General features: G+C 47.1%; 89 protein-coding genes (2 of these 89 cut by a window edge). 47 read left to right on the top strand and 42 right to left on the bottom strand.

The features are described from left to right. From AC0KUT_RS07325 to AC0KUT_RS07300, 6 genes are all read right to left on the bottom strand, one after another. On the bottom strand, positions 1-920 hold the 5' portion of the coding sequence (locus AC0KUT_RS07325) for a phosphoglycerate dehydrogenase (RefSeq protein WP_488834739.1). It extends 256 nt beyond the left edge of the window; 920 of the gene's 1,176 nt are visible here — the first part of the coding sequence; its start codon is at positions 918-920; the stop codon falls past the left edge of the window. Positions 921-997: 77 nt separating this feature from the next. Continuing rightward, positions 998-2,113: a phosphoserine transaminase gene (locus tag AC0KUT_RS07320; protein WP_488834738.1), complete on the bottom strand. Its 1,116-nt coding sequence runs from the start codon at positions 2,111-2,113 to the stop codon at positions 998-1,000. Between the two features lie 314 nt (positions 2,114-2,427). After that, on the bottom strand, positions 2,428-3,921 hold the full coding sequence (locus AC0KUT_RS07315) for a tryptophan halogenase family protein (RefSeq protein WP_488835666.1): 1,494 nt from the start codon (positions 3,919-3,921) through the stop codon (positions 2,428-2,430). A 93-nt stretch (positions 3,922-4,014) separates the two neighbouring features. Then, complete coding sequence (locus AC0KUT_RS07310) at positions 4,015-7,038, bottom strand: TonB-dependent receptor (RefSeq protein WP_488834737.1); 3,024 nt, start codon at positions 7,036-7,038, stop codon at positions 4,015-4,017. Between the two features lie 385 nt (positions 7,039-7,423). Continuing rightward, entirely contained in the window at positions 7,424-8,110 is a 687-nt protein-coding gene (gene ung, locus AC0KUT_RS07305; RefSeq protein WP_488834736.1) for a uracil-DNA glycosylase, read from the bottom strand. A gap of 91 nt (positions 8,111-8,201) precedes the next feature. Further along, positions 8,202-8,804, bottom strand: coding sequence for a peroxiredoxin (locus AC0KUT_RS07300; protein WP_488834735.1), 603 nt, complete (start codon positions 8,802-8,804; stop codon positions 8,202-8,204). 433 nt (positions 8,805-9,237) lie between these two features. Here AC0KUT_RS07300 and AC0KUT_RS07295 point away from each other — a divergent pair, with 433 nt between their 5' ends. Together AC0KUT_RS07295 and bfr are read left to right on the top strand one after the other, a co-directional pair. Next, entirely contained in the window at positions 9,238-9,447 is a 210-nt protein-coding gene (locus AC0KUT_RS07295) for a bacterioferritin-associated ferredoxin (protein WP_488834734.1), read from the top strand. 210 nt (positions 9,448-9,657) lie between these two features. Then, positions 9,658-10,134 carry a bacterioferritin gene (gene bfr / locus AC0KUT_RS07290; RefSeq protein WP_488834733.1) on the top strand — a complete coding sequence of 159 codons (477 nt, stop codon included), beginning with the start codon at positions 9,658-9,660 and terminating at the stop codon, positions 10,132-10,134. A gap of 92 nt (positions 10,135-10,226) precedes the next feature. Here bfr and AC0KUT_RS07285 read toward each other — a convergent pair whose 3' ends face one another. From AC0KUT_RS07285 to AC0KUT_RS07275, 3 genes are all read right to left on the bottom strand, one after another. After that, a complete protein-coding gene (locus AC0KUT_RS07285) occupies positions 10,227-11,084 on the bottom strand; it encodes a general secretion pathway protein GspB (protein ID WP_488834731.1) in 858 nt (285 codons plus the stop codon). A 1-nt stretch (position 11,085) separates the two neighbouring features. Further along, positions 11,086-12,801 (bottom strand): AAA family ATPase, encoded by a 1,716-nt coding sequence (locus tag AC0KUT_RS07280; RefSeq protein ID WP_488834730.1) that lies wholly within the window; start codon positions 12,799-12,801, stop codon positions 11,086-11,088. 178 nt (positions 12,802-12,979) lie between these two features. Further along, positions 12,980-14,143 carry an MFS transporter gene (locus AC0KUT_RS07275; protein ID WP_488834729.1) on the bottom strand — a complete coding sequence of 388 codons (1,164 nt, stop codon included), beginning with the start codon at positions 14,141-14,143 and terminating at the stop codon, positions 12,980-12,982. A 292-nt stretch (positions 14,144-14,435) separates the two neighbouring features. Here AC0KUT_RS07275 and gcvP point away from each other — a divergent pair, with 292 nt between their 5' ends. After that, a complete protein-coding gene (gene gcvP / locus AC0KUT_RS07270) occupies positions 14,436-17,345 on the top strand; it encodes an aminomethyl-transferring glycine dehydrogenase (RefSeq protein WP_488834727.1) in 2,910 nt (969 codons plus the stop codon). A 209-nt stretch (positions 17,346-17,554) separates the two neighbouring features. Here gcvP and AC0KUT_RS07265 read toward each other — a convergent pair whose 3' ends face one another. From AC0KUT_RS07265 to AC0KUT_RS07255, 3 genes are all read right to left on the bottom strand, one after another. Next, positions 17,555-18,481, bottom strand: coding sequence for a DUF4365 domain-containing protein (locus AC0KUT_RS07265; protein WP_488834725.1), 927 nt, complete (start codon positions 18,479-18,481; stop codon positions 17,555-17,557). 197 nt (positions 18,482-18,678) lie between these two features. After that, the gene (locus tag AC0KUT_RS07260; RefSeq protein ID WP_488834723.1) at positions 18,679-20,487 is read right to left on the bottom strand and encodes a hypothetical protein; all 1,809 of its coding nucleotides are present in this window, start codon (positions 20,485-20,487) and stop codon (positions 18,679-18,681) included. A 360-nt stretch (positions 20,488-20,847) separates the two neighbouring features. Further along, complete coding sequence (locus AC0KUT_RS07255) at positions 20,848-21,660, bottom strand: hypothetical protein (protein ID WP_488834721.1); 813 nt, start codon at positions 21,658-21,660, stop codon at positions 20,848-20,850. Between the two features lie 729 nt (positions 21,661-22,389). Here AC0KUT_RS07255 and AC0KUT_RS07250 point away from each other — a divergent pair. Beyond that, positions 22,390-23,301: a TIGR01777 family oxidoreductase gene (locus tag AC0KUT_RS07250; RefSeq protein WP_488834720.1), complete on the top strand. Its 912-nt coding sequence runs from the start codon at positions 22,390-22,392 to the stop codon at positions 23,299-23,301. Positions 23,302-23,304: 3 nt separating this feature from the next. Further along, a complete protein-coding gene (locus AC0KUT_RS07245) occupies positions 23,305-23,832 on the top strand; it encodes a lipocalin family protein (RefSeq protein ID WP_488834717.1) in 528 nt (175 codons plus the stop codon). Between the two features lie 229 nt (positions 23,833-24,061). Here AC0KUT_RS07245 and AC0KUT_RS07240 read toward each other — a convergent pair whose 3' ends face one another. Then, on the bottom strand, positions 24,062-24,520 hold the full coding sequence (locus AC0KUT_RS07240; RefSeq protein ID WP_488834716.1) for a GNAT family N-acetyltransferase: 459 nt from the start codon (positions 24,518-24,520) through the stop codon (positions 24,062-24,064). A 372-nt stretch (positions 24,521-24,892) separates the two neighbouring features. Between AC0KUT_RS07240 and AC0KUT_RS07235 the strand changes: the two genes are divergently transcribed. After that, positions 24,893-25,084, top strand: coding sequence for a Thivi_2564 family membrane protein (locus AC0KUT_RS07235; RefSeq protein WP_488834715.1), 192 nt, complete (start codon positions 24,893-24,895; stop codon positions 25,082-25,084). A gap of 19 nt (positions 25,085-25,103) precedes the next feature. Here AC0KUT_RS07235 and AC0KUT_RS07230 read toward each other — a convergent pair whose 3' ends face one another. Next, positions 25,104-25,319, bottom strand: a complete 216-nt coding sequence (locus AC0KUT_RS07230; RefSeq protein ID WP_488834714.1) for a TIGR02450 family Trp-rich protein — start codon at positions 25,317-25,319, stop codon at positions 25,104-25,106. Positions 25,320-25,431: 112 nt separating this feature from the next. Then, entirely contained in the window at positions 25,432-25,620 is a 189-nt protein-coding gene (locus AC0KUT_RS07225; protein WP_488834713.1) for a CopG family transcriptional regulator, read from the bottom strand. Between the two features lie 123 nt (positions 25,621-25,743). Between AC0KUT_RS07225 and dauA the strand changes: the two genes are divergently transcribed. The 5 genes from dauA to AC0KUT_RS07200 are packed head-to-tail and all read left to right on the top strand — an operon-like array spanning position 25,744 to position 30,333. Continuing rightward, positions 25,744-27,450, top strand: coding sequence for a C4-dicarboxylic acid transporter DauA (dauA, locus tag AC0KUT_RS07220; RefSeq protein ID WP_488834712.1), 1,707 nt, complete (start codon positions 25,744-25,746; stop codon positions 27,448-27,450). Positions 27,451-27,497: 47 nt separating this feature from the next. After that, positions 27,498-27,728, top strand: coding sequence for a hypothetical protein (locus AC0KUT_RS07215; RefSeq protein WP_488834710.1), 231 nt, complete (start codon positions 27,498-27,500; stop codon positions 27,726-27,728). Positions 27,729-27,770: 42 nt separating this feature from the next. Next, positions 27,771-28,544, top strand: coding sequence for a spermine/spermidine synthase domain-containing protein (locus AC0KUT_RS07210; RefSeq protein ID WP_488834709.1), 774 nt, complete (start codon positions 27,771-27,773; stop codon positions 28,542-28,544). A 29-nt stretch (positions 28,545-28,573) separates the two neighbouring features. Continuing rightward, positions 28,574-29,578, top strand: coding sequence for an isocitrate dehydrogenase (locus tag AC0KUT_RS07205; RefSeq protein ID WP_488834708.1), 1,005 nt, complete (start codon positions 28,574-28,576; stop codon positions 29,576-29,578). A 2-nt stretch (positions 29,579-29,580) separates the two neighbouring features. After that, a complete protein-coding gene (locus AC0KUT_RS07200) occupies positions 29,581-30,333 on the top strand; it encodes a phytanoyl-CoA dioxygenase family protein (protein ID WP_488834707.1) in 753 nt (250 codons plus the stop codon). Between the two features lie 96 nt (positions 30,334-30,429). Here the strand turns inward: AC0KUT_RS07200 and AC0KUT_RS07195 are convergent, their stop codons facing one another. Beyond that, on the bottom strand, positions 30,430-30,660 hold the full coding sequence (locus AC0KUT_RS07195; protein ID WP_488834705.1) for a hypothetical protein: 231 nt from the start codon (positions 30,658-30,660) through the stop codon (positions 30,430-30,432). An 82-nt stretch (positions 30,661-30,742) separates the two neighbouring features. Then, positions 30,743-31,288, bottom strand: coding sequence for a DUF4256 domain-containing protein (locus AC0KUT_RS07190; protein WP_488834704.1), 546 nt, complete (start codon positions 31,286-31,288; stop codon positions 30,743-30,745). Between the two features lie 452 nt (positions 31,289-31,740). On the opposite strand from AC0KUT_RS07190, the gene AC0KUT_RS07185 reads away from it, so the two are divergent. The 4 genes from AC0KUT_RS07185 (at position 31,741) to AC0KUT_RS07170 (ending at position 39,431) form a co-directional block, all read left to right on the top strand. Then, the gene (locus AC0KUT_RS07185) at positions 31,741-34,275 is read left to right on the top strand and encodes a cellulose-binding domain-containing protein (RefSeq protein ID WP_488834702.1); all 2,535 of its coding nucleotides are present in this window, start codon (positions 31,741-31,743) and stop codon (positions 34,273-34,275) included. Between the two features lie 464 nt (positions 34,276-34,739). Further along, the gene (locus AC0KUT_RS07180; RefSeq protein ID WP_488834700.1) at positions 34,740-36,170 is read left to right on the top strand and encodes a carbohydrate-binding protein; all 1,431 of its coding nucleotides are present in this window, start codon (positions 34,740-34,742) and stop codon (positions 36,168-36,170) included. 101 nt (positions 36,171-36,271) lie between these two features. Then, entirely contained in the window at positions 36,272-37,801 is a 1,530-nt protein-coding gene (locus tag AC0KUT_RS07175) for a carbohydrate-binding protein (protein ID WP_488834699.1), read from the top strand. Positions 37,802-37,901: 100 nt separating this feature from the next. Next, entirely contained in the window at positions 37,902-39,431 is a 1,530-nt protein-coding gene (locus AC0KUT_RS07170; protein WP_488834698.1) for a carbohydrate-binding protein, read from the top strand. Between the two features lie 119 nt (positions 39,432-39,550). Here the strand turns inward: AC0KUT_RS07170 and AC0KUT_RS07165 are convergent, their stop codons facing one another. Beyond that, positions 39,551-41,296 (bottom strand): hypothetical protein, encoded by a 1,746-nt coding sequence (locus tag AC0KUT_RS07165; RefSeq protein ID WP_488834696.1) that lies wholly within the window; start codon positions 41,294-41,296, stop codon positions 39,551-39,553. Between the two features lie 428 nt (positions 41,297-41,724). Further along, the gene (locus AC0KUT_RS07160) at positions 41,725-43,800 is read right to left on the bottom strand and encodes a PhoX family protein (protein ID WP_488834695.1); all 2,076 of its coding nucleotides are present in this window, start codon (positions 43,798-43,800) and stop codon (positions 41,725-41,727) included. A gap of 453 nt (positions 43,801-44,253) precedes the next feature. Between AC0KUT_RS07160 and AC0KUT_RS07155 the strand changes: the two genes are divergently transcribed. From AC0KUT_RS07155 to AC0KUT_RS07120, 8 genes are all read left to right on the top strand, one after another. Next, positions 44,254-45,540 carry an AGE family epimerase/isomerase gene (locus tag AC0KUT_RS07155; protein WP_488834693.1) on the top strand — a complete coding sequence of 429 codons (1,287 nt, stop codon included), beginning with the start codon at positions 44,254-44,256 and terminating at the stop codon, positions 45,538-45,540. 275 nt (positions 45,541-45,815) lie between these two features. After that, positions 45,816-47,120 carry a GGDEF domain-containing protein gene (locus tag AC0KUT_RS07150; RefSeq protein WP_488834692.1) on the top strand — a complete coding sequence of 435 codons (1,305 nt, stop codon included), beginning with the start codon at positions 45,816-45,818 and terminating at the stop codon, positions 47,118-47,120. Positions 47,121-48,306: 1,186 nt separating this feature from the next. Further along, on the top strand, positions 48,307-51,231 hold the full coding sequence (locus AC0KUT_RS07145; protein ID WP_488834691.1) for a ribonucleoside-diphosphate reductase subunit alpha: 2,925 nt from the start codon (positions 48,307-48,309) through the stop codon (positions 51,229-51,231). A gap of 180 nt (positions 51,232-51,411) precedes the next feature. Continuing rightward, a complete protein-coding gene (locus AC0KUT_RS07140; RefSeq protein ID WP_488834690.1) occupies positions 51,412-52,722 on the top strand; it encodes a ribonucleotide-diphosphate reductase subunit beta in 1,311 nt (436 codons plus the stop codon). A 769-nt stretch (positions 52,723-53,491) separates the two neighbouring features. After that, positions 53,492-53,953 carry a hypothetical protein gene (locus AC0KUT_RS07135; protein WP_488834688.1) on the top strand — a complete coding sequence of 154 codons (462 nt, stop codon included), beginning with the start codon at positions 53,492-53,494 and terminating at the stop codon, positions 53,951-53,953. Between the two features lie 652 nt (positions 53,954-54,605). Further along, positions 54,606-55,067, top strand: coding sequence for an REP-associated tyrosine transposase (locus AC0KUT_RS07130; RefSeq protein WP_488834687.1), 462 nt, complete (start codon positions 54,606-54,608; stop codon positions 55,065-55,067). 255 nt (positions 55,068-55,322) lie between these two features. Continuing rightward, complete coding sequence (locus AC0KUT_RS07125; RefSeq protein WP_488834685.1) at positions 55,323-55,673, top strand: 4a-hydroxytetrahydrobiopterin dehydratase; 351 nt, start codon at positions 55,323-55,325, stop codon at positions 55,671-55,673. A gap of 38 nt (positions 55,674-55,711) precedes the next feature. Continuing rightward, complete coding sequence (locus tag AC0KUT_RS07120; RefSeq protein ID WP_488834684.1) at positions 55,712-55,933, top strand: penicillin-binding protein; 222 nt, start codon at positions 55,712-55,714, stop codon at positions 55,931-55,933. A gap of 198 nt (positions 55,934-56,131) precedes the next feature. Here the strand turns inward: AC0KUT_RS07120 and AC0KUT_RS07115 are convergent, their stop codons facing one another. After that, complete coding sequence (locus tag AC0KUT_RS07115) at positions 56,132-57,232, bottom strand: glycoside hydrolase family 5 protein (RefSeq protein ID WP_488834682.1); 1,101 nt, start codon at positions 57,230-57,232, stop codon at positions 56,132-56,134. Positions 57,233-57,507: 275 nt separating this feature from the next. On the opposite strand from AC0KUT_RS07115, the gene AC0KUT_RS07110 reads away from it, so the two are divergent. Further along, positions 57,508-58,068 carry a peroxiredoxin-like family protein gene (locus AC0KUT_RS07110; RefSeq protein WP_488834680.1) on the top strand — a complete coding sequence of 187 codons (561 nt, stop codon included), beginning with the start codon at positions 57,508-57,510 and terminating at the stop codon, positions 58,066-58,068. 200 nt (positions 58,069-58,268) lie between these two features. Here the strand turns inward: AC0KUT_RS07110 and AC0KUT_RS07105 are convergent, their stop codons facing one another. After that, complete coding sequence (locus AC0KUT_RS07105; RefSeq protein ID WP_488835664.1) at positions 58,269-58,454, bottom strand: transposase; 186 nt, start codon at positions 58,452-58,454, stop codon at positions 58,269-58,271. Between the two features lie 397 nt (positions 58,455-58,851). On the opposite strand from AC0KUT_RS07105, the gene AC0KUT_RS07100 reads away from it, so the two are divergent. The 6 genes from AC0KUT_RS07100 (at position 58,852) to AC0KUT_RS07075 (ending at position 65,195) form a co-directional block, all read left to right on the top strand. Continuing rightward, positions 58,852-59,118, top strand: a complete 267-nt coding sequence (locus AC0KUT_RS07100; protein ID WP_488834678.1) for a hypothetical protein — start codon at positions 58,852-58,854, stop codon at positions 59,116-59,118. A gap of 81 nt (positions 59,119-59,199) precedes the next feature. Next, on the top strand, positions 59,200-59,724 hold the full coding sequence (locus AC0KUT_RS07095) for a hypothetical protein (RefSeq protein WP_488834675.1): 525 nt from the start codon (positions 59,200-59,202) through the stop codon (positions 59,722-59,724). A gap of 819 nt (positions 59,725-60,543) precedes the next feature. Continuing rightward, positions 60,544-63,180, top strand: coding sequence for a TonB-dependent receptor plug domain-containing protein (locus AC0KUT_RS07090; protein WP_488834674.1), 2,637 nt, complete (start codon positions 60,544-60,546; stop codon positions 63,178-63,180). A 218-nt stretch (positions 63,181-63,398) separates the two neighbouring features. Beyond that, positions 63,399-63,947 carry a DNA-J related domain-containing protein gene (locus AC0KUT_RS07085; protein ID WP_488834673.1) on the top strand — a complete coding sequence of 183 codons (549 nt, stop codon included), beginning with the start codon at positions 63,399-63,401 and terminating at the stop codon, positions 63,945-63,947. Positions 63,948-64,061: 114 nt separating this feature from the next. Further along, a complete protein-coding gene (locus AC0KUT_RS07080; RefSeq protein ID WP_488834671.1) occupies positions 64,062-64,748 on the top strand; it encodes a YkgJ family cysteine cluster protein in 687 nt (228 codons plus the stop codon). Positions 64,749-64,934: 186 nt separating this feature from the next. Next, positions 64,935-65,195, top strand: a complete 261-nt coding sequence (locus AC0KUT_RS07075) for a hypothetical protein (RefSeq protein ID WP_488834669.1) — start codon at positions 64,935-64,937, stop codon at positions 65,193-65,195. Here the strand turns inward: AC0KUT_RS07075 and AC0KUT_RS07070 are convergent. The 5 genes from AC0KUT_RS07070 to AC0KUT_RS07050 all read right to left on the bottom strand — a co-directional run bounded on the left by AC0KUT_RS07070 (position 65,169) and on the right by AC0KUT_RS07050 (position 69,656). Then, positions 65,169-65,441, bottom strand: a complete 273-nt coding sequence (locus tag AC0KUT_RS07070) for a beta-xylosidase family glycoside hydrolase (RefSeq protein ID WP_488834667.1) — start codon at positions 65,439-65,441, stop codon at positions 65,169-65,171. The genes AC0KUT_RS07075 and AC0KUT_RS07070 overlap by 27 nt on opposite strands. A gap of 288 nt (positions 65,442-65,729) precedes the next feature. Further along, complete coding sequence (locus tag AC0KUT_RS07065) at positions 65,730-66,536, bottom strand: SHOCT domain-containing protein (RefSeq protein ID WP_488834664.1); 807 nt, start codon at positions 66,534-66,536, stop codon at positions 65,730-65,732. Between the two features lie 267 nt (positions 66,537-66,803). Next, the gene (locus tag AC0KUT_RS07060; RefSeq protein ID WP_488834662.1) at positions 66,804-67,319 is read right to left on the bottom strand and encodes a DUF1993 family protein; all 516 of its coding nucleotides are present in this window, start codon (positions 67,317-67,319) and stop codon (positions 66,804-66,806) included. 104 nt (positions 67,320-67,423) lie between these two features. Beyond that, on the bottom strand, positions 67,424-68,113 hold the full coding sequence (locus tag AC0KUT_RS07055) for a phosphatase PAP2 family protein (RefSeq protein ID WP_488834661.1): 690 nt from the start codon (positions 68,111-68,113) through the stop codon (positions 67,424-67,426). After that, on the bottom strand, positions 68,103-69,656 hold the full coding sequence (locus AC0KUT_RS07050) for a glycosyltransferase family 39 protein (RefSeq protein ID WP_488834660.1): 1,554 nt from the start codon (positions 69,654-69,656) through the stop codon (positions 68,103-68,105). The genes AC0KUT_RS07055 and AC0KUT_RS07050 overlap by 11 nt, the downstream gene beginning before the upstream one ends. 143 nt (positions 69,657-69,799) lie before the next feature. On the opposite strand from AC0KUT_RS07050, the gene AC0KUT_RS07045 reads away from it, so the two are divergent. Beyond that, the gene (locus tag AC0KUT_RS07045; protein ID WP_488834658.1) at positions 69,800-69,949 is read left to right on the top strand and encodes a hypothetical protein; all 150 of its coding nucleotides are present in this window, start codon (positions 69,800-69,802) and stop codon (positions 69,947-69,949) included. 7 nt (positions 69,950-69,956) lie between these two features. Here the strand turns inward: AC0KUT_RS07045 and AC0KUT_RS07040 are convergent, their stop codons facing one another. The 3 genes from AC0KUT_RS07040 to AC0KUT_RS07030 all read right to left on the bottom strand — a co-directional run bounded on the left by AC0KUT_RS07040 (position 69,957) and on the right by AC0KUT_RS07030 (position 71,395). Further along, positions 69,957-70,436, bottom strand: coding sequence for a CBS domain-containing protein (locus tag AC0KUT_RS07040; protein ID WP_488834656.1), 480 nt, complete (start codon positions 70,434-70,436; stop codon positions 69,957-69,959). A 72-nt stretch (positions 70,437-70,508) separates the two neighbouring features. Continuing rightward, entirely contained in the window at positions 70,509-71,102 is a 594-nt protein-coding gene (locus AC0KUT_RS07035) for a GNAT family N-acetyltransferase (RefSeq protein ID WP_488834655.1), read from the bottom strand. A gap of 8 nt (positions 71,103-71,110) precedes the next feature. Then, positions 71,111-71,395, bottom strand: a complete 285-nt coding sequence (locus AC0KUT_RS07030; RefSeq protein WP_488834653.1) for a putative quinol monooxygenase — start codon at positions 71,393-71,395, stop codon at positions 71,111-71,113. Positions 71,396-71,481: 86 nt separating this feature from the next. On the opposite strand from AC0KUT_RS07030, the gene AC0KUT_RS07025 reads away from it, so the two are divergent. After that, positions 71,482-71,712 (top strand): hypothetical protein, encoded by a 231-nt coding sequence (locus AC0KUT_RS07025; RefSeq protein ID WP_488834651.1) that lies wholly within the window; start codon positions 71,482-71,484, stop codon positions 71,710-71,712. Positions 71,713-71,787: 75 nt separating this feature from the next. Here the strand turns inward: AC0KUT_RS07025 and AC0KUT_RS07020 are convergent, their stop codons facing one another. Continuing rightward, positions 71,788-72,150, bottom strand: coding sequence for a DUF4870 domain-containing protein (locus tag AC0KUT_RS07020; protein WP_488834649.1), 363 nt, complete (start codon positions 72,148-72,150; stop codon positions 71,788-71,790). 258 nt (positions 72,151-72,408) lie between these two features. Here AC0KUT_RS07020 and metG point away from each other — a divergent pair, with 258 nt between their 5' ends. The 11 genes from metG to AC0KUT_RS06965 all read left to right on the top strand — a co-directional run bounded on the left by metG (position 72,409) and on the right by AC0KUT_RS06965 (position 85,189). After that, positions 72,409-74,445 (top strand): methionine--tRNA ligase, encoded by a 2,037-nt coding sequence (metG, locus tag AC0KUT_RS07015; protein WP_488834648.1) that lies wholly within the window; start codon positions 72,409-72,411, stop codon positions 74,443-74,445. Positions 74,446-74,736: 291 nt separating this feature from the next. After that, positions 74,737-75,327, top strand: coding sequence for an electron transport complex subunit RsxA (gene rsxA / locus AC0KUT_RS07010; protein ID WP_488834646.1), 591 nt, complete (start codon positions 74,737-74,739; stop codon positions 75,325-75,327). 71 nt (positions 75,328-75,398) lie between these two features. Beyond that, positions 75,399-76,091 (top strand): electron transport complex subunit RsxB, encoded by a 693-nt coding sequence (gene rsxB / locus AC0KUT_RS07005; RefSeq protein ID WP_488834645.1) that lies wholly within the window; start codon positions 75,399-75,401, stop codon positions 76,089-76,091. Then, on the top strand, positions 76,091-78,409 hold the full coding sequence (gene rsxC / locus AC0KUT_RS07000; RefSeq protein ID WP_488834643.1) for an electron transport complex subunit RsxC: 2,319 nt from the start codon (positions 76,091-76,093) through the stop codon (positions 78,407-78,409). Before rsxB ends, rsxC begins: the two co-directional genes overlap by 1 nt. A 388-nt stretch (positions 78,410-78,797) precedes the next feature. Continuing rightward, on the top strand, positions 78,798-79,874 hold the full coding sequence (rsxD, locus tag AC0KUT_RS06995) for an electron transport complex subunit RsxD (RefSeq protein ID WP_488834641.1): 1,077 nt from the start codon (positions 78,798-78,800) through the stop codon (positions 79,872-79,874). Then, the gene (gene rsxG / locus AC0KUT_RS06990) at positions 79,874-80,530 is read left to right on the top strand and encodes an electron transport complex subunit RsxG (RefSeq protein WP_488834639.1); all 657 of its coding nucleotides are present in this window, start codon (positions 79,874-79,876) and stop codon (positions 80,528-80,530) included. The genes rsxD and rsxG overlap by 1 nt, the downstream gene beginning before the upstream one ends. Beyond that, complete coding sequence (locus AC0KUT_RS06985) at positions 80,523-81,239, top strand: electron transport complex subunit E (protein WP_488834638.1); 717 nt, start codon at positions 80,523-80,525, stop codon at positions 81,237-81,239. The genes rsxG and AC0KUT_RS06985 overlap by 8 nt, the downstream gene beginning before the upstream one ends. 199 nt (positions 81,240-81,438) lie before the next feature. After that, a complete protein-coding gene (locus tag AC0KUT_RS06980; RefSeq protein ID WP_488834637.1) occupies positions 81,439-82,263 on the top strand; it encodes a mechanosensitive ion channel family protein in 825 nt (274 codons plus the stop codon). Between the two features lie 179 nt (positions 82,264-82,442). Continuing rightward, a complete protein-coding gene (locus AC0KUT_RS06975; protein ID WP_488834635.1) occupies positions 82,443-82,622 on the top strand; it encodes a hypothetical protein in 180 nt (59 codons plus the stop codon). A 23-nt stretch (positions 82,623-82,645) separates the two neighbouring features. Then, the gene (locus tag AC0KUT_RS06970) at positions 82,646-83,860 is read left to right on the top strand and encodes an IS256 family transposase (protein WP_488834633.1); all 1,215 of its coding nucleotides are present in this window, start codon (positions 82,646-82,648) and stop codon (positions 83,858-83,860) included. A gap of 285 nt (positions 83,861-84,145) precedes the next feature. Next, complete coding sequence (locus AC0KUT_RS06965) at positions 84,146-85,189, top strand: hypothetical protein (RefSeq protein WP_488834631.1); 1,044 nt, start codon at positions 84,146-84,148, stop codon at positions 85,187-85,189. 86 nt (positions 85,190-85,275) lie between these two features. Here the strand turns inward: AC0KUT_RS06965 and AC0KUT_RS06960 are convergent, their stop codons facing one another. Continuing rightward, entirely contained in the window at positions 85,276-86,706 is a 1,431-nt protein-coding gene (locus AC0KUT_RS06960) for a DUF945 family protein (RefSeq protein WP_488834628.1), read from the bottom strand. Between the two features lie 284 nt (positions 86,707-86,990). On the opposite strand from AC0KUT_RS06960, the gene AC0KUT_RS06955 reads away from it, so the two are divergent. The 4 genes from AC0KUT_RS06955 to AC0KUT_RS06940 all read left to right on the top strand — a co-directional run bounded on the left by AC0KUT_RS06955 (position 86,991) and on the right by AC0KUT_RS06940 (position 95,342). After that, positions 86,991-87,719, top strand: coding sequence for a proteasome-type protease (locus AC0KUT_RS06955; protein ID WP_488834627.1), 729 nt, complete (start codon positions 86,991-86,993; stop codon positions 87,717-87,719). 581 nt (positions 87,720-88,300) lie between these two features. Then, positions 88,301-91,726: a transglutaminase family protein gene (locus AC0KUT_RS06950; protein WP_488834625.1), complete on the top strand. Its 3,426-nt coding sequence runs from the start codon at positions 88,301-88,303 to the stop codon at positions 91,724-91,726. Between the two features lie 170 nt (positions 91,727-91,896). Beyond that, positions 91,897-94,461 (top strand): circularly permuted type 2 ATP-grasp protein, encoded by a 2,565-nt coding sequence (locus AC0KUT_RS06945; RefSeq protein WP_488834623.1) that lies wholly within the window; start codon positions 91,897-91,899, stop codon positions 94,459-94,461. Next, positions 94,458-95,342 (top strand): transglutaminase family protein, encoded by an 885-nt coding sequence (locus AC0KUT_RS06940; protein ID WP_488834622.1) that lies wholly within the window; start codon positions 94,458-94,460, stop codon positions 95,340-95,342. Before AC0KUT_RS06945 ends, AC0KUT_RS06940 begins: the two co-directional genes overlap by 4 nt. Before the next feature lie 170 nt (positions 95,343-95,512). On the opposite strand, the gene AC0KUT_RS06935 is transcribed toward AC0KUT_RS06940, so the two are convergent. From AC0KUT_RS06935 to AC0KUT_RS06885, 11 genes are all read right to left on the bottom strand, one after another. Then, a complete protein-coding gene (locus AC0KUT_RS06935) occupies positions 95,513-96,838 on the bottom strand; it encodes a DUF1552 domain-containing protein (RefSeq protein ID WP_488834620.1) in 1,326 nt (441 codons plus the stop codon). Positions 96,839-96,944: 106 nt separating this feature from the next. Beyond that, positions 96,945-100,307, bottom strand: a complete 3,363-nt coding sequence (locus tag AC0KUT_RS06930; protein ID WP_488834619.1) for a DUF1592 domain-containing protein — start codon at positions 100,305-100,307, stop codon at positions 96,945-96,947. Positions 100,308-100,334: 27 nt separating this feature from the next. Then, the gene (locus AC0KUT_RS06925) at positions 100,335-103,283 is read right to left on the bottom strand and encodes a cellulase family glycosylhydrolase (RefSeq protein ID WP_488834618.1); all 2,949 of its coding nucleotides are present in this window, start codon (positions 103,281-103,283) and stop codon (positions 100,335-100,337) included. Between the two features lie 163 nt (positions 103,284-103,446). Further along, positions 103,447-104,046: a DUF2214 domain-containing protein gene (locus tag AC0KUT_RS06920; RefSeq protein ID WP_488834617.1), complete on the bottom strand. Its 600-nt coding sequence runs from the start codon at positions 104,044-104,046 to the stop codon at positions 103,447-103,449. Positions 104,047-104,430: 384 nt separating this feature from the next. Beyond that, the gene (locus AC0KUT_RS06915; protein ID WP_488834614.1) at positions 104,431-104,991 is read right to left on the bottom strand and encodes a cytochrome b; all 561 of its coding nucleotides are present in this window, start codon (positions 104,989-104,991) and stop codon (positions 104,431-104,433) included. A 269-nt stretch (positions 104,992-105,260) separates the two neighbouring features. Beyond that, positions 105,261-106,466, bottom strand: coding sequence for a DUF1552 domain-containing protein (locus AC0KUT_RS06910; protein ID WP_488834613.1), 1,206 nt, complete (start codon positions 106,464-106,466; stop codon positions 105,261-105,263). Positions 106,467-106,513: 47 nt separating this feature from the next. After that, a complete protein-coding gene (locus AC0KUT_RS06905; RefSeq protein WP_488834611.1) occupies positions 106,514-110,071 on the bottom strand; it encodes a DUF1592 domain-containing protein in 3,558 nt (1,185 codons plus the stop codon). A 27-nt stretch (positions 110,072-110,098) separates the two neighbouring features. Further along, positions 110,099-112,027: a cellulose binding domain-containing protein gene (locus AC0KUT_RS06900; protein ID WP_488834609.1), complete on the bottom strand. Its 1,929-nt coding sequence runs from the start codon at positions 112,025-112,027 to the stop codon at positions 110,099-110,101. A gap of 151 nt (positions 112,028-112,178) precedes the next feature. After that, the gene (locus tag AC0KUT_RS06895) at positions 112,179-112,778 is read right to left on the bottom strand and encodes a DUF2214 domain-containing protein (RefSeq protein WP_488834608.1); all 600 of its coding nucleotides are present in this window, start codon (positions 112,776-112,778) and stop codon (positions 112,179-112,181) included. Between the two features lie 828 nt (positions 112,779-113,606). Beyond that, the gene (locus AC0KUT_RS06890; RefSeq protein WP_488834607.1) at positions 113,607-114,869 is read right to left on the bottom strand and encodes a valine--pyruvate transaminase; all 1,263 of its coding nucleotides are present in this window, start codon (positions 114,867-114,869) and stop codon (positions 113,607-113,609) included. A 209-nt stretch (positions 114,870-115,078) separates the two neighbouring features. Then, positions 115,079-115,343: the 3' portion of a response regulator gene (locus AC0KUT_RS06885; protein ID WP_488834606.1), read on the bottom strand. The gene runs 101 nt beyond the window's last position; the window shows 265 of its 366 coding nt (coding positions 102-366); its start codon lies beyond the right edge, outside the window; its stop codon occupies positions 115,079-115,081.

Genomic DNA, 115,343 nt, shown 5'->3' with positions numbered 1-115,343 from the left:
ACCGAATTTTTAATATTACCGTGTTCCAAATAATCCATTAATTGATCGGCCGCCATGATCGCACAATTCTCTTCGGCCTCTTCTGTACTCGCGCCAATGTGCGGCATCGCAAATACATCTTTACGGTTGAGTAAAATGGGCTCAGGGAAATCACAAATATATTTACCCAAGTGCCCAGCATCAAGGCTTTCCACAACTGCGTGCGCATCAACAATCGCCTCGCGTGCAAAATTGAGCAGTACCGCGCCCTTCTTAAAGGACTTCAATGATTCAGCGTTAATCATATGCTTAGTCGCATCTATCGCTGGCACATGAAGAGTGATGTAGTCTGAACGTGCTAAAAGTGAATTCAAGTTTTCCATTTTGCTTACTTGGTTAGGCAAACGCCATGCTGCATCAACTGACAAAGCGGGGTCAAAACCTACAACATTCATACCCAGTGCCAAGGCCGCATCAGCGATCAAAGAACCAATCGCACCCAAGCCGACAATACCCAAGGTTTTACCTTGTAACTCAAGGCCTGCAAAATTGGATTTTTCTTTCTCCAACAATTTCGACATTTCGTCGGCATCGGTCATATGGGTTAAGGTTTTCACATAATCCATGCCCGCTAAAATACCGCGCGAACCCAACAACATACCCGCCAGCACCAACTCTTTCACCGCATTTGCATTGGCACCAGGGGAGTTAAATACCACAACGCCCTGCTTGGTGTACTCTGCAACAGGTACGTTATTGGTGCCAGCACCTGCGCGCGCCACGGCTTTTACAGATGCAGACAAGGGTTCACCCTGCAATTTATGACTGCGTAATATATAGGCATCAGGAGCGGTCTGCTCGCTGCTCACCTGATAAGTTTCTGGCGCAAAACGATCCAGGCCCTTGTGTGAAATTTGGTTATAGGTTTTGATCTTAAACATGATATTGATCCTAATACGAAAGCTTGAATAAAAAGGCCGTGTTAAAAAACACGGCCCAGAGCAGACGGGGTTGCTTTTTACGCTTGGGTTACTTGAGCATAGGCCCAGCTCATCCAAGGCAGCAGCGCTTCCAAGTCGCTCGCCTCAACGGTAGCGCCACACCAAATACGCAAGCCTGCAGGGGCATCACGGTAAGCGCCTATATCAAACGCAACAGCTTCTTTTTCAAGCAACTTGATCATGGCCTTCACTTGATCAGGTGTAGCTTTCAAGGTGAAGCAGACGCTGGTATTTGACAGAGTTTCAGGCTTTTGCGCGAGGAAATTAATCCAGTCATTAGCGGCAACAAATTTTTCCAGTACCGCTAAATTGGCATTGGAACGTGCAATCGATTCTTTAACGCCACCAATAGCACGCACCCAATCTAAGGCATCCAGGTAATCAGATACCGCAAGCATTGAAGGTGTATTGATCGTTTCGCCTTTGAATATACCTTCCACAACCTTACCGCCGCTGGTCATGCGAAACAGCTTGGGCAAAGGCCAGCACGGCTTGTAGGTTTCTAAACGTTCAACAGCACGCGGGCTGAGAATTAACATACCGTGTGCGCCTTCGCCGCCGAGCACTTTTTGCCAGCTGAAGGTGATTACGTCTAATTTTTCCCATGGCATTTCCATCGCAAAAACCGCAGAGGTCGCATCGCAAATGGTCAAGCCTTGGCGATCATTGGGAATCCAATCACCGTTTGGTACTTTCACGCCTGACGTTGTGCCGTTCCAAGTGAAAATAACATCATTGTTAAAGTTCACCTTAGACAAATCAGGCAACAAACCATAATCTGCCTCGTGAGCGTTGACGGTTAAATTCAACTCTTTAGTTGCATCCGACAGCCAGCCCTTACCAAAAGATTCCCACTGCAGAATATCTACACCACGCGCGCCCAGCATGGACCACATGGCCATTTCAACGGCGCCTGTATCTGAGCCAGGAACAACACCGACACGGTAGCCAGCAGGCAGGCCGAGCAATTCTGCCGTATCTTCGCAGGCGCGCTGCAGTGCAGCCTTGCCAACGGAAGAGCGGTGCGAACGACCGAGAGTAGAAATATCCAACTGATCCAGACTATAACCCGGGCGCTTACTGCAGGGGCCAGATGAAAAATTGGGATTGCGGGGCTTGACCTGTGGTTGCATGTTAATCCTCTAGCATGGAAAGAGAGGGCGCCAATGACAACGGGGTTATTAGCGCACCTGAGCGGATGATTGAGACACCATCGGTGTACACCAACCATACAAAATTGGGGCGTCGATTATGCCAGCTAAAGACCAAATAACCTAGCCAAGAAGATAACAAACCACGTCTATTCCTAGATAAACCTTGTGACTCTAGCTTTAAGCCATTGAAGCCAAAAGCAAGACAATACAGATGAAATGCACAATAAAACCTCTCACAGCCATATAGACCGCTCAAGTTGAGTCAAATAAGTCTCGACAAACCAATAGAGAGCTTATAAGAACGAAGGGCAATTCTGGCGAATGAACTCATTATGATCCAAGAGGCTATCCAATGCTTGATCCATTCCCACTAGAGCGTTGCGCATCATATTTTGAACCTCCCCCGGATGAGACAAGCAAACAAGAGGATCAAAACCATCCGGCCTAAGCCCCATTCCCTCCAGAACAGCATACCAACTATTAGGAGAAAACAAATTAAACTCGTCTCTATATAAACGTCCGCACGACCTAAATAGATCTATTTTAGCCCTTAGAGTTTCTGGAATATCCATCGTCGTACAATGCCGCCAAAAATCGGTGTCGCGACGCTTCGAGATACAATAATGCAAGATAATAAAATCTCTGACGCTTTCATATTCACAATCCATTGTGCGATTAAATTCGTCGATCGTCGGCTGATCCACGGCCAATAAAGGAAACATCTCTATAAACTTTAATATTGTCTTCATTGCCAAATGAATACTTGTTGACTCTAAGGGTTCAAGAAAGCCTGACGCCAAACCAACGGCAAGACAATTTCTATTCCAAAGCTTTTTACGTTTACCTGTGACAAAACGTAAAATACGCGGCTCCGCAACTAACTTACCCTCTAAATTACTCTTGAACAACAGCGTCGCTTCTTCCTCGCTGCAATAAGCACTAGAAAACACATAGCCATTTCCAGTTCTATGTTGCAGGGGTATTTTCCACTGCCAACCACAAGCTAAAGCCGTAGCTTGAGTATAAGGTGCCAATTCACCTTCAGTTGTCGTCTGTGCAACCACCGCTCTATCGCTCGGAAGAAATGAAGACCAATCTTCATATCCTGTTTTTAGTGCCTCCTCTATAATCAGTCCCTTAAATCCAGAGCAGTCCACGAAGAAGTCAGCTTTTAATTCACGACCATCATCTAATAAAATTGATGCAACATCTCCCTGCCCAGAAAGCTGTGCTGACTCAACTTTACTATCCACCCTAAGTACACCATTTTTCTCAGCAAATTCACGCAGATATCTGGCTACCAATACAGCATCGAAATGCAATGCATATTTAGCGCCCTGCAAAAAGTTAGTAGAACCTCCCGATATTATTTCAAATTTATTTTTTTTCGCCATGACAATTGATGGCGCATAATCGGTAAACTCTGCGGAATTCCCAGCTCGCTGACTAAGCAACCAATGCTGATAAAATTGAATACCATCGATATTAGAACCTACCGTACCAAACTGATGCCAATACGATTTCCCTATCTGGCTCCAATCGTTAAATTTTATTCCCAACTTAAATGTTGCCTGAGTAGACTGAATAAAATGGCGTTCTTCAATACCGAGTAAGCGAATAAAGTCTAGTATGGGCGGAATAGTTGCCTCACCAACACCAACCGCCCCTATATCAGAAGACTCGACCAAAGTAATACTAATCCCCAAAGGTTTAAGCATCTTTGAGAAGCATGCCGCCGCCATCCATCCTGAAGTTCCGCCACCTACAATAACTATACTTTTCAGCATCTCTTTCACCCAAAACTCTCCAGCCAAAAAATTAAAAAGGGGACAATATTTTCATATTGCCCCCCTTTTTAGCTTATTTCAACTCATGGAAAATTAGAATTGGAATTTAGCACCTACAACAAATCTACGCTCTGCAGCAGTATTGCTACGGAAGAAGTTTGTGTATTCGATATAACGTCTTTGCTCTTCAGCACCCAAGTTAATACCTTCGGCGGTCAAAGAGAAGTTGTCAGTTACATCATAGCTAACCGACATATCCATTTGGCCATAGGCATCATAGAAGCTGGCAAAGTTAGCTGGCTCTTGATTAGCATTGCCCGCAATAGTTTCCAAAGTGTAGTCTGGAGATAGGTACTCATCTCTCCAAGTGTAAGAAATACGCGCATGTAATTTGTCATTTTCATAGAAGCCCAACACGTTAAAGGTGTTTTCAGACACACCAGGTAACGGAAGTTTTTTATGAGTGAATGATGCCAAATCAGTACTTGAACCAGAGTAAGTATAGTTAACAGCAAAACCTAAGCCGTTATCAAAGCCTTTCTGGAAAGCGATTTCGAAACCCTTAACGCTACCACCAGAACCATTGGTAGTTGAGTTAACTTGACCAACAGTAGAGCCGTCAGTAGTTGAGTCATCTACACGTGTAGGCGTTGCTATACCTGCAGGGAAAGAATCTACAACCTTAATAAACGTTGCAACCGATAAATAGCTCAGATCATCAAAGTAGTATTCATAAGCCAAGTCAGCCTGAGTAGCACGGAATGGATCGAGCGTTGGGTTACCCACAGTACCATTTACAAACTCATAACCGCCACGAGCATCGTTACGGGTAAAGTTATAGTTAGCTCCATGACCTAATGCTTGCGCATCTGGTTGAGACATTACACGAGCCATCGCAAAGCGAAGTTTTTGATCTTCTGCGGTATCCAAAGAGAAGTTCAAGCTTGGCAGCACATCGGTGTAGGTTTTGTTGATCGAGAAATCGCCCAAAACTATAACAGGACCATTCCAAGAGTCAGTTCCTGACCACAAGTCGTCAGGAGTAGTTTGTCCGCCTGTAGTGGTAGTATCAGTCTTAACAATACGCACACCCATATTCAAGGTGTAAGGTACTGCATCGCCTTCAAGATTGATTTCTGCATAGGCAGCTGTAACAGTTCTATCTACATTCCAAGATTGAACCTTGTCTTCATACCACTGAGTTGGAGCGCCCGCAGCCATACCAGACAACCAAGCTGCCGGATTGCCCATTTTAGCCGGATCAACAAAAAGCCCTGAAGATATTGCACCGCCAGTGGGGAAGAAGTCATTAACTTTGACATACAACTCCGGCTTATCAGTAAACTGATTCCACGGCATTACACCAACAGAGTTACCATCCCAACGGCCAGCATCGATACCGTAAAGCACGTCGGCAAGATTTTTACCTGAAGAGGTCACAGAGCCATAAGCAGGGTTAGAGATATTGGCATCTACATAGCGAGTAGTTGGGCCCCACAATTGGTTATCGCTTATACCATCGCCATCAACATCACCCAAGTTGTGACCATCAGGAATAAATGCCCCAACGCCCTGAACACCGGACAGCGGTAAAGCACCTTTGCTTAAGTCAACTTGATAATGACCTTCAGTAAAGTCAACTTCGTTATTCGCATGGCGAATACCGAACTTAACATTTTTAATATCACCCACTTCAAGATCATAGGTTGCATTTACGGCTGCCGTTAATGACTCATTCGTTGAACGATCACCATAGGCCCAATTTGATTTGTACAAGAAATTTGCTGGGTTAGTCAAAGCGGCAGCAGCAGCAGGGCTTAATGACCAGCTTGGAATACCACTAGCAGACTGACTATTTAAGGTAACAAAACGTTCGCCAGTATCTCCAACAACCGCATTAGGTGCAGAATTTTTCCAACCGGTAGCGCTGCTACTATCAAGACGGTTCACACCATAGGGCTGATAACGGGCATCGGCAAATGCAGCATCTTTACTCAAATCAGAGCTTGCATAAGACAAGGCACCATCAAAATGCAATACATCACTTGAATCAACTTTAAAGCCAAGCTTGAAGTTGTCAGTCGAAATGTCAGTCAGATCGCGATAGCTGTTATTTTCGCCAGAAGTAGTGAAGCTACCCTGAGTAACAACGCCATTCGAATCAATTTTGTAGGGCTTGGTAGTAATTAAAGAGCCACCATCGGTATTCAAGGTGTACTTCATAGAGTACGAACGGTCATCGATACTCAAGTCCGAATGAAACCAGTCAAAGGTGAATTCTGAGTTGTCTGTAGGGGCCCAAGCCAAAGCCAAAGAGGCACCAACGCGCTCACGATTAAATTCTTTGTCAGTCTCATATTGCATACCGGGTACTATATAGTCTTCTCCGGCAGGAGTTGTCTGAAACCCGAAACTGTTTCTGTTAAGATTTTGAGCCTCATCTACATGCACTACTTTTTGGGTAGCACTTAAAGATAGTATGGCGCCGAAATTATCCCATGAATTACCTAAAACCAAAGTAGCGCTTGGTTTGGCTTCATTTGAATAATCACCAATATCAGCTTTTACATTTCCTGCAATTACCGGCTCTTTTAAGGTCAAAGGGCTGCGAGTCTTTAGATTGATAATACCGCCTACAGCGCCTTCCACATCTGAGGCTCTGGCAGTTTTAATAATCTCTACGCCACCGAGTAATTCCGATGGCACACCTTCTAAGGAGCCATCAAACTCAGTACGGCCTTCACCTGCTTGGTAATATTCCATACCACTAATAAATGATTCGCCGTTTAATAAGGTGATGTTGTTACCCAAACCGCGAATACGGACTTTAGTACCTTCACCACCCGAGCGGTCAATTTGTACACCAGGTACACGCTGCAATGAATCTGCTACGTTTTGATCAGGCATTTTGCCAATATCATCAGCGGTAATAGCCTCGACCACTTGATTTGAATTACGTTTAATATCAACAGAACGTTCCAGTGCACTTTTAATGCCTGTAACCATAACCTGCTCAACGTTGTCCTGGGCAAATGAAACACTGCTAAAACCAGCGGCCGCAACAGAAGCAACAGCTGTCGCTAACATTTTTTTCTTAAAGCTTATAGTTTTGTACATGGAGCTCTCCATTATTATCGTCAGGAATTATATTTTCCGGTACACACATGCTTGAGCTGCCATCTTGTGCAGATTAGAAGCCAAACATAATCGCCCTCGGTATGAAGACGAATCCTTATCGAGTGGTTGTTAATATTTTAGATATCACTCAATTTAATGCTTTTAAGCTCCTCCTCTAAATGCTCATATTTTGTATAAATATTGAGCTTACATTTTGCTGGTTTTTAGGGAGGCTACTCAGCTTGCGCACAAAACTACTACTATGTGACAGCGCTGTCAATTAGCTGAGAATGAGATCACATATAAATTTGAAGGCGAGTTTGATCATGCAATCTAATATACAAAATGACCATATGCCTCTATTAAATCCATGGGGGGGATCTATCTATAATTGCCAGTTAATTGGAGATAATCCATGCTGTATTAGGTAGCTATTTGCCTTACTGAAGTGGCCGCAACCTATGAAGCCTCTATAGGCAGACAGCGGCGATGGGTGAGGTGCAGACAAAACCAAATGCTTAGTTTCATTAATTAACCCCTTTTTCTTTTGAGCGTGACTTCCCCACAACAGAAACACCACTGCAGGGCACTGGTCATTAACGAGCCGAATCGCGCAATCAGTAAACTGCTCCCATCCCTGCCCTTGATGCGCTGCTGCGCGCCCTTGCTCAACCGTTAAACACGTATTTAACAGCAGTACACCTTGGTTGGCCCAGACTTGCAAACACCCATGTTCTGGAATTGTTTGGTGTACATCGCGCTCAAGCTCTTTATAGATGTTTAGCAAAGACGGCGGTATTGCAACGCCAGGCTGTACTGAAAAACACAAACCATGTGCCTGATTTGGCCCGTGATAGGGATCCTGGCCCAAAATAACTACCTTTACTTGGCCGAGCGGCGCCGAATTGAATGCATTAAAAATATACTGTGGCTCAGGGTAAATAACTTTCCCTATACGCCTTTGCTCTGCTAAAAAAACATTGAGCTGCAACATATAGGGCTGCTCAAATTCTCTCGCTAAATACTCTAGCCAGCTCGAATGTAAATCAATTTTTTTCCGCTCGTTTACCATAACAAAGCCCATCACTCTCCAAGATGCAAAAAGCCCGACACTAGGTCGGGCTTTTTGCATGCGTTACAAAATATAACAATTTACGCAAATCTTACAGCTTGTCACCGTGTGCGCTCAAGTAAGCCGCTACACCAGTAGGTGATGCATCCATACCTGCATCGCCATCTTTCCAGCCAGCAGGGCAAACTTCGCCATGCGCTTGATGGAATGCCAAGGCATCAACCATACGCAACATTTCATCAACGTTACGGCCTAAAGGCAGGTCATTTACAACTTGATGACGAACCAAACCGTCTTCGTCGATCAAGAAAGAACCGCGATAAGCAACGCCTTCATCTGCCTCTACATCGTAAGCGCGGCAAATTTCGTGCTTAACATCAGCTACCAAGGTGTATTTTACTGGGCCAATACCGCCATCATTTATTGCAGTATTACGCCATGCGTTATGACTAAATTGAGAGTCAATAGAAACACCAATCACTTCTACATTACGCTTTTTGAATTCTTCTACACGGTGATCGAATGCCAACAACTCAGAAGGACATACAAAGGTGAAATCCAGTGGATAGAAGAAAACAACTGCTTTCTTGCCTTTAGTAGCGGCAGAAAAACTGTAGCTATCTACGATTTCGCCATTTGCCAATACTGCTGCTGCAGTAAAATCTGGTGCTTGTTTACCTACTAATACGCCCATGTTTCATCTCCTAATAAGGGTTAATCTAGCTGGGGTTACTGATCTATAGTTAATTGATCGCGCCTGCTCCGCAAGCGCAACCAAGAAAAGTAATGCATAACTCTTTATTGATTACCTGAATATCATCAATAGTGCGCAGCTATAATACACAGCCCCCCTCAAGAGTCACATTAATTTTTTATATAACACCTGCCCTTTCTCGCTATAGCTCAAAGCGTGTACAAACCGAGCCACCCCCTCAATCACATATGTACTATCCGCACACACAAATGATAAGTGTTCGCAAACATTGTTGACACAGATTCTCATTAAGATTAAGATTTAACAGTTGCTGCAACATCTGGCAAATAAAGAACGCACTAGGTGTTGGATGCAGCATAAAACTTGATTAATAAAATCGATAGTTTGACTAACTGAGAGCCAGGTGAACCGTATGTACGTTTGTCTTTGCAAGGGTATTACAGACCGTCAAATCAAAGCCGCTATAAATGATGGCGCCAACTCCATCGGCCAGCTGCGTAAGGCATTGGGTGTGGCAAGCCAATGTGGCAAATGCTCCGCCACTACCCGTGAAATACTGCAAGAAACACTTTGCGAAGCACCGCTACTTAATGGCATGCCGCAATACTACGCACTAGCCTAAAAACATCTGGCGCTCGTTTAACAATATGAGCGCTGAACTTATTCGCCTAGAATCCCCCTCTCCCCACACCTAGACCATTTCCCTTTATTTTCAATAGCTTAGCCATAATGCAGCCAACTTTTATCACTTGACACTCTCTTGCCAGAGGGCCAGACTCTCCCTTTAATTTTCAGCCCCCTTTTATATCAAGCAGCCCCAAAGGAGAAACCTATGAAAGGTGATGCACAGGTTATAGCGGTATTAAACAAAGTTCTCGGCAACGAACTCGTCGCCATCAATCAATATTTTTTACATGCGCGTATGTACAAAGATTGGGGATTAAAAGAACTTGCCGATCACGAATACCATGAATCAATCGATGAAATGAAACACGCGGATGCCTTGGTTGAGCGTATTTTGTTTTTGGAAGGTTTACCCAACCTGCAAGACTTAGGCAAGTTGCACATTGGTGAAAATACCGAAGAAATACTCAAATCCGACTTACGTGTGGAGTTGAAAGCGATTCCCGACTTGCGCGACGGCATCATTATTTGCGAAGGCGTGCGCGACTTCGTAAGCCGCGATCTTTTAAAAGATATTCTTGAGTCTGAAGAAGAGCATGTAGATTGGATCGAAACACAGTTATCACTGATTGAAACTGTTGGCCTGCAAAATTACTTGCAATCTAAAATGGGAAGTATTTCTTAATCGCTATTAAGCACTTTTAATACGAAAAAAAGAGTCTCTCAATAAGACTCTTTTTTATTTTTTGAAGCCACGATGTATTCACATACCTAGACTTACATATTTACCCAGCCATTCAGTGCGCGTAATTTAAACACCTTATCTTTAAAACGCAGCACTACGCCATCGGCCAAAATTTCCTGCACCACAAAATCGCCCGACACCAAATTACCTTGGCCGCTTGTCTGGCCATTAATGACGACACTGCTGATATTGTTAGCCGCATAATTGTGGCGCGAATAGCTAATGGTGGGAATCTGCTGTTTAAGATTCCAGGGTAAATCATTAAATGCAGTCACATCGGTCATGGAGTCGTAGGTGCGCGCAACGGTAACCGTTGAATCTGCTGCTGCGCGTGAAATAATTGCAACATTGCGCGGCTCTATTCTATCCGCCGTCAAAGGTTGTGCCGCCTGAACCACCAAAGGGTCCACAATAGATTCAGACTCAATCGGTTCATCGTCGGCGGTATAGAGCTCATCAATAGTAGGATCAAGCGCAGCCGCAGCAGGCTCCTCAGCGGCATAAAGCTGATCAACTTTGACCGACTCATCAGGAGACTTTACGTGCGAAGACTCAGGCTCAGGCCTAGCCACAATCTCGACCACAGGCGCTACTTCAGTTGCTACTTGAGTCACTGCGGTGGTAGTTGAGGGCTCTGGAGTTGACCGTTTTGAAATTGTAAGTACAGTAGTCGAGGACGCAGCGCGTCCGCTTCCCGAGAAATACCACCCACTCGCCACCGCCAATAGTAGGCACGCAATAACCAAGCTAAACCAAAGCCCAAACTTGGACTTGGGCGCCGCTACAGCAGCGTAATCCGCCGCCTGGTGAAGCGTATTTAAGTTAGGAACACCCTCTTTATTTTTACGATCCTGCTCGGCTCGATTAAGCGCATCTAAAATTAATGACATATCAGCGCCCCACTCCTGAAGATGAAGCAGCAGCTTCAACAGAAGACCTCGGTAGTTGAGATGCATCGATTTCAATTAAAAGACGATCCAAGCCCAAGACTTCATTTAATCGCCTCAAGGTTTGCGCACCCACTTCCCCCGTGGGTAATATTTTTTGACTTGCCTGAAAAAACTCAACGCGCTTTTTAAGCTTATCCGTAAAAAAGTGACGCGTTAGTGCCGCGGGCTGTTTATCCAGCTGAGCAAACTGTTCAGCAAGCCAAGTAACCATAGGCCCCTGATCACCTAGGCGAATAGTCTCTTTAAATTCGGCTGGGCGTGACCATACATACAGCAAGTCACCATTCCAGTCCTGCGCTAACTGCGACCAAGGAACTAACTTTTTCTCTCCATTGTGCAAGAGCATGGCGTAGTTATCGCTCAAGCCAATCAAGAGCACATAAGCCCATTTTTTATCCGGGGTTACTAAAGTCATAAGCGCAGGGCGATTAACATCTTTCAGCTCATCCCAGCTATTCACTTTTGCTTTCTCACAGCTAAATCCCTTCGCCGTTAAAGAGCTGCAGGGTGCGTCAGGCTTAACATCTTTTATGTCTAAATAGTCGAGCAAATCCAACTGTGCCGCTGCGAGCTCCCGCTGACTAAACGCGAACATATCCAACGTAGGCGCACTTGATACCGTTATTTTATGACTAGGAGCAGATGCAGGATTTAAAGACTGTGCACTAGTATTGAGTGCACTAGCCTCAGTAATGACTGGCGCCGTATGAGGCTCAGTTATCTGTGCAGCTTCATCCGGTACGAAGCGCCACACAAGCCCCATAATAATAATTAACACCAGAATAAATAGGCCGTGATAGCCAGAGCGAGTCGCCGCTTTTTCCAGTGCCCGCTCGTGTTGAGAATTTGTGCCCGCCACCTCGCGCACTGCAACATCAAAAGTATCATTATCGATTTGCTGTTTATGTTTAGCGTAGGAACCAAGTAATAAACGTTCGCACAAAATATTGATTAGGCGCGGCACGCCGCCACTAAACCTGTGAATTCTTTTAATCATCGCCGAGGTGAACGGATTTTTATACTCCGCCATACCCGCCACACTGAGGCGATGACTTATGTAGGCATGGGTTTCCGCCAGCGAGAGTGGCTCCAAATGAAAGCGCGCAGTAATTCGCTGGGATAATTGCCGCAACGCTGGGCGCGCCAAGAGGGTTTTTAACTCTGGCTGACCAATGAGCATTATTTGCAGCAGCTTTTCGGTAGTAGTTTCCAAATTTGTTAAGAGCCGAATTTGCTCTAACACGGGCACCTTGAGTAATTGTGCCTCGTCAATCAACAAAACCGTACGACGTCCCTTTTGATGATTGACCATCAAAAAGGCATGGAGCGCATCCGTAAGTTCCTTAATGCCTGCATCATCATCTATATAGCTCGCACCTAACTCTTCGCAAATGGTGGTCAACAACTCCAACACACTTGCCATGGGGTTGAGAATAAATGCGATGTCGGTATTTTCCGGCAGCTGCTCCAATAAACAGCGTAAAATGGTAGTTTTGCCCGTTCCCACCTCGCCCGTCAGCATCACAAAACCACCGTTCTGAATGCCATAAACGAGGTGTGCTAAAGCCTCCCGGTGTTGATCACTCATATAGAGATAACGGGGATTTACGGCGATAGAAAAGGCAGGCTCATTCAGCCCAAAAAATTCATGGTACATAATAGGTTTACGCAGAGTTACATTATTGTTCGGCTAAGCGCTGATCACTCGGATCATTGCTCGCAGCGCAATTGTTATTGGCACTGAAGGCGCAAATGTCCTTCAACATTCATCCAATAACAAACGACTGGCGGCGGAATCATAACAGACTCACGCCGCGATTCGATTGACATGAGACTCAGTCAGCCAAAGATAGTTTACGACGGCTTTCAATCGCCACGGAAAAAGCGAGAATACAAATGAATATAATCGCCAACCACAAGAGCGGCTGCCAGCCCAAACGGTGATATAGCCACCCCGTTACACCAGCGGTTAGGGTCATAGTGGCGAAGGTGACGAACTCATTCAATGCCTGCAAACGCGAGCGTATAGCGGCATCGCTCACCTGGGTCACTAGAGTGCTGCCGCCTATGTACATAAAATTCCAGCCCACGCCCACCAACATCAACGACCAGTGGAAGTGCTGCAATTCCAAGCCCAACAACGCCATTACACAGCCGCTCACTAAAATCGCACAACCTAGGTAGGCGATAGGCAAAGCGCCGTAGCGGCCAATTAATTTCCCCGTTATGAGCGAAGGGGCAAACATCCCCAACAGATGCCACTGAATCACACTGGCGGCATCCTGCGGCCCAAAGCCGCAACTATGCAGCGCCAAAGGCCCAGCCAACATCACCATCATCATCATGGCATAGCCTCCCGCACAAAAAACCATTGCCGTAATGGCACGCGGGTAAGCCAGCACAACCTTCAACGCAACGGGAGCTGCAACCTGATATTGCCGTTTAGGCAGCGACATAAAGCTAAAAATAGGTACCGCCAGCAAAACCATAGCCGCCACCGCCAGATAAGACCCTAGGTAATCCTGCGCAAACCAATGCAAACTTTGGCTACCCAACAGTGGCCCCAAAAGCGCCGCTAAAATACCGCCATTCAGCACCCAGGCAATAGCCGTACTTTTTTGTGCAGGCTCAGGCACCGAGTCTGCCGCCGCAAAACGATAGTAAAGCGCAGTAGCTTGAAAACTCCCCATCAACAAACCCGCCGCGCAAAACAGCACAAAGGATTCACACCAAATAGCAAAAGCAGCCAGCAAGCTACCTAAAACCCCAAGAACAGCGCCAAGAGCAAAGCCGCGCTGATAGCCCATGCGCGCAAAAAAACGCGGCAAAAGTAACGTCAAGATAGCGGTAGTAGCCGACATAGAGAGAAACGGTAAGGTTGCGAGCACCATACTGGAGGCCAAACGCTCACCCACCAAACCATTAAACGATATGCCCACCGCTGCTGAGGTCATCCATAAAAACTGGCAGAGCCCTAATAACACTGCATTTTTGTACATACTTATATCCTTAAGAACGATGAAGTGCGCCTTTTTACCACAAATGCCACGAATGCCACGAATTCACAGCATTGAAAATTTACCGTTTTCTAAATGCGCGCACCACTCGCCTGTTTTTAGCCCCTAAACCCATTAGAACGCGAATCTTGAGCCGCTTTTCAGCACGCCTTGATTGCCCGCTGGCGCCCAAGTTGGTACCATTGCCGCCTTTTTAAGCAGACCCATTCAAAGCAGATCTGCCCCCGCCTTTATCGCTTTAACCTTGACGCCTTAACCATTAAAGAGACTCTTTATGTCAGTTGATTTTCGCTCAGCTTCCCTCGACCATTTGGCTTACAACGACGAATTTGTCCAGCGCCACATAGGCCCAGATGCCCAACAGACCGCAGCCATGTTAGCGACCTTGGGTGTTGCGTCTGTCAAAGAGCTGATCGATAAAACTGTACCGGAAAAAATCCGCCTCAAAGGCGAGTTAGCACTGGGTAGCGCCGTCACGGAAACTAACGCCTTGGCAGAACTAAAAGCCATCGCCAGCAAAAATCGCCTCTTTAAAAACTATATCGGCATGGGCTACCACGACACTCACGTCCCCCATGTGGTGTTGCGCAATGTGTTAGAAAACCCCGGTTGGTACACGGCTTACACGCCCTACCAACCCGAGATTGCGCAAGGCCGCCTAGAAGCACTGCTTAATTATCAACAAATGATCATCGACCTTACCGGCATGGAAATGGCTAACGCCTCGGTGTTAGATGAAGGCACAGCCGCTGCTGAAGCCATGGCCATGTGTAAGCGCCAAAACAAAAAGAGCCGCTCCGATGTGTTCTTTGTAGATGCCGACACTCACCCGCAAACCATCGCCGTGGTGCAAACCCGCGCCGAACATTTTGGTTTTGAAGTCCATGTTGCCAAGGCCGACGAACTCGCCACCGGCGATTACTTTGGCGCTCTGCTGCAATACCCCGGCTCAACCGGCCAAGTGCGCGACCTCACGGATTTAATCACCGCCGCCCACAGCAACAACTGCTTAGTGACGGTTGCCTCTGACTTAATGGCACTCATGCTACTTAAATCGCCCGGCGCCATGGGTGCCGATGTAGTCGTCGGCACTAGCCAACGCTTTGGCGTACCTATGGGTTTCGGCGGCCCGCACGCAGGCTTTTTTGCCTTCCGCGATGCCTACAAGCGCTCTGCGCCCGGTCGTATTATTGGTGTATCTATAGATACACGCGGCAAGCAGGCACTGCGCATGGCCATGCAAACTCGCGAGCAACATATTCGCCGCGAGAAAGCCAACTCCAACATTTGCACCTCGCAAGTATTGTTGGCCGTCATGAGTGTTTTTTACGCCATCTACCACGGTCCCGACGGTTTAAAGCGCATCGCCAACCGTATTCATCGCCTCACCGCCATTGCCGCTGCTGCGCTTAAAGCAAAAGATTTTGGCTTGGTAAACAGCCAATTTTTCGACACCATTACAGTTATTGTTGGCGACAATCAAAAAGCCATTTATAACGCGGCGCTCGCCGCTGAAATTAACTTGCGTTTAGTGGGTAATGACAGCCTCGGCATCAGCATAAATGAAACCACCACACTGGCAGATCTTGCGCACTTGCTCGACGTATTTGGCGTAACCGGCGTTGATCTCACCGCACTCGATAGCCAAATCAGCGAAGGTAAAAACCTCACCGCCGCCAACAGTATTCCCGCTGAGCTGCTGCGCAGCGACGCCATTTTAAGCCACCCAGTGTTCAACAGTTTCCACAGCGAAACCGAAATGTTGCGCTATTTGAAGCGTTTGGAATCTAAAGACATAGCGCTCAACCAAGCGATGATCCCGCTCGGCTCCTGCACCATGAAACTCAACGCCACGGCGGAAATGATTCCCGTCACTTGGCCCGAGTTCGGCAAGCTGCACCCCTTTGCGCCCATTGATCAAGCCAGCGGCTACAGCCAATTATTTGAAGAACTGCAAGACATGCTCAAAGCCTGCACCGGCTACGATGCGATAAGCCTGCAGCCCAACGCCGGTTCGCAAGGCGAATACGCAGGTCTCGTCGCCATCAAAAAATACTTTGAAAGCAAAGGCGAATCCCAGCGCGACATCTGCTTAATTCCCGCCTCTGCCCACGGCACTAATCCCGCTTCTGCGCAAATGGTCAGCTTTAAAGTCGTGGTGGTTGCCTGCGACAACAAAGGCAATGTGGACTTGGAAGACCTAGCGGCAAAAATCGCCCTGCACGGCGAGCAAATCGCCTGCATCATGGTCACCTACCCTTCTACTCACGGCGTGTTTGAAGAAGGCATCACCCAACTGTGCGACATGGTGCACGCAGTCGGCGCACAGGTTTACATCGACGGCGCCAATATGAATGCACTGGTCGGCGTAGCCGCACCGGGTAAATTCGGCGGCGACGTATCCCACTTAAATTTGCACAAAACCTTTTGTATTCCCCACGGCGGCGGCGGCCCCGGCATGGGCCCAATCGGTGTAGGCAAACACTTGGAGCCCTTCCTCGCGGCGCACCCCGTGCAAGCCGTACCCGGCACCGATATCGCCAACGGCACCATCTCCGCCGCACCTTGGGGTTCTGCCAGCATTCTGCCCATCAGCTGGATGTACATCAAAATGATGGGTGCCGTCGGCATGCGTCAAGCCACCGAATTCGCCATGGTCAACGCCAACTATGTGGCCAAAAAACTGGAAGACGCCTACCCGATTTTGTACAAAGGCACTAACGGCTTTGTGGCCCACGAATGCTTATTAGATTTGCGCCCACTCAAAGAAGCGAGCGGCATTAGCGAAGAAGACATTGCCAAGCGCCTAATGGATTTCGGTTTCCACGCACCTACCATGTCCTTCCCGGTAGCGGGCACCCTTATGATCGAACCGACCGAGTCGGAATCCAAAGCGGAGCTGGATAAATTCATCGACGCCATGCTGATCATTCGCGAAGAAATTGCGCAAATTATCAACGGCGGCATCACGCTTGAGACCAGCGCCCTGCACAATGCGCCCCACACTCAAGACGACGTCATGGACGAAAACTGGAGCCGTGCCTACAGCCGCGAAACCGCCGGCCGCCCCGCCAGCTGGTTAAAAAACCACAAGGTATGGCCCACGGTAAATCGTATCGATAATGTGTATGGCGACAGAAATCTACACTGTTCCTGCGCCCCCATTGAAAACTACATAGAGTAAATTTTTTGGTAAAACTGACAATTAAAGTTGGAAACTAAAAAAAACAAAAAGGCGACTCACATTGAGTCGCCTTTTTGTTTTGTGTTGTCATAAATTGAACGCGACTAGGGCTGTTTCCGGCCATTAGCGGACCTTGGAGACGGGATGCTCAGTAAAGGGAAAGATTGATTTTGATGTCGCATTTACCTAATTTTTACCACAATCGCTTGTCATACCCGGTTCCGCGAACTATCAACCCAATTACGGTACTTTTGATATTGAGTTTCAGCTCGAAAACTGGCACAAAAATCTACGATATTCGCATCTTTTGCTAGCCAATAATCACTATACCTAACTAGTGTGATTTCTTTTATTTTTTCGATGCAATTCAATAGTTTTATGTCAATAAGCTTTAGGATCTCAGTCATATGATATTCATACATTTCAACGTAACTTCCGATCTTATTATCTGAAATGAAAATATCTATTGGTACGAAATCCCAATAGATATCTAACAGCGCACAAATATGTTCGATTTTACTGTAAAGGCCACGCAAACCTCTTTCCCTTCCCTCATCATCAATTGGCATATGAATATCACGTCCATGGTTTTCACCGAAGAACTTAGAAAAGTTCTCATAAAGCATCATTATTCCTGTTATCTGTGACTCTAGTTCTGGTAACTTTTCACACTCAACAAATGCATTAACAAACTTATCTGGAGTGAATATGTCAGAACCACTTACCTCATAAAAAAAATTTTCACATGATTTATAGCGCGAAAAATTACTCCTAACATATGTATTTACAGGTATGAAATATAGTTTTTTTGTTTCCTCGTCAGTAAAAAAAACAAATGTTATAACGTTAGAGCTAAGCCACAAATTAGTAGTTCTTTTATCAATTGCATAATGTTTATAAATACCAGAAGTATTGAAGATGAATTGGCTGCTTGCCTTCAATTGAATTGCTGCGATTTTACCATTTACTTCATTATTCAGCGTTGTAAGTTCAACTAATGCATCAAACCCATAATCTCGCTCGGTGAGCTCTCTAACCATCCAATTATTTGGAAGCGCATTGTTAAAAATCTTATATGACATTGTCTCTAAGATATGATTTGTATGACGCGTTGGAAATTCTTTATCAAATACCATTTTTATTCTCGAACTAGGATTCACTTCATTAAAGGGCATATACGGCACAAACAATCTCAATTAGTTGCCACTCGCATTTGGCTGTCCACTTTGCGCGCAACTGAGTCGGCTGGGATACATTGAATTTTGGATCGAATCAATTGCACCGCATATCGGCCAAGAGCGGACATCAACTATAGCGGTGAGGCTAGCACTTCTTAATTTACCGGGCGAATACACAAGCTACTATATTTGATGTCAACATCCTTATTAGTTAGATATTTGTTTTTTTCTTCTATTCCGAGGTGATAGCAAATAATTGCGTCAGCAACCGTCATTAAACTATTTTCTTCGCCACATGCGGCACTAGTAAATACGGCCTTATAACATACCATTAAGTAATCTACGAGGTGATTCACAATTTGAGGCTTAACTCCTGATATATGACCAAGGTGAGCTATTTTGTTCCTATAAAGATAGAGCCTTCTAAGCTGTCTGATGACGTCACTATCTGTTTTTTTAAGTCGTTCTTTAATTTTTTCTCGCGAAGATATTTCTTCAAAAACAATTTTTAGCCGAAATTTAAGATGTTCTTTACCATTTAGTAAATCAAATAATTTGATTGCTAATTTCTCGTCAAGCAACGAGTTATGAAAATCAGAGGGTTGAATACTTTTATCGAAGACTCCACTTTCATTTGAAAAGGTAGACTTGAAGTCTTCAGGTATAGACACTTTATATGCTGTAAGCAACTTCAATATGTAACCAGCCCTTTTTAACAGGGTACTATATGCATATGCTTGAGGAACAAAATCAACAATTTTTCCAATTATGTTTGTGCCCGACAAGCCAATAAATAAAGTTTCCAGAGATATCCACGTATTAAGCAATTTTTGTTCAATTGATACACTATCTCTTCCTATATTAAGATATCTAAGCGAGCGTCCGAGATGATCAAGCGATTCTCTAGACAAGACTTTATTTAATTTCTTCCCCATTTCTGGCATATCAAAGCTTACGTTACGATCATGCGATAAAAAGCGTACAAGCAAATCAATATTTGTGCTTTGTTTGTATGTATGCCCGGCTACTTTAAACACAGCGAGAGAATTCTTAGATTGGGATATATTTAGATTAATTTCTTTGGCTCGAATGAAGTCTAATGCTTGGTCCATTAACTCTTTAGCCTTCCATGATGCACCAATGTAATCTAAAGAGCGCACTTCTGAAACCACGTATAAATTATAATCACCGCGAAATATTGTTGTAGAAAACATATCTAGGTTATCAGGTATTGATTCCATAAACTGAACGTCATAAAAGTGTTCGTTTTTAAGTAATGTTTCCTTTTTATTTGTCTGTAACTTGAAATAAATAGTGAATTGCCTTTCTTTGCCATCAAGCTTCCCTATAACGGAGTTAAATTGCTGTTGGAAATTTTTAGTTCCGTAGTTATTTATCCTAGTAAAATACTCCATTCGGTTAAATAAATATGTTGGTGAATAACCACGAGAAAGGAGGCTGCTTACATATACAGAAAGGGTTGAATATATGGCGGATAAATTCCTATCTGTCTTGCTTAGGTCAACACTCCCAACTACACAATCTCTCAGATTATTTACTATCTGTATATAATAATTCTCCCTGTTTCTCATAATGGATTTTAAGCAAGCAACGGCCTTGTCAGAAAAATTTTTCTTTACGTTGTCCTTTCCAAATTCAATAAAAATCAATTTCATAATTTCTATCTCTCGCTTGTAGAAAGACTCAGCGATAGGGTCGAATGTGATCGAAGATTGAAATTCTTCAACTGAATTTTGAAGAATACTAAGATACTTAGGGTCTTCATGATACAAATCAATGGATTCAATCAACTCTTGGGCTGAAGATATCACATTCATCAATCTTGCCTGATAAAAATGTGGGGTTTCCATCGAAAGAAGCTCGCGAAATAATTCCACGAAAAATCGAGGTCTATAATCTGCAAATGGTAATTCGCTCCAAGTACTTTCTGATATAGCTTTCAATATAGATCCTTAGATTTGTTTACATGAAAATAAAAATTTTTATTTAAATTATAGGGCTCTGACCTTCGACACTCTTCAGTCTTGGGAGCACTCAAATTATAAAGAATTTACCGCTCCAGAGCATACTATTAACAATTCACAAATATCTGCCTTGGACACAACTGAGTCGGTATGGATGCATTGAAAATTACATCAGGTCAATTCCATCGCATACAGCCTAGAGCGGAAGTTGGCACCTAATGTAGATTGGGTAGAAATGCCTAACGTTTTTAATTGAATATAATTGTTGGGCATAACCGCCCAAACTACGTGCTAGTTCTTTGAACAAATTACCTAAGAGTAAGAAACCAGCGCGAGGCATTAGCGGGGCTGCGCAGTAGTGCTAGATGCGTCACTAGGAGAGGTTGAATATGTTTTCGATAATGGAATATTCCCTAGCGCCTTTTCTACCAGATCGAGATAGATTTCCTCTGTAGGATAATCAAAATAGCTCCTCTCATATTGATATTGGAAATAACTTGAAATGTCTATATAAACAAAGAAATATTGAACTTTCATGCCCGCGCCTAATTCTTCGTATTTTGTTTCTTTATTAAATAAAATAAGATCACCACCCCAGGCAACGTCTTTGGACAAAGATTCAATTTTCATATTCGGTCGATCAATATACCATCTAAAATATGACCGCCTTAAATTAATCTCGTAGTAAGATACTAATGCTTTTGTCTTGGTGGTGGAAAACTCTGGAAATAGATTGTACTGAACTTCGTCCGAAAGAAATAATTCCAAATACTTCTGATATTTTTCGCCTTGATTTTGATTTTCCTCTATGTTTTTTAATTCGACCATAACCTCATGTTCATCCAAACGTTTTACATGGGTACCATGTGAAACAATATCAACTCTATATAGTATCTCCTTTAAAATTTTTAATCTTTCTAGATTTAGCTCACGTTCCTTTTCATAGACCCCATATAAAAACCCAATGATGCTTATTGATAAACCCGTTAAGATCCACATACCTAACGAGGTATTAAGCCAAGCTATAAAACCATTTCGTACAGAAGCTGATTTGACATTTGATTTATGCATAAAAATAGATGTAAATTTAATGCGCCTGTTTTCTAGAATATCCAGCAGTTTTGCGTAACGCTTTGATGGTAATTTATTCATTATTGAAATTTCCTTGTTACAAAATTATTCTTGCTTGTTAGATTCCCTTATGGATATGAGCTAATCGTATTGTTTCCAGTATTGTTGACTTTGATGAATTTCCCCCTCCCGGTTAAATAGAAGATATTTTCTGATGGGATGCTCCACTAAAATTTTCACTCCACGAAATTTTTACCGTTATTTTTATATCTTTAAAAATTTAAATCTCTCTAGCATTGCTGTACAAAGGCTTGAACTTTAGTGTCCGCTTTGGGCACTTTCCAGCCCCTCACAAAACCTTACATAGGTTCAACTGTCTACCTAAGCCCCCGAATATAACAACCTTTGCCCATCACTCATAATATTAATTTTCCCCACAGCAAAAACCCTCACCCGTCAATTACACCGTATTACGTAAAGCTTTTCGCCCTCACCTATAGTCCATTCACACATTGGTGCAATCATGCAACTGCCCCGCTATTGCAAGCTCTATGGGTGTTGCGACATATTCTGTGCGATGCTGGTTCAACCTGAGACCGAGTATTCGGCAACCTTCAAACCAAGGCCAACACCATTGTGTCGCATCAAAACTCTATTTTCTGGGCGTTTAGGCTTAGGTATTGCGGATATTCCGGCCATTATAAATTTGCATACCTATAATCTTTTTAGCCCTGCTTTACGTAAGGTAGGTTAATTGCCATTGCATGTGTGCTTAGTAGCTGCATGACCGCACCCAAGAAAAGGAAAAACATGAAAATTTTAATAACCGGCGGCACTGGCTTGATTGGGTCTGCGTTTATGCGCGCCTTTACACAGGAGGACTTTACTTGCCTTACGCGCTCGCCCGAGAAAGCAAAACGCCTGTTACCGCCTAATGTGAAGCTGTTGTCGTCGCTCTCGCAGTTGGCGAATTTAGATGAGTTTGATGCAGTTATTAATTTAGCGGGCGAAGGTCTTTTTGCTAAGCGTTGGAGTGAGCAACAAAAAACTGAAATTTGCCAAAGCCGCTGGGACCATACCGAGCAGCTCGTCAATTTATTCGCGCAGAGCAAAAACCCGCCTAAGGTTTTTTTAAGTGGCTCTGCAATTGGTGTATACGGCAACAATGGCGCGCACAGCTTGAGCGAGGACAGCTCGCTCACTAAAGACGATTTTGGCGCGCAGCTGTGTCAGCGCTGGGAGCAGATTGCACTCAAGGCCAGCACTTATACCCGAGTTGTTTTATTGCGCACCGGAATCGTGTTATCGCCACAAGGCGGCGCGCTCGCGCAAATGCTGCCCGCTTTTCGTTTTGGTTGCGGCGGGCGCATGGGTAATGGCGAACAATTTATGTCGTGGATTCACTACCAAGATCAGATCAATGCCATGCATTATTTATTGCACCAGCAAGACATTGCGGGGGCGGTAAATTTAGTGGCGCCTATTCCGGCGACCAATCGTGTGTTCACCCAGACACTCGCTCGCACCCTAAACCGCCCTGCTCTGCTTCCGCTACCGAAGCAGCTGCTAAAGCTGCTCTTTGGCGAAGCTGCGTGCCTAGTGTTAGACAGCCAAAAAGTGGTGCCGCAAAAACTGCTTTCAAATGGTTTCCAATTTCAATTCGAAAATTTGGCGGCTGCCCTCGTGCAACTCACTGCAACGCCTCGTCAAAAAGGAGACTAATTCATGCGCAGCCTATTTATTGTTATTTGTATCATGCTCAGCAGCTGTGTTGGTGTACCCGAAAACATTCAACCTGTGAGCAAATTTTCACTCGATCGCTATCTTGGCACCTGGTATGAAATAGCGCGATTAGACCACTCGTTCGAACGCGGGCTGGAACAAGTCACCGCAGATTACAGCCTGCGTGAAGATGGCGGTGTGAAAGTCATTAATCGCGGCTTTAACAGCGCCGTTAAAGAATGGAGCACGGCAGAAGGCAAAGCCTACTTCGTAAAAGACAGCAACACAGGGCATTTAAAAGTGTCCTTTTTCGGCCCCTTCTATGCGTCCTATATTATTTTTGATTTAGGGAATAACTACGAATACTCGCTGGTCACCAGTAAAGACAAATCCTACCTTTGGCTGCTGTCGCGCACTCCCACTATGGATAAGAAATTGCAACAAACATTAATCGCGCGCATGCAAAACCTTGGGTTTAGCACCAAAGATCTCATTTTTGTGACGCAAACTAAAAACAACACAGCAGAGTAAATACATATGAGTGACACCAACCGACTGCCCTGCCGCGGCTGCATGAGCAATTGCGCTAACTACGCTCAATGCGACGGAAAACTGTGGCGGCTTGCGCCAGAAAAAACAGCGCAGCAAAATGAGCAGATATTAAAAAGCTCCGCGCCAAAAGTCAGCGCGTTAAAATTGGTGTGACGGCGAGGAAGGCTCGCCAACGCATTGCTTAACCTTGTGATTTTTAGCAAAAAAATTAGCGGCTACTGAGCCTCTTTTCCATGAACACACTTAAGGGGTGCTCGGGGTAGCTCCCGAATGCACTGCAAGTGTGAAAACCATGCTTTGTATAAAACGCTAGCGCCTCGGGCTGCAAAGGCCCAGTCTCCAACTGTATAAGATAACAACCACGCTTGGTAGCCTCAGTTTCTAGCTTGAACAACACCTTAACGGCAGCGCCTTGCCCGCGGTGAGATGGCCGTACATACATGCGCTTTAGCTCTGCCGCCTCACCCGCCAGCACCAAGGCACCGCAACCAATTGCGACACCTGCGTCATCTCTTGCAACCACAAATAAAACATTTTCCTGTTCGAGCTGAGTTAAATCTAACGCGTAGCGCGCCTCTGCCGGATACAGCGTATCTTGGTAAGCATCCAACTCGTCAATAAGCGAAACGATTTCAGGCTGGTTTGGGGGTTCTAGCTGTACACGCATTATTACGACCTATTTATACTAATCCGCATGAAAACAAAATTTTCTGTGACGGCACGCTTATCTATTACTTAAGGTTTCTCGCCCCTGCAAACAATTCAGCCGCGCGTCCAGCGCACAAGACTTCAAGGTAGCAAGAACAGCGCTCAAACCTAATACACACATAAAGCCCTTAATGTTTGCGGGTAATGTATAGCCTTAGGTGAAGTTAAACTTGAAATAGCCTTTGTTCGCTAACGCACCGTCGCTTAGTGGTTTTCTCGCTATATTGCAAAACAAGGAGCCATTTATCTACTGCTTTTACGACTTTCGTTAAAAGTAGAGATGATGGCCATGTAACCACCCGTTTTTCATTGTTTTTAGAAGGAATAAAATATGGACCTTATTATTAATCTTATTGCCTATCTCGTGGTATTTGGGCTTGTGTGGTGGCTAGTAGCCATGCTTCCACTACCCGCACCTGTTGCTCAAATTGTGCGGGTGTTATTCACGATTCTACTGATTTTAATTATTCTTTCCGTGGTCGGCATTATTCCAGGCAACTACTTGCCGCGCTTAAATTTTTAGCGAATTTATTTTGCGGATACTATTTCCACCCATGAAGCCAATGGGTATCTATTTTTAAGTCGCGCCAATCTATTGGAAAGGCGCGTTTTGTCATAACAGCTTCAATGCAACACAAAACGACTACGCCCTCCTCATCAAATTCTATCTCAGACACTATAAAGTGCTTTTCTTTTTCTATCGGCGTAACCGCCGTCCATTTACTCTTGAGCAATTTCTTTGGGTTTATTGTATTCATCGGCGGTGGCCTGCACTCATTGTTGAGAGAATAGTAATATCACGCTAGGTGATGATTCATACGCAAAGAATGCCAAACCCAATCAGTCGCGCAAAATTATAGTAAACAGCCGCTATTCCTCAGAGCCTGGCGAATTGTGCGTTTGATTGGCATAGGTTGCCCCGTGCTTTTCTAGATATTCACGAATCAATTGGCGCACCACCTGCGACGGTGTTACGTCTTGGCTTGTACACAGCTGTTCAAATGCTGCTTTTTTGGTGGGATCAATCAATACGGTTAACCGAGCTGTTTTTTGTTCCATCTTATCGTCCTCTCTATAGGGTAAACCTGCCAATAGCATTGTAATAACATTATAATGTAATTACAATTTTATGAGAATATCGCTATACTGCTTGCCACCTAAATGCCTTTGGAGAGAAATAGCATGCCGCACAGAGCGCATTTGTTTTCCTTACGCATTGGTCATGCCTTCCGCGCTAGCTGTTTGACAGAAACCTACACATTGGGGCGCTTTAGAAAAGACCTCCTAGCAGGTCTAACCGTTGGTGTTATTGCTATACCTTTGGCCATGGCTCTGGCTATTGCCAGTGGCGTTGCCCCGCAATATGGCCTCTACACGGCCGCCATCGCTGGCTTTGTGATTGCACTTACTGGCGGCTCGCGCTATAGCGTTTCCGGCCCTACCGCTGCATTTGTGGTGATCCTCTACCCCATTACGCAAAAATATGGATTGAATGGCTTACTGCTAGCAAGCCTTATGGCGGGCATGATTTTAGTGATCATGGCGCTATTTCGCCTTGGGCGCCTCATTGAGTACATTCCCGAGCCTGTTACCTTGGGCTTTACTGGTGGCATAGGCGTGGTTATAGCTACGCTACAAATTAAGGATTTTTTGGGCCTGCCATTAACCCAGCTACCAGAACACTATGCAGAAAAAATTACCGTTCTGGCGCAATCCTTAAGCTTGGTGCACTGGCCTAGTGTGGCGGTGGCACTTGTTACACTCGCCATTATGCTGCTCTGGCCGCGCCTTAAAACCCCCATCCCTGCACACCTGCCCGCGCTAATCGCTGCAAGCTTTTTAGCGCTGGCCTTAAACAACGCAGGGTTACAGATTGAAACCATTTATTCGCGCTTCAGCTACACCGACGCCAATGGCACCCTTAACCAAGGTATTCCGTCCATGCTGCCAAGCTTGGCATGGCCATGGTCGCACTCAGCGGCCAATGAAGCGCCGCTCACATTAAGCTGGGGCTTACTGCGCGATTTATTGCCCGCCGCATTTGCCATTGCCATGCTCGGGGCCATTGAATCATTGCTCTGTGCTGTGGTGTTAGATGGCATGTCGGGCAAACGCCATAGCGCTAACAGCGAATTACTCGGCCAAGGTATTGGCAATCTACTTGTTCCTTTCTTAGGGGGAATTACCGCCACCGCTGCCATTGCACGTTCGGCTGCAAATTATAAAGCCGGCGCAGAATCCCCCGTAGCCGCCATGATTCACGCCTTAGTGGTTTTATTCGGGCTAGTAAGCTTTGCATCCATCTTGGGTTACCTACCCATGCCCGCCATGGCAGCACTGTTAATGGTAGTGGCTTGGAACATGAGCGAAGCCCCCAAAAGCTTTCACCTATTTAAAACGGCACAAGCCAGTGATCGCTGGATCTTCCTTTGTTGTTTTTTACTTACCGTATTGTTCGACATGGTAATAGCGATTACTGCGGGCATAATTCTAGCCGCTATTTTATTTATGAAAGAAATTGCCGATATTACTAAGGTCATTGAAATCACCAGCAACCTTCAATACCTCCCCAAAAAGCCGCCCGCAAACACCCGTATTTTTAAAATAACCGGGCCACTTTTTTTTGCTGCTGCCGATAAAATATTTGGTGAGTTAACCCAGTACTGCACGAAAAACACCATCACTATTTTGTATATGGACAACGTAAGTTTGCTGGATGCTGGCGGGCTATCTGCACTTACCAAGCTCATTGCACACTGCGAAAAAGTAAACGCGCAGCTCATACTGACCGACTTACAATTCCAGCCCTTAAAAACCCTTGCCAAAGCGAATATAACGCCTATAGCGGGTGTTTTTACATTATACCCACGCTTAACCGATGCACTATAAACAAACACTAGGCTCCCCTATCACCCGTTTTCTATTAGAGAGTGAAGATGAAACAATCAATTCTTAAAGATAAAGTGAATAGCAATGAAGTTTTCAATGTCGAGATGATGCGCAATCCGGCCGAGCTAACAGAATGGGTAATATGGATTAGAGATGAATCAGGAAAAAGCTTTTTATTAACCAATGATATCGATGTTGTGATGGCCGAAGTAGACATTAATAAATGCTTAGGAATGCTGCGTAACCTAGGCATAAAAAACGCCAACATTACGCTCTAATTTCCACTCACACATTTCATCAAGCAAGAACCAAGCATAGCTATGGCATTTACGTTAATAGGCAATACCGCGATGAGTAACGGAACCATTGTTCACAGCACCAGTGATTCCCTCGGCAATATTTTGGTCGTTGATTTTCCTCGCTATAGAGTGCTGAGTTTCGACTCTATTTATGAACAAAGCGGCTACTACCTCGAAAAGCCCTACGCACTCGTGCATGAATACACGCGCATTATGATGCTGGCTCTTGGGTTTATTAAACCTACCCACATCACCCTGCTAGGGCTTGGTGGTGGCAGCCTATTGCGCAGCCTGCATCACTGCTTATCCGATTGTGAATTTCACGTGGTTGAGCTGCGCCCTAAGGTATACGAAGTAGCAAAATATTATTTTGATATTCCTGATGACGAGCGCGTGCAAATAAGCATCGAAGATGCCGCGCTACACATAAAAGCCAGCAAAGACGCAAGTACCGATATTATTTTTGCAGACATGTACGACGCTTATCACATGAGCCCCATACAGGGGCAGCAACTATTCATCAAAAACTGCTGGCGAACACTGAGCGAAAAGGGATGGCTAGTTATCAACTACCATCGCCTACCGGATGTATCAACACCATTGTTTAAATGCTTGCTAGCGCACTTTCGCACCATAATGCTGTGCACGGGCGAATACGGTAATCATATTATTTTAGCCTGCAAGTCACATGTTATTGACTACGAGCAGGCGCCCATTCAATTAAAAATCATTGAGGGAATTCTGGGAGAAAGCCTCAGCCCCCTGTTGCATCGCATAACTCACCTAGCAGCATAATTCGCTATAAAACACCTAAGGCTTAAACAATGACCAGAACAATTAGTGTTATACGCGGCGACGGCATTGGCCCGAGCCTTGTTGATTCGGCCATCCAAATATTGGATAAAGCGGGGTGTAATTTTCAATATGAATACGTTGATGCAGGAATAAGCGCGCTAGAGAAGTATGGAAAACTACTCCCCCACATAACTACCAACTCGATTTCACACAACAAAATTGTACTCAAAGGCCCCCTCACCACACCGGTAGGTGAAGGTTTTACATCGATTAATGTTACTCTACGCCAACTCTTTAACCTCTACGCTAACGTAAGGCCTGCGATTACCTTCGAAGGGACTAAAGCTCGCTATAGCGATATTGACATTATTACCGTGCGCGAGAACACGCAAGGTATGTACTCCGGTGAAGGGCAGCGAATTACGGATAACGGCGCACGCGCTGAAGCCACCAGCGTCATTACCCGCGAGGGATCAGAAAATATTGTCACATTTGCTTACGAATTAGCACGTAAAGAAAAACGAAAAAAAGTCACCATTGTACATAAAGCCAATATTTTGAAATCCACCTCTGGGCTATTTTTAAATACTGCACGCGAAATAGCACTGCAGTACCCCGAAATAGCAACCAATGAAATGATAGTGGACAACACCTGTATGCAGCTGGTGATGAACCCTCATCAGTTTGATGTTATTGTCACCACCAATCTTTTTGGCGACATCATTTCAGACCTATGTGCAGGATTGGTAGGTGGGCTAGGCATGGCGCCTGGGGCAAATATCGGAAAGGAATATGCCATTTTTGAAGCAGTACATGGTAGCGCTCCCGACATTGCGGGGAAAAACATAGCAAACCCCAGTTCCATGATCTTGGCTTCCATACAAATGCTGCACCACTTAGGGCTAGATACGCAGGCGAATAAGATTGGCCATGCTTTACGTGATGCGATTAAAGTAGGTGACCGCACCACGCCAGACTTAGGTGGCACATGCGGCACAACAGATTTTACACAAGCGGTATTAGACAGGCTGTAACTATGCTAACAACAGAACAAGTTTTAAATTTTAAACGAGATGGCTATCTCGTACTTCCTGGGTTCGCGACAGCCTCATTTTGCGATTCTATTGTCGAACTCGCACGCGCGGAGCTTAGCCAAAACATCGAGCCGCAGGAATATGAGACCGATACCCACTACCCCGGTGCGCCTGCATCTCGATCTGCACCTGGCGGCAATACCGCTCGGCGCTTATTGAATGCTATAGAACGTTTCCCTACCTTAGCCGAATGGGCAAAAAACGAAGAACTGTGTGAAATTTTGCGCAAGTTTTTAGGTGATACTATTCACCTTTCTCAGGCACATCACAATTGCGTTATGACCAAACAACCCGAGTATTCAAGCATGACGGGCTGGCACAGAGATAGCCGCTATTGGTCTTTTGCTAAGCCTGAACTTATATCGGCGTGGTTAGCCTTGAATGGTGAGTTCCCTGAAAATGGCGGCCTTTGGGTTCTGCCCGGCTCGCATAAATGGGAAATGGATGCATACCAATTTGACGACAAAGAGTTTCTGCGCACTGACTACGCAAAAAATATAGATCTGCTTGAAAGAGCAACAGCTGTAACCTTAGAGCAAGGTGACTTACTGTTGTTTCACAGCAATTTATTTCATGCCGCAGGCCGAAACACCACGGCTGAAACTAAATACTCGGCGGTATTCACCTACCGTGCTGACGACAATGAACCAAAGTGGGCAACACGCACCCTTTCAAAAGCCGAGATAAAACTATAGAAATAAAACAACACTTTCGTGCAGCGGCTTGCTGCACAACACTCTGCCATTAATCCACTCAAACAGAGAGAAATAAAACGCAGGGAAGCTGCACGATTATTTATTTTTATGCGTGGATCGACTAGCGCTCGCCCGCGCCAATAGCTTAGGGTGCCCTAGCTCTAGAGCGCCTTCATAAAATTCCTGCCCCACTAAACGCGCCGCAACTCGGCTCCAGCCATAGGTTGCCTGACCGCAAACTGATTCTATCGCGCCCAATGCAATATCCCCCGCCTGTATAAAGTCGCCGTCTGCAACTCGCTTGTATCCCTGCGGTATAGGATGCATGTTCAAACTCCAACATAGGGTGAAAAATTCAATGTCTATTATAAAAATGTTGTGCGACAAATTAATAGGATAACAATTGAGTTTAAAGCCTGAGGCAACCGCGAAAACCCCGCGCCGCATAATAGGACTCCGCACCATTGTGATATAGAAATACTTGGTCATAGCGGCGATCACAAAACAGCGCACCGCCTAGTGCTCTTATAGCATCTGGTGTTTTTACCCAACTTGATGTTTTCTTATCAAAGTCACCCAGTGCTTGTAGCGCTCGATATTCCTGCTCAGTAAGTAGCTCGATGCCCATTGCGGCAGCCAGCTCAAGCGCACCTCCATTTGGCTTATTATTTTTTCTGGCCTCTAGTGCCGCGCGATCATAACAAAGGCTACGCCTTCCACTCGGGCTTTCAGGTGCACAGTCAAAGAAAATAATAACTTGCGTCTTTTTATCGATACCAACCACATCTGGCTGACCATCAGTCAGTTCCATCTCATAGAGTATGCGCAGCTTTTCTGCGCTGGCGAGCAACTTAGGCTCCACCTGCTGCCAATCAATTGTTTGATGGCGGTGGCGATTTTTCTCAAAGCGCGCTTTAAGGGTATTGATAAACTCTTCTTTGGTTTTTTTATCCACGTTTAGATTCCCTATTGAATGAATAAGTCATTGAAGCAACACATTAATAACTTAAGCGACACAAGAATAACCCTAGCCGCACCTACGCCCTTCCGCGCGACCGAATCCCCGCGCATCTTCAAATAATGGGCAATTCTACAGTTAGGGTAATGGCGCCTTACTAGGCCAATCACTTCACGTCTAAAACGGCATTAAATCATACTTTTGGAACTCAACAGGGCTGATGCTCGATTACCTCTTGCCCAACTAAGCCCATGCACCTAAGATCGCGCCCATAATAATAAATCACATATAAAAATAATTTCACTTGCAACAACCATGGCGTACTTGCAATCAACTTATGGCTCCTGCCCTTTTTGCCCTAGACACACAGATGTATTAGGGCTTTTTTCTTGCGCCAAGCTCCACCACGCAGCAATCATTCATACATCAAGCCTAAGAGGAAAATTCCTATGCATAATAATTTTAAAACATGCCGCCTAGCGGTTGGGCTGGGGCTTAGCTTGCTCGCCGCCACTTGGGGCGCTAAAGCCTATTCGGCTTGCAGTTATGTGGTAACCAATTCTTGGGGCGCAGGCTACACCGCTGCAGTGCGTATCACCAATACCGGTACTACGGCCATTAATGGCTGGCAAGTAAATTGGGGCTATACAAAAAATAGCGTTACCAATTCGTGGAATGCCAAATTAAGTGGCAGCTATAGCGCCACTAACTATGGCTGGAATGCGGTCATTCAACCAGGCCAAACCCAAGAGTTTGGTTTGCAGGGAGCAACCAATGGCGGCGTTGTTGAAGTGCCCAGCTTGACGGGCACTGCCTGCGGCCCCACACCCACCACCTCTAGTACTGCGACGATTAATTCGAGCTTGCCTTCCATTAGTTCGAGCTTAGCCTTATCCAGTGCTGCACCCATTTCTAGCAGCCCCATTTCCAGTAAACCTGCCAGCGCTACCGCACCCTCATCAAGCGCGAATACTGTGAATATTGCGAGCCTTGCGACAGCGACAACGTCTTATGTATCGCCTTGGGAAACTTTGAGTGCGGTGAACGATAACAGCAGCCCCGCCAATTCCAATGATAAGTCGAAGGGTGCCTATGGCAATTGGAACAATCCTAATTCTATTCAGTGGGTGCAATATGATTGGGCACAATACTATTCGCTCAGCAGTACACAAATTTATTGGTTTGATGACATGGGTGGCGTACTCACACCGACACAGGCTTACATTCAATATTGGAATGGCAGCAGTTGGGTCAATGCGGGTAATGTACCGCTGATTAAAAATGCGTTTAACACGCTCGCATTGAATAATATTGTGACCAATCGCCTGCGTATTTCTATGCTAAACACTCAGCAATCAACCGGCATCTTGGAGTGGCGTGTTTCTGGCTCTGCAGCATCACCTAACATCTCTTCTAGCAGCAGCGCTGTAGTTAGCTCCAAGGCGCTTAGCTCGCAGGCTTTAAGTTCCCTCGCAGCGAGTTCAAAACCTCAGTCGTCGGCAGCACTTAGTAGCCTAAAAAGTAGCGCAGCACTACAGAGCAGTTCGGCCATGAGCAGTAGCGCGGCAAGTGTCGCTCAGTGTGCCGCCTATGAATGGCCAAAATACGAACCAGATTTAAATTACGACTTCCGCACAGATTACGGCCAAGTAGATACCAGTAAATTTAAAGTGTATTACGGCTGCCCACAAAACCAAGTTGCCGGTGTAAAAACCAAAGGTCGCTTCGCATTTCTGTGGGGTGCCAACCGCAATCCAGCCATTACCGATGCAGATATTGATCGAGTGCTCACCAACTTAAATGAAGATGCAGATTACATTCACAATGTAATGGGCTGGCCGGTTGATAAACTGCAAGCGGAAGGCTACTTCAGTAATGTGTATTTATTTGGCTCGGGCCTCTGTACCGACAGCGCGAGTAACACTGAAAAAGGCGGCTGGCAAAGTGGCATTAATGGCTACCCTATGGTGTTGCTGTCTTACTACCCTGTAGTCACACCCACTGAACGCGGCGGCATTACCCACGAATTCATTCACACCATCATGGCCACACGCGGAAACAAAGCAGCCTGGTTTAATGAGGGCGGCAATACCTGGTTGCAAATGAATTTAGAAGCATCGCGCACCGGTAATTACGGCGTGGGCTTTTTGGATGGAGCCCCCTTCTTAGCACCGCATATGCCAATTGAAAATTACAGCGGCTGGTTGCAAGACGGCACCTTTGGTGGTCCCAATGCAGAAGGTGTAAACCGCACACTTAACGGCCAACAAATTTCCACCTGGCGCGACTACCTTGGCGGCAACCAATACAACTCTGTTTTCTCTCACTTCCTCGCGGAGCATGTCTCCAAAGGAGCCAATGCATGGATCTGGGCCAAGGGAACACAAAATCACATTTTGCGCTCACTAGCTCAAGGTTTAGGTGAAGAAAAAACACAGCATCTCATCATGGAATATCGCGCGCGCCAAGCAATGGTTGATTTCGGGCCATGGAATAATGCACTCAAAGCACCCATCAACAATAACTGGGGCAGAACCATAGGCGCAGAAAAAATTCCTAACGGAGTATTACAAGAACCAACACCCCATCGTTTAAGCTTTTATGCCGCGAGTACGCAACAGGGTGACTTACTCACACCTGCAACTGACACGCTACCTGGCTGGTCTGGCGCCAACCAAATTCCGCTTAAAGTGAGCGGCAATAAAGTACGCGTTAATTTCCAACCTATTGCAAGCAATATGCGCCTGCAGCTCGCTTATCGCGCACAAGATGGTTCGGCGGTTTACAGCAAACCCATACAAAGTGGTGAAGCCTGTTTGGATATAGTAAAAACGCCAAAAAATGCAGTCGTCGTTGCCATCATCAGCAATGTAGATTATCTCTACAACGGTGAAGAAACACGCACACGCAAACACGATTACCGTTTGCAATTATTGGAAGGTATAACAGGAACAGCACCGCTCTACGACAAACACTATCAGTAACAGGCTATAAAAAATGGGGGCTGCGCAAGCGCCCCCATTTCTCTTTAACAATGTTAACGACAACAATTAAAAAAACCGCATAAAACTTATCTATATCACTAAGGCACTAAAACACTAGTCATATAAATATTCCGCACAGAAAAATATTTAAACAATCTCGCCATTTTTTTACGCCTATCTCAAGGCTTCGCGCCATCTTAAAAAATATTTTAAAAAAATAAATCATCTTAACCGCGCCATAACCACATAGTTATCACAGCTTGATTCCGTTTACATCGACAGTTTTGGCAGCTGCTAAAAATAGCACCCTAGCCAGGTAAAGAAACGCAAAAAAAACATGTTATAGTCAAACTGACAAATACATGACAGGAATTTATTCAATGAATTTTTAGTCGGTATTTATCCTATAAAAATAGTGCATCGCACAAAGAAAGGTCAACAACACAATATAACTGGGGTCAAACATGTTAAAAAAAATAATTATTTCTAGTTTATTAAGCAGTATGGTTTTTTCACTCACCGCACAGGCATTACCTTCTGCGCCCACCGGAAAAAAATGGGTTGAGGTCAGCGAGCTTACCGACGACTTCAACAGCTTTGATAGCAACAAATGGCAAAAGGGTCACCCCTATTGGAGCGGGCGCGCACCCAGCGTTTACAACAATAATAATATTGCCGTGACGGACGGTTTACTCAAATTAAACATGTCGGTAAAAGACCCCAGCCAAAATGGCAATTGGATTTGGGCTGCCTGTGTCACCTCTAAAACCAAAGCATTTACCAAGGGCATGTATTCAGAGGTTAAGATAAAAGTGGCCGATCTCTCGGTGACATCTTCCTTTTGGATGCAAGGCGCCTACAGTGAAATTGATGTAATTGAAAACTACGGTCGCGTTGAAAACAACAGCCTGCGCTACCTCGATTACACCATGGAAACCAACACTCACTATTTCCCCAATGGTTGGGATAAAGATCTAAAAACCCAAAAACATTTCACCAACCCAAGCAATGGCCGCAATGCCGATAAGTTCTACACCTACGGCGTTTGGTGGAAGGACAATCGCAATATCACCTTCTATCGCGACGGCCAAGAAATGGGCTCGGTGGTTACCGGCGGCAACTTTGACGAACCCATGTACCTGTTCTTTGATATGGAAACCTTTACTTGGGGCCCGGGTATTCCAACCCAAGCACAGCTTAACGACAGCAGTAAAAATACCGCCTACTACGACTACGTAAAAACCTACAAATTAATTGGCGGCGTTGCCAGCAGTGCTGCAAGCAGTCAAGTGAATAACACGTCATCCGCCGCTAGTAATGGCACTGCTATTCCTGGGAAGATTGAAGCAGAAAATTTTAGCGCCGAACGCGGCACTCAAGTTGAAGCTACTACGGATACCGACGGTGGCAAGAATGTGGGCTATATCGAAAATGGCGACTTTTTAGAGTTTGATGTCAATGTTGCCACCGCAGGCAATTACAACATAGGCTTCCGCCTTGCGAGTGACACTAATGGCGGCAACATTTATGCATCGTCCAATGGTAGCAACTTTGCCAATATTAATCTGGGCAATACTGGCGGCTGGCAAAATTGGACCACCCGCTCAGCGCAGGCCTATCTCAACGCAGGAAAACAAAAAATTCGTTTAGATTTCAGCGGTGACAATACCTACCTACTGAATATAAATTGGATCAATTTTAGCTTGGCCTCAGCACCCGCCTCTTCAAAACCCGCCAGCTCTAAAAATGCTAGCTCATCATCGCAAGCGCCAGTCATTGACCAATGTAACACCACCCAGCAGTGCAAAACTATTTTTGGCGCTCAAGCAACCGATTGTAAAAATAGCCAATCGGCGCAAAGTATTTGCATGTGTGGCGCGAGCGCCTGTCGCTAAGCATAACTGCAATTACCATTAAATAATCAGGCTACAAAAATCACATGGCAGCAACGGCTGCCATGTTCCTCTATTTATTCCTTAAACAAGGAGATGGTGCCATGAAACTACGCACTTTTATTAATACGCTAGTGATGTTTAGCAGTTTTTTATTCATAGTCGCTGAAGCCCATGCGCAGGCTTGGGGCTATAACAACAACCGTATCGCCATGAGTGCAGACGGCAATGTTAAAAACAATACCGGCGCTGCCGCAGCAGACCCAGATGACTGGGGCGCAGCGCCTTCTGCCCTCGCCATGCTTGCCCAAAAAAACCTGCAAAATAAACTGGTGCACTTTTCCTACAATAATTGGATGGGCTACCCAGAGGTAAATGACAACGTCAATCAGATGAAGATCAGCGTGTTAGGCGGCATGAGTCGCTTTGGTTTTGACCCAAAAATTGCATTTGATGTAACCGCTAATAGCGAAGCGGCACTGCAAAGTTTGGCTAATGAAATGATCAAATCAACCAGCGCAGATCCGCTTTACTACATTCACATGGGGCCGTCTGAATTTTTCTATCAAGCCGTAAAGAAAGTCATAGATGCAGGCAACATGGAAAACTTAAAGCATGTTTATGTCGTCTCCCATAGCGGCTATAACAATGACTACAAAGTTAGCAGTAATCATCACACCTTGACCGATGCCATTGACTACAGCAATGGCTATATAAACTCTAAGCGTATCATTGATCAGAATGGAGCCTGGAGCCCCGACGTACTTTGGGATGCGGGAAAAGACTTTTCCGTTTGGTATTGGATGCGCGATCATCAAGATGAAAATGTCCGCTGGATTTATGAACGCATTAAAGCTAACTACTGGGGTAAGTCTGACATTTCAGATGCGGGCATGATTTATTGGCTCATCACCAATGATCAAAATGGCAGCCCCAGTAAATTTAAACAGTTTGTAGGCTCAGGCATCAATTCAGTGCCGCTACCGCCCACGAGCGGTAACAGCATAAATATTCCCGGCAAAATTGAAGCAGAAAATTATGTGCGTTTTTATGACACCAGCAGCGGCAATGCGGGTGGAAAATATCGCCAAGACAATGTGGATATTGAGTCCACCACGGACACCGGCAATGGCTATAACATTGGCTGGATAGATGCAGGTGAGTGGTTAGAGTACGACATTAAAGTAACCCAAGCTGCAAACTACCAAGCCGATCTACGCCTTGCATCCCTCGCCGGTAGTGGCATGTTTACACTTGAGTTGGATGGAAAACTATTAGGCTCTGCCATTACACCAAAGAATACCGGCGGATGGCAAAAATGGTCTACCTCAAACGCGCTGCTAGGAAGTTTAAGCGCAGGTAACCATAGCCTTCGCATTCAAATACAACATGGTGGTTTCAATATTAATTGGCTGGATATTCAGCCTATAGCCGCAAGTAGCTCTTCGATAAAAACTAGCTCTTCGATAAAGTCCAGCTCCTCAAGCGCAGCCTCTTCTAGCCCTGTTATAGATCAATGTAACACCACCCAGCAGTGCAAAAATATTTTTGGTATGCAAGCAACCGACTGTAAGAACAGTCAATCGGCGCAGAGTATTTGTATGTGTGGCACGAGCGCCTGTAGCACTCGCTAATAATGACCAAGCTGTGACGCAGATTAATTAATAAATGTTAACAATCTTCAATAATTTGGCTCTGATAAAAATAACGAGCCCACAACCAAGGAAATTTCTTATGAAATATTTTAAACATTTGCATAATCTCAATCAGACAATACGCAATACGCTTATCTTATTATCCTTCAGCTCCCTGCACGCAGTTGCTGCGCCACCCAGCGCACTCAGCGGCAAAGACTGGGCGCCGGTGGTGGAATTAAGCGATGAATTTAACGCAAGCCAACTGGATAGCAACAAGTGGGACGACTACCACCCCAATTGGTCTGGACGCGCGCCCAGTGCCTTTAAAAAAGGTAATTGCTATATAGGCGATGGCAATCTCAACCTCAAATCTACCCTGCGCAGACACCCCTCCAGCGTTAACAACCCCTTTAGCGATATTTGGGTAGATGCAGCCGCCTGCGCGTCTAAACAAAAATCGGCGCAAGTGGGTTACTACTACGAAGCGCGTATAAAGGCTTCAAATTTATCCATGACCTCATCCTTTTGGTTTCGCGTAGGCGATTACTCAGAGATAGATGTGATTGAACATATAGGCAACCCCAGCCAAGACAAACGCGATGCGGACTTGCCCTACCAATATCACGCCAATGTGCATTTTTACGGCAAGTACCAAGGCACCAGTCCACAACCCAAAGAATGGAAAATGTCCACGCGCGGGCGCGATGAGTACCACACCTATGGTTTTTGGTGGAAAGACTCTAAAACCCTGTGGTTTTACCACAATGACATAAAGGTAATGGAGATTACGCCAACACATCCGCTCGAAGAAAATTTAAAAATGATTTTCGATACTGAAGTATTTCCCTTCGCTACAGCAGGTGTCGCCAACATTGGTTTACCTATTGCAGAAGACCTGAATGACCCAACTAAAAACACCATGAAAGTTGACTGGGTGCGCACCTATAAATTGGAAACCGCCAAAGTCGTTATTCCTCCGGTTACGCCACCCACACCGGACAAAACCCAAAGCATTCCAGGCAAAGTGCAAGCGGAAGACTACTCCGCAGAGCGCGGCACTCAAACGGAAACCACTACGGATACCGATGGCGGAAAAAATGTTGGCTATATTGAAAATGGTGACTTTTTAGAGTTTGATGTGAATGTCGCCAGCGCAGGCAATTACACCATCGACTTCCGCCTGGCCAGTGACACTAATGGCGGCAATATATTCGCCGCAATCAATGGCAGCAATTTCGCCAGTATTACCTTGGGCACTACCGGCGGTTGGCAAAACTGGACAACCCGCAGCCTGCAGACCTACTTGAATGCAGGTAAACAAAAAGTTCGTTTGGACTTCAGTGGTGACAACACCTATTTGCTGAATATCAATTGGATTAATTTTAGTTTGGCTTCAGCACCGGCATCGTCTTCTCTCGCGTCATCAACACCTGCGTCATCAAAGCCTGCGTCATCAAAACCCGCAAGCTCTAAAAATGCGAGTTTTTCATCGCAAGCGTCAGTCATTGATCAATGTAACACCACCCAGCAGTGCAAATCACTTTTTGGCAATCAAGCGACTGACTGTAAAAACAGCTGGTCTACGCAAAGTATTTGTATGTGTGGAAGTAAGAGTTGTGCTTTATAAGCGCTTCCTATAGTTTCTCTAAACAGCTTGCGCTCCTAGAAGCATGCACTGTGCATGGCTAAAAAGCCGCTGATGACACCTCATCAGCGGCTTTTTTTGTGCACGAAAGTTCTGCTTAATTAGAAGAAATTCAACGCCTCAGTAATACCCGTTTCTTGATCTTGCTCCACATACTTATGCACCTGCTGCAAGGGTGCCAAAATCGCATCGCGCCCCAAGTTAAACGACTGTTCTTCAACCACCAGCTTATAGGCCTTATTGAGCGCTAGCGCGCGCTCCACAGAGGGTATGAGTAGGTAGCTAATATCACCGTGCAATTTCGCAAAAGCATCCGCTTTGGCGCTGCCATCGGCGCGGTAAAATTTATTCAGTACTTCGGTATTGCTGGCAAACTCGTCGCCGGTTGGATTGTGTTTTAAATAGAAGCTGTATTCATATTCCCCATCACTTTCACGCTTGGGTTCGGCGATGGACTCTAAGGCTTTTTGCGTCCAGTGATACCAACCCTGCTGAAATTGATTACTGGGGAATTTGCGATAAAACGCATAGCTACTGTCGACCAGCGAGCCGGTACCCGAGTGACAACCCGCGCAGACTGCGTGCTCTTCATAGGTTTGCGGGCGCAGGTCGCCCTGTGCGTCTTCAATAAAACCCTGATAAACCCAACCTTGGCTCACTTCTACACCTTCCTCTGCATTGCCCACAATGGTTTTGGGGCGATCAGGAAAGTCGTGGCGCTCTTTAAGTTCAGCACCGGCAATAGTTTCATGGCCAAAATAAGTGACCCAGAATTTTTTGCGGGCATAGCGCAGCTCTTTCATGCGCTTGGCCATGCCGACTTTACCGCGGGGCGACACATCTAAGTAGCGCACCGTGTGCAAAAACTCTGTGCCTTCAGGATAAAGCTTTGCGGCTAGGTGAATTTTTTTCGCCGCAAGTTGTGTTTTGGCTACACCTACATAGCTCATAAATTTTTGCTGTAGCGGCGCCCAGTCGTACACAATTTCAGTTGCTTTATCGAGCACACCATTTTTATTCAGATCCACCCCCAAGGTGTTTTCATCCACCTCGGCAATGGGAATATTTTTTTCTTTAATCATGGCCTCGACTATCGCCAGATTAATTTCATAAATTGCTGCCGACCAGTGCCCCTGCTCATCGGTTTGAAACGCTTTAGGCAGGCGAATGAGTACGTCATCGGTAGAGCCATTAGTAGGCATAAAAGCACCTAAAAACGGGTAGTAGGCAAAACTGCGCCAGCCGCTATAACCGCCCTGTGGCGTGCGATCAAAGCCTTTGCCATCAAACTGGAAATAGGCATCAGGGCTGTAGCCATCCCATTTACCATTCTTGTTCACATCAAACGCGACGAGATTTTTTTCAATACGTTGATTCAGCGCTATCTCACCTTCGGCAGTGCGGTAATTATCCTGCTGTACATAGCGCAGTATGTCGGCATCTTTGAGCGCGGCGATTTGCGCGCGACGATCGACAAATAAATTGCGCCAAGGATTGGTTTGCGCGGGGCCGAGAAAGGTGAAATTTTGCTGGGTTTCGCTGTCATTCAACACATTGGGGCGCTTGCCCTGGGTGTGACAGGCATAGCAGGGGTTGGCAACCTCGCCCTCGGCAACGACGGCATTGGCGGTAGCCTTGAGTGGTACAGACTCGGTGTAGCACTGAGGGGGAATATAAGGTGTTTCATGGCTGTAATAATCGACTGTGTAATCTGGCAGGGCGGGAGCTTTAGGTGCTGGTGCCGACACATCGGCGGCCATTGCCACACTAAAAAATGTCGCGCTAAAAAGTGTTGCGCCAAAAAATGCCCACCATGCTTGTACATAGCTTTTAAAATTAATCGTCATGTAAAATTTTCCCGAAAAAAAAGGGAGCTAGGCTCCCCGATAGTTTTTTGACCCTGCGCGTCCTGCGTGACCTTTTTGCAGTGTTTAAGCTGTTTTGTCACCACATCTCCCTCCCCTCACTCATCCTTAATATTTCTTACTTATGTTGCTGTCGCTCTAATCCCAACAACGCCAGCCTTACCCTTTCCTTACTCTATATCCTTTAGCGGTTCGCTCTTCCCTGTCATTCCTTTTGGTTCACTCCTTGATAGCCATTCCCTGCCTACTCTTAATCCTTTTTCCTGAGAGCCGAATAAATCCTTAAGCAGTATCAACAATCCCTTGTTGAACGTTATAGCCAATTCAAATGACACTTTAATGAATCAACAAAAATTACTGATTTAAGCTGTGTTGATGGGCGCATCCCTGCACCCAACTTAACCTTAGTTTTACTCTGCAGCTTTAGCCGGGAAAGGACCTACATAGCCGGTGTAAGCGCGATGTTCGCCTGCACCCGTGTCCTTATCTTCGTCAGATTCGCCATAAGGGTGCTGAACAACGCTGGTCAAGTAAGCCCAACCATTGATGTTCGGATACCAGTAGGGAGAGGTAGTCTCTGAGCCATAAGGCGTAGTTTGAATACGCTTCATGGTGCCGTCTGCCAAGTTGTAGGCCCAAAGTACGTCGTTTTGATGGTAGCTAGTATCTTCACCAATAATCAGGGTGTCGTAGCCGCTCATGTAGGTGACGTTATCAGGGCTGGCGATGCCATCTATGTAGCACTTGTTGGCCGAGTTATTAAACGCAGCAGGGTTGGCCATAATCGCATCGCTGCCTATGCCTGCAGCCGCAGGAATACCAGCAACCAGCTTCGCGATATTTTTAGCAACATAAGCAGAACCTATGGTGGTGTTAGCGGCAACATCCAACTGATAAACAGCACCGCAAAGGTTGTAGCCATCAAGCTTGATGTGGTTTGGGCCACCCAAATCGTAAGAATTACTAGCACTGCCGCCCTTCTTAAAGTTTTCCATACCGCGCTCAACCGATGACATGGCCAAGTACAACTTGTTGCGCGTTGGATCGAAGGTAATACCTTCTTCTTTATTCAACTCGGTAGTTGCGCCCATGTAAGCCGCATAACGACGCGTTTCTAAACGCGAGGCCACTTTTTCCATACCGGTTTTCAGCTTCAAACACTCTTGGCCATTGCCGCCTGCGTTAATGCTGGTAAAGCCATCCGCACACACACCTGCTGCAGGTGCAACCTTGTCGAAGATATCGGTAAAGACCACTTTCATACCGTCATCAACATAAGGCTTGATGTCTGCATCAGTTGCCATCCCCAAGTCGATCCATTCCAAGTTGGCCGCGCCCACGCCTGCTGCGCTGGTTTGAACCCACTTCATGGCATACAGCTTACCGGAGGACAAATCACCCGCCGTAGTAGCCACATACATAAACAGGCCAACACTGGTGCCGTCGTCGGTCATGTACACGGTTTTTTGGTCGGGCATCACGTAGGACAACTCAAACGCCATACGGCCCATAGAGTAGTGCTTGCTCAGATCCACTGAAGGTGCTGCCTTGCCCACTGCATTTACTTTGGCTTCAATAGTCCAGCCCAACTGATAAGGATTCCAACGAGATTCATCTTTGTTGAAATAATCGAGGAACGGTGCCGTGTAAGCGTCGGCCATGGCGTTAGCGCCAGTGACTAACTTAGCGGCATTGGGTTCATACTCCTCGGACGCTAAATGCGTGCCCCAAGGCGTTACCGAACCAGCGCAGTGCACCCAGCCGCCGTTAACGCCCGACTGATCTACCTGCCACATTTGCTTAACACTCAGCTCGCCATTGCCTGCATCTTGATTCAGCTCCATCAGGAACATAGCGCCTGGGCGCGATTCAATTTGCGAGAGCGAGAACAAGCGGTCGCCAATGGGCAAGAGCGAGGTAAATTCGTTGGAGTCGGAAATGCTTTGCTCTCCGTCTTCACCAAATAGCGGCTGACCTTCACTGTTAACCAATTGACCGAAGGTCACATTGCCAAACTGGTCGCCCGAACGCGCCAAGGCGTGGTAGCGCACATCCAAACTAGTAGTCTTATCGCCCACTTTCATACTCACGGGTGAAACCAAAATATCGCGCTTGGCGATATTGGTTGCCGGTGCCGCTACACCTTCAAACACTAATTTGGTATTTGCAGGCATAAGGCTTGGCGCTGCTTTGCCATTACACAAGTTGGCTTCTGAATCGACTTCAGCTTGATCGAGCACACCATTCTTGTTGTCATCCAAACCAACTTGAACCGCCACACCGCCGTATTGACATTCAGCGCCCGCGGCCAAGGTTTTCATGTTGGTCAAGCTGGTAAGGCCGTTAGTGCCGTTGGCACCCGGTGTACCAGCGGCGCCTGCAGCACCTGCAGCACCCGCTTTACCGTCATCACCACCGCAAGCGGCCAACATCAAACTACTTATTACCGTACTGAGCAGTAATTTCTTTGAACCTAAGTGAAGCATGGGGGGTTTCCTCGAGTGGATTTTGTTTTAGTGGAATCACGCGACTGATCCTAGAAACCCTCTGTGACATAAAGGTCACAGATTTATGAAGCTTTTGTGTAAAAACGACATCTTGCAAAAACACCTGAGGCGACAGCGCAAAAAACAACCGCAAAAAGTGAGTGACTAAACACACTCAGGTTAGCGACCACTAGTAGGACTCAAAAGCCACGACCACAAAACAGAAAATCACTACAGCTAAATAGTCGACTGGGGTACACTGCCCCCGCACCTCAGGTGCAAGCGTTACCACATAACAATAATAGTGTTCACCCAATCTCGAACGCAGCAGACAACCTAAGCCACACCTAAATCACCACCACAACCAGTGTAAAAATAAGCGTTTTAAAAACGTACAAAAAATGTCAATACGACATCTCGCGACAAGACCTAAACCCACAAAGGAAACCGCCCATGAAACGTCTCCTCACCAGCCTATTGCTCTGTGTCCTGCCCAGCTTGGCGCTGGCTAACTCCGGCCTCGCGCAGCCTTCGGCTCAAGCACTATTGCAAATGTCACACAACTTTGAAGAAGAACTGCTCAACAACATACTGCCCTACTGGATTAAAAATGCTCCCAACCCCGCCACGGGTGGTTTTTATGGCGAAGTAGCCGCCGATGGTAAAGCTAACCCTCAAGCTGCGCGCGGTGCCCTTATGTCCAGCCGCTTACTGTGGACCTACTCAGCCGCCTACGAAGGCTATCGAGCCGAACCCCTGCGCAAAATGGCCGATATGGCCTACAAGGATTTAGAAAAAAACTTTTGGGATCGCAAACACGGTGGCCTCTACTGGTCAGTCACGGCCACTGGCAGCCCCGAGCAAAAGCACAAACAAATTTACGGGCAGGTATTCGGAATTTACGGTTATGTAGAATACTTTCGCGCTACTGGCGAGAAGGTGGCGCTTGAGCGCGCCAAAGAGTTGTTTCAGCTAATTGAGAAGCACGCCTTCGATAAAAAGAATGGCGGCTACATAGAAGCACTGAATGAAGACTGGTCACCCCTGAATAAACCCAGCACCACCATCGGAGTAAAAACAGACAAATCGCAAAATACCCATTTGCACATTATGGAAGCCTACGCCAGCCTGTTACGCGCTTGGCCAGACGACACCTTGCGCACCCAGCTAACCGCCTTAGTCAACATCATGCTCACCAAGGTGCTCAATGCTAAAACCAATCACCTCGCGCTCTATATGGATGCAGATTGGAAAGTACAAGGCGATGAGATCTCTTTTGGGCACGATATAGAAGCTTCTTGGCTCTTGGTCGATGCAGCACAAGCACTCGGCGACCCCGCACTGCTAAAACGCACCCGCACACTGGCCATCGCCATGGTCGATACCGTATTAGCAGAGGGCATAGACACCGACGGCGCACTCTATAACGAAGCCTCCGCCAGCAAAGGTATTACTCAATCCGAAAAAGATTGGTGGCCACAAGCAGAAGCACTGGTCGGCCTTATTAATGCCTATCAAATTACCGGCGACGACAAATACCTTTTCGCCACCATGCGTACCTGGGGCTTTATTCAAGCACACCTTATTAATAGCAAAACCGGCGAATGGCACTGGGGTACGGATAAACACGGCAAGGTGATTGTTAAGCCCACACTCAGCATGTGGAAAAGCTCATACCACAACTCCCGCGCCATGATGCAAGCCATTGAGCGCATGGGGCTGCTCGCCGCACATCGCTAAAACAAGCCCCCTAAACGTCAACGTCCAAACCGCCGCCATAGCTTAATACCCAAAACGTCATAAGGTTATGGTGCGCGGAAAATTCACCAGACACTACCGGTCGATACTCTCACTGAATTTAGGCTCAATGACGCAGCGAAATTTTGGGCTACACTGATCAAATACTAAGATTATAAAAACTAAAACCTTAACGCCAAAACAGCGTAGAAGACCCTATTCAGCCCAGAGTGATTTTCAGCCGCTACTCCTTGGTACCAATGGACGATGACCAACGTATGAAATCGAATCTCTACAATGCTCTGCGCTTACTCGCAGGCGTAATCACCGTGATGGCCATCATTGCGCAAAAATACCTGCCTCAGCGTACCTTCACCATTTTCCCCAACCCGAATGTGCCCCACTCGCTCTATGGCGACACCCATCAAGACGGCTCGTCATCTGCCGAGTGGCTCGACGAGGCCAATGACATCTGGCGCTGCAACTTCTATCGCGAAGATAAGTTTTCCTGCGGCTACTCACTCAGTTTTAACCCCGACTACACCAAGGGCGTAGACCTGAGCCAATTCGACGGTTTTAAACTAAAGCTAAGCTATGAAGGCACGGCGCCGCGTATCCGTATGTTCATGCGCAACTACAACAGCACCTACGACCGTGGCGACCCACTGATGTCCGCTAAATTTCAGTCCACTATCATCCGCACCAATAACTTGCGTGAAGAAACCTACGTCAAGTTTAGCGAATTCACTGTCGCTGAGTGGTGGATTCAAGACTACGATGTACCGCGCGAATACGCTCAGCCAGAGCGCAGCAACGTCATCACCTTTGGTTTTGACTTCGTAAACCCCGGCGATCACATCGTCAAAATTGAAAAAATTGAATTTGTGGGCGCATGGATAGCCACCGAAACATTCTACTTGGGCATTCTTATTTTTTGGATGACAATGATTATTTTCGAAGGTGTTAGTCGCTTTTACTTCATTTACATCAACTCGCGCAAAGCCGATGAAAAAATTGTCGCGCTACAAAGCGACTACAAGAAGCTAGAAATAGAGAAAAAAGAATTTGAAACCCTCTCCACCACCGACTCGCTCACCGGCGTAATGAATCGCACAGGCGTCAATCAGTTCCTCGAAAAGCTCTTTGGCGGCGACTACGAAAAAAACCAAATCGGCCTGCTGATTTTTGATATAGATCACTTCAAACACATCAATGATGAATTTGGCCACGATGTTGGCGATCGGATTTTGACGGGGGTATCCAAGGTACTGTTACAAAACACACGCCAGTCGGATGTGTTTGGCCGCTGGGGTGGTGAAGAATTTATTCTGGTATGCCCGCAAACCGATATAGAGAAGCTGACCAGCCTCGGCGAAAAATTGCGCATTGCCGTAAGCCAGCACGTCTTTGAAGTCAACAGCCCCAATCCCATCCACCTCACCCTGAGCGTAGGCGCAACCTCGGTTAAGCGTAACGAAAGCTTTCAAGATGTGTTTAAACGCGCTGACCTCGCGCTCTACGAAGCCAAACACAATGGACGCAATCGCATGGTCTATAAAAGCCCCGACCCTACCCTTGCGTGACCCTATTGCCCCCGCACCTAAGTGCTCGGGGTAGTAACCATTTAGCGTCTCAGACAAGTTTCAGCTTGCCGTGAGGCGCCAGCAAACAATTCAGCACGAGCCCTGCCTTAGGTTATCGCCCTTCTATCGCCCTTCTATCAATCTCTATATCCATGTCATCACACTGCCATTTCTTAGCATTACCATCACCGCTTTTACCTCCGCGGCCCGCTGTCGCTTAAAATTTTCTCAAAGCGCTTATTTCTCGTCAATTCTGGCCTAATAATCTGCACTCTGTCACAAAAAAGTACAAACACAATATGTAGTCATAACCACCAGCAAAAAGTATAAGAAAAAAGTCTAACAACCAATTCTGACTCAGACCTAGGCGCTAAGCCGCGCAAGTGCAGTATTTACGCCCTTTCCCCCAGCTTTTCCCCTCTTGGCACACAACTTATCCACAGGAAACCCCCAATTTTGGCAGCTTGCTTTAATCACCAAAGCGCATTATCTTGTAGCCCAATCGCGATAAACCCCTAGATATAGACTTTTTCCCGCTGCCAGACACCATCTATAGGCAGCACAGAATTGTTTCAATGTCTAGCCTTGCTCGTGGGTTGCCTCATAGCACTCACTTAAGTAGCAAGCTCTAACGCGCCGTTGTTTTTACCCAACTGAGCCAAAACTCCTGCTTTTTAGTAATGTTTTCGCTCCACAAAGCCAACATTACGGGTTTTAGGGGAATCAGTAGCGGGGATAAGTCACCACAAGATGTAGTGGTTGCATTTTAACAACAAATGATTGTTTTACGTGCAAAACGGCACTCTGGAGCCCTGTTTGATCGCGCTTCAGCCTATGGCACACAAAGCCTTCAACAGCCGCTAGCTATTACAGGTATTACAGCTACTTATTGCCCAACACAACAGCTCAAAGCAACAAATGCAAGATCGCACTAAACGTAAGATCGCAACACACACCCTATATCCAGACAGCTGCTAAAAGCTGCGGAAATATATCGCTTTAACCGTTTTAAGACTCGGCAGCTGTTACGGCCAAGTCAGTCGTTTTATAGGCTTGTTGGGTGTAGTACTCAGCGCAATCGCTATAGGCCTAAGCCTCTACCGGCGCTGCGCTATACCCGCTTCATCTATATACACAGCTAAAACCAGTGAGCACATGGGATAACACCTCAACACAGGAAACGTAAATGCACACCAACATTGAAAACAACAGCAGCACCCCCGTCCAACAGGATATTCACAGCGGCCCCAATGGCCTAAAAGCCACGGCGCCGGGACAATTGCGTGTTATTAAGCGCAATGGGACTGTAGTGCCTTTCGATGCCAGCAAAATCGCTGTCGCCATGACCAAAGCCTTTTTGGCCGTAGAAGGTGGCAAAGCCGCTGCCTCTACCCGCGTGCGTGAAATGGTCGACAACCTCACCCAGCAGATCACCGCCACCTTCAAGCGCCGTATGCCCTCGGGCGGCACGATTCATATTGAAGAGATTCAAGATCAAGTTGAGTTGATTCTCATGCGCTCGGGCGAGCAAAAAATCGCACGCGACTACGTACTCTATCGCGAAGAACACGCGCGCATGCGCGCCGTAAAACGCGGCTCCAACACCGAGCCAGATCCAGATTACCCCAGCCTCAACGTCATTCTCGACGACGGCAGCCGCGCGCTGCTCGACATTGGCCGTATGCGCACTATCGTCAGCGAAGCCTGTAGCGACCTGAGCGGCGTGTCTGAAAAAGCCATTCTCGATGAAGCCATGCGCAACCTCTATGACGGCGTAGCCGAAAAAGACGTTAACACCTCGCTGGTGATCACCGCGCGCACCCTCGTAGAAAAAGAACCCAACTACTCATACGTTACCGCCCGCCTATTAATGGACAAGCTGCGTAGCGAAGCCCTGACCTTCCTCGGCATAGCCCACGAAGCCACTCAGGCTGAAATGACCGAATTCTACCCACGCGCGCTCGGTGTCTATTTGCAAAAAGGCGTAGAGCTAGAACTCGTCTCCCCCGAATTGCTCAAGTTCGACTGCGACAAACTGGGCCGCGCCCTGCTCGCCGAACGCGATCTACAATTCACCTACTTAGGCCTGCAAACCCTGTACGATCGTTACTTCATTCACAGCAATGATGTGCGCATCGAATTGCCACAAGTCTTCTTTATGCGCGTTGCCATGGGTCTCGCCATCGAAGAAGACAACCGCGAAGACCGCGCTATTGAGTTCTATCGTTTGCTGTCATCGTTCGACTACATGAGTTCAACCCCAACCCTGTTCAACGCTGGTACCCTGCGCCCACAGTTGTCTTCTTGCTACCTCACCACCGTACCCGACGACCTGCACGGCATTTACGGCGCCATCCAAGACAACGCCATGCTCAGCAAATTTGCTGGCGGCTTGGGTAATGACTGGACTCCAGTACGCTCACTGGGCGCTTACATCAAAGGCACCAATGGCCGCTCACAGGGTGTTGTACCCTTCTTGAAAGTCGCCAACGACACCGCTGTTGCGGTAAACCAAGGCGGCAAACGCAAAGGCGCTGTGTGTGCTTATTTAGAAACCTGGCACATGGATGTTGAGGAATTCCTCGACCTGCGCAAAAACACCGGTGATGATCGCCGTCGCACCCACGACATGAACACCGCCAACTGGGTGCCCGACGCCTTTATGAAGCGCGTCTTCGACGACCAACCTTGGACCCTGTTCTCGCCCAACGATGTGCCCGACCTGCACGACTTGTACGGTCAAGCCTTTGAAGAGCGCTATGCGTTTTACGAAGCCGAAGCTGCCGCAGGCCGCATCAAAGTATTCAAAACCCTGCGTGCCCTCGACTTGTGGCGCAAAATGCTCGGCATGTTGTTCGAAACTGGCCACCCATGGATCACCTTTAAAGATCCGTGCAACCTGCGCAGCCCGCAGCAGCATGTGGGCGTAGTCCACTCCTCTAACCTGTGTACTGAGATCACCCTCAACACCAAGGCCAATGAAGAGATCGCCGTATGTAACCTGGGTTCCGTCAACTTGGCGCAACACATCGTGGACGGCAAACTTGACCACGCCAAATTGGCCGCCACCGTGAAAACCGCCATTCGTATGCTCGATAACGTAATCGACATCAACTACTACGCGGTCGCCACCTCTAAGCAATCCAATGTTCGCCATCGCCCTATTGGCCTCGGCATCATGGGTTTCCAAGACGCACTCTACGCGCAGCGTATTGCCTACAGCTCCAATGAAGCCGTCGCCTTTGCCGACACCTCAATGGAAGCCGTCAGCTACTACGCTATTCAAGCCTCAAGCGACCTAGCCGCCGAACGCGGCAAGTACTCAACCTTCGACGGCTCCTTATGGAGCAAAGGCACCCTGCCGATTGACTCAATTGAACTGCTCGCGCAAAACCGTGGCGAAAAGTACATCAAAGTCGACCGCAGCCAAACCTTCGACTGGGCCAGCTTGCGCGAAACCGTAAAAACCCAAGGTATGCGCAACTCCAACGTCATGGCGATTGCACCCACTGCCACCATCTCCAACATAACCGGTGTTACTCAATCGATTGAGCCGACCTACCAAAACCTCTACGTGAAATCCAACCTCTCAGGCGAATTCACCGTGGTAAACCCACACCTGGTACACGACCTTAAAGAGCGCGGCCTGTGGGATTCGGTCATGGTTAACGACCTCAAATACTACGAGGGTTCGGTGCAAAAAATTGATCGCATCCCCGATGACCTAAAAGCCATCTACTCCACCGCGTTTGAAGTAGAACCCAAGTGGATCGTAGAGGCCGCCAGCCGTCGTCAAAAGTGGATCGACCAAGCCCAAAGCTTGAACCTCTACATCGCCGGTGCCAACGGTAAAAAGCTCGACATCACCTACCGCATGGCATGGTTCAGTGGCCTCAAAACCACCTACTACCTGCGCGCCTTAGCGGCCACCACCACCGAGAAGTCGACCATTAACACCGGCTCGCTCAACAAGGTATCGGCCAATGGCGGTGGCGGCCTCGCCGCAGCACCTGCGCAAGCAGCACCGGCAGAAGAATCCAGCTTTGCGCAAGCAGCACCCGTACCTTTGGCATGTTCGCTCGATAACCCAGACTGCGAAGCCTGCCAATAGACCGAAGCATTGGGGTTCGTTCCTCACCGCCAACCTACAAGTGGCACGAATTACAAAGTGCCATGTATAGCCAGTGCCATGAATTTAAGGTGCCATGAATGTAGGTTGCTGGTGAGCTTGCGAACCGCAACAGAGACACAAAAAACGCGATACACGCACACAGAATTAAAGAGGATCAGCATGTTAAGTTGGGATGAATTCGACAGCGAAGAAGTGGTAAAAGAAAGCGCCCGTCAGGACGCCATCAGCAGCGCCCAAGCCAAAGCCGCGCAGCCCGTTGCCCAAGCAACACCGGCTCAAGTAGCCCAAGCAAAAGCCACGGCCACCGCCGCTGCCGCCGACTCACAGGCCATCAACACCGCGTTTGGCGAAAGTGCACAGGAAGCAGGCATCAGCCCGCAGCTCGCCAAAGCGCGCGCCAACCTCGCCAACTTGGACCCAGCACCCGGCCTAGAAGAACTGGAAATGGGCGCCGCGCGTATTCAAGTTGACGACAAAATGATGATCAACTGCCGCGCCGACCTGAACCAGCTCGTGCCGTTCAAATACGACTGGGCTTGGCAAAAATACCTCGACGGCTGCGCCAACCACTGGATGCCGCAAGAAGTAAACATGACCGCCGACATCGCCCTGTGGCGTAACAAAGACGGCCTCACCGAAGACGAGCGCCGTTTGGTCATGCGCAGCCTTGGCTACTTCTCCACCGCCGACTCGCTGGTCGCCAACAACTTGGCCTTGGCTATCTATCGCCTCATTACCAATCCCGAATGCCGCCAGTACATTCTGCGCCAAGCCTTTGAAGAAGCGATTCACACCCACGCCTATCAATACTGCATCGAATCTTTAGGCATGGACGAAGGCGAAGTCTTCAACATGTACCGCGAATTACCCAGTGTGGCCAACAAAGCTTCTTGGAGCCTAAAACACACCCAGTCGCTCAGCGACCCAACCTTTAACACCGGCACCCCCGAAACCGACCAAGAGTTGCTGCGCAACCTAGTCGCCTTCTATGTGGTCACCGAAGGTATCTTCTTCTACTGCGGTTTCAGCCAAATTCTCAGCATGGGCCGCCGCAACAAAATGACCGGCGTCGCCGAGCAGTTCCAATACATACTGCGCGACGAATCCATGCATTTGAATTTTGGTATAGACGTAATCAACCAAATCAAATTAGAAAACCCGCATTTGTGGACCGCTGAATTCCAGCAGGAAGTTATCCAAATGATTTTGGAAGGCACCGAGCTGGAAATTCAATACGCCCGCGACTCCATGCCACGCGGCGTACTCGGCATGAACGCCGCAATGATGGAAGAATACCTCCACTTCATCGCCAACCGCCGCTGCGCGCAAGTTGGTTTGAAAGAGCAGTATCCAGGCGCACAAAATCCGTTTCCGTGGATGAGTGAGATTATGGATTTGCGGAAGGAGAAGAATTTCTTTGAGACACGAGTGATTGAATATCAGACTGGTGGGGCGTTGAGCTGGGATTGATTTTTTAAAAAAGAACTGCGGTGAAGCAAGTCCGTGGCTTGCTCATCAAAGAGGAGTGCTCAGAAAGTCAAGTAAGCAGAGCTTATTCGCCAGAGGCGATGATCAACTGAGGTTCGACACTCCGATGCTGGTATTCGAACTATCAGCAAAAATCCATGAATGAGGCCGCAAGTCTCTGATTGGCGTGGTGATCAACCACGTTAAACCGAGGATAAGTTAATTATCCTAAGCCGGCTTGGGAATTATTGAGGAACAGAAAATGTTCACCTTTAGTACCAAGAAGTTGACAATTACAATCGACATTGCCTCGATTATTAAAGCACTTGCGATTTTAATCTTGGTGTATCCGTTGTAATAAAAACGTGGGGGCAATCTTGCCCCCATTTTTTTGCTCCAAATAAGCACACAGGATAGGCTTGATGTAGGTTGCTGGTGAGCTTGCGAACCGCAACATTCGTATTCGCAAACGGCACATTGTTTTACGATTGCGAAAAACCAATCAACGCCGTATGAAGTATTAACCATTTAAGACATGGAGTTTTAGGCGTGGAAAAATCGGAATCGGAAATTAAGCACCTGCTGGAACACCCCGTTTTTTTGGGACACGATGCCAATGCAAAAATAATAAGGGCACAACTATTCTTTTTAAGCGTCACCACAATTTTCCTAACAAATTCATCAATCAAAGTAGGCACCGGCTCAACTGTGCTAGGAATTGGACTAGAAGGATTAACAAATTCTCATATATTGACCGTATTGCTATTCCTTCTTGCCTACCAAATTATCCATTTTTCATGGGCATCTGTGGAATCCCTTTTATGAATGGAGGGCACGCCTCACGGCACTCGATACGGGTGGCTGGGGTGGTGGAGGTGTGCAAATTTCGACTGAGGACGTAGACACTAAAATTAGACAAACGACTTTATATGCGTATATCACAGACATTGTAAATCATGATTTAAAGGAATTGGGGAAACTTGCCGCCAAACCACAGCCAGAAAACATTAGTCACCACAACCAAGAAGTTGAAAAAATATTAAATAGAGTCACCGAAGCACTAACGCACCATCGTACTTCAGATGCTCTATGGCGCTTCGACAATTGGTTCAGGTTGTTTTGTAAAATACAAAATATTAGATGGTTCTTACTAGAGTTTTTCACCCCTATCGTACTGGGGTTTGTTGCAATTTATTTCATAATTGTAAATGGCGCATTGTTTTTTAACACATAAAACCAACCAACGGCACATGCATTTTTGTTTTGGGGGTTGCGGAGGCATGATCATGTTGCGGTTCGTTCCTCACCAGCAACCTACAGAGTGCTTCGTAGGTTGCTGGTGAGCTTGCGAACCGCAACATTCGTAATCACAAACGGCACGATGTTTTGTGTATACGAAAAACCAATCAAGGGCACACGTATTTTGGTTTTGGTTGGCGCGGATACATAGCCCGTAGGTTGGGTTAATGTAGGTTGCTGGTGAGCTTGCGAACCGCAACATTCGTAATCACAAACGGCACGATGTTTTGTGAATACGAAAAACCAATCAAGGGCACACGCATTTTGGTTTTGGTTGGCGCGGGCACATGGTCATGTTGGGGTTCGTTCCTCACCACCAACCTACGTTAGAGCACCACCTTGACATGGTGGGGGCCAGCACGGCGAGACCGTAGGTTGGCGGTGAGCTTGCGGCCCCCAACATTAACCATCACAAACGGCACATTGTTTTGTGAATACGAAAAACCAATTAAGGGCACACGTATTTTGGTTTTGGTGGTTGCGGATGCATGGTCATGTTGCGGTTCGTTCCTCACCGGCAACCTACGAAGCACCTTGAATTAGATTGCAGGTAACATTTGGGAATTGGTTAATTACAAGGAGGGTTTATGCAATATCGGCGGGTTTATGTTGAGGGCGGTTGTTATTTTTTTACCTTGGCCTTGGCAGATCGTAAGAGCGATTTATTGGTACGGGAAATTAATTGTTTGCGGGCGGCATTTAAAACGGTAAAACAAAACCATCCATTTGAGATTGATGCAATGGTGGTAATGCCTGATCACCTACACTGTTTGTGGACACTACCGCACAATGACTGCGACTACTCCACTCGCTGGGCATTAATCAAAGCCAACTTCTCCCGTCGCATTGCCAAAAATGAATTAATTAAAAGCAGCCGTCTCAAAAGAGGCGAACGCGGGATCTGGCAGCGCCGCTTTTGGGAGCATGCAATCCGCGATCAACAGGACTTTAACAACCACATTGAATACATACACAATAACCCTGTAAAACATGGTTACGTAAGCAACGCACAAGACTGGCCCTACTCATCTATTCACACATTCGCGTAGGTTGCTGGTGAGGAACGAACCGCAACATTCGTCCTCACCGACGGCACAACATTTAATTCAAAAAACCCAATTAACGTATATCTATTTTGGTTTTGATGGTTGCGGGTAGATGGTCATGTTACGGTTCATTCCTCACCAGCAACCTACGTATACCCTGAATTGGATTACGCGCGAACGGTGATTAGCGGTAGTCTCAACATTCTATATCGCCTATGGCACAATACGAATTCACATAACAATTAAGGGAACCAGCCCATGATCCCTCTTAGCGAAAAAACCTGCAGCGCTTGCCGCATTGACGCGCCCAAAGTCACGCCTGAACAAATACAAGCAGCGCTCACTCAATTACCCGACTGGAAGCTAGTAAAAATTGATAGCATCGAACAATTGAAGCGAACCTATAAAGTTAAAAACTTTGTGGAGGCTATGGCACTAAGCAATGCCATAGGTTTATTGGCTGAGGAATATAACCACCACCCTGCACTGCTCACTGAATGGGGAAAGGTCACCGTAAACTGGTGGACGCATAAAATAAATGGGCTGCATGAAAACGATTTAATTATGGCTGCCAAAACGGAAAAGCTTTTTCAACGGTACCAAAATTGACTGACGCCCCAATATAACAACTACCAACAGGACTCACCATGACTGAAACACTCATTGAAGACACACTCCAGGCCTTAAAAATTGCTTTTACCTATATGCCAAAGGCTATTGAAGTAAACAAGTACGAATACGGTGACAACTACCAGCGGGTGCTTGAACATATTCAAATGGTTAGAGAAATATTATTTTTAAATAATATAGACCCAGAGGAAGTTTACGGGGAGATAAACCCAGATACTACGCCCCGCTCTAGCTATTAATAAAAAGAATCACCACGCAAACTACCCCGAGGACATATAGTTTGCAAAGACGGCAGACACCGTCATGCGCGTTCGGCAGGCATTTGACGAGCGTAAGACGTTTAAGTAAAAAGCGATGACCTTAATCTAAAAAGCCTATCCGCTTAACCCGTTTAACGAGCGCTAAAAAAAATCCCGCCGGTGGCGGGATTTTTCAATTTAGTGTTTATTTTCTTTTAACATACTCGCGCGAAAATGTTTGCCCGACATAGTTGGGGTGTAATCCCAGTCGGCAATTAATTGCGGCGACCAGTCTGGGTCAAAACACCAGGCCACCCAACTAATACCTTTACTTGCTGCATACTTGGTGATGCGCGGGCCGTAGCTGCCATCGTCAATTACTGGAACATGCGCACCTTTATCGGTTGCTAATTGATAGCCAATTTCGGTCAATATGACCGGATACTTATCGGCTACATAGCCCCAGTCGCGCTCCCAGTTTTTCTCAAAGGGCGCTTTGACTTTCATGGGGTAAGGGTGACTGACATAGGCGATATTGTCGCGCTCTATAGGTGCAGTGGCTATGGGCGTTAAGTCGTAGGCCCAGTTAAAACCCGCCACTAAAGCAATCGCATTGGGATTGTGCGCCTGAATAATGGTGATGGCCTCTTCATTAATCGCTTTCCAATCTGCCCATTTCAAAATACCCAACTGGCCACCATAAACCGTGGGCTCGTTAAAAATCTCGTAGAGGGCAACCGAGTTCACACCCTTATAGCGCGCCGCTACCGTGCGGAAAAAATCAAAGGTTTCCGCTTTGGTGGTGAAGTAACTGTTGTTTTGGTACATCTCTGATTTTAAATTGCCTATCGAGTGCCAATCCACAATGGCATACATGCCCAGCTCATTAATCCACTGAATGGTTTGATCTAAAATTGGCAAGTAAGCTTTCTTACCGCGTTTTTGCCAGGCTGAGGGATGCACCGGAATGCGCACTGCATTCGCCCCCCAACTTTTGATCACTTCAAAATGTTTGCGGGTAAAGTGCCCCTGACTAACAAGCTTGTCTGGATCGGCAATATTCACCCCGCGAAATACCACCAGATCGCCCTTGTCGTTAACAAATTTATTGCCCTGCACTTTTACCAACGGCATTTGCTGGGTAATTTTGCTTTGGTCAAAGGCGGGAATATCCGTTGCATTCCACCAGCCTTGGCTATTTTGCCAAGCATCGGCGTGTTTTTGAGTATCTTCAGCGAGGGCGACACTAGCAAAGCCGCTAAGCAGTGCCATAGTAATAGCGTATTGGAGTAGCTTCATAATTATTGCTCTGAGTGAAAAAAGGTTACGCTTAAGCATAGTCATGCAGATCCTAGAATGAATCCTATTTAACGCTAATTTACATGGGTGTAGTGGCTGGCTGAAAAAAAACATTGTTTATAGTTACCCCTAGATAAAGGCTGGCACAGAGATTAATGCCCTGACCCATTAAGAAAAAGCGGCACTTTGCAGTATTTTTCGGTTTTTGGGTGTTTTCTGAATCCAAACTGCTGTGTGATACGTAAGTGCATAAACAACGACATACGGAGATATTTATGCGCTTAGCCACCCCTTCTCAGGGCCTAAATTTTCGCGGTAAAGATGTACACGGCAAGCCTTTTCAATTTAGCGATTTGCGCGGAAAACGCGTGATGCTATGTTTCTTTCGCGATGCGGCCTGCCCTTTCTGTCATTTTCGCGTCTATGAATTAACCCAAAACTACCAATATTGGCAGGCGCAAAACCTAGAAGTTATAGCGGTATTTAGCGATACAGCAGAACAGGTGCGCCGTTTTGTTGCGAAACACCCGCGCCCGTTTACCATGATCGCCGACCCTAATTTAAAGCTGTATAACCGCTTTGGGGTTGAACACTCAGGTATGGCCCTGATGAAAGCCCTAGTAATGAGAATGCCGCGGATTATCAAGGGATTTCTTCTGGGTGCCAAACCAAGCAATAATCCCCATGTTAAGTTAGTGCCCGCCGATTTTTTATTCGCTGAGGACGGCAGCCTGCAGCGAACCTGGTATGGTCGCAATACCAGTGACCATATTCCCCTACAGCAAGTGCAGGCATTTATTGATGCGCAGCGAGCGACTAGACCTAACGCAGGATAAAAGGCTAGTCAGCGGCAGCGAGCTAGAGGACATGTAAAAAAACGAACCGACTAATAACGTAGATCACATCCTGTTACGAGTGCAGAGGTTTTTGTTTAAAACGCCAGTTTAATCGCCCCATAAGCCCGCGCAATATGCGCGGCTCATATGGCACCCACCACTGTATCGACACAACAGCCCTTCGACCAAAAATGATTACCTCAATACGGTCTTTTCTTTAAATAGGGTATTTTTTGTAAAAATCCGCAAAGCACTTTTTCTTTTAACGTATCCACTAGCGCTGAAATTGAAACCTTTGGCAGAAATTTTATGAGCAAATGCACATGATCCATCTGCAGATTCAACTCCACCACGTCATAACCTAACCGACCGCTGTATATATACACGTAATTGTATAGCGCCAGTGCACTGGACTCGTTAATACCTTGAACCTGTATTTCGGCGTCCAAACAATAGGGTACTGGCAATGTCACACCACATGCGATAACTTAGTAAATCGACTCATGCTGTTTTCTCGTTGAGGTTGTGAAGACAACTCAACTTGGTTTTAACATGGGTTTTCTACACTTTCAATACATAGTCGTAGCAGAAGTATTAGCCCACCATAACAATATCAACAGGGCATATTGCCAATAGAATATTGGCCCAACATCAATAAGCAGCGAAAAAAGTAAAATAACCATGTTCAATAAATTAGCAGGGAAATTATGTATCGTTTTTTGCCTAGTGTTTGTTATCGAAGCGCTATTACCCAGCAAGGTAGCTTCCTATGAAATAGATAATATGAGCCGCAGGAACTATCTTAGCGCTGATTTTTTTGTTTTCCTTAAAGGGCGCGCGGGTAAGTGTAATATCAACCAAGCAAGCTATGACCTGCTCAAACCGGGTGAGCAGGTTACAGTTTACTCATCGCGTATTGTTAAGTTGTGCGTGGGAATTGATAGAGGTGGGGTAGCAATTTATCGCAAGACCTATTGGCGCCCGATCATGCTAATAGCTAGCCTTATCTCTATTGTCATAAGCATTAAGTTAATGAAGCAAGAAGCATAAGCGAACACACACAAGTGGTTATCCCTCAGCTGGCGTTAGTCCCTTTTATCTATCTAGAGCCTTAATAGACAAGGAATAAAAATGAATACTTTTATTAAACCAATGTTACCTATTTTTCTGTTGGCACAGTTCTCGATTTGTTTGGCTGCAGAACCCATAACACTTACTAGCACCTTCAATGCAACAGAGATTGAGTGGGTCAAAACTGCGGGCAACTCGTCTGTATCCGGCTCAGCCGAGATAAGATTAGAAAATGGAGAAACAAAAGGCTGCGCCAGTTTTAATGTCGAATTATTACCCGTAGCAAGCTACTCAAATGAAAGAATCAAGTTAACCTATGGTAACAATAAAGATGGGCAAATTTTGCTCTCTCAAAACCCACCAAAATTTAATCCTGATGTCAAGGCATACCATGAAATGCTTATTTCCACCACTTGCAACACCAAAAATGAATTCATCTTCACCAATATACCTAAGGGAGATTTCTACCTTATCGCGTTCATAATGTGGGATGAAAATAAGGATGGAGCACCCATTCCATCAGGCGGTGCCGTCATGAAACGAATAGTCGTAACAGAAAATTCAGCTATTAAGGTGGATTTGTAATCATTTTATTTCGGGGGCGAAGGTGGTGAGCAACAAAAAATCAATATTATGTTCTGGAGAAGTAGAAAATTAATGAAACTAATCTCGGTGCTACCAAAAAATTATCGCTGTATTTTATTACACGCCATTGAGCTTGCCACTGACCCAAAAGTTATCGTGGATAAGCAGGTAATTACTGACTTTCAGAGCAAGGAAAACTGACTAGAAAAAATATTCTAAACTGCATCAACTTCGAAATTCTTGACGGTGATAAAGGCATTCTAGGCTTTCACGATCAACCAGATGAAATGTGGATCAGTGGCAATTTTCAAGATTTTGCAATTTTTTGTGAGCAGCAAGGCTGGCTCTACATGCAGAAGCAAGCCATTTAAACAAAACAGTCGTCACACTTACTTTACATGCGAATTTAAAACCGCAAGCACCTCACCCTATCTGGCACATAAACACTCCAAAGCTGCACATTAATTAACCCATATAACCAAATGAAATCCTTAAAACAATTGAAAGGCTTAAAAAGTATTGCGGAGCGATGAGACTTAAGCCTAACAATACAACAATGGGGTTACACTCTACCCAATATATTTTTTTGCGCTATTCCATTCCAGTTTTTTGTAAAATTTTATTTTTTACAAACCATATATATTTTATTTACAGAAACATCACTGTTACGTAACGGCCCCATCATCAACAAATAATACTAAAATCAAAAAAATGTAAAATTTATTAAATATTTTCTATTTATTAACATTTTATACCATTCATAAGAAATGCTATTTTTTACGTTTAAGACATATCTTTCAAAGACCATGGAGAGTTACTATGCTCAGCACAATAGGATCACACACACACTCATCGATTAAACTTAAAAAAATCACCCGTAAATTTACCTTACCCAATTTGCTCGGCCTAATGCTGCCCCTACCACTTGCGATAAGTGCAGCTGTGGTGCAAGCGCAAGAAACGCACCAAGCGAGCGGTGTAGAAGAACTGATGATTGTAGGTACGCGCACCAAAGGCCGCACAGCGGAAGACCTTCCTGTGCCGGTTGACGTGCTCGATACCGAGGCCTTAACAAAAACAGGGCAAACAGAAGTGGGCCGCATGATTCAAAGCTTGGCCCCTTCGTTTAATTTTCCCACGTCGTCTATTAGCGATGGCACTGATGCACTGCGCCCTGCAACCTTGCGTGGTTTAGGGCCGGATCAAACCTTGGTGTTGATTAATGGCAAGCGACGCCACCAAGCTTCTTTAATTCACATCAACACCTCTGTTGGGCGCGGCACTGCCGGTGTCGATATGAATGCGATTCCAGCGGCATCGATTAAACGCATTGAAGTTTTACGCGATGGCGCCGCCGCTCAGTACGGTTCCGATGCGATTGCAGGTGTGATTAATATCGTGCTTAAAGATGCTAATGACGGCGGCAATATCAGCAGCTCCTACGGGGAATACAACGAAGGTGATGGCGAAACAATTAACGTCGATTTAAATAGTGGCTTTGCGCTGGGCGACTCGGGCTATGTCAATGTGACGTTGAATTATCGCGATCGCGCTAAAAGTAATCGCGCCGGGTTGCAGGGCGATTGTGTCTATGGCGGTTGCAGTGACAGCGATGGCAACGGGATTGCAGAAGTGGGTGATCCGCGTGAAATTACGTTTGATCGAGGCCAATTTCGCATTGGTGATGCCGATTCAGAACAGATCGCAATGGTGCTCAATGGCGCGATGGATGTAGGTGCAGGCGAGGCTTACGGATTTGTCACCTATTCAGCCCGCGAGAGCCAGTCAGGCGCTTTTTTCCGCAATCCTAGCTCTGGATATTCAGCCGCCTTAAGTGATGGAAACAATGTAATCCCTGATGGTTTTGTGCCACTGATTAATTCACAAATCGATGACCTTTCTGCCAACCTGGGTTATCGCACTGAATTCAGCAACGGCTGGCAAATGGATTTGTCCTACACCAATGGCATCAATAAAATCGACTACAACACCAGCAACTCCGTTAATTATTCCTATGTGAATTACCTTAGATATGAACAAGGATTAGCGGATGCTGAGATACGAGCAGCAGTGCCGCGCGAAGCGGATGCCTACGGCTTAGAGTTGGGCCTGCAAACTTTTAATCTCGATTTTAATAAAACCTTTGGCGATTTATCGCTCGCAACGGGTTTTGAATATCGTATTGATAATTACAAAATTATCCCCGGTGAAGAATATGCCTATGCCGATTACGATACGGACTTGGACAACGGCGGCGTAGCGCTCTACCCTAAAAATGCCGAGGGTGGCATTCAAGGATTCCCCGGCATAGCGCCAAGCTCCACCGTTGATGAAAGTCGCAAAGTGATGTCTGCTTTCGTCGATACCGACTACCAATTAACCGACAGTTTGCTGGTGAGTGCAGCACTTCGCTTCGATGACTACGAAGACTTTGGCAACACTACCAACTTTAAGCTGGGCGCAAACTGGGAAGTAAATGACGTTATGCGCCTGCGCTCAGCAATAAGCACAGGTTTTCGCGCGCCGTCCATGCAACAACTTTACTTTAACAACATAGGTACGCAATTTGTTGCTAACCCCGCCAACCCCTCTGGCCCACAAATAGCTGTGCAAGTTGGCACCTTCCGCAACGACAGCCAATTAGCAAAAGCCATTGGCATTCCACAATTGAAAGAAGAAGAGTCCAATAACTACAGCGCCGGTATTGTATTAACACCCGCCGACCGTTTAACCATCACCTTTGATTACTACGCAATTGATATCGATGATCGCATCGTTATCAGTAATCGCTTAAGCGCTGCCAATGATCCCAGCGGCACCTTGGGCAATGCACTTGCTACCGTAGGCGCAGGCGCAGGCCAGTTCTTTTTGAACGGCGCCAATACCGAAACCCGCGGATTCGATTTGGTATTGAACTATAGCGGCATAGATTTTCTTGGCGGCGATCTTGATTTAACGCTGGCAGGCAACAAAACCAAAACCGACGTGGTCGATGTGTTTACCTCACAAGCCGGCTCACTCGCGCAGCTGGATGCAGATGTCGTATTTAGCCCGCAGGATATTTCGATTATTGAGGAATGGCAGCCCGATAATAGAATCAGCCTGACCGGTTACTATCAACTGGAAAACTGGCGTGTGAACCTCGCCTTTAACCGCTACGGCGAATACACGGTGGAGGATGGAGGGCGTCAGACCTACGGGGCTAAATTACTCACAGACCTAAATGTAGAGTATGCGTTTGCCAGTGCTTTAAGCCTAAGCTTTGGCGGTAATAATATTTTTGATAAATATCCCGACAAGAATATGATTGGCCAAAGCCGTGGCGGTAAATTAGAGGAGTCAGTGGGTGGCGATATGGTAATTGATAGCCCCGGCGTATTTACCTACTCGCGCCGCTCAGCGCCCTTTGGCTTTAACGGTGCCTATTGGTATGCGAAGATTGGATACACGTTTTAATTTGGCGCTGCGTTGATATGAAATAGATTAACGCACACCATTGACTATCACTCTCAATAAAAAGGCCAGACATCTATTGCCTGGCCTTTTCCTTATAAAAAATATTTAAAAGCTAGGCCGGTATGCACACCTCTTGCCTAAAATTTAATTTTCGCCACCAGCTGCTACAATAAGCTCAATATTTCGCTTTCGCGGATCAGCTGCTATGTACTAAGAATATGAACCCAATAAACATGCATTACGCCATTAACAGTAAACTATTCGACAACCAACAACTCAGTGTGTTTAGTGAGTTATTGCTGGCGAAGCACTTTTGGAATGAGCATGAACTATTAAAAATGGCCTATCAAAAACTACAACTTGAATTGCCCAATTTTAATGATGCGCTCAGTTTATTCCAAAGCCATTTCATTTTGTTGAATGCACTCTATCGTTTAATAGGTAACAAAAATTTCCCCTACGCCATTAGCATAGAGGTAACGCGTATAACGCTTATAGAACCTACAGCAGCCAATGACAACTCGACTACAGATCCAGCGCTAAGCGCTTATTACCTTGATGAAGAAAATCTCATTATCACCTCCAGATCTATGATTCAGTCCATGCTGGAAAATTTCGGCCAAGAATTTGGCGATTACCTACAAAGCCAAGGCAACCTTGAGAATAACAACCCAACAGCGGGAACTCAGGCCGCGCAGGACCAAAACACACCAGCCAACTTATCAGTGAAGAAGATAGGGGATAAGCATAAGCGCGCAGCCCCATAAAAACCCTACGCAACATTCAAGGTGCAGCTCCCCGTATCGATAAATTGCTTACGACAATAGCTATATTCCCGTAGAATTTGCCTCCACGATCTCTTAACCACCAACACAACCATTATGTCTGATATTTACCAACAAACTGCCCTCAGCGAGTACGGACGTGTAGCTGCCGACTACGCCACCGAGAAGAAATCGAAAACGGCGCTGGCAAAATCCTACCAACGCCATGAAGCATTAATTGCGACCAGTATTGACCAAGCAAGTGTTAAGCCTGCCTGTGAAGCAGGCTGTGCTTACTGCTGCCACTACAAAGTGGAAGTGCGCGCCCACGAAGTTTTTTTAATTAAAGAATTTATGGAGTCCTCGCTGCCAGTAGAAACAAGACTAGATATTTTAAAAGAAGCGGAGGTCAACGAAAAAGTTATCCGCAGCCTTACTGCCGAACAACATTTGACCACCAATATTAAGTGCCCCTTTCTAATCGATAAGCAATGCGGCATCTACCCTGTGCGCCCGTTTCGCTGCCGTAATTATCACGCAACTGATGCCAATATTTGCGCAGCGTCTTTTGATGCACCTACGGATATGAGTATCGCTACTAATATTATTGAAAGTGTCGCGCTTTTTGGGGATGCTCACACCCAAGGCTATGAGGCGGCAGTACACCAAAAAGGATTTGATTCGCGCGTATATGATTTTACCAGCGCACTGCTTGAAGCCTTTCGCGAAGCTACCGCCTTAAAGCGTTACAAGAAAGGCAAAAAATCTTTTCTCACCGCCATTGAAGTTGATCAAGCAGAGTAACCAAACTGCACTGCGCCACACCTATAAATTAAGGTGTAGGCGTAGTAACGCGGAAAAAATCCACATCGATATAATTATGCTCTGTTGCACCCTGCTCTATTTTATTCGTTTTTAAAGAATCTGCTGCCTGGGCATCAATCCGCGCAAACAATCCCTCTTCGCACCTACCCAACGCCCCGGCGTGGCTTGAAACATCTCGCCTATAGTGCGATAGCGACCATTGGCCAGCTTATAGGCAAAAACGCTGCTGCCACCTTCATTCATGGTTACGCGCAGCTCAATACTGCGCGCCTCTCGCGTTTTATCAAGCGGAATTTGCTCGACTGGGGTAAAGCTTTCACTGCAACCTATACGCGCACCATGACAAGCGCCGTAGCCTATTTCTACGCTATCGGTATTGAAATTGCTCCTAAACCCTATCTATGCGTAGTCTTCCCCAAAAATTAATAATCCTGCAGTCACCTCGCCCAATTGTTCGGGAAAATCTACTTTCACATCAACGCGAAAATTTGGAGCACTTAGTTTTTGCAATAAGAGTGATGGCATTAACCAGAGATTTTTATTGGCGCCCACAACCTCAGGCTGCGCGTTCAAACGCAAATAACCAGGGCGCGCACTGAGCGAATACCACTCAGGCTGATAATTAGCATTCCATTGCCAATGCAGGCTGAGCTGGGCTTGGCTCGATAACATTTTATGCAGTGAAAACCTACGTTATGAGGAACGCAAACTCGCGCTTATACATTGGGCACAAGCGCCAGAAGCTCGCTTCTGCCATCCACGCGAAGAACACTTGCTCCCCTTGATGGTGTGCTTTGGTGCGGCGAGCCTATTATCACCTACGGCTACTCGAACTTTTAACGGCGATTTTTTTAAAGCGCGTGTGGCGGGATTTACGTGGTTTTAGGACGTTTTTTAAAAGAAAGAAAACCGAAAGCGAAAAAATAATAAACGCAGGTATTTGCGTACCTGCGCCAACCATCAAAGACGATTTAATAAATCTTGTTTTTTGGTGTTAAATTCACTATCTGTAAGCGCACCCGCTGCATGTAATGCCGCTAGCTTTTCAATCAAACTCACCAACTCATGATGCGATGGATTATTGCTTTGGTTATTACCTGAATTATTCATATTGCTGTTGTTATTGACAGCGGGCTGACTAAAGTTGTTGTTCGACTGGCTACTCGATTGTGAAGAGGCTGGGGCCGGAGCTAAAAAATTCGTTTGTGGCGCAGGCGCAATACCTGCACCAGAAATAATTGGCAAGCTTGATACTGCGATAGTGCCGTACTGGCTGCTAAACGTAAGCGAGTTATCGCCGCCCTGCTGCTGACTTACACCACCAATATTATTATCCAAGGTGTCGTAAACCGTTACTTGACCATTTAATTCAACTGCAAGACGGCGCGGAAAAACCGCATAGCGAATATTATTTTGCCCGCCGCTGCTAAAAGGCGAGCCCAAGTCACCAGGCCACCATTGATTGCTACCGCGAGTACCTTTAGGTGCAGGTGGGAATACTTGCATATTGGCAAGCCCATTGGATAATTCCGCGCAGAGATTATTCACGGTATTTTTTAAACCGTGGTTAAACATATCGCCCACCATGGTCATGCCGCCTTGCATCCACTGGCCGCCACCACCCAACTCTGGGCAATTAAATTGCGCCATAGTGCCGCCGCCGTTGCTAACTGCAACCAGCATATGCACCACTGCATCTTGGCTGAGGTTATAGCGATAAGAAAGATCATTGACCATTTGCTGGCCGGCTTGAGTAAGCTGTTGCATCTGACTAACTCCTGCTGAGTGTCATTAAGTGCGAAAAAGCAATAGAACAAAATTTTGCACACATTAGGCGCAGAATTATGACGAGGGGATAAAAATTTCGTAGGAATAAGATGAAAAAAGTCTTAAGAGAAAGCTGCTAAGCGACTTTATGGGGCAGTATGGCTAAAAAATAGCAATAACAGCCCGAGTAGGCGCAGTCTACCACATCCACCCTTGAATACCTTGCGCTTGTTCGCTGACGGTTTGATGACAACCAAGCGGCTAAGCTTATTTTTTCTCAAATGAAAAGCTTGTGGGATAACGGTGATAGCCGTCAAAATCTCCTTTACTCAACGCTACGCCGCGACTGCGCGCAATCGCATATACCATGCTCATATGAAAGAAGAAATTAGGCAGCGTATATTGATAGAGGAAGTCCTCTGGCGGTAAATTCAACTCAGCAAAACCTGCTTTTTCTGGCAATTTTTTTGCTTCGGAATGTGTAAAATTTTCTGCTGGAATAGCCTGCAAAAAAGCGATGGTCTGTGCAATTTGTGTTTGCAAGCCATTAAAGGTGCACTCAGGATTATTAAACAGCACAAGAGGTATAGCAGCAAGAGGGCAACAGGCCCTGAGACTAAAGTTTGCCGTCGCCCGCACCTGCTGAATAAGCGGCAGCATATCCGCGGTTAAACGCGCACTCAATATGGCGGGGTTCTGCTGTTCACGCTGAGCAATTTTTTCGAGTATTACGGCGAGTTGTTGCAAGTAGCGAATAAAAATATCTGTGGGATTATGAAGCATGGGGCATCCTAGGTATTACGAGGTGCAGTACGTATGAGAATCACAAGCCGCAATATAGTAGCATTTCTATAATTTACCTCAAGCACCTGATCCCCATAGACAACTCAAGTCGGTTGCGCGACTAGGCGAACTGCACGCGCATTATGAAGATTGCGCCAATAGGCTAAAAGCCAAATACTGCAGGCAACAGCATACCAGCTAAAAATAACATCACTAAAAAAATGCCCGCCTTGTGCAACGCGCATAAAGCCTAAAAACCCTCCCACAACAAGGCTTGCAATAAACCAGCGACGCGGGCGACGGCTGAGAAAAATGCCCGCCAAGAGCGCGAAACCTACGGATGCATCACCACAGACAAAAGAGCAGTTATGGCCGCATTGATTGCTGGGTATCCACGCGGGCGTAAACTGTTTATCGCCGCCAAAGTTGGCGACCTGATGCGGACGCGCGCGCCCCCATTGATCCTTAAATACCAAATTCACTAACAGCCCTGGACCTAACAAAAACACCAAAAGTAAATAGCTAAGGCTTTTTCGATGTGCTTTCAACCACGGCGGTGCTCGCCGCCAAGTACTCAACAACCAAGCACTCAACATGACAACTAAAACCACAGCAATTAAAAATTTTATATTGCGATGCACCCAGGTAAATAACCCGAGCTGTTCGCCCCAAAACCCTTCAGCTGGCTGCCAAAAAAATTGGCTTATCCACAAATCGATTGCAGGAAATAAAATAAAGAGAATCACCAACAGCGGGAACAATGCCAAGCTAAGGCTCCAACCTCTATTCAGCATGCTCTACGCCTCCGAGTTTGCTAGCAGCATTTTTTTGCGCGCTATTGTGCGACTGCTGGTGATAGTCTTTAACCCACCACACGTGCAACTGACGCGCTTTGCCGGGATAAATTGTTTGTGTTAGCAGGGTTAAGTAACGCGCTTGAGCAAACAACTGTGAGGCTTGAGATGTGACATCCTCTTTGGTCACCCAAATAAATTCGCCTTGAGGATGATTGCTAATATCAGCCACGAGCGCATAGTGATTAGTAATAGCACCCGTAGGATTATAAATAAGCGGCTCGCGGCCATTAGCTGTCTGTCGCCCAGCGTAAAAACTCATCTCTGCCAGAGTGTCGCGCGAGTCACCGAGTAGCCGCGCGTGCGGATACTGCTCTAACAGCGGAATAAGTTGCTCACCCAAGCCGCGCCAACCGCTCACACGATAGTAGGGATCGGTTTTCGCACTGAGTGTTATACCCAATATCGGCGCAATGCTATGCCAGTGCATTAACACGGCCAGCAGCGCCACATTAAGACTTATACCGGCTAACAATAAACGGCAGCGCGCTTGCTGCACCCAGAGTGCAGCAATTAAGAGCGCCGCAGCCACATATGAAAAAGCAGCCCAATTGGCAAAGGCGCGAGAAGTGAACGCCAAACCAGCGAACAGCACCAGCGGTGTAAAGCTAAAGCAGGCCAGTAACTTTAAGCGAGCATCGCGCCACAAGGACTTAGTGCGCAATAGTGCCCACAATAAGCCTACCGATAAAATAAACCCGAACAGTCCAAATTGCGCCGCAACAAATTCCAGCATATGTTTAAAATTAAAAGACGCATGATCTAGCTGAGAAATTTCTGCAGTGTGCCTGTAGCTAGCGAAGTCATTACTGGCATTCCACCAGAGATTGGGCGACCAAATAAAAAGTGCCAAACCTACTGCAACCCAAAGTCGCGAATTGCGTAACTGCCGCCAGATTTCATTGGAAAGCGATAGATGTAATAGCATACAAACACCAAAAAAAACCATGCTGTATTTACTTAGCATTCCCAAACCTAAGGCCGCACCTAATCCGAGCCAGGCTCCCCAGCTATTTGTACCTAACGCGGCCACGTAGCTCAGGAGCGCAAGGCTCCAAAAAAATAACAGCGGTGCATCAGTGGTCATAAACCAACTGCCAAAACCGATTACGGGCAAACTAATAAAGGTAATGCCACCCGCAAGCGCAATAAGATCGCGCTGTGCTGATGCCATAAAAAGCCTGCGCGCCAACGCAAAAATAACCAATGCCGTGGCGGGGTAAAGCACTGCTGAGCCCAAGCGCAATGCAAATTCACTATCCCCCAAAAGCGCTGTGGTTAAGCTAATTATCCATGCAAGCACAGGCGGTTTGGAGTAGTAGCCCCAGGCCGGCGCTTGCGCCCACCCCCAGTAGTAGGCCTCATCAAAAAACAATTCCATCTGTATAGCTTCGCGCGCACATAGTCGCCATACACTTAATAACAATAAAGCCGCAAACAAACACAGCCAACTGTGTTTAGCTAATAGCACTTTCAAACCCATAACGTCCCTTGACAATCTTAGTGTTAGCCGCCCGTTAAGCTGCAGACCGCAAAGAAAATATCTTGAGGACATCAGGTTAAAGATTTATGAAAGTTCAATGACAATTTAAGCCAAGGGTGCGCAACTCATGGCATGAGAACAAAATGCCACAAAGAAATGTATTTTCAACAGGGAATACTCAAGTAAAAATCAGAGGAGGAAAATCGAGAGAACTAAGAAAGCTTGCGGGCCTGAACGCAGCCCGCAATAAAAAAGGTGCAAAAGCGGTGCCTAATCATATTAAAGCTATTTAATCGCCTGCTAGGCTGCTTGATGCAGCGTACGCAACACATCCATAGAGGTAATCACGCCTATTACTTTTTTGTCTTCTGTGACAAAAACACGGTGAATGTGGTTTTCTAATAACACTGCAGACACTTGATGTAAAGACGCTGTTTTTTCCACAGCAATAACTTCCGGCACCATAATGCGATGCACTGTACAATTTTTTTCTGCATCTTTTACCCATGAACGCAAATCTTCTTCGGGTATTTCAGTGCCGCAACTGTCGCGATAATGGTTGCGCAGCAAGTGCCCTTTTGCATCATCATTCATGGCATTAAAACGAAATACATCAGCCACACTCACCACCCCTACTAGTTCATGGTCAGAGGCGATGACAGGTGCAGCAGAAATTTGATGCTTAATAAAGAATTCAGCCAAGCGGTGAATAGTCCAACCTTCATAGGCCGTTAAGAGCTCTGTGGTCATAATATCGGCAGCGGTAATAGAGACGCTCATACAGCATTCCTCGCAATTATTATTGATAACATCGGAGTTGTATTTATAGACCAATATAGCCTGTGCAGCCCATTAAATGAGCGTTAATTTATAGCTCAAATGCTGTTTCACACCCTCCCAGTCGTTAGCGGTAATGCTGTAAATTACTGTGTCGCGCACGCGACCATTGGGCATTACCATATGGCTGCGCAAAATACCTTCCTCCCTCGCACCTAAACCTAAAATCGCGGTGCGCGACGATTTGTTTAAATAATCGGTGAGCAATTCAACCCGATTAAGCTGCATAGTTTCAAAAGCATGACGCAGCATCAAGTATTTGGCTTCGGTATTAATGCGGGTTTTCTGCCAGCGTTTGGCCAAAAACGTAAAGCCAATTTCCACCCGCTTATTGGGTAAATTGGCCTTCATAAAGCGAGTGGAGCCCGCAATCAAGCCGCTGGCTTTATCGACAGTGACATAGGTTATGCCTTCGCCCGCGGCAAATTGTTGCTGGGCATGGGCGATAAAGTCATCAAGCTTGTCGGGATGCGGCACCAGCGTTACAAAGAGATTCCACAATTCGCCATCGGCAATGGCTGCCGCTAAGCCCACTTTATGATGCTCAGACAGGGGCTCTAGGCGCACCAAGTCGCCTTCCAAAACCTTAGCTTCAAATTTATGTGTCATTTATTCCTTTACTCCACCTGATAGTAATTGCCCTTAGGCGCGGCACCAAACAAAGCCATGGCCGCTTGCATATCCTCTTTGGGAAAACGCGCGATAGACGCTTGATGAGCGGCTTTTGACTCCCAGCGTTCAATGACCACAAAAGTATCGGCCTGCTCGCAATTGCGCAATACTTCGCACCCGTTACAGCCAGGGGAGGAACTGATAAAGGGTATTAGCGATTGTAAAAAAGTGAACAATTCCTCGGCTTTACCGGGCGCAGCTTGAAATTCGTTGATACGGGTGAGCGACATAGTCTTTCCCTAGGTTAGGTTTAAACACAGAAGTGAGATGCAGACAGGGCTACACTCAACGAGTCATTTTTTAAGAGGCAACTTACATGAATATAATTCACCGCACGCTACTCATATTAATCGCATTGCAATTTTCGGCTTGCAGCAAAGATCACACTCAAACCTCAAATATCAATACCAATACCAGTGCCGCAGAAAAACCCCAAGGCGTGCTGACGGCTGCGCAGACTAAAGCCCTAGAGCAAGCCAAAGCGGTAGAGGAAGCACTTAAACAGGCCGAAGCTGCCCGACGCAAACAATTGGATGAAGCACAATAATAATCTAAAACAATCATCTGAATTACTGCTGGCGATTGAGTGTCGCCAACAGTTTTAATACGACTAAAAACGCGCTTATTTAATTAATCGCAACGCAAAGGGCACACGAAAAGTTTGGCCGCTAGAGGTCGCTATAACACCCATAATACAGAACACCAAGTGACAGAGTCCGACAGCAGACATCACTAAACCACCTATAGCAATAAACATTAAAATACTGCCAACGAGATAACCAAGTGCTGCTGTAATGCCCCAGTTAAGCGCCTCTTTGCTTTGATCAACCAGGTAAGCATCATCTTTTTTCAGTAAATAAATGACCAAACCTGGGATAAACATAAAGAATATAGAGATAACCCAGAGCAACACCGCCAAGTTTTTGGAATCCTGTGATGCGCCAGAAGTAGATTGTGTTTGAGCATTAGAGTCTTGTTGATTCATGTGACTATCCTTTTTCAAATTATTGCGAGGAAAGATCAGCTGACGACAAAGAATTTGCCCAGCAGCCATAGTAGGTGCTCGGGGAGTATGCATTATGCCTCTGTGAAATACACCCCAAGGTCGCGCCAGCCTGATACCTGCGCGGAAAAATGCTATAGTGCGCGCCTTTTTATTTATCGTCATATTATGTATGGCGCTTAATTGACCACCTACTCTACTGTTCAGCACACCCGCACTGATCAAAGGCTTTGAGCTTCTATGACCCAACGCAAAATTCTCGTCACCAGCGCCCTTCCCTATGCCAACAGCGACCTGCACCTCGGTCACATGCTGGAGCAAATTCAAACGGATATCTGGGTGCGTTTTCAAACCTTGCGCGGTCACGACTGCCTATACTTCTGCGCCGACGATGCCCATGGCACCGCGATTATGCTCAAGGCTGAAGAAAAGGGGATTACTGCCGAAGAGCACATCGCCAATATCAAACGCGATCACGAAGCCGTATCTAAGGGCTTTAATATCAACTTCGCCAATTTCCACAGCACCCACACTGAGGAGAACCGCGAACTCTCCTACATGATCTATGAGCGCTTGCAGGCCAATGGTCACATAGCCTCGCGCAAGATCACTCAGGCTTACGACCCTGAGAAACAACTATTCTTGGCGGATCGCTACATTAAAGGCACCTGCCCCAAGTGTAAGACCGAAGACCAATACGGCGACAATTGTGAAAAGTGCGGCGCGACCTATTCGCCCATGGATTTGATCAACCCCAAATCGGCGATTTCCGGCGCCACACCCGTCGCCAAAGACTCTGAACACTTTTTCTTCACCCTGCCCGCCTTTGGCGACTTCTTAAAAGACTGGACCCGCGCTGGTCACCTGCAAGATGAAGTGGCCAACAAAATGGCTGAATGGCTCGATTCCGGTTTGCAGGAATGGGACATATCCCGCGATGCGCCCTACTTTGGTTTTGAGATTCCCGGCCAGCCCGGCAAGTTCTTTTACGTATGGCTGGATGCGCCCGTAGGCTATATCGCCAGCCTAAAAAACTACGGCGATAAGCACGGCATTGACTGGATGGACTACTGGAAGCAGGATTCAACCGCTGAGGTGTATCACTTTATCGGCAAAGACATAGTCAACTTCCACGCGCTCTTTTGGCCCGCCATGCTCCACAGCGCCAAGCTGCGCACGCCGACTAAGGTGTGCGTACACGGCTTCGTAACAGTTAACGGCACCAAGATGAGCAAGTCGCGCGGCACCTTTATCAATGCCCAGACCTATCTCGATCATTTGAATCCTGAGTACCTACGTTACTACTTCGCCGCCAAACTGACCGGGGCGGTAGATGACATTGACCTGAACTTGGAAGATTTTATACAGCGCGTTAACAGCGATTTAGTGGGTAAAGTCGTTAATATCGCCAGCCGCACCGCCAAGTTTATTAACAATGCGGGCGGTGTCTTGGCGAATGAGATTGCCGACCCCGTGCTTTGGCAGAAGTTTGTCGATGCAGGCGAAACCATTGCAGCACTTTATGAAGCGCGCGAGTTCAGCAAAGCCATGCGTGAAATCATGGCCTTAGCCGATGCCGCCAACGAATACATTGCCACCCAAGCACCCTGGAAGCTGGCCAAAGAAGCAGGCGCAGAAGCGCAAACTCAGGCAGTCTGCACGCTCGGCATTAATATGTTCCGCGCGATTTTGACCTACTTGAAACCCGTAGTGCCCGCGCTCACCGCCGATGCAGAAGCCTTCTTAGGCGAGACACTCACATGGGCTGCTCCTATTAGCTTCCGCGCCAACGAAAAGCTTAATGACTTTAAACCACTGTTAACCCGTATCGAAAAAGACAAGGTAGACGCCATGCTCGACGCCACTAAAGAAGCCCTTGCTGCCGCTGCGCCCCAAGCCAGCGCCGCGAATGACAAAGCTTCGGGGCCCTTAGCAGATGAACCCATTGCGGCTGAGATCGACTTTAATGATTTTGCCAAGGTAGATTTGCGTATAGCCCTTATCGCCAATGCCGAACATGTGGAAGGCTCCGACAAGTTACTGCGCCTGACCTTGGATCTGGGCGGCGAAACGCGCAATGTATTCTCCGGCATTAAAAGCGCCTACGACCCCAAAGACTTGGTGGGCAAGCTGACGGTAATGGTTGCCAACCTTAAGCCGCGCAAAATGAAGTTCGGCATGAGCGAAGGCATGGTGTTAGCCGCAGGCCCCGGCGATAAAGAGATTTATTTGCTGGAGCCCAACACCGGCGCCAAACCCGGTCAACGCGTAATGTAGGTTGGCGGTGAGGAACGAACGCCAACATGTCCATCGCGCAGCGCAAACCAAAAGCCCGAGTGAATAGCAAATTGGCTTTTGGTGGATACAGACAGATAGGCGTGTCGGGGTTCGTTCCTCACCCCAACCTACACATGGCACCATCCCAATTTTCATAAGGATATGCTTAAACAAGCTAAACCTTTATAGCTTTTTTATTGAGAATACTTCTCTACTTACTGATAATACCCAGCCCACTGGCCTAGGGTTCTTATTCAGGCGGCCCAGACCTTACCTCAGCGGAAAAACACCATGAGTTTCAGCGAAATAGCCATGATTTTGCTCAGCACCATACTGGTCAACAACTTTGTGTTGGCGCAGTTTTTGGGGCTTTGTCCGTTTATGGGTGTATCCAACAAACTGGAGAGCGCCATAGGTATGGCGGGTGCCACCACGTTTGTAATGACCCTCGCCTCTATCTGCACCTATTTAGTCGACCACTGGGTACTCAGCCCCCTAGGCCTCGAATTTTTGCGCACTATCGCCTTTATTTTGGTGATTGCCTCGGTGGTGCAGTTCGTGAAAATGTTTATGGAAAAGACCAGCCCGCTGCTCTATCGCGTACTCGGCGTATTTTTACCACTGATTACCGTGAATTGCGCCGTACTTGGTGTTGCGCTAATTAACACGCAAAAAGTGCATAACTTCTTCGAATCTGCACTCTTTGGTTTTGGCGGCGCTTTGGGCTTTTCAATGGTACTGGTACTGTTTTCTGCCATGCGCGAACGCTTAGCGGTCGCCGATGTGCCCGCGCCCTTTAAGGGCGCTGCTATTGGCATGATCACAGCTGGCTTGATGGCGCTGGCGTTTATGGGCTTTAGCGGCCTGATCAGTAACACCTAATCTGTCAGCCGTAACGAACACCAGTTACACCGTTAATTAAATAGACGAATCCACAGGGTGATTCCGATTTTATGATCGACTTTATTTTTTCCAATCCAGTGCTCAGTGCACTGCTCGCGCTCGGCGGCCTCTCGGCTGTGTTCGGCGCTATTTTGGGTTTTGCTGCGGTAAAATTCAAAGTGGAAGGCGACCCTATCGTCGAGCAAATTGATGCACTGCTGCCCCAAACGCAATGCGGCCAATGCGGTCACCCCGGCTGCCGCCCCTATGCCCAAGCCATTGCCGATGGCGAGGCGATCAACCACTGCCCGCCCGGCGGCCAAGCCACCATTAATGCGATTGCCAATCTTTTGGATATAGATGCCCCCTCGCTCGATGAAGAGCACGGCGAAGCTTCAGATGTGAAAAAGGTCGCCTATATCCGCGAAGACGAGTGCATTGGCTGTACCAAATGCATTCAAGCCTGCCCCATGGACGCCATCTTGGGCGCGGCCAAGCAAATGCACACCGTCATTGCCGATGAGTGCACCGGCTGCGATCTCTGCGTAGAGCCCTGCCCAGTAGACTGTATCGATATGATTCCCGTAGAAACCTCGCTCGATACCTGGAAGTGGCAGCTGCCCGCTACCAACCAAAAGCCCGTGTTTCACGTAGTCGCCAGTGAAATCAATCTCATCGCCTCCGACCGTGGTCGCGGCGATGCCAATGCTGGAACCGATAAAAATGCTGGATCCGATAAAGACGATGCAGGTAAAGCCGCTTAATGACTAGCCTGATTAAAGTATGGGAATTGCCCGGTGGCATTCACCCAGCCGAGCACAAAACACAATCCCTGCAACAGCCGCTGGGGACCTTGCCCCTGCCGCCGCGGTTAGTCATTCCGCTTAACCAACATATTGGCAACCCCGCGCAGCCAGCGGTGCAATTGGGCGATTATGTGTATAAAGGCCAACTGATTGGCGCTGCCGAAGGTACGTTTAGTGCCAATGTGCACGCCTCAAGTTCTGGCACCGTAGTCGCCATTGATAATTTCCCCATTCCGCACCCATCCGGTATGAGCGCGCAATCCATTGTGATTGAGCCCGACGGCAAAGAGGATTGGCTGGAATTTGTGGAGTGCGAAGACTATCGCGCGCTCGACCATACTGAGCTGCTTAAAAAAATTCGCACCGCAGGCGTTGCGGGCTTGGGTGGTGCGGGCTTTCCCACCGCCGTAAAACTCACGCCTAAATCTACCCAAGTGATTGATACCTTAATTATCAATGGCGCTGAGTGCGAGCCCTATATCACCGCCGATGACATGCTCATGCAAGTGCGCGCCGAAGATATTTTGCGCGGCACCCTACTGCTCAGTCATATTTTGCATCACCCTAAAAATTTGCTTATCGGGGTAGAAGACAACAAGCCTCAAGCCATAGCCGCTTTGCAAGCGGCGCTCACTGAACTACGCAAAACCGACACTGAAGCGGCGAATATTCAGGTGGTGCAATTCCCCACCAAATATCCTTCAGGCGGAGCCAAGCAATTAACCCAAATTCTCACGGGGCGTGAAATCCCCAGCGGCCACCACTCGGCCGATGTTGGCGTCATATGCGTCAACGTAGCCACTGCCGCCGCCGCTTGGCGCGCAGTGCGTTTTGGTGAACCATTAATTTCACGGGTCACCACCATTGTGGGCGAGTCCTTTAATGTACAGCGCAATATCGACGTGCTCTTGGGCACGCCTATCGACTTTGTATTAGCACAACATGGTTTTAAAGCCGACAGCAAAGCGCGCGTGATTATGGGTGGCCCCATGATGGGTTTTAGCCTGCTGGATTTAAGCGCGCCCATTATTAAAACCACTAACTGCATTCTCGCGCCGAGCTTAAAAGAACTACCGCTGCCACCACCGGCGCAAGCCTGTATTCGCTGCGGCCTCTGCGCTGAAGCCTGCCCGGTTAGCCTGCTGCCACAACAATTATTTTGGTATGCGCAAGCTGAAGACCACGAGCGGCTAGAGTCACACAACTTATTCGACTGCATTGAATGCGGCGCCTGTTCCTACGTATGCCCCAGTAGCATTCCGCTGGTGCAATACTATCGCGCCGCTAAAGGCACTATTCGCAATCAAGAATTAGAAAAAGAAAAATCTGATCGCTCGCGCCAGCGCTTTGAATTCCGTCAAACGCGTATCGCTAAAGAAGAAGCAGAAAAAGAAGCTAAACGTTTAGCGCGGCAAAAAGCAGCGGAAGAAGCCAAGAAAAAACTGGCAGAAAAAAATGCCGCCAACCCAGCGAACTCAGCCACGGCTGTATCTGAGGTAGATGCCGTGGTAGCAGCTGTCGCAAAAGTGAGCGCCACACAAATCGCACCCGAAGAGCAAAAAGCTAAATTAGAACGCGCCCTCGCCGCTGCGCAAAATTCACTGGCCTCCGCCAGTGCGCCGCTGGTACCGCGCAACATTGAAATTCCCATCACCGATGAACAGCTGGTGCAGCAACAAGCGCGTATCAAGCAGGCGACACTAAAAGTCAGCGATGCCGAGAAAAAGCTCGCCGATTTTATCGCCAGCCTCGCAGTACCCGCGCCTGCGGATGACCCTGTCGCCGCCGCTATAGCCCGCGCCCAAGCAAAACTGAGCATGGCGCCAGACGAAAAGCTGCGCGCAACCTTGGAGTCACTCAATACTCGCCTAAGTAAAGCGCAAGAAAAAGCCGCCGCCGCCAAAGCCGAAGGCAGCAGCACTGCCGATGCACTGCAGCAAGGCGTCGAAAAACTGCAGCAGAAAATCGCCGAAGCAACCGCCGACTTAGCAGAGCTCACTAAAGATCACGCACCCACAGTGGCTGCCGTAGAAGCAGCCCCCGCCGCCGAGCAAGATGCCGCCAGCGCCGCTATCGAAAAAGCCAAGGCCAAAGCCGCCGCCATGGCCAGCATGAGCGACGACGAAAAACGCAGCGCGCAACTTGCATCTCTGCAAAGCCGATTGGAAAAAGCGCGCGAGCGTTTAGTAAAAGCCGAAGCGGAACAAGATGCGAATGTGGAGGCGTTTAGAACTGGGGTGAGTAAGTTGGAAGAGAAGTTGAAAGAGTTGGCTTGATTTACAAATCGCACATTAGACATGTGAAACAAACAACAAATAAAAGTAATTAGACTTTTGTCTAATCAATGAGCCAAGACGAGCCCTATTCTTAGTAAAGTATTTTGAAATTAGCACCGAACGGGTCCCCATATGAGTTCGCCGAGCATCGCAGGGCGCTAGGGCAAAACGGACAGGACGTCCGTTTTAGTCTTGATAATACAGGGATGTATTATCAAGACGGCCCGTAGGCGCACGAGAACTGCAGGATCACGAACGAGTTGGGGTCGCTTTTCTTTTGGTTACTTTTCTTTGGCGAAGCAGAGAAAAGTGACTCGCCAAGAGGCGAAATAAATCTTCAAATTTTGCACAGGTAGCGGCAAATACTCCGCTCCATAAGAGACAACTGATGGCCTTATTAAACATCACCTCCCCTCACACCCAAGGGGCAAACCGCACCGGGCAGCTTATGCGCTTGGTGGTTTACGCAACCTTCCCGGGCATTGCGGCGCTGACTTATTTCTTTGGCGTGGGCGTGCTGATCAATGTGCTGCTCGCGAGCCTAAGCTGTATGGCGCTCGAAGCGCTGGTGATGAAACTGCGCACGCGCCCTGTGGCCTTTTATTTAAAAGATTGCAGTGCGCTGGTGACCGGTGTGTTGCTCGGTGTATCACTGCCGCCCTACTGCCCTTGGTGGTTGGTGGTGAGTGGTGCGCTCTGCGCCATAGTCTTGGCCAAGCAACTTTACGGCGGCATGGGTTTCAACCCCTTTAATCCGGCCATGGTGGCCTATGTGCTGCTGTTAATTTCCTTTCCCGTACAAATGACCCAGTGGGCCATGCCTTCTCCTATGTTGGGCGATGGGCAAACAACCCCGAGCTTAGTGGCCGCACTCGATCAAATATTTTTTGGTTCGCAGCTCGACGGCTATGCCTCCGCCACCGTACTGGATTTAATGAAACAAAATTCCGGCTTACTGTTGAGCGATCTCTACCAACAACAGCCTGCACTGGCGACAGGTCTTTGGGCTGGTGCAGGCTGGGAATGGGTGAATATCGGCTTCTTAATCGGCGGCCTCTTTTTGCTCTACAAAAAAGCCTTTAGCTGGCATGCGCCAATTTGCATGCTAGCGGCGCTAGGGCTTATGGCGGCGATTTTTTACGACAGCGGCAGCTCTGACTCAGCGGGTTCACCGCTGTTTCATTTATTCTCCGGCGCAACTATGTTGGGCGCATTTTTTATTGTGACCGACCCTGTAAGCTCAGCGGTAAGCCAGCGCGGGCGTATGATTTACGGTGCACTTATAGGTGTACTTATTTACGTGATTCGCGCCTGGGGCACCGGCTATCCCGATGGCGTCGCCTTTGCGGTGCTGCTGTTAAACTTCGCCGCGCCTTTTATTGATTACTACACCACGCCGCGCACCTATGGCCACAGCAAACCGCGCCGCGCCACCGATTCAACACCGAAAAAAGGAGGCCATTGATGCTTGGCCAATCCATCAGCAAAAACAGTTTGATTCTCGGGGTGTTCGCGCTGGTCACTGCAGGTACGCTTGCACTGACGAACTTAGGAACACAAGATCGCATCGCCACTGCCGAGCGCGCCGCTCAGCAAAAAGCACTGTTTGAGGTGGTGCCACCAGAGCAGCACGACAACGATATGCTCAGCGATACCATGGTGGTTCCCGAGGAGGCCAAAGCTGCTTTGGGGTTGCGCAGCGATAAGCCCATTTACATCGCCCGACAAAATGGCAAGATCACTGCACTGATTATTCCCGCTACTGCCCACGACGGCTACAGCGGCGACATAGATATGATTGTGGGCGTACTGGCCAATGGCAGCATTACCGGTGTACGCGTACTCAAACACAAAGAAACACCTGGGCTGGGTGATAAAGTTGATTTGAAAAAGTCCCAGTGGATTTTAAATTTCAATGGCAAAAATCTGAGCTTTCCCGTTATTGAAGATTGGAAAGTCAAAAAAGACGGTGGCGATTTTGACCAATTTGCCGGCGCGACCATTACTCCGCGCGCTATGGTGGGGCAAATCAAACGTGTACTAGAAGTGGTTGCCGCTCAACATGATGTATTATTCCCCGCGCAGTCTGACACTGCAGCAATAGGTGAAACCCATGAGTGATGTGAATTACACAGAAATTACCGAAAAAGGTTTATGGAGCAACAACCCCGCGCTAGTGCAATTGCTCGGCCTCTGCCCACTGCTAGCGGTGAGCTCAACCGTAGTAAATGCACTTGGCTTAGGTATTGCCACACTACTCGTACTCATGGTGTCCAACTCCGTAGTATCACTTATTCGCCATCAAGTGAGCGATGCAGTTCGCCTGCCCGCATTCGTGATGATTATTGCCTCGGCGGTAACCTGCATTCAAATGCTCATGAATGCTTTTACTTATGAGCTTTATCAAATACTCGGTATTTTTATTCCGCTCATAGTCACCAACTGTGCAGTACTCGGGCGCGCTGATGCCTTCGCCAGTAAAAACAAACTCCTACCCTCTTTGGTAGATGGTTTTATGATGGGTATGGGCTTCATGCTGGTACTCATTGCGGTAGGCGCCGTGCGCGAATTGCTCGGCACCGGCCACTTATTTGCTGACATGCATTTACTCTTTGGCGAAGTGGCACGCAATTGGCAATTAAATGTTTTTGGCAACAGCTACCCGAATGTGATTTTTGCGCTATTGCCACCGGGGGCGTTTATTGTGGTGGGATTTTTGATCGCAGGAAAAAACTTGATCGACACCCAGCTTAAAGCGCGCGCCGAAGCGCGCAAAGCAAAACCCGTCAAAGGCAGTAAACGCGTGCGCACTACTGGCTCAGTCGCTTAAAGGCAATTGCAGCAGCTTACACTTAAGCGCCAAATGATCAGCGTCTAAACGATCAGCATTAAAATTATCAGCGTTTAGTTCAGGCTTTAAAACGCTTAGCAACACCCAAGTGACACACTGTTATTCCATCACCGATGCCATTGGCACCTATTTTATTTGCTGCATCCAAGGCAAATAATTACCAGCTAAGGAGACAACTATGTTCAACATAACCCCAGAACAACTCAGCGCCCTCTACAACACCTACATCATCCCTTGGTCAATTAAAATTGTCATAGCGCTAATGATATTTTTAATCGGGCGTATGATTGTCAAAATGATCGGCGGCGTAATTGGCAAAGTGTTGACCCACACCAAACTCGACAAAATCTTGGTCGACTTTATTCAATCCCTAGTGCAAGCACTGTTGCTTATTTTTGTCGTAGTTGCCGCCTTAGATCAACTGGGCGTGAACACTAACTCCATGATCGCACTCCTGGGAGCCGCCGGTTTAGCGGTTGGTTTAGCGCTACAAGGCTCGCTGCAAAATTTCGCTGCTGGTTTTATGTTGCTGGTGTTTCGCCCCTTTAAAGCAGGTGACTTTGTTGAAGCGGCGGGCGCAGCAGGTGTGATTGAAAAAATCAGTATCTTCTCCACCATTATGCGCACTGGCGACAACAAAGAAGTCATCATTCCCAACGGCGCCATTTATGGCGGCAATATTATTAATTACTCCAAACGCGATACCCGCCGCATCGACATGACTTTTGGCATTGGCTACGGCGACGACATCCGCAAAGCGCGCGACGTGATGAGCGCGATCATCAAAGCCGATTCCCGTGTACTGGCTGAGCCAGAAACTGTTATTGCAGTCGGTGAACTGGGTGCGAGCAGTGTCAACTTTGTGGTGCGCCCTTGGGTGAAAACGGAAGATTACTGGGCGGTGAAATTTGATTTAACTGAAAAGATCAAACTGGCCTTTGATGAAAATGGTATTAGCATCCCCTTCCCACAAATGGATGTTCACCTCAACAAAATGAACTAATCCCCCCGCACAAGACAAGCAGTTAGCTGAGCCCTTGAGTTTCTCAAGAGCTCAGCACAGTTAATGCCCTGCCCCTAACACATCAGATCTCAGCGTCAACAATCACTTTACGCAGCCACCCAGCAGTCGCTATGCTGCCGCGTTATTTTTACATCAGGATGTTTTTGAGAATGGAGAATATGAAAATAAAATTTAGCCAGCGCTGGGGTAGCCAAATAATAGCGCCCTACCAAGTCTTTGAACTGGTAGTCATAACCCTATTGGGGCTATTACTGGCACTAAACTTATGGGAGTTACTACAAGTAAATGTTTGGCGCCCAGACTCCGGTAGTGTTCAAAATTCTGTGTCACTTCTTTAATCTATATCTAAAAGAGGTGACCTATGACCAATACAAACATCCCCGGCTTCGATATGGAAGCCGCCATCCAAGCGCTGCGTGAAGGCCAAGACCTTACCGGTAAGAACGGTATTCTAACCCCGCTTATTAAACAACTCACCGAAGCTGTCATGCAGGGTGAGCTGGAACAGCATTTAGCGGAAGGCGATGCGCCAAACCGCAAAAATGGTTCTACCAAAAAAACCATGAAAAGCCTGGCGGGGCAATTCGAGCTCAGCACCCCGCGTGATCGCGCCGGCACCTTCGAGCCGCAAATTGTCAAGAAACACCAAACCCATTTAACCGATGAGCTGGAGCGCAAGATAATAGCGCTGTTTTCGCTTGGAACTAGCTATCAGGATATTCGCACCCACATTGAAGATATGTATGGCGTCAGCATTTCTAACGGCACACTCAATGCGGTGACGGATAAGTTATTACCTGAACTTCAAGCGTGGCGTGAGCGTGAGCTGGAAGCCATTTATCCTATTGTTTGGCTGGATGCTATTCATTACAAAATCAAAGAAAATGGACGCTTTATCAGCAAGGCTGTGTACACGCTACTTGGCTTAACTGTTGAGGGCAAAAAAGAGCTGTTGGGGCTGTATCTATCGGATTCTGAAGGTGCGCATCACTGGTTGAGTGTGTTGACTGACTTATACAATCGCGGCGTCAAAGACATTCTGATCGCCTGTGTCGATGGCCTTAAAGGTTTTCCGGAAGCGATTGAAAGCATTTATCCGCACACCGAAGTTCAGCATTGCATCATTCATCAAATCCGTAATTCTATAAAATATGTTGCCAGCAAAAACCAGAAAGCGTTTATGGCAGATTTGAAATGCGTCTACAAAGCGGCCACAAAAAATGCAGCTGAAATTGCACTGGATGAGCTGGAGGCAAAATGGGGCGACAAATATCCGGTTGTGATTAAATCCTGGCGTAGCAAGTGGGATAGGCTGTCAAATTATTTCAAATACCCCGACTATGTGCGAACGGCGATTTATACCACCAATGCGGTTGAGGCCGTGCATCGACAGTTTCGAAAACTCACCAAAACCAAAGGTGGCTTTGCGAATGAAAATAGTTTGCTCAAATTATTATATGCCGGTATGTTGAATGCGTCAGAGCGTTGGACGCACCCCGTGCAAAATTGGAATTTGACGCTGTCGCAGCTGTCGATTCATTTTGCCGGAAGATTGGATGCTCACATTAAACTGTAACTGCTGACACAGAGTTTTGAACACCCTCCAGACTCCATGTACTATGTAGACAGTTACACGTCCAAAGTAATTGAAGAAGGTCGCTGGATTAATCAATTATTTTTCCCGATATTAAAATTAATGCCTGCTTGGTTAGCCATTAGTTTGAGCTATGTATGCTTAGGCTACTTTGCCTATTTTGTAGCCAAAAACATCACGCTACGCCATGGCTACTCCATCGCATTCGCATTACTCTGCCTCTCTATCCCGGTACTTCCGGTACAACTCGAGTGGCCAGAAACCTTATTGGTTGCATTTTTGTTGCTTGCTGTAGCGCCACATCAAGCAAAAAAAATGCCTGACTACATTTTCTTCCCCCTGTTTTCTATTTTGTTTTTTGGGACGCTATCATCATTTTATTTTTTACTGCCATTATTGTTTTTAGCTGAGCTCAACACCAAAAAGACGTTACGTTTACTCGTCATATGGGCGACCGCATTTGTAGTTGGATACATAGTCACCAACACCATCGTCTATATTTCAAGTGGCTCATTTATTCAAATAGCAGGTTGGCGTGAGCCACACCCCATTAAAGAGTTGAAAGACATTGGTACAAACGCGATACGTCTTTATGAAAGTGCGGTTAACTCTCACTATATGAAATTTCAAACAGTATTGGGCCAATGGCTAATTATCGCAACCGCAGCCATAGGTGGGGCCTGCGTACTTTTTAAACGTAGTTTTTTTGCATTATTAGTATCCATCATTGCCGCATTAGGTATTTATGCCTCTACATTGCCTGTGGGGATATTTGTGCAGGAACGCTCTCTTTTAAGCTGCCTAATTGGTTTATTAGTAGCATTTCTACTCCACTCAAAAACACAAAACTGGCTGAATTTTTTTCTGCTGTGTTTAGTACTCGTTTTAAGTGTTCAGTTTTCCAATGCCAGTCGCAACACTATTCTTTGGTTTAAAACCACAACCGAAATCCTGCAAACACAGTTTGCTCAAGCAATCCCCTATCCGCCAGAAGAAGTGCGTACTGTATTTATTATTTTCAACCCCGAAGACAACAGCAGAGCATTTAATAAAATTGATCAATTCAATGAGTTCAAACATCCATTTAGCGAGTCTTTACAGTCCCCACTCAACTGGGTCGCGGTACTAAAAACAATGGGCTATAAACGTATTTTTCTTTGCGAAGATCCAACCTCTTGGGCATGCGAAAGCTTGGAAGGGCATTATGAAGAAACACAAGTAGGGCAGCCGGAAGGGATTTTTTGGTCGAAACGACTTGGCAAACATGACCTCATGCTCATGCTAAACCAAGATTTTGCCCGAAGCCAATAAAGCCTCTACGCACTATTTTCATATCAAAAAAAATCCCTCGCAGAGCGAAGGATTTTTTAAACTGCTAAAAAAGTGCTCGTTGCGTTTTATTCAGCAGCAGCGGAACCAGCACTTTCTTCTTCCAGCTCATCACCCATTTCCTCAGCCTCATCATCTGCTGAGTCAATTGTTTGCTGTAGCTGTGCATCTTGCGCGGCATTTTGCTTGGCTCCTATACCACTCAGCACCATCAACACTGTCTCAGTAGGAATTTGTGTATCACCTACAAAAAGTTCACTGTTGTGTAAGGTCGCCTTAAGTACATACTCGCCAGCCTCTTTGGTGATGTAGCTATCCATCAGGGTCAACATGGGCAAACCCATCGCAACCACTTCAGGCAAGCGCACTTCTAATTGGCTATCCGCTAAACTTAAATATTCAAAAGGCTCGCTCATATCAGCAACATTAGTGCCCGCTGCGGGCGGCTGATAGTTTAGCGTCCAATGCGCCTGAGGCTTGCCGCCCATAAAGTCGGCACCCATTGCAAAGGTAAAACTTAAACCGGGTTGCAAAAATTGCGGAGCCAAACGCTTAAGCTGTTCCATATAAAATGTATTGAGCGCGAGCGGGTCACTCGGCAATGCACTCATGCTCTCACCCCAGGCTTTAAGCGCTGCGATATTAAGTTGATTCATACCAACTTTGTAATAAGCATTGCTCGCACTGACAGGGCCACTCACCTCGGCAAGAGTTAACGCAACTGATGTATCTATACTCTCGTTTACAACCGATTGTTTTTGCTCATAGCCCAATTGTTTTACGGATAGTTTTACCCCTGCGGCGGTGGTGATGTTAATTTCATCCACGTGAATGTTCGCATTGGCTATATTGATTCCTGCCGCCAGATTAGTTGAGTCAAAACTACCCTCGGCAGGTGACATTTTAACTTCTGAACCATCAGCGCTTAGCAGCTCCATTGCGCCAAGATGAATTTCACCCTTGGTACTGAGGCTATCGAAGCGCCCTTGCATATCGACACTCGACTCAGCAAAGCTCAGGTTGTAACTGCCCTCTTCCACTTTTTTGGCAGGCAGTAGCCAACGGGCTGTGTAGGTGTTACTAAAGCCAGCTTGTGTGTAAATTTCGCCAATACTTTCACCAAAAAAATCGGTTATTTTTTTGTCGGTATCAGCATCATGGGTATGTACCATGATGCGGGTAATAGCAGAAAAAAGCCCTAGACCAAAACCCTGCTTGAATAGCACAGGTCCATGCTGGAGCTGGGTATTAACACTCACTTTCATATTGTTATTGAACAGCGCAAGACTATTGGCAGACTTTAATGTTAAAGCCACATCGCTGCTAAAAATGCCACGCTCATAGTGCTCCAAAACCATGATGAGACCTGAACTGGCGCTTTGCGCTTGGCTCAGTGCAAGCTGCTCGCGCATTTTTTGTTCGCCCAAATAGCCCGTGAAGTAGGCACCGCCAACATAGGCCAGCCCGAGCACTAGGGCAGAAATTGCTATTTTTTTCATTTTCATCCTTTCTTTCGTAAGTTATTTCATCATTAAATTGATCGCTAGCGTATCGATCTGCATCAATGCATTTTGTGTTAAACACCTAATGCGCTCTCGCTTTGAGACAGCAAATACCGCAGACTGGCGTTTTTATACCTGAGTTTACACGCTATACCAAATACTTTTGCCCCTGGCCTCTCGCGACATGGCGCAAGAATTTGTATTGAGGGCCAGATTTACCTTGACGCTACTCAAGGTGGCTTTTACCCTGTCCGCCCATTTTATCGCCCCGAGCTGCTGTTATGACTTATTGTGTTGCTATTAATGTCGATGCTGGCCTTATTTTCTGCTCCGACTCGCGCACCAATGCTGGGGTCGATCAGGTCAGTACCTACAGCAAAATGTACCATTTTGGCATCGAAGGCGAACGTCAATTCGTGATTACCTCAGCAGGCAATCTCGCTACGACTCAGTCGGTCATTACCAAAATTCGCAAGGATATAAAAGATCAAGCTGACGTAAGCCTCGCCACCATGGAGAGCATTCACGATGCAGCCGACTATATCGGCGATATCAGCCAGCAGGTACAGGAAAAACACGCGCAGAATAACGGCGTTAGCTTTGAGGCTAGCTTTTTAGTCGGCGGGCAAATTGGTACGGAAAAACCTGGGGTGATGCTGATTTACCCTCAGGGCAACCATATCACCACCTCTGTGCATACACCTTATTTACAGATAGGTGAGAGCAAATATGGCAAGCCGATTTTAGACCGTATTTTAAAACCCGAGACGGGTCTGGATACTGCGGCACTCTGCGCCCTCGTGTCTATGGACTCCACCATGCGCTCCAACCTAACTGTGGGTCCACCCATCGAGCTCATGAGCTATACCACCAATAGTTTCAATATGCAGCACAACGTATTCGATGCGGATAATCAATACCTGCGCGAACTGACTAAATCTTGGGACAACCTCATAGTGCAGGCGTTTTTACAACTGCCGCCGTTTAGCCCCATCCCGCTCAGTAATTAACAAAATAGGGCATTACCAGCGGCGCACTATCGCCGGTAATGCCCACGACTCACTAATCGTTTCTACTCTATAGACTCATCAACTCGGTCTCATCAGGCCAACATCTACTTTCACGACCATTACACTTATTTTGACGACCTGCTGAAATTTTGGCGGTTGTGGTGCAGTTATTGCGTTAGTAAGTCTGTCCAATATTTTTTTGGTTTCTAGGTTATGATCAGGTAACACATATTAAACACGAATAATTACCGTAATTTGCCTGCAATTATCAAATTGACAGGGAGCTGCCACAAAAAAGCATCTCATAGAGAAACGGCTTATTTCGTCACAAACTATCACTACACTTAACCAACGCCCTGTTTTCGCACTTATTATTTTTTAAGCGCACAGGTTAAGCGCACAAGAATAAGTCATCTATCCATTGTAGATTGACCTCATGGCGCTATTTACTGCATGACATTATGTTTGACCTGACACTGAACAACCACTGCCGCTCATCCATCTATTTAGATCGAGCAGCACGACGACACTGAACATTTTTTAGCAACCTAGGTTGCGCCTCTGTAGGAAGGATTATTGTTATGGCAATTCGTGTGGCCATTCATCACCAAACTGAATACACCTTTGATCGTTTAACATCTATATACCCTCATGTGCTGCGCTTGCGCCCTGCACCCCACAGCCGCACCAAAATTCACAGCTACTCGCTAAAAGTTGAGCCTGAAGACCACTTCATAAACTGGCAACAGGATCCTTTTGGCAATTTTCAAGCGCGCTTGGTATTCCCTGAACAAACCAAAAAGCTGAAATTTTCGGTGGAGCTTATCGCCGAAATGACGTCTATCAACCCCTTCGATTTTTTTGTAGAGGACTATGCGCAGCACATTCCCTTCACCTATGACGAACAGCTTGAACGCGAGCTGGCGCCTTATTTAGAAATCACTGAAAACGGCCCCAAACTGCTTGAATTGGTTGAGAGCGTTAAAGATAAATTAGCCGCTAAAGCTGAGAGCAAAACCCTGTGGGAAGTAAATAGCTTTTTAGTTGAAGTGAATCAGACGCTGCAACAAATGATCGGCTATGGCGTGCGCCTTGAACCCGGCGTACAAACCTGTGAAGAGACATTAACCTTAGTTAAAGGCTCCTGCCGCGATACCGCATGGCTATTGGTGCAGCTATTTCGCCACCTCGGGTATGCGGCACGCTTTGCTTCAGGCTATTTAGTACAGTTGACGTCAGACATCAAAGCACTCGACGGCCCCAGCGGCCCTGAGGCAGACTTTACCGATCTTCATGCGTGGACCGAAGTGTTTATCCCCGGAGCAGGCTGGATTGGCCTTGATCCCACCTCAGGGCTCTTGGCGACTGAAGGCCACATTCCCTTAGCCTGTACGCCCGACCCTATTTCTGCCGCGCCAATTACCGGCGCCACCGGCAAGTGCGAGGTAGAATTCGACTACAGCAATGAAGTGTTTCGCGTTCTCGAAGACCCGCGTGTTACCAAGCCCTACACCGAAGAGCAGTGGGAAACCATCAATGCGCTCGGTAAAAAAGTCGATAAAGAACTGCTTGAGCAGGATGTGCGCCTCACTACTGGCGGCGAGCCCACCTTTGTCTCTATCGATGACATGGAATCTGAGCAATGGAATACTGGTGCCCTAGGGGCCGATAAACTCAGCCTCGCCAAAGACCTGCTGCTGCGCATGCGTAAAACCTTTGCCCCCAATGCGCTGCTGCATTACGGCCAAGGCAAGTGGTACCCCGGCGAAGAAGTGCCGCGCTGGGCGCTGGGCTGTTTCTGGCGCACCGATGGCGAGCCACTGTGGCGCGATCCCAAATATCTGGCGCGCGTAGACAAGAGCTACGGTGTTACTCATGTTGAAACCAAGAAATTCGCCGAGTCACTGTGCGAAAAAATTACCGTCAATAAGCAGCACCTGATTCCCGCCTTTGAAGATGTGCTCTATTACCTCTGGGCTGAGCAACAACTGCCGGAAGGTATCAATCCGTTGAAAGCAGACCTGACCGATGATTTAGAGCGTCGCCGCCTGGCCAAGCTGCTCAACCGTGGATTAAATATCGAATCGGGTTATGTCTTGCCTATTGAGTGGAACTACACCCACCAAAATTGGTTAACTGGACGCTGGAAACTGCGCAGCGGCGAACTCTTTTTGATTCCCGGCGATTCACCGCTCGGATTGCGTTTACCCCTTAACTCGTTAGAGCAACCAGAATTTGACTACGAGCGCTATCAGCCCGAGTCAGACCCTATCGCCAGCCGCGCTGAGCTACCACCTGCCGGTGAAGTGCAAAAGAGCTTGCGTGGCCAAGGTTTGTCGCCCAGCCAACAACTTGCAGCGCAGCGCGCCCGTCAGGCGCAAACTGCTGCAGTTAAAACCGCAACCGAACAAACCAACACCACATCGCTTGAAGCGGGCTATGTCATTCGCACGGCGATTAGCTTTGAAGCACGGGATGGTCGCCTGCATATATTCATGCCGCCGCTCTCCTATCTCGATCACTATGTCGCACTCATCGAAGCCATCGAAGACACGGCAAAAGAACTGGATATCCCTGTAGTGCTGGAAGGCTATGAGCCACCGAAAGATCATCGCCTGAAAAAATTCCTCATTACGCCCGATCCAGGTGTGATCGAAGTGAACATTCACCCGGTAGAAACTTGGCCGGAACTGGTAGCCAACACCGAAGCGCTCTACGAAGATGCGCGCCAGTGTCGTTTGGGCACCGAAAAGTTCATGCTCGATGGCCGTCATTCCGGCACAGGTGGTGGTAATCACGTGACCTTTGGCGGGTCCTCGCCTGCCAATAGCCCATTTTTACGTCGCCCAGACTTATTGCGTAGTCTGGTGACCTTTTGGCAGCATCACCCTGGCCTGTCTTATTTGTTCTCTGGCCTGTTTGTTGGGCCAACCAGCCAATCGCCACGGGTAGATGAAGGCCGCGATGAAATGCTCTATGAGCTAGAAATCGCCTTTAAAGAAATGCCAGAAGGCATAGTCGATCAACCCTGGTTGACCGACCGCCTGATGCGCAACCTGCTGATCGACATCACCGGCAATACTCACCGCGCCGAGTTCTGTATCGATAAGCTTTACTCACCGGGCACTGCCAGCGGTCGTCAGGGGATTTTGGAGTTTCGCGGTTTTGAAATGCCACCCCATGCGCGCATGTCGCTAGTGCAGGTACTACTGCTGCGCAGTTTGATCAGCCGCTTCTGGAAAGAGCCCTACCGCCAACCACTGGTACGCTGGGGTACGGCACTGCACGACAAATTCATGCTGCCTCATTATGTATGGGAAGATTTACGTGCCGTAGTGGCAGACTTGAATGAACACGGCTACCCCTTCCAGCTGGAATGGTTGGCAGCATTTGAAGAGTTCCGCTTCCCACATTATGGCCGCGTGCAAATTGATGACATTGGCATAGAGCTGCGCTGGGCCATTGAGCCCTGGCATGTACTTGGTGAAGAAGTGTCCAGCTTCGGCACCTCGCGCTATGTGGATTCATCCTTAGAACGTCTGCAAGTTAAGGTCACCGGCCTCACGCCAGGTCGCTATGTACTAGCCTGTAACGGGCGCCGTGTATGCTTAAATGCCACAGGTAAGCATGGCGAATTCGTCGGAGGCGTGCGCTATCGCGCGTGGGCACCACCCTCTGCACTGCACCCCACCATTGGGGTACATGCACCCTTGGTGTTCGACTTGATCGACACCTGGAACGGCAAGAGCATCGGCGGCTGCACCTACAACGTCAGCCACCCCGGTGGTCGCAGCTATGAGCGTTTCCCCATTAATGCTAACGAGGCTGAATCACGTCGCGGCAATCGCTTCTTCGACTTCAACCATACACCGGGCGCCTTGCCCGTAACACCAGCGGGTGAGGTTTTGCGCGAGTTCTTTGAACACAAGCACCCTCCACGCCCCATGGCACCACCACCAGAAGAGCCCACAGACGAGTATCCACATACACTCGACCTGCGTCGCTAAGCGACATAGCACCGCCCTTCCCATTAGGTGAAGGCGGTGCTTCGCGGCTTTATTTCCCTTTCCATAAAATTGTTGTGATAGGTAGGTTTTTATACTCAAAAGCTCTTAGGCGCCATTCGCGCCGTCATGAGCCGAAAAACTAGGTACAATGGAGCTATCTGTGGCGACTTATGACAATTATAACTATGCAAAACTCTCCAATGCCCATGGAAGCAGCTGTCGAATCTATGGATAACCTCTACCCTGCCCCTCTAAATCGCGTCGATGAAGCCTACCTCGCCTCTGGTGAAGTTCGCCCTCATTGGCAATATCTATTGCAAAGCCTCGCCAAGCTGGGCACTAACGCTATAGATGAACGCCAAAAGAAAGCCAGCCGCATATTGCGCGACGATGGCGCCACCTACAAAATTTACGATACCCCCGACGCCAGCCAAACATGGCAGCTCAATCCTATTCCGCTGCTTATAAGCAGCGAAGAGTGGGCAGTGACCGAAACCGCGTTGGTTGAGCGAGCAGAACTGTTTAATTTACTGCTGAAAGATATCTACGGTGAACGCAAACTCATTAAGCAAGGCGTTATACCGCCAGAACTGCTCTACTCCCACACGGGGTTTCTACGCCCCTGCAATCAGGTAAAACTGGCGGGTAATCACCAACTTATTCTGCACGGTGTGGACTTGGTACGCGGTCCCGATGGCCAAATGAAAGTGATGGCTGACCGAACCCAAGCGCCCTCAGGTGCGGGTTATGCGCTGGAAAATCGCACAGTAATGAACCGCGTGTTTCCCAGCTTGTTCCGCGATAGCCATGTACACCGCCTCAGCCTTTTCTTTGCCCGTATGCGTCAAAAACTGCACGCATTAAACCCCAACGGCGGCATAGCGCGCATAGTTGTACTCACCCCCGGCGCTTTTAATGAAACCTATTTTGAACACGCCTATCTGGCGAACTATTTGGGGTTTCAATTAGTACAGGGCAGCGACTTAAGTGTGCGCAATGGTTTTGTATGGATGAAAGCCTTAGATGGGTTAAAGCGTGTTGATGTAATTTTGCGCCGCGTCGATGACATTTATTGCGACCCCGTCGAACTCAAGGGCGACTCACAATTAGGTGTGCCAGGGTTACTCGAAGCTGCACGACGTGGGCGCGTTGCCATCGCCAACCCACTGGGCTCGAACGTACTGGAAAACCCAGCCTTGCTCCGCTACCTACCCGAGATAGCCAAGGTATTGCTTGGGCGCGAATTAAAAATGCCCTCAGTGAAAACCTGGTGGTGCGGCGACAAACAAGATCTTGAATATGTCTGCGCCAACTTAAAAACCCTGCTGATAAAACCCACTTATCGCAAGCCAGGTATTTATGAGGTTTTTGGTGCCGAGCTGGATGAAACCAAACTGCTCGCATGGGAAAAGCGTATTCGCAAAAACCCCTATCAATTTGCCGCGCAGGAATACACCCCCTGTGCGACAACACCCAGCTGGATGGAAGGCAAATTACAACCCTGCTCATCCATTCTGCGCACCTTCGCAGTCGCCGATGAAGACTCCTATGCGGTGATGCCTGGCGGTCTGACCCGCGTCAATATGGATGCAAGCAATAAGATCATTTCCAACCAACGCGGCTCAGTATCCAAAGACACCTGGGTGCTTGCCTCAGAGCCAGAGAAACACGTCACGCTGCGCAGCGCCAAGTTGCAGCAAGCACAAGACAGCAACAATGAACTGCCCAGCCGGGTGGTGGAAAACCTTTTCTGGATGGGGCGCTATGCCGAACGGGCTGAATCCGCACTACGCCTCCTGCGCACCGTCTATACCCAGCTCAATCGCACTGAAGCATTGCCAGACCAAGTTTGCCGTACATTGCTCGGCGCAGTGACCCATGTAACATCTACCTATCCAGGTTTTGCCAGCCTCAATCCAACCTTGTTTAGCAACCCTGATCCAGAAGTAATTTCGATTATTTTGGACCAACACCGCAGTGGCAGTGTGGCCAATAATTTAATCGCCATGATCAACTCTGGCGAACAGATAAAAGAGCAGCTCTCCAGCGACATTCAACGCATCATTAATGACATAGGCGATGAGCTAAAAACCCTTCAGCAAACCCTAACTGCTGACAGTCTCGCTACCGCCGAAGACACCCTTGCACCCTTGATGACAGCACTGCTGGCACTGGTGGGCTTGGTGCACGACAGCATGATTCGCGATAGCGGCTGGCACTTTATGGAAATGGGCCGACGTTTAGAGCGCACCTTGCAAATCACCAGCAGCCTGCGCTCATTACTCACCCCTAAATTTGATGAATTCGAACAAGAAGTGTTAATTGAATCGACGCTACTCTGCGGCGAAACACTCAACACCTATCGTCGTCTATACCAAAACGGTATCAATATCGAAAATGGTTTAGAGATGATTATGCTCAACGCCAATAACCCGCGCTCGCTCATTTATCAGCTGCAAGAATTAGAAATGCACTTTGCCGACCTACCCGGCAACACCACCGTTTTACGCACCGAAAGTAAGCTGCTGCTAGAAGCCACGACTGCCATAAAATTGAGCGATCTCGATGTATTAGTAAAACACAACGGAGCCATACGCGAAGACTTGGATCAACTGCTCGCCCGTGTTCAATATCTCATCAGCAGCTCATCCAAAGCCATCAGTCAGCGCTATTTCGATCACACCGAAGGCCCGCAGCTCTTGGTGAAAAACACCAGCTGGCAGGAGCAAATATGAAATATATAATCCGCCACAGCACCCGCTATAAATACGCGCTTCCCGTCAGCAACTGCTACAACCTAGCTTATGTTTTGCCACGCACCACCAAAAGCCAAACCGTAAAGAAAACCGATGTGCGCATATCGCCCAACGCCACAACGAACACCAGTCAGAAAGATTATTTCGGCAACCAGTATTTACAATTTTCCATCGAAAATGATCACACTGAATTGGAAGTGAGCATCACCAGCACCATTCAAATTACCGACCCTAATACCAGCATTAATCTCGACTTCGGCACCCCCTGTGCCTATGTGAAATATTTGCTGCAGAATTCAAAAGACGCTGACACACTGGCCGCGCGTGAATTTATTCTCAGCTCACCCATGATTCAACAGCATCAAGACCTCGCCGACTACGCGGCGTCCTCGTTTAATGATGAGCGCCCTTTTCTATCGGCAGTCTTAGAATTAACCCAGCGAATTTTTACGGATTTCACCTACGACCCCGAGTTCTCCGACATAGCCACACCGCTTGCAGATGTACTCAAACACAAGCGTGGCGTCTGTCAAGATTTTGCACACTTTGCGATTGGCTGCTTACGTTCGCTCGGCTATCCCGCGCGCTATGTGAGTGGCTACTTAGAAACACTGCCGCCGCCTGGCCAACAAAAGCTCGTTGGTGCCGACGCTACCCACGCGTGGTTCGCCGTTTTCTCACCCGGCGAAGGTTGGTACGAGTTTGATCCTACCAACAATAAAATTACCGGTGAGCAACACATTACGACTGCATGGGGCCGAGACTACTCCGATGTAAGTCCGCTCAAAGGCGTTATCTTTGGTGGAGGACATTCGCCACAACTTTTCGTTTCTGTCGATGTGCAGCGCGTTGTGGACTAATACCGCAAACCGCCAGATACTTAAGGTGAAAAAATAGAAATGTAAAAGCTCACCAAAAAATCGATAAGAAAAATCGATAAGAAAAGAAGCAGTATAAAAACAAAAACAGCGCCCTAGGGCGCTGTTTTTGTTTAGGCTGAGCATAAAGCATCAGCCAAAGTATACCGACATTAAGAGAACACGCCGGAAACCATTCCACTACCGTAGTTGGTGTAGCCAGACAGGCCAACAGCCTGAGCAGCGGTATCCAACAAACTGGTGTGCTGTCCAACATTGATAATACGGCCGCCGTTAAACTTAGAGCTGCCAGACATCATCATGAAGGGAGCATCGCTACCTATGTGCGCATTGGCGTTACCCATGTCACTCACTTGCAAAATCAAAGTTGAGTTAAACAAAGGCTGGCCTGCGTCATCGGTAGTTGATTTGAGTGTACTGATCAAATCACCCATGCGATCGCTCAAATAGGCGCGCTGTGCCGCATAGCGAGCTTCCACATTACTGTGAATTGCACCATCGTGATAAGACTCATTGAAACCCGTTGGCGAAAACTTAGCGCCATCAGTACCCATCTGAATCGATACCACTTTAGTCAAATTACACGCCAAAGCCAAAGCCGCATTACGTGCCTGCTGGTTAAACAACTGCGTGAAGTAAGCACCATCATAGGGAACTGCAGTTGCAGCACCATAGTTATTCCACGTTGGATTAGAGCAACCAGAGCTAATAGTACCGGTATTAGATGCCAACAAATCTGTTCTCAACTTTTGGATAGCATCAATATTTTGTTGCGCACGAATTTGCTCAGCTGCAGACAATTTCGCCTTAATTTTTTGCAGAGCTGCAATGTTTACATCATAGACCTGCTGCTGTTGTGCTACTGCAGTACTGGTACCGCCGCCACCGCCACCACCACCGGTAAACAAGGTGTTGAATACCGTACGTGGGTTGCTGCTATAAGCGCTTTGATCCCAAGTGTTGGTAGACGAAATAGAGGTATCCAATACCGCGCCACTTTCAGTGTTGGTCATAATACCCAAACGCAGCGAGCTGAAGCGCGATGCTGAGCCTATGGTAGACGAAGCCAACACGTTATCAACCGTAGATTTAGGGCCATTCATTGCACCCAAAACACGGAAGGTAAGACCGTGTGAACCACTTACATCTGACCCTTGCATAACCGACGTACCGCCAAACCAAATACAGTTTTGCTTAACAGCATTAAATGCTTGGGTACAGGTATTCATGGTCAAGTTGCCAGCAGAACCCGTAGGATTAAACGAGTGACTTGCACCACCTGGCGCACCACCTGGAATGTACACAAAAATAACTCTTTGTACTTTTGCAGCGCTAGTTTGCGCTTCTGCGAAACGGCTAGACAGCACGCCCATAGTCAAGGTTGAAGCTTGCAATACGGGTAAGCTGATGCCAGCTTTAGCAATAAACTTTAAAAAATCGCGGCGATTTTCATCAGCCATTCTTTTGAAGTCGTTCATAATAAAAACCCTTTATATCCCCTGCTGGATTAATGACAACCAGCACAATGTAGGGAGGAAATTTTTTGATGGGCGAGCCCGAAGGCTCGCCCGACCTTAGGCTTGATTAATAATCTTTGCGATAACGCACAGACTTCAAGTTACCCAATTGCTTCAGCATAGCCTTAGGACTATCGCTTTGTGCTGCCATGTCTTGTGCCAAAGCGGCAACATCATCCGCATTGTTTTGACGTTGCGCGGCAGGCAGAAGTACTGGCTTACCATCGCTAGCCAAAATGTTGCGATCGAAATAATTCACACCAGTACCCAACGCGGTGCGGTAGTTATTTTCGATGAAACAACGACGAAGTTGCGCCAAGCCAGCAGGTGAAGCGACTAACTGTTGACCAAAGTTTTTACCACTGGTAAAGGTCAAGGTATCAGTGCCTTCCATGCTGCTCACACCATAAAGCGTACCATCGTCAGCTTCATAGGTAGTTGGCAGATTGTTATCGTCGCGGCTGCGTGGCAAACCAACTGGGCTAAAGTCTTCGAAACCAAAACCGAGTGGGTTAATGATTTTCTCGTGACAGGTAGTACAAGGCGCAACTGCTGTTAAGAAATGGTATTCCTGACGAGTTGTTGCAAGACCACCTTGCGCTGCTTTGATGTTATCAAACGCAATTTGTTGATCTTCACGCAGTTTGTCGATATTCACACCATTTGGTGGATTACCCACATCGTGACACAACATTGCACGTCTAATGCGCACTGCACGCAAAATCGGCGCAGTTTTCGCAAAGTGAGCATTTTGCGTAAGGAATGCACCAGAGGTCAGTAAACCACCACGATTCGTCGTAGTTACCTTGCTCAAGTTCGTACCCAAACCACTCGTGCTCAAACCATAGAAACTTGCCAATGCTGAGTTAGCAAAGGTGTAGTTGCTTGAGTAGAGGTTGGTAAAGGCTGCATCATCGAGTACCACATCGTTATAGATAGCGCGAACTTCGTCCAACATCGCCGTCTTAACTGCAGTGGTATAGGTTGGGTAGAGAGTTGCGTTTCTGCTCTCATAAGGCAAGCCACCTACGTTTAGCCACTCAGTAGCAAAACGACCGTAGTGTTGACGCGCTTTAGCAGTACCCAGCAAACGGGTAATTTGCGTATCAATTTGCGCCTTAGTTGACAGGGTTTTATTTGCAGCAGCTGTCAGCAAAGTAGCATCAGGTGTTGAACCCGTGTAGGTGTAAGCCAAGAACGACGCCATTTCATAGTGAGTCAACACATAGGCAGTATCTGGCAAGGCAGCGCGATCGGTAGCAGGGATATCAGTCAACACTATACCTGCATCAGCTGGTGCAGTACCGGTGCGCAAATCACCAAACTTCACACCCAATTCAGAACGATATAAGAACTGTGGTGAAGACAAGGCAGCGCGCAGAGCAAGCTTAATACCATCGTTTACGGCTGTTACACCAACGCTTGACGAGAAGAAGGTCAAGTAAGCTGTGCGCTCTTCAGCAGTGAAGGGACGACGGAATACTTTAGGACCAAAGTCAGTGACGAATTTGTCACCACAAGCTGCCAAAGTCTGACCGCTACAGTTAACAACATTGGTTAGGGTTGCAGTATCCGCAACACGTGAAGCCAAGTCGTTATACGCACGCATATTTTCTTCGCCAATCACTTTATGTGAGTTATTGGTAAAGCCCGTAACAATCAAATCAGCAGGAATAGATGCCAGCGTTGCTGCATCTAATGCAGTTTCTAGGTTCACACCCGTTATGTCGTTAATACTGTTGATGTATTCAGATTTAGACAGAACACGCAACAACCGCTCAGCATAGCGTGGTGCACAAGTATCACCCACACAAACAGGCGCCGCACTGCTAGATGAAACAGAGCTAGGCACTATGCTTGATGATGATCTTGGCGCTAACAAGTAAGTCGCAATCGCACTACCACAATCAGTTCCACACAACGCTGGGTTTTGAATCGGCATATTGCTGGTGATGTATGCCGCCAGAGTCGCTTGGTTTTTCTGTGCAGGGAAAGCGGCAGTCAAGGCGTGACAGCTCGTACATTGCTGTGCAAACAAGGTGGCGCCATTTAAGGCGGCAACACTGCTTGAACTTACAATCACGGATGAGCTTGCTACACTGCTAGGTACTGTACCCGTTAAGGTAACCGATACCGCGTTTGATGCAGGTGAAGGCATGCTGCCGTTGAATGCAATAACTTTATAGTCATAGGCGCCTGCAGTTGTCAGGGTGTCTTGATAGCTGCTGGTATTAGCCGCAGTACCTTTTACTGTTGACCATAAACCCGCTGCATCTTTACGACGAACCACAAAGCCGGTTTCGTTGTTGCTGACATCAGACCAGTTCAAAGATGCAACGCCCGTCACTTGGCTCAAACTTGCCAGCAAGTTAAGCGGTGTAGCAGGTGCGGCAGCCAGTTGAATCGGCGCAACGTTCGCGGCATTGTCTTTGGTCAGGAAGAGCTTGAAGTACACAGGTACTTTTTGGCCAATCGCGTCCAAGGCTGCCGTGGTTCTCAGGGTTTCTATGCCCGAAGCCAAATCAAAATCAACAGAGTTGATGACGATGGCTTTGCGCGGCGACACACTGAAGTTATTGGCGTCATGTTTTACCACCAGGGCATCAAAGCTGATGTCTTTGGTGATGCCGTGCAAGGTTAAGCTGCCAGTAAACGACTTGGTGCTGATGCTACCGACTGCCATGCCGTCAATCTCAGTCAAACTGAGTTGCGTGCTGAAGTGCAAGCTCGGCATAAAGTCCGTTTCAAACAACATGCTTTGCATGCGCGTGTTACGGATATCGATGCCAGTCACTATGCTAGACAAAGGAATGGTTAAATTCGCTTGGCCATTGCTGTTGACGGTACCTTGCAGCGTAGTGAACGTGAAATTTTCAGCCGTGTTGATTTTCTTCACAGCCACAAAATTGAACGTCGACTTAGTGCCATTCACTGACCAACGTGTTGCGACGCTAGGTGCAACACTTGAAGAACTACTACTGCTAAATAGCGGCGTAGTGCTGGAAGACCTGCTGCTAGGTGTTGGCGTGCTGCTAGGTGTGCTGCTTGCCGCAACGCCGCCACAAGCAACACCATTAAGGGTGTAACTCGTAGGAGCGGCGCCCAGGTTGTTAACAATAAACCCAAACGAGGCAGTACCGGCAGCAGGAAGACTACCGTTATAGCCAGCATTTTTCACACAAACATTTTTACCGGTTTGGGTAAAGGTGCCATCCCACAGATTTTGGATAGCGTCGTTGCCACTGTAGCTGTAGCACAGCTCCCAACCATTTAACGCACCACCATTGTTGGTGATGGTGGTTTTGATTTGTGCGCCACTGCCCCAGCTGTTAACCGCTTCGTAGTTCACACTACAAGCGCCTTGGGCGAAGGCTCCGCCCGATGCCGCGACACCGAGAGAGAGCATCGAAATTTTCAATAATTTTTTCATGATTTATTCTCTTTAGGCTTCATCCAATTAACGGGCGTCAAAGACGAGTACGAAGTCCACAGGTACAGCGGTACTGATTGAGGCTATGCCTACTGCTGCACGTAATGCTTCCACACCGTCAGTCAATGAATAGGTAGGCGCGCTCACCAAAATCGGGGCTTGCGTTTGTACCAGGATGCGCGAGTTGGATAACTTTTGAACCAAGAGCGTGGTGGTTACCGGAGCAACAACACCGTGCAAGTTCAGACTGGCAGAGACATCAACTGTTGTAGATCCACCAACAGCGAGACCACTGAGCAAGGTTGTGCTCAAGTTGACCGTAGCGGTAGCCGTTGGGTAAGTTGCCACTTCAAACAACAAGTCATCAAGACGTTGATCGCGCAGGGCTATACCGGTATTGCCAGAGCTCAAATCAATGGTCAAGGTCGCTACGCCAGCGCTGGTGATGTCACCGTTAATACTGGTGAAGTTATGCGCCTCTACCACGTTAGTGTTTTTCGTGGTGGTGAAGTTGAAGTAAGACTCAGTGGTATTCAAAGCCCAACCGCCCACTTGTGCTACCGAGCTTGATGATACAGAGCTTGGTGCAATTGAACTGCGAGCACTGGATACTGGTACTGAGCTTGGCGCTACTGAGCTTGGTGCTACTGAGCTTGGCGCTACGCTTGAGCGTGGCGTTGAGCTAGGCGTTGCACTTGAAGAAGGCACTGAACTCACTGGAGTTACGTTACCGCAACCAATCGGTTGAGTAGAGAACACAATGTCATCCATCCACACATCTGCCGTGTTACCACTGAAGCTGTGGAAACCGAACATTGCGTAGTTGAACTTATCGCTCATCCAATCTGCCCCCAAGGCACCGTTATTCCAGTCATTGGCTGAAGTGATTGAGTGAACCAAAGTGCCGTCAACCCACATGTAGAGGCTGTCGTAGGCAGTATCGGCCAAGTAAGCGGTTTCTACGCAGTACCAGGTATTGGCTTTCATTTGTGGGCCTGAGTTCCATTGGCTCATTTTGGGCGCAATGTTATCGCTCGGAATGTGGTTAGTACCCAACACACCTTTGATTTGACCTACACGGATTTCATCGTTCGCATCTTTGGTCTTTTTCAAGCCCATGATGTGTTCGTGGTTATCGCCTGGATCATTACCCAACACCTTGCTCATGTTGACATAAGCACGGGTATACAAACGTTGAGTACCGGCTGGCAATGCACGCACGATTTGTGCAGGTGCTGCACCACCGTGGAAGTGAACTGACTTAGTGCCGTTGTATGATTTGGTGTTATCAATTACCGCGTACTGAGCGCCAGTCGCTGAGTTATTGTTGTTGTAAACCCAACCAATGAAGTTATCCCAACCTGCTGGCTGTGCGTTCACAGTACCTGACTCGAAGTTATCCGAGAAGAACACACCGGCACCGGTGTTAGGTGTAGAAGAAGCGACTGAGCTTGGCGCTACTGACGTAACGGGCTTGCTAGACGCTGGCACAGAACTTGGCGCAATGCTTGATGCAGGCTTTGAACTTGGTGCTACCGATGAATTAGGTACAACAGTACCACCCCAATTCATGATGTAATTTCTCACCAATTGACCAGAAGCGGTCAGTTGTGACGTAGCCCAACCACCATTAGCGCTGGCACCAGGAACCAAGGCTGCAGAGCCTTCGTCTTTGTCATTCAGCGCCCAGTTGGCGTTACTGATACCGTTGGTTTTGAGGAAGCTCATCCAGGTTGCGGTTTCTGCTGCGTTCACACCACCACCACCGTCGGCGTTCACTGAACCCCACTCTGTTACAAACAACGCAATACCGTTATTCATCGCGGTAGTCGCTTTGTCACGCAGTGATTGCTTATGAGTACCCGCATAGAAATGCAAGGTATACGCAATGTTGCTGTAGGCGGTAATTGGACTTTGCGATGCAACATCTACATCTTGTGACCAATTGGGTGTACCCACGATAATCAAGTTATCTGGGTCAATTGCGCGAATCGCCGCAATTACATCGGTCGCATAGGGCTTAATTACACCAGTCCAAGATACATTAAGAGGCTCGTTATATACCTCATATATCACGTTGTTGTAGCTGCCATACTTAGTTGCCATCTCTTTAAAGAAAGCAATTGAAGCAGCCTTGTTGTCTTCAGCGTGATGCGTGTGCCAGTCAATAATTACATACATGTTATTGGCAATAGCGGCATCAACAACAGTTGTCGTGCGCGTTTTGTTCGCGGCATCAGTTAGATAACCACCGTCATCTTCAACACCCATTGCGGCGCGCACTAGATTGGCTTTCCAATCTGATTTAAGCCATGAAACGACTTGTGCGTTGTAATACTTGTCTGCACCCCAACCGGTATTGCTCCAGAACAAACTCATACCAGACAAATTAGCGGGCTGACCGTTTGCGGTAACTTTATTGCCCTGCACTACCAACGCAGGTACGCCGCCGGTATTACCTGCAGAAGAGCCAGGTGTAGAGGACTTAGGCACTGAGCTTGGTGCCACGCTAGTTACGGGCGTAGAAGATACTGGAGGCGTAGAAGAAGCCGGCGTCGTAGATCCACAAGCTGCACCAGTTAAGGCAGGTACTTCAGCAGTAGTACCATCGGTTTTGGTGCCCTGAATACCAAATTCTGCGGAAGCACTTGGTGCCAAGTTACCATTCCAGCTCAAGTTGGTCGCCGAATAAGGATTGGTACCGCTCAAAGTGGCGTTGTAGCTGGTGGTCATGCGGTTATTGCCGGCATAGGTCCAACCAACAGTCCAACCACTCATCGCTGAGGTTCCGGAGTTAGTTATTTTTATTGTGGCGGTATAGCCGTTATTCCACTGATTGGTCACTGTATAAGAACAGGCACCAAACGCTTGTGTGGAAAGAGCGGATACAGCCAGGGAGAACCCCAACGCAGCGGCGGTGCGAGTTACTGCACTCACCTTGCGCGGTTTTATCGCTGAGGCTTTAAAGCTACTCATAGTGTTTTCCTCGGAGGTAAAAGCCGAATTGTTGGTCGGCGTTGCTACTAGCTAGTTATTGTTAAAAGACATAACTTCGGTTTAAAACAATGGAACATTTACAAAAAGCAATGAAAGCCCAAAGCACAACCATTGGCGCTATGGGCTATTGAAGATCAATTTGTTAATCAAATTTGCGAGGGGAATTTAGCTCTATGGCTTTGCCCATATGCGTAGAGTCTGCACGACGCATGGTCCGCATAACTTCGCATGCCACCACAAAAGCACCGATAACCAAGCCAACATAGATGCACATTATTAAGCTAAAACTAAGGGTGTAATTCCATGGTCTGGCGATACCGAGAAAGCAAGCAAACAACCAGGAGACAGATGAAAGCGCCCCTGTTAGCGCAACCAAAGTTTGTTCAGTATAAGATAGGCTTGTTATGCCGCCAGAAGATGTTACGCGGGGGAAGCTATAGTGGTGCAAAACGATACCATTGAGAGTCAAAAGAGCAACTACAGCCACTTTCGCCCATAGCTTTTGATTCAGTAAATATTGCGCAGGGTCATCGAGATACCCCATGGTTACCAAGCCAGCGCCAGAAACCCAGAGCACAATGAGCGCCATTACAACAATTTCTGCTGCTTTTTTAAGCTCGGCAATCGCTTGAGGAGTAAGTGCTGCGCCCTTTGAACGCGCGAGCGCTAAATCCTGAACAAAGGTAACACCTAGTGCAATACAGGCAGCTATTAAATGGGCATAGACAATTAGAGTTTTCATAGATATCCGCACCTTTATTGTTATTGTTAAACTCAGCTCAGCAATGTTAGCGCAATCATAGTAAGGGTGTAAAATTTTACAAAACTTTATTACGACCCAAATAGAGATAAGTGATTTCCGCTAAAGTTAAAATCTAAGGCAATGTCTATGGCCGTCAAAAAGATTTACTTAGCAATGATTGGCTACAACTGCTGATTCTGGACTAGTTAACACTTTTGAAATATATGATTATTTTTTTTCTACTTTTAAAGCAGTAGATCAATATTAATTCGATTAACCCTCAATGTAAATTCAAATTTTGTGTTTTTTACCTAAATTAAATACTAAAAAGTTATATGTAAAGGGTTTTGGCGTTATATACATCATTTTGATCCTGTACACATTTCATTCACTCTTATCCCTAGGCAGCGGCTTAATCATCCTAATAAAAGTGGAATCACCTATCAAAAAATGATGCACTAAAGCACCCCCCACATGGAGAATTACGATAAAAAATAAACCCCAAGCAACAAATTTATGGGTTAAACCAGCCAAATTAATCCCATACGTATCCAGACCAATTAATGCGGGCGCCTTAAACCACCCAAAAACACTTATCGTCTGCCCCTCTGCCGTACAAATCAAATAGCCACTTACCAGAACTACAAACATCAACACATAGAGTGAAAACTTTATAAGTTTGACGCCTAGCTTGGCCACCACAGTTGAGCTTAAGGATAGAGGCGTTTTACTGCTTAAGCGCCAAAGCAATCGCGCAATAATAAACCCGAATATCAAAATACCAAGAGCATAATGTAAATGTGCATACTGCAAATAATCAGGCGAGTAATAACCATAACTGGTTAGATAAACCCCCAAGCCAAATAGAAACAGCACAACTATCGCGCTCACCCAATGAAAAAAAATACTGACCAAACCAAAACCGCGACGCGAATCTCTAATCACTAGATTATCCCCTTTCTTTACAAATTTTATTATTGTCAATTTTTAACTTACAGATCTGCAACACACAACACCTACTCTAATTAACATAAATACTGTTATTGTTGAGATAACTAAAGCTAAAAATTCTGAGTTTCTAAAATCTACAAAATAAAAAGCCTGACTGTTTATTAAATACTCCTTAATAAACAATCAGGCTTTATGTCCTTAAACCACTCATCAAGCCACTTATTTAAATTGGCCAATTAACTGAGGGAGTATGGTTACCACACTTACAAACCAGAAATAGTTGATACGCCCCAGTTACGGTAAGCAGCACCATTTGGGCTTTGATCAGCTCGCAATTTTTGACCCAAAGTTTGATAAATTTCAACCTGGGTTTTTCCAGCAATATCCAGCACTCTATTACCGGTAATACCAGCACCAGCAACAAACATGGGAACATCGTCATTGCCATGAGCATCTGCGAGCCCCATATCGGACATCTGAGTAACAACAGTAGAGCTGAGCAAGCCTTGAGCATTTAACTTATCTAGTAAATACTTGCTTAAGCCTTGCATATAAGCGATGTCTTCAGTGTATTGCGCTTGATTAAAGTGATGCGATGAATGCGAGGAGCGACCGCCAAGTTTGTCAAAAATATGGTTGTGCGCATCAGTGCCAAACGCTATCGATACCGATGCAGTTAGATTGCAACTTAATGCCAAGGTGATGATGTCGGCTTGTAATTTAGCCAAGGCATCAAAACCAACCACGGCAGTATTTGCTGGCTTTGGACATGAACCACTACCACCACTACCGCCACCGCTGCCCGCACCAATTGCCGTTTCAATTTCTTGAATTGCGGTGAAATGGCTATCGAGCTTATCTTTCTCAAATTGACCAAGCTTGGTCTTCAGACTGCTAATTGCAGGGTAATGAAGATCAACAATAGACTTTCTCGGTGCCGTACCCGTTGTGGTAGTAGTGCCACCACTAAACAGAATATCTAATGCTGCTTGTGGGCTAGTGATAGTTGGCTTACTAGCCGAGCCTTCACGACTCAAATTTGACTCGTCAGTAGTACCAACATTTAAATATTTAACAGGGAAGTTGGCACCAATAGTGCGCCCCATATTCACGTCAAAACTATCTTTTGAAAAGCTGCCGTTATCAAAGCGATGGAACATGATGCCGTGACCCGCACCACTTAATTTTGCACTCTTCATTATCGCCATTTTGCTGTAGTGGCTTGCCAAAGGCGCAGATTGCGCAGGGAACGTAGTTCCACTGGGATACCAGAGATTGGGTTGACAACCGCCGCCGGAGAAAATCAAGCAACTTTTAGTCGGGGTTCCACTTTGAGCTTCAGCTGCACGCGCTAACATTACGCCACCAATCAAACTTGAAGCTCTTAACAAACCGGTAGAAATACCGGCATGTTTTACGATACGCAGAAAATCTCTACGCTCTTTATCGAAGCAGTCTTTATATCTCATTTTATTCACTCCAATTCGTTAACAAGGCTGTGAAGTTGGAGCACGCGTTAGCGTGCCCACTCCTTCCGGTACATTACTGATTCCAATGCTGGAATCTCTTCAAGCATTGCACGTGGGCCTCTGGTTGATAGTACGTTAGTTAAGTCAGCGATATCGCAGCGGTATGCCTGCTCTTCCGCTTTGCTTATGCGTGTATAACCAACATCTCTGGTGGAGTCGATCAAGAATATGGAGTTTATACCAGAGCTGTAACTGACGAACTGGGTTGCCAGACAAGCTTGCGCCAAACCGGAAACCTGTGGTTGCTCAGCAATAGTACGGGCAAGATCAGCTGCGCCATTGAATTGAATAGATGGCGAGTAGATCACACGGTCAGGATCGTTTAGGAATTGCAACTGTGGATAGGGCGAGTAGAAAGTGCCACTTGAAACAATTGCATTGCCTTTCAGATCAGTACTGCGAACACGACCAGCAGTATCGAAGTTCTCCATAGCACCACCCAATGGGTTGATAATCTCACCGTGGCAGTTTGCACAGCTGGTACCTGCAGTGATGCGATCGAAGATCATGCGCTGAGTCGTATGTGGATCTTCATAGAACACCTTATCACGTGCAGCCAGAGCTTCACGATCAAGACTCACACCTGCTGGTGGCTCAGGGATATCCTGACACATTAGCTTTCTACGCAAGGCTACAGCACGAGTAATCATGTTGGAGTCCGTAGGGCTTGAGTAACGCGACATAAAGGCACCTGACATCAAAATACCACCACGTTCCTGGGTACTCACTTTCACGAAGCCATCAGCATCCTGAGTGCCACTGAACGGCAAGCCGTAATGCGAAGCCAAACGAGAGTTGACGTAGGTGTAGCCTGGATTATAAATCGCACTAAAGGTACTTGCTGAATCAAGCATAGCGCCGGCGAAGTTTTTACCCAGCTCTTGCTTCATATCTGCACCGAGAGTCGCAAAATTACTAAATGCAGGCTTAATCAGTGTTTCGATATTATCCGTTAACAACCAACGGTTCACCAAGTCAGTCAACAACAACTTAGTATTCGCATTACTTAGCAAAGTAGCAGCTTGTGTACGAATTCCTGCTGCAGTATTCAGGCTTCCATTAGCAGCGGCTTGCATTAATGCCGCACTTGGAGCCGAACCTGTATAGGTGTAACTCAAGTAGGTTGCCATCTCGTATCCATCAAGCTTGTAAATGCCACTGCTAGAAAGCACACCTACTTCAGAGCGATACAAGAATTGTGGTGATGACAGCATTGCGGTCAGCGCAACATTCATACCATCCGTTACTGTACGGCCACCGGTGGTGCCATTAGCTACATTCAAGTAAGCGGTCTGCTCTTCAGTCGTTAATGGACGACGGAAGATACGAGGACCTAATGTGTTAACCAAAGTAGATGCACAGCTTGCAGAAGGAGTACAACTCAATACCGCATTCCAGCGCGTTGCCACATCGGTAGCGATACGTTCAGCGTTAGCCAGGTAGCTGGTATAGCGAGCCTTATCAATGACCAAGGTGTTGTTGTTTACAAAGGCACCAGAGATAAAGTCACTTGGCAAGCTAGCGGTTAAATCAGCCTGATAGCCAACCAAATCTTTCATGGAGCGCTGGTATTCATTTTTGGTTAACAAACGCAAGGCTCTTTGACCATAGCTTGGTGCATTTGATGGGCAGCTAAAAGTCGACACTGGATTATCTGGTATACCATCTGCTGGTTTACGCCAGGTCAGTATATGAGCCGCAGTATCTGCAGCACACTGACCAGTACAGCTACTTTCATTCCCCTGTGGCATCCACATAGCAATAAAGTCATTGAGCGAGCGCGCTTGGGTATCTTGGCTGTGTCTGTATTCAGAACGATTAGGATTCACAGGCTGCAGCGCAACAGTACCATTGGCATTTTTCTCACCATCTACACCATGGCAGCTGGCACATTTTTGATCCCAGAGCACTTTACCGTTTGTAGCATTACCCACAACAGAACCAGCACTACTCGATGTAACGGTGCTTGATGTGGTTCTTGGCGCTAACAAGTAAGTAGCAATTGCACTACCACAGTCAGTACCACACAACGCAGGGTTTGTAATCGGCATGTTATTAGTGATGTAAGTCGCCAACAATGCTTGATTTTTCTGTGCAGGGAACGCGGTAGTCAAAGCGTGACAGCTAGTACATTGCTGTGCAAACAAGGTCGCACCGTTTAAGGCCGCAACACTGCTGCTAGAGCCAACAGCAATGACCGATGAGCCCACTGAACTGCTGCTAACCGCACCCGTTAAGGTAACCGATACCGCATTAGATGCAGGTGAAGGCATGCTGCCATTGAACGCAATGACTTTATAGTCATAGGCGCCCGCAGTTGTCAGGGTGTCTTGATAGCTGCTGGTATTAGCCGCAGTACCTTTTACTGTTGACCATAAACCCGCTGCATCTTTACGACGAACCACAAAGCCGGTTTCGTTGTTGCTGACATCAGACCAGTTCAAAGATGCAACGCCCGTCACTTGGCTCAAACTTGCCAGCAAGTTAAGCGGTGCAGCCGGTGCAGCAGCCAGTTGAATCGGCGCAACGTTCGCGGCATTGTCTTTGGTCAGGAAGAGCTTGAAGTACACAGGTACTTTTTGGCCAATCGCGTCCAAGGCTGCCGTGGTTCTCAGGGTTTCTATGCCCGAAGCCAAATCAAAATCAACAGAGTTGATGACGATGGCTTTGCGCGGCGACACACTGAAGTTATTGGCGTCATGTTTTACCACCAGGGCATCAAAGCTGATGTCTTTGGTGATGCCGTGCAAGGTTAAGCTGCCAGTAAACGACTTGGTGCTGATGCTACCGACTGCCATGCCGTCAATCTCAGTCAAACTGAGTTGCGTGCTGAAGTGCAAGCTCGGCATAAAGTCCGTTTCAAACAACATGCTTTGCATGCGCGTGTTACGGATATCGATGCCAGTCACTATGCTAGACAAAGGAATGGTTAAATTCGCTTGGCCATTGCTGTTGACGGTACCTTGCAGCGTAGTGAACGTGAAATTTTCAGCCGTGTTGATTTTCTTCACAGCCACAAAATTGAACGTCGACTTAGTGCCATTCACTGACCAACGTGTTGCGACGCTAGGTGCAACACTTGAAGAACTACTACTGCTAAATAGCGGCGTAGTGCTGGAAGACCTGCTGCTAGGTGTTGGCGTGCTGCTAGGTGTGCTGCTTGCCGCAACGCCGCCACAAGCAACACCATTAAGGGTGTAACTCGTAGGAGCGGCGCCCAGGTTGTTAACAATAAACCCAAACGAGGCAGTACCGGCAGCAGGAAGACTACCGTTATAGCCAGCATTTTTCACACAAACATTTTTACCGGTTTGGGTAAAGGTGCCATCCCACAGATTTTGGATAGCGTCGTTGCCACTGTAGCTGTAGCACAGCTCCCAACCATTTAACGCACCACCATTGTTGGTGATGGTGGTTTTGATTTGTGCGCCACTGCCCCAGCTGTTAACCGCTTCGTAGTTCACACTACAAGCGCCTTGGGCGAAGGCTCCGCCCGATGCCGCGACACCGAGAGAGAGCATCGAAATTTTCAATAATTTTTTCATGATTTATTCTCTTTAGGCTTCATCCAATTAACGGGCGTCAAAGACGAGTACGAAGTCCACAGGTACAGCGGTACTGATTGAGGCTATGCCTACTGCTGCACGTAATGCTTCCACACCGTCAGTCAATGAATAGGTAGGCGCGCTCACCAAAATCGGGGCTTGCGTTTGTACCAGGATGCGCGAGTTGGATAACTTTTGAACCAAGAGCGTGGTGGTTACCGGAGCAACAACACCGTGCAAGTTCAGACTGGCAGAGACATCAACTGTTGTAGATCCACCAACAGCGAGACCACTGAGCAAGGTTGTGCTCAAGTTGACCGTAGCGGTAGCCGTTGGGTAAGTTGCCACTTCAAACAACAAGTCATCAAGACGTTGATCGCGCAGGGCTATACCGGTATTGCCAGAGCTCAAATCAATGGTCAAGGTCGCTACGCCAGCGCTGGTGATGTCACCGTTAATACTGGTGAAGTTATGCGCCTCTACCACGTTAGTGTTTTTCGTGGTGGTGAAGTTGAAGTAAGACTCAGTGGTATTCAAAGCCCAACCGCCCACTTGTGCTACCGAGCTTGATGATACAGAGCTTGGTGCAATTGAACTGCGAGCACTGGATACTGGTACTGAGCTTGGCGCTACTGAGCTTGGTGCTACTGAGCTTGGCGCTACGCTTGAGCGTGGCGTTGAGCTAGGCGTTGCACTTGAAGAAGGCACTGAACTCACTGGAGTTACGTTACCGCAACCAATCGGTTGAGTAGAGAACACAATGTCATCCATCCACACATCTGCCGTGTTACCACTGAAGCTGTGGAAACCGAACATTGCGTAGTTGAACTTATCGCTCATCCAATCTGCCCCCAAGGCACCGTTATTCCAGTCATTGGCTGAAGTGATTGAGTGAACCAAAGTGCCGTCAACCCACATGTAGAGGCTGTCGTAGGCAGTATCGGCCAAGTAAGCGGTTTCTACGCAGTACCAGGTATTGGCTTTCATTTGTGGGCCTGAGTTCCATTGGCTCATTTTGGGCGCAATGTTATCGCTCGGAATGTGGTTAGTACCCAACACACCTTTGATTTGACCTACACGGATTTCATCGTTCGCATCTTTGGTCTTTTTCAAGCCCATGATGTGTTCGTGGTTATCGCCTGGATCATTACCCAACACCTTGCTCATGTTGACATAAGCACGGGTATACAAACGTTGAGTACCGGCTGGCAATGCACGCACGATTTGTGCAGGTGCTGCACCACCGTGGAAGTGAACTGACTTAGTGCCGTTGTATGATTTGGTGTTATCAATTACCGCGTACTGAGCGCCAGTCGCTGAGTTATTGTTGTTGTAAACCCAACCAATGAAGTTATCCCAACCTGCTGGCTGTGCGTTCACAGTACCTGACTCGAAGTTATCCGAGAAGAACACACCGGCACCGGTGTTAGGTGTAGAAGAAGCGACTGAGCTTGGCGCTACTGACGTAACGGGCTTGCTAGAACCCGGTATTGACGAAGCTGGAACAGCTGAGGCTGGCGCTGAAGAAGCCGGCACAGTGCCACCACAAGCGGTGCCAGTTAAGGCAGGCACTTCAGCAGTAGTGCCATCGGTTTTGGTGCCCTGAATACCAAACTCAGCAGATGCACTGGGCGCCAAGTTGCCATTCCAGCTCAAGTTGGTCGCCGAGTAAGGATTGGTACCACTCAGAGTAGCGTTGTAGCTGGTGGTCATGCGGTTGTTACCAGCATAGGTCCAACCAACAGTCCAACCACTCATCGCTGAGGTTCCGGAGTTAGTTATTTTTATTGTGGCGGTATAGCCGTTATTCCACTGATTGGTCACTGTATAAGTACAGGCACCAAACGCTTGTGTGGAAAGAGCGGATACAGCCAGGGAGAACCCCAACGCAGCGGCGGTGCGAGTTACTGCACTCACCTTGCGCGGTTTTATCGCTGAGGCTTTAAAGCTACTCATAGTGTTTTCCTCGGAGGTAAAAGCCGAATGGTCGTCCGGCATTAGTCATTTTTGTTAAAGCGCCAAAAGTTAAAATTTAAAACAACAACGTCAAAAAAATAAAAGTAGTTAACCCGCTTCATGAGCGGGTTTAGTGTGGAAGCAGTGGGCATTAGTCATATTTACGAGAGGCATTCAACTGCACTCTCTCGGTTAACAAGGGTGGCTCCGCTTTGCGCAATCCCCGCATAACTTCACAAGCGACAATGAAGCCCCCAATTACAAAACCAGCGTAAATTAACATTACAAAGTCATAGCCAACGGTGTAATTCCACGTGCGGGCTATACCTAAGTAACAGGCATACAGCCAAGAGACAGATGAGATAGCTCCAGTTAGCGCCACCAAAATTTGCTCATAAACAGGCAAGCCTAAAATTCCCTTAGGTGAGGTAACGCGAGGAAAACTGTAGTAATGCAGGAAAATCCCATTGATGGTAAGTACGGCTACCACAGTAAACTTTGCCCAAAGCTTCTCGTTAAAAAGATACTGCTGTGGGTTGTCCAAATAGCCAACCAGAACCAAGCTCAACCCCGTCAACCACAAAACAATCAGTGCTACCACGATGATTTCAGCAGACTTTTTGAGCTCGCGGCTCGCATTTGCAGACAGTGGATTACCACGAGAAAGCGCGATAGCTAAGTCCTGAATCACCAAAATACCTATAGCAACGCAAGCAGCTAATAAATGCGCATAAACAATTAAGGTTTTCATAATTTCCACGCCTTTCTGTTATTTCGAGCCAATTTTAATTATGGGCAAGCGATGATTGCGTTAACAACTACCAAGTAAAAAATCTAAAATCGCTTACAAAACTACTGAGGGAGATTCTCTTTCCTTAAAAAGGCAAGCACATAAACAAGTATTAAGCGCCAGCCAGTAGAAGATAATAATTACGCTTCACCTGATAGCATTTAACTGTCAAATAAGACCGAGCTACGGCTACTTCTTAAGTCTTTTTGTAATTAAACTAAATTTCTTATAGTTTATTGTTAGAAAAGGTACATGATTTACAAAATATGATCAATTAACAAAATATTCTCTACTTCTCATTTTCACACTAACGTAGACCAAAAGGGTGCCCAAACAACCAAGGCAACTTACTGGTAAAATTAGTTTTTAAGATGAAAAATAACTTTGTTCACTAAAAGCAAGATAGTTCGTAAAAAAATAATCGTAAGCATTTGTTTTATAATAGTTTTTTAGTTTTCTGCCGACACACCAGGAGTGTTTATGGTCCGATTCACAGAAAAGTACATTTTTGCGGCCCATTCACCAAACGACAAAGTTACTCATCACACTCAAACAGCACTCAGATTCGCTTTATTTATAGATTTAAAAATGAGTACAACGCCTCAGTTACCCAAAAGCGAAGCAGGTACAGTGTGCATCTGCTCGCCCTAGCTCTCACTGAGATTTAAATACTACCCTTTCAATATCAAAAAATAATCTTTTTTTTGATTTTTTACACTTTGTCAGGCTGGCGCGCCTTTGAGTGTTTCGAATGGTAGCGCAATCAGCGCAATTACCCCCTAGGTCACCTCAATCTACACAAATCTCGAATAAAGGTTTTACAACTTCAGCAATCAATGCAGCGCCCCGCTCCACCATCTCAGTGTCCTGACAATAGGTCACACGAATACATTCGTGTGCATGTGGCCAATCATCCTTCATACCAGGGAAGAAGTGATGTCCCGATACAACTAAAAGCCCCCTCAGCTTTAAGCGTTGATAGAGCTCCTCGCTCGTAATAGGCAGCCCCTTAAACCATAGCCATAAGAAAATAGCGCCTTCAGGCTGATGAATGTAACAAGGGAGGCCGGAGAGATGGCGTCTAAAGCTAGCTACTGCATGCTGCATACGCGCTTCATAGAAGGGTCGAATATGCTGGCGACTCAATGCAAGAATATCTTCATGCTTTAGCAACTGCTGCAATAACGCAGGCCCAAAATTACCGCAAGCGAGACTTAAAATGGTATTGGCCCTTGCAAACGCACTAATAACATCAGGATTGGCGATAACAACCCCGGTGCGGGCGCCGGGCAGCCCAAGCTTGGAAAGACTAAGCACCAGAATTGTATTGTCATTCCAAAAAGGCTCTGCAGGGCTAAAAAGAATATTAGGGAATGGCGTACCGTAGGCACCGTCTATGATAAGCGGCACCTTGTGTGCGCGGGCTAGCTCATCTAGGCGCTGTAATTCAACGTCACTAATCACATTGCCGGTAGGATTGGTAGGACGAGAAACACACAGAGCACCCGTTTCAACGGTAATACGCAACGCGTCAAAATCAACATGGTATTTAAAGAAGCCATTCTCCAGTATTTCGATACTCGGACGGGTTGCTGCAAAAAAGTCCGCACTAATACCCAGATCGCTATAGCCAAGGTATTCAGGAATGAGCGGCAACTGTATTCGCTTTCTAGTTCCATCGGCAAATTCACCCGCAAATAGATTAAAAAGCACAAAGAAAGCTGACTGGCTGCCGTTAGCCAGTGCAATATTGGCGCGATTTAAAGGCCAGCCGTATTCTTTATTGAACAGCTCTGCGCAAGCATCCAACACATCAGCATCGCCTTGCGGCGGTTGATATACACCCATCATTTGGTAGGCACTGTGCGGATCGCTCAATACCATCTGCAAGCGCTTGTGAAACACAGCCTCCACTACTGGAATCCGTGCAGGATTTCCACCCCCCATAAATATCATCTCAGGGTTAACGCGCAGGGCTTCACCCAAATCCTCCATGAGCGTTACTATTCCCACCTCAGTAGCGAGCTTTTGACCAAACTGAGAAAACTGCATAAACCACCTGCATTTAAATAACTAAGCAAGCAAAGCGTGCTAGAAATATAGAACAGACTGCTCTATCACACATACAAGAACCTAGAGATGAGCAATTGTTAGGATATTATTAAAGAGAAGCCGCGCAATTTAACGGCTAGAAGGCGGGAAAACCAGAGAATTATCGAACACTGCGCAAGCTAATCAAAGCATGAAAAACTACTCAAACACTAAATAAATCCAAAGTTCTTTAGCGTGATTGCTAATTTTTCGGCATTAATGGGCTTTTGAATAAAATCGACTGCGCCAAGCTGAGTCACCCGCTCATGGGCTGTGGGCTGAATATCACCCGATATCACTATAATCATGGCATTGAGAGATTCGCTTTTAACGGCCTCCAATACTTGATAGCCGTCCATCTCCGGCATGGTTAGATCCAAAAAGACGATCTCTCCTTTGCCCTCACGAATTGCACTCAACCCCTCCCTCCCATTG

The sequence above is a fragment of the Cellvibrio sp. 25HG11W-0 genome, assembly GCF_057815475.1.
The sequence above is the reverse complement of the archived record's forward strand: the minus strand, read 5'-3'. Positions and strand labels throughout refer to the sequence as shown.

What these genes read in the sequence shown, in the direction of transcription:
- AC0KUT_RS07320 (WP_488834738.1), bottom strand. Translation starts at nt 2,113, where the DNA reads ATGCAACCACAGGTCAAGCCCCGCAATCCCAATTTTTCATCTGGCCCC.
- AC0KUT_RS07315 (WP_488835666.1), bottom strand. Translation starts at nt 3,921, where the DNA reads ATGCTGAAAAGTATAGTTATTGTAGGTGGCGGAACTTCAGGATGGATG.
- AC0KUT_RS07310 (WP_488834737.1), bottom strand. Translation starts at nt 7,038, where the DNA reads ATGTACAAAACTATAAGCTTTAAGAAAAAAATGTTAGCGACAGCTGTT.
- ung (WP_488834736.1), bottom strand. Translation starts at nt 8,110, where the DNA reads ATGGTAAACGAGCGGAAAAAAATTGATTTACATTCGAGCTGGCTAGAG.
- AC0KUT_RS07300 (WP_488834735.1), bottom strand. Translation starts at nt 8,804, where the DNA reads ATGGGCGTATTAGTAGGTAAACAAGCACCAGATTTTACTGCAGCAGCA.
- AC0KUT_RS07295 (WP_488834734.1), top strand. Translation starts at nt 9,238, where the DNA reads ATGTACGTTTGTCTTTGCAAGGGTATTACAGACCGTCAAATCAAAGCC.
- bfr (WP_488834733.1), top strand. Translation starts at nt 9,658, where the DNA reads ATGAAAGGTGATGCACAGGTTATAGCGGTATTAAACAAAGTTCTCGGC.
- AC0KUT_RS07285 (WP_488834731.1), bottom strand. Translation starts at nt 11,084, where the DNA reads ATGTCATTAATTTTAGATGCGCTTAATCGAGCCGAGCAGGATCGTAAA.
- AC0KUT_RS07280 (WP_488834730.1), bottom strand. Translation starts at nt 12,801, where the DNA reads ATGTACCATGAATTTTTTGGGCTGAATGAGCCTGCCTTTTCTATCGCC.
- AC0KUT_RS07275 (WP_488834729.1), bottom strand. Translation starts at nt 14,143, where the DNA reads ATGTACAAAAATGCAGTGTTATTAGGGCTCTGCCAGTTTTTATGGATG.
- gcvP (WP_488834727.1), top strand. Translation starts at nt 14,436, where the DNA reads ATGTCAGTTGATTTTCGCTCAGCTTCCCTCGACCATTTGGCTTACAAC.
- AC0KUT_RS07265 (WP_488834725.1), bottom strand. Translation starts at nt 18,481, where the DNA reads ATGGTATTTGATAAAGAATTTCCAACGCGTCATACAAATCATATCTTA.
- AC0KUT_RS07255 (WP_488834721.1), bottom strand. Translation starts at nt 21,660, where the DNA reads ATGAATAAATTACCATCAAAGCGTTACGCAAAACTGCTGGATATTCTA.
- AC0KUT_RS07250 (WP_488834720.1), top strand. Translation starts at nt 22,390, where the DNA reads ATGAAAATTTTAATAACCGGCGGCACTGGCTTGATTGGGTCTGCGTTT.
- AC0KUT_RS07245 (WP_488834717.1), top strand. Translation starts at nt 23,305, where the DNA reads ATGCGCAGCCTATTTATTGTTATTTGTATCATGCTCAGCAGCTGTGTT.
- AC0KUT_RS07240 (WP_488834716.1), bottom strand. Translation starts at nt 24,520, where the DNA reads ATGCGTGTACAGCTAGAACCCCCAAACCAGCCTGAAATCGTTTCGCTT.
- AC0KUT_RS07235 (WP_488834715.1), top strand. Translation starts at nt 24,893, where the DNA reads ATGGACCTTATTATTAATCTTATTGCCTATCTCGTGGTATTTGGGCTT.
- AC0KUT_RS07230 (WP_488834714.1), bottom strand. Translation starts at nt 25,319, where the DNA reads ATGAATACAATAAACCCAAAGAAATTGCTCAAGAGTAAATGGACGGCG.
- AC0KUT_RS07225 (WP_488834713.1), bottom strand. Translation starts at nt 25,620, where the DNA reads ATGGAACAAAAAACAGCTCGGTTAACCGTATTGATTGATCCCACCAAA.
- dauA (WP_488834712.1), top strand. Translation starts at nt 25,744, where the DNA reads ATGCCGCACAGAGCGCATTTGTTTTCCTTACGCATTGGTCATGCCTTC.
- AC0KUT_RS07215 (WP_488834710.1), top strand. Translation starts at nt 27,498, where the DNA reads ATGAAACAATCAATTCTTAAAGATAAAGTGAATAGCAATGAAGTTTTC.
- AC0KUT_RS07210 (WP_488834709.1), top strand. Translation starts at nt 27,771, where the DNA reads ATGGCATTTACGTTAATAGGCAATACCGCGATGAGTAACGGAACCATT.
- AC0KUT_RS07205 (WP_488834708.1), top strand. Translation starts at nt 28,574, where the DNA reads ATGACCAGAACAATTAGTGTTATACGCGGCGACGGCATTGGCCCGAGC.
- AC0KUT_RS07200 (WP_488834707.1), top strand. Translation starts at nt 29,581, where the DNA reads ATGCTAACAACAGAACAAGTTTTAAATTTTAAACGAGATGGCTATCTC.
- AC0KUT_RS07195 (WP_488834705.1), bottom strand. Translation starts at nt 30,660, where the DNA reads ATGCATCCTATACCGCAGGGATACAAGCGAGTTGCAGACGGCGACTTT.
- AC0KUT_RS07185 (WP_488834702.1), top strand. Translation starts at nt 31,741, where the DNA reads ATGCATAATAATTTTAAAACATGCCGCCTAGCGGTTGGGCTGGGGCTT.
- AC0KUT_RS07180 (WP_488834700.1), top strand. Translation starts at nt 34,740, where the DNA reads ATGTTAAAAAAAATAATTATTTCTAGTTTATTAAGCAGTATGGTTTTT.
- AC0KUT_RS07175 (WP_488834699.1), top strand. Translation starts at nt 36,272, where the DNA reads ATGAAACTACGCACTTTTATTAATACGCTAGTGATGTTTAGCAGTTTT.
- AC0KUT_RS07170 (WP_488834698.1), top strand. Translation starts at nt 37,902, where the DNA reads ATGAAATATTTTAAACATTTGCATAATCTCAATCAGACAATACGCAAT.
- AC0KUT_RS07165 (WP_488834696.1), bottom strand. Translation starts at nt 41,296, where the DNA reads ATGACGATTAATTTTAAAAGCTATGTACAAGCATGGTGGGCATTTTTT.
- AC0KUT_RS07160 (WP_488834695.1), bottom strand. Translation starts at nt 43,800, where the DNA reads ATGCTTCACTTAGGTTCAAAGAAATTACTGCTCAGTACGGTAATAAGT.
- AC0KUT_RS07155 (WP_488834693.1), top strand. Translation starts at nt 44,254, where the DNA reads ATGAAACGTCTCCTCACCAGCCTATTGCTCTGTGTCCTGCCCAGCTTG.
- AC0KUT_RS07150 (WP_488834692.1), top strand. Translation starts at nt 45,816, where the DNA reads ATGAAATCGAATCTCTACAATGCTCTGCGCTTACTCGCAGGCGTAATC.
- AC0KUT_RS07145 (WP_488834691.1), top strand. Translation starts at nt 48,307, where the DNA reads ATGCACACCAACATTGAAAACAACAGCAGCACCCCCGTCCAACAGGAT.
- AC0KUT_RS07140 (WP_488834690.1), top strand. Translation starts at nt 51,412, where the DNA reads ATGTTAAGTTGGGATGAATTCGACAGCGAAGAAGTGGTAAAAGAAAGC.
- AC0KUT_RS07130 (WP_488834687.1), top strand. Translation starts at nt 54,606, where the DNA reads ATGCAATATCGGCGGGTTTATGTTGAGGGCGGTTGTTATTTTTTTACC.
- AC0KUT_RS07125 (WP_488834685.1), top strand. Translation starts at nt 55,323, where the DNA reads ATGATCCCTCTTAGCGAAAAAACCTGCAGCGCTTGCCGCATTGACGCG.
- AC0KUT_RS07120 (WP_488834684.1), top strand. Translation starts at nt 55,712, where the DNA reads ATGACTGAAACACTCATTGAAGACACACTCCAGGCCTTAAAAATTGCT.
- AC0KUT_RS07115 (WP_488834682.1), bottom strand. Translation starts at nt 57,232, where the DNA reads ATGAAGCTACTCCAATACGCTATTACTATGGCACTGCTTAGCGGCTTT.
- AC0KUT_RS07110 (WP_488834680.1), top strand. Translation starts at nt 57,508, where the DNA reads ATGCGCTTAGCCACCCCTTCTCAGGGCCTAAATTTTCGCGGTAAAGAT.
- AC0KUT_RS07100 (WP_488834678.1), top strand. Translation starts at nt 58,852, where the DNA reads ATGAGCCGCAGGAACTATCTTAGCGCTGATTTTTTTGTTTTCCTTAAA.
- AC0KUT_RS07095 (WP_488834675.1), top strand. Translation starts at nt 59,200, where the DNA reads ATGAATACTTTTATTAAACCAATGTTACCTATTTTTCTGTTGGCACAG.
- AC0KUT_RS07090 (WP_488834674.1), top strand. Translation starts at nt 60,544, where the DNA reads ATGCTCAGCACAATAGGATCACACACACACTCATCGATTAAACTTAAA.
- AC0KUT_RS07085 (WP_488834673.1), top strand. Translation starts at nt 63,399, where the DNA reads ATGAACCCAATAAACATGCATTACGCCATTAACAGTAAACTATTCGAC.
- AC0KUT_RS07080 (WP_488834671.1), top strand. Translation starts at nt 64,062, where the DNA reads ATGTCTGATATTTACCAACAAACTGCCCTCAGCGAGTACGGACGTGTA.
- AC0KUT_RS07070 (WP_488834667.1), bottom strand. Translation starts at nt 65,441, where the DNA reads ATGTTATCGAGCCAAGCCCAGCTCAGCCTGCATTGGCAATGGAATGCT.
- AC0KUT_RS07065 (WP_488834664.1), bottom strand. Translation starts at nt 66,536, where the DNA reads ATGCAACAGCTTACTCAAGCCGGCCAGCAAATGGTCAATGATCTTTCT.
- AC0KUT_RS07060 (WP_488834662.1), bottom strand. Translation starts at nt 67,319, where the DNA reads ATGCTTCATAATCCCACAGATATTTTTATTCGCTACTTGCAACAACTC.
- AC0KUT_RS07055 (WP_488834661.1), bottom strand. Translation starts at nt 68,113, where the DNA reads ATGCTGAATAGAGGTTGGAGCCTTAGCTTGGCATTGTTCCCGCTGTTG.
- AC0KUT_RS07050 (WP_488834660.1), bottom strand. Translation starts at nt 69,656, where the DNA reads ATGGGTTTGAAAGTGCTATTAGCTAAACACAGTTGGCTGTGTTTGTTT.
- AC0KUT_RS07045 (WP_488834658.1), top strand. Translation starts at nt 69,800, where the DNA reads ATGCCACAAAGAAATGTATTTTCAACAGGGAATACTCAAGTAAAAATC.
- AC0KUT_RS07040 (WP_488834656.1), bottom strand. Translation starts at nt 70,436, where the DNA reads ATGAGCGTCTCTATTACCGCTGCCGATATTATGACCACAGAGCTCTTA.
- AC0KUT_RS07035 (WP_488834655.1), bottom strand. Translation starts at nt 71,102, where the DNA reads ATGACACATAAATTTGAAGCTAAGGTTTTGGAAGGCGACTTGGTGCGC.
- AC0KUT_RS07030 (WP_488834653.1), bottom strand. Translation starts at nt 71,395, where the DNA reads ATGTCGCTCACCCGTATCAACGAATTTCAAGCTGCGCCCGGTAAAGCC.
- AC0KUT_RS07025 (WP_488834651.1), top strand. Translation starts at nt 71,482, where the DNA reads ATGAATATAATTCACCGCACGCTACTCATATTAATCGCATTGCAATTT.
- AC0KUT_RS07020 (WP_488834649.1), bottom strand. Translation starts at nt 72,150, where the DNA reads ATGAATCAACAAGACTCTAATGCTCAAACACAATCTACTTCTGGCGCA.
- metG (WP_488834648.1), top strand. Translation starts at nt 72,409, where the DNA reads ATGACCCAACGCAAAATTCTCGTCACCAGCGCCCTTCCCTATGCCAAC.
- rsxA (WP_488834646.1), top strand. Translation starts at nt 74,737, where the DNA reads ATGAGTTTCAGCGAAATAGCCATGATTTTGCTCAGCACCATACTGGTC.
- rsxB (WP_488834645.1), top strand. Translation starts at nt 75,399, where the DNA reads ATGATCGACTTTATTTTTTCCAATCCAGTGCTCAGTGCACTGCTCGCG.
- rsxC (WP_488834643.1), top strand. Translation starts at nt 76,091, where the DNA reads ATGACTAGCCTGATTAAAGTATGGGAATTGCCCGGTGGCATTCACCCA.
- rsxD (WP_488834641.1), top strand. Translation starts at nt 78,798, where the DNA reads ATGGCCTTATTAAACATCACCTCCCCTCACACCCAAGGGGCAAACCGC.
- rsxG (WP_488834639.1), top strand. Translation starts at nt 79,874, where the DNA reads ATGCTTGGCCAATCCATCAGCAAAAACAGTTTGATTCTCGGGGTGTTC.
- AC0KUT_RS06985 (WP_488834638.1), top strand. Translation starts at nt 80,523, where the DNA reads ATGAGTGATGTGAATTACACAGAAATTACCGAAAAAGGTTTATGGAGC.
- AC0KUT_RS06980 (WP_488834637.1), top strand. Translation starts at nt 81,439, where the DNA reads ATGTTCAACATAACCCCAGAACAACTCAGCGCCCTCTACAACACCTAC.
- AC0KUT_RS06975 (WP_488834635.1), top strand. Translation starts at nt 82,443, where the DNA reads ATGAAAATAAAATTTAGCCAGCGCTGGGGTAGCCAAATAATAGCGCCC.
- AC0KUT_RS06970 (WP_488834633.1), top strand. Translation starts at nt 82,646, where the DNA reads ATGACCAATACAAACATCCCCGGCTTCGATATGGAAGCCGCCATCCAA.
- AC0KUT_RS06960 (WP_488834628.1), bottom strand. Translation starts at nt 86,706, where the DNA reads ATGAAAAAAATAGCAATTTCTGCCCTAGTGCTCGGGCTGGCCTATGTT.
- AC0KUT_RS06955 (WP_488834627.1), top strand. Translation starts at nt 86,991, where the DNA reads ATGACTTATTGTGTTGCTATTAATGTCGATGCTGGCCTTATTTTCTGC.
- AC0KUT_RS06950 (WP_488834625.1), top strand. Translation starts at nt 88,301, where the DNA reads ATGGCAATTCGTGTGGCCATTCATCACCAAACTGAATACACCTTTGAT.
- AC0KUT_RS06945 (WP_488834623.1), top strand. Translation starts at nt 91,897, where the DNA reads ATGACAATTATAACTATGCAAAACTCTCCAATGCCCATGGAAGCAGCT.
- AC0KUT_RS06940 (WP_488834622.1), top strand. Translation starts at nt 94,458, where the DNA reads ATGAAATATATAATCCGCCACAGCACCCGCTATAAATACGCGCTTCCC.
- AC0KUT_RS06935 (WP_488834620.1), bottom strand. Translation starts at nt 96,838, where the DNA reads ATGAACGACTTCAAAAGAATGGCTGATGAAAATCGCCGCGATTTTTTA.
- AC0KUT_RS06930 (WP_488834619.1), bottom strand. Translation starts at nt 100,307, where the DNA reads ATGAAAAAATTATTGAAAATTTCGATGCTCTCTCTCGGTGTCGCGGCA.
- AC0KUT_RS06925 (WP_488834618.1), bottom strand. Translation starts at nt 103,283, where the DNA reads ATGAGTAGCTTTAAAGCCTCAGCGATAAAACCGCGCAAGGTGAGTGCA.
- AC0KUT_RS06920 (WP_488834617.1), bottom strand. Translation starts at nt 104,046, where the DNA reads ATGAAAACTCTAATTGTCTATGCCCATTTAATAGCTGCCTGTATTGCA.
- AC0KUT_RS06910 (WP_488834613.1), bottom strand. Translation starts at nt 106,466, where the DNA reads ATGAGATATAAAGACTGCTTCGATAAAGAGCGTAGAGATTTTCTGCGT.
- AC0KUT_RS06905 (WP_488834611.1), bottom strand. Translation starts at nt 110,071, where the DNA reads ATGAAAAAATTATTGAAAATTTCGATGCTCTCTCTCGGTGTCGCGGCA.
- AC0KUT_RS06900 (WP_488834609.1), bottom strand. Translation starts at nt 112,027, where the DNA reads ATGAGTAGCTTTAAAGCCTCAGCGATAAAACCGCGCAAGGTGAGTGCA.
- AC0KUT_RS06895 (WP_488834608.1), bottom strand. Translation starts at nt 112,778, where the DNA reads ATGAAAACCTTAATTGTTTATGCGCATTTATTAGCTGCTTGCGTTGCT.
- AC0KUT_RS06890 (WP_488834607.1), bottom strand. Translation starts at nt 114,869, where the DNA reads ATGCAGTTTTCTCAGTTTGGTCAAAAGCTCGCTACTGAGGTGGGAATA.